This is a genomic window from Nonomuraea sp. NPDC049625 (assembly GCF_040675285.1).
GTDB classification, from domain to species: Bacteria; Actinomycetota; Actinomycetes; order Streptosporangiales; family Streptosporangiaceae; genus Nonomuraea; species Nonomuraea angiospora_A.
This window is the reverse complement of sequence record NZ_JBFAOQ010000016.1, coordinates 55,838-171,180: the sequence shown is the minus strand read 5'-3', so window position 1 is coordinate 171,180 and position 115,343 is coordinate 55,838. Positions and strand designations below refer to the sequence as shown.

The following is a 115,343-nucleotide window of genomic DNA, read 5'->3' as shown; positions in this document are numbered from 1 at the left end:
GGAACCACAGCAGCAGCGAGCGCGGGATCGACAGGTAGTACGCCGAGGTCATCAGCGCCGCCGCCTGCAGCCCCGTGTAGACCAGCTCGCTCCACCGGCGCAGCGCGAGCAGCCAGATCAGCGCCGCCAGCGCCACGACCGCCCCGGTGATCTCCATCCGGAACGCCACCGCGAAGTCGTCGGAGCCCATGGCCGAGCGCCAGGTCGTCTTCCACGCCTCCCACGGCCAGGCGAAGTCCCGCCCCCACCCGGCCTCCTGCGCGTGCTTCCACGCCAGCCAGTCACCCGACCTGCGGTAGTGGTAGTACGAGTACGTCGCCAGCGGCACGAACGGCACGACCAGCCACCCCGCCTGCCGGATGCGCTGCCGGATCGGCTCGCGCCGGGTGAAGAACTCCACGACGAGCGCGACCGCGAGAAACAGCCCCGTGATCCGCACGCACGAGGCGCCCGCGGCGAGGGACGCCGCCAAGGACCATTGCCCCTGCCTGGCGGCCAGCCAGGCCGGGATGGCGAAGGCCAGGAAGAGGGACTCGCTGTAGCCCGCCGCCAGGAACACCGCCATCGGGTAGAGCAGCAGCGCCAGCACCGCCATCCAGCCGGAGGCGCCTTCCAGCTCGGCCAGCCGGGCCAGCGCCACCATGGCCACCGCCCCGGCGGCGAGCGAGATGAGCAGCCCGGCCGCCGCCCAGTCCGGCACGACGAGGTGCACCACCCGCAGCAGCATCGGAAAGCCGGGGAAGAACGCGGGCAACCCGTCGTCCACAGGCTTGCCGGGCTCGCCGTCGTAGCCGTACTGGGCGATGGTGATGAACAGCCCGGCATCCCACTTGCGCCACTTGTCGGCGTACGCGCCGAGGGCCGTCCCCAGCAGCGTCATCACCAGCAGCCCCGCCCGCGAGCCGAACCAGAGCAGTAACGCGTCCCGGCCGGCCGAGCGGGTGATCATCGAACGGCTGGTGTCAGCGTGAACCGGTCACGAGCGTCGTCGAAGACGCCGCCACCCTGGTCGTCGACGCCGCCCTGGCGGACCACGTCCTTGTCGGGACGGAGGATGTCCCGCACCACGAACGCCATCATGATCCCGATCGTGATGACCCGTCCCCAGACGGCGGTGAAGTACGTGTCGTCACCGATGCCCAGGTCGTTCCTGCTGAAGGGCGCTTGCGCGACCAGGTAGAGCCAGATGGCGACGAAGTACCAGATCTCGGCGAGCTGCCACAACACCAGCGGCTTCCAGTTCGGCCTGGCCAGCACGGCGAACGGCACGAGCCAGAGCACGAACTGCGGCGACCACACCTTGTTCGTCATCATGAACGCGGCCAGCGCCAGGAAGCAGATCTGCGCCAGCCTGGGCCGCCGGGGCGCGGCCAGCGCGAGTACGGCGATGCCCAGGCACAGGATGGCCAGGGACGCCATGCCCAGCTTGCTGACGTCGCCGTCCCCCAGGATGGGGATCCCCTTGTTCTGGAAGAACAGCCACGGCGAGCCCCAGTCGACCCCGCGTTCCTGGGAGAAGACGTAGAACCTGCGCCATCCCTCCCACGCGAAGATCATGAACGGCGCGTTGACCACGATCCACGCGCCGGCCGTGGCGCCCAGGGTGACCAGGAACGGCCGCCATCGCGCGGTGCGCAACGTGAGCAGGAACAGCGCCCCCAAGAACATCAGGGGATAGAACTTGGTCGCGATGGCCAGCCCCAGCAGCACCCCGGCCAGCACCTGCCGTTGCCGCGCCCAGGCCAGCAGCATGCCCATCGACAGCGCGCCGGCGACCAGGTCCCAGTTGATGTACGCGGCCAGCACGACGGCGGGCGAGATGGCGTACCAGAGCGCGTCCCACCGCCGCGTGGGCCCGGCCACCGCGGCCATCAGCAGGACGCCGACGACCAGGCAGATGCCGAGCAGGATGACCGTCAGGTCGTAGAACCTGACGGCCTGCGCGCCCACGTCGGCTCCGACCGCCCTGGCGAGCCAGCTGATCACCTGCATGACCTCGCCCAGCACGACCGGGTACTCGACCTGCTTGTCGAACGGCACGGCGGCGAAGTAGGGATCCTGGGTCGACAGCGCCCTGTCGAAGTACAGGGGGTAGATGTCGGTGTAGCAGAAGTTCGTGTACGTCGTGACCTGGTCGTTCCAGCCGCCGGTGCGGCAGGGCAGGCGCACGACGTAGGCGAGGGTCGCCCCCAGGGCCGCGAACAGCCCCAGGGGCAGGTACGGAACGGCACGCGCCACGAAGGGGACGCGTACCTCCGTGCTCGTCACCGGTCCTCAGGTCTGGACATCGGCGACCATCCTGAGGGTCTCGGTTCGGGCGCCCGGCCGCCGCCGGGCCCGCCGACGTCGCCGGTCTGCGGGACGCCGCCGTCGCCGTTGTTGCCGTTGTTGCCATGGTTGCCGTTGTTGCCCGGGTCCTCGATGGTGACGTCGTCGTCGGGGGTGACGTTGTCGTCACACGGGTTGACGAGGCAGTCCTGGTTGCCCTGATCGTCGAAGGGGTTGTCCCCGCTGTCGAACGGGTTGTCGGGGGTTTTCGTCGGCTTGGGCTCGGGGCTCGGCACGATGTTCTCGGCCAACCCCACATCGGCCTTCTGGGGGAACTGCTCGACCGGCAGGTTCTCGTGAGCCGCCAGCATGAACCTCTGCCACGTGAGCGTGGGCGCGTCAGCACCCTCGAAGCCCAGGCCCACCTCGTACGGCCTGCTCCAGGGATTCTGGTCGTTGTACTTCGTGCTCTTCTTGTTGTTGGGCGTCACCGGGCAGGTGCGATTCGCATTGGGCGTGACGGTTTTGCCCGTCTTCGTCTTGCACACCTCGCGGTAGAAGCCGACCGCGGCGGAGATCTGCGGCGTGTAGCCGACGAACCAGGCGCCGTTCTCGTCGTTGTTCGTGCCGGTCTTGCCGGCGGCCGGCCGGTTGCCCAGCCCCTTGCCCCGTGCGGTGCCGCTGCGCAGCACCTCCTCCATGGCGACGGTGGCGTCGGCGGCGACACCCGGGTCGATGACCCGCTTGGAGGCCAGCTGCTCGCCGTAAACGACCTGCTTGCCCAGCCTGACTTCCTGCACCACGTGATACTTGGTGTACTTGCCCGCGTTGGCGAAGATGGAGTAGCCGGCGGCCTGTTCGATCGGCGTCACCAGGGCGCTGCCGATGGCGAACTGGTAGTGGTGCGTCTCGACGTCCTCTTCCATGCGCTGCGGGTTGAACCCGGCCGCCTCGACGAGGTTCTTCACGTCGTCGATCTTGCCGGGCAGCCGGAACGCCATCGACACGTACGCCGTGTTGACCGAATCGGCGGTGGCCTTGATCACGTCGACGGACTGGCCGACGTTGTGGCTGTTCTTGAAGCCGCCCCGCGCCTGGCCCGGCAGCACCTTCGGCACCGTCACGTTGCCCGGCACGTAGCTCTTCAGCGAGTAGCCGGCCTGCAGCCAGGCCGCCAGCACGTACGGCTTGAACGCGGACGCGGCCTGCTTCTTGGCGTCGAAGGGCTCGTTGAACGGGTCGGTGACGTAGTTGTTTCCGCCGTTGAACGCCAGAACGCGGCCGTTCTTCGGGTCCACCGCGGCCAGGCCCGCGTGGAACTCCTTGCTCATGCTGTCCGTCGTGCTCTTCACCGCGACCTGCGCGGCCTTCATGAGCTTCTTGTCGAAGGTGGAGATGATGTGGTAGCCGCCGCTCCTGACCGCGTCAGGGGTGAGGCCACGCCGCTCCTTCAGCTCCTGGAGGACCTGCGTCACCATGTAGCCCCGGAGACCGCCGAGCTCGTTGCTGTCGCTGTCCTTGCGGAGCTTGGGGAACTTCGCGGTCTGCGGCAGCTTGCCGTATTTGTCCGGCCACTGCTCGGCCATGTACTGGATGACGGTCTTCCAGCGGGCCTTGAGCTCGGGAGCATCGGGCTCCCAGTTGGGCTGCTGGATGCGCGCGGCGAGGTAGGCGCCCTGCTCGGGCGTCAGCTTGGCGGCGGTGGCCTTCTCGTCGAAATACGCCTGCGCGGCGGCCTGGACGCCATAGGCCTTGCCGAAGTTGACGGTGTTCAGGTAGGTCTTCAGGATGTCGTCCTTGGACAACTCCTCGTCGAGCTTGACCGCGACGAAGATCTCCATGACCTTGCGCTTGATGGACACTTCCTGGCTGAGGCCGTCGTAGTAGTTACGGGCCATCTGCTGGGTGATCGTCGAGGCGCCCTGGAGCTGCTGTCCGGTCACGGTCATGTACAGCGAGCGGAACATGCCGGAGATGGAGACGCCGGAGTCCTCGTAAAACGTCTTGTTCTCGATGGCCACCGCGGCGTCCCGGACGCTCGGGGACATCTTGGAGATGTCATCGAGGATCTCGCGCTTCGTACCGAGCTTGGCGATCTCGGTCTTGCCGTCCCGGTAGTAGATGGTGCTCTGCTGCGCGAGCGCGTCGGACTTGGCCTGGTCGGCGGTCGGCACCGGCGTGTTGGCGTACGCGACCATGACCATGCCGAAGAGGCCGGCCGCGAGCACCACGAACCCGGCCACGACGATCTTCCAGCTGGGCACGAACCTGCGCCAGCCGCCCTTGCCGTCGCCGCCGCCCTTCTTGGTCGGCGGCCCGGGAGGCCCGGGCGGCCCGCCGTCGCCCTTCCGGCGCGAGCGCCGCGGCGCGTCGCTGACGATCGTCTCCTGGTTGCTCGTCCCCCGCGCCTCCTGCCGGGCGCGCGTGCGCGGCCCCGGCTGGTCACCGCGCGTAGCCGGCCCGTCGCCACGCATGGGAGGGCCGTCACCGCGTGTGGGAGGTCCGTCACCACGCATCGGAGGGCCGTCACCGCGTCTGGGAGCCTCGTCGTACGGCTGCGCGGCCATGGCGCCGGTCTGCTCGTAAGCGGCTTCCGCACGACGCTGCGACTGCGCCGGACCACCCCAACCCGACTCACCGGTTTGCGGAGGAGAACCCTGGGGCACAGAACGGGATGAGCTGGAACGACGGCGCCTTCCCGGGCGGGCCGTCCCCTCATTCATGCTGTCACTCACACGTCCTCGCATCGTCGTCGGAAACATAAACGGCGGTGGGCGTGAGATTTCTCGCCGCCCTCGGTCTTCACAGTTGGCTGACGAGGTCAGGCGGTCCGTTTCCGAGGACGTATGAAACCGTCAGGTGGTTCCAGGAACAACCTTGGCAGACCTCGACAACGTACACGCGGAACTCATCGTAATCATGAGCCATTGCGACGAGTTCCGATGTGACCTTTGCCTGCCCGGCATGCCTACCGAGCGCATCGCCGTAGACGTAGGTCACATTGGTGACGTTCTCCCTTTCGCATACCGGGCAGAGGCGTTCGGTCGGCTCGCCGAAGTGGCGCGCCGCGCGAAGGAGGTAGGGCTGTGCGTCACACACGTCGCCCCGCGAGGTGCGCCCCATGCGCAGGGAGCGGACCACCGCCCGTTTCGCAAGGCCGTAATCCACCACCCTTCGCTGTGACCACATGAGCGCCAGACTACGGCGTTTTGCGGCTGCATCCCAACGACTTGCCAGATTCACAGATTGCCGCCATATAGCGACCCGACGTATCCTGGGGATGTATCGGCTCGATACATCGACGCGAGAGGGGGCGGGTTCCGATGGGCGGCGGACAGGGCAGGGTCTTGGAACTGGCCGTGCTCGGGTCGCTGCACGAGACACCACTGCACGGCTATGAGCTGCGCAAACGGCTCAACGCCCTGCTGGGGATGTTCCGTGCGTTCTCCTACGGATCGCTGTACCCCTGTCTGCGATCACTCCTGGCTCAGGGCCTCATCGTGGAGGAGCAACCCGCTCCCACCACGATCGTCGGCGGCAGATCGAAGATCGTTTACAAGCTGACGGCCGAGGGCAAGGAACGGCTACAGGACATGCTGACGCAGGCCGGCCCCTCCGCTTGGGAGGACGAGAGCTTCGGCGTGCACTTCGCGTTCTTCCGCCACACCGAGGCGGAAGTACGGCTGCGCATTCTCGAAGGCCGCCGTAGCCGGCTGGAGGAGCGGCTCGACGCGGTGCGCACAGCTCTGGCGCGCACCAGGGAGCGCCTCGACAGTTACACGCTCGAGCTGCAGCGGCATGGGCTCGAGTCGGTCGAGCGCGAGGTGCGCTGGCTCAACGAGCTGATCGCTACAGAGCGTCGGGCCTCGTCGGAAGAGGGGCCCGCAAGAGATACCACGTCAACTGATGAGTAAGGGAGCGAATGCGATGGGTTCGGTTCGCGTGGCCATTGTCGGTGTCGGAAACTGCGCGTCATCGCTGGTCCAGGGCGTCCATTACTACAGGGACGCCGACCCGGACACTCGGGTCCCGGGCCTCATGCACGTGAAGTTCGGCGAATATCACGTCGGTGACGTCGAGTTCGTCGCCGCGTTCGACGTCGACGCCAAGAAGGTCGGCCGTGATCTGGCGGAGGCGATCGTCGCCAGCGAGAACAACACGATCAAGATCTGCGACGTGCCGCCCACGGGGGTGACCGTCCAGCGCGGCCATACCTTCGACGGTCTGGGTGAGTACTACCGGGAGATCATCGAGGAGTCCGACGAGGCGCCCGTCGATGTCGTCCAGGTGCTCCGTGACAACCAGGTCGACGTCCTGGTCTCCTACCTGCCCGTGGGCTCGGAGGACGCGGACCGCTTCTACGCCCAGTGCGCCATCGACGCCGGCGTGGCGTTCGTGAACGCGCTGCCGGTCTTCATCGCCTCCGACCCGGTGTGGGCGGAGAAGTTCACCAAGGCCGGCGTGCCGATCGTCGGCGACGACATCAAGTCGCAGGTCGGCGCCACCATCACGCACCGCGTGATGGCCAAGCTGTTCGAGGACCGCGGGGTGGAGCTGCTGCGCACGTACCAGCTCAATGTCGGCGGCAACATGGACTTCATGAACATGCTGGAGCGCAAGCGGCTCCAGTCCAAGAAGATCTCGAAGACGCAGGCGGTCACCTCGCAGATCCCGCACGAGATGGGCAAGGCCGACGTGCACATCGGGCCGTCGGACCACGTGCCGTGGCTGGACGACCGGAAGCTGGCGTTCGTGCGGCTCGAGGGCCGCTCGTTCGGCGACACGCCGCTCAACCTCGAGTACAAGCTGGAGGTCTGGGACTCGCCGAACTCGGCGGGGATCATCATCGACGCGGTACGGGCCGCCAAGATCGCCCTCGACCGCGGGATCGGGGGCCCGATCCTGTCGGCGTCCTCGTACTTCATGAAGTCGCCGCCGAAGCAGTTCTCGGACGACGAGGCCAGGGACTACGTCGAGAAGTTCATCCGGGGTGAGGTCGAGCGCTGACCCCCCGTCGGCGCCGCACCCGTCTCCACGGGTGCGGCGCCGCGCTGTCTACGGGCGGGCGGCCGGGGGCAGCTCGGCGGGCGAGGCGGGATGCCAGGTCAGCGGGTCGGCGCCGAGGTCGGCCAGCAGCGGCACCTGCTCCTGGCACCAGGGCGAGACGGCCAGCAGCCCGTTGCGCACCCCCTCCGCGAACTCCTTCCACGGCATCCACATCGTCTCCCCCACCTCGGCGGGGTTGGGGACGACGGGCGAGGTCACGGTGACGCGGTAGACCGGGCAGAGCTCGTGCTCGACGATCCCGTTGGCCATCTCGGCGCGGTAGGAGAAGGCCGGCAGCATGAGGTCGACGCGGTCCATCGTGAGCCCCAGCTCGTAGGAGAGCCGGCGCTCGACGGCCCGCTCCAGGGGCTCGCCCGGCAGCGGGTGGCCGCAGCAGCTGTTGGTCCAGATCCCCGGCCACGTGAGCTTGCTGTCCGCTCTCCTGGTGAGCAGCACCCGGCTCTCGTGATCGAAGACATAGCTGGAGAACGCCAGGTGAAGGGGTGTCTCGCGACCGTGCACCGCCAGCTTGGGCGCTGTCCCGAGTGCGTGGCCGTCGCGGTCGACCAGCACAACGTGTTCCTCAGTCGTCACGCTATGAAGCGTACGAGACACGGTGACCGTTCGGAACCCACGGCCCACCTGCCGCAGCACGACTCTCGCGCATCCTAGGCGATGGGTGGAGGGCTAGGCTGGCCGCGTGTCATTTGTGGCCGACCTACGCGTGGTCCTGCGAGGCGAAGATTTCCGGCGGTTGTTCGCCACCCGGCTGATCTCCCAGTTCTCCGACGGGATCTTCCAGTTCGGGGTGGCCGGGTTCGCCTTCTTCAGCCCTGAAACCAAGACGACGGCGCTCGCGGTGGCCGCCGGGCTGGCGGTGCTGCTGCTGCCGTACAGCGTGCTCGGGCCCTTCGTGGGCGTGTTCATCGACCGCTGGTCACGACGGCAGATCCTGGTGATCGCGCCGATCGTGCGCGGCGCGCTGCTGGTGGTCGCGGCGGCGCTGGTCGCCGCCGACGTGCCGGACACGGTCTTCTACGGGGCGGCGCTGGCCGTGCTGGGCGTCAACAGGTTCTTCCTGGCCGCGCTCGGCGCCTCGCTGCCGCACGTGGTGCCGGCCGACCGGCTGATGGCCGCCAACGCGGTCGTCCCCACGTCGGGCACCGTGGTCACGTTCGTGGGCGTGGGGCTCGGCTACCTGCTGCGCAAGGTGTTCGGCGCCGAAGACTACGGCGTGGCGCTGCTCCTGGTCGTCTCGGGCGTGGTGTTCGGCCTGAGCGCGCTGGTCGCGCGGACGATGGACCGCGGGCTGCTCGGCCCGGAGTCCGACCCGAGCCGGCCGCAGGCGCGCGACGCCCTGCGCAACGTGGTCGGCGGCCTCACGGACGGCGCCAGGCACCTGGTCAAGCACCGCGTCGCGGCCTCCACCATGGGCGCGATGGCCGCCCACCGCTTCTTCTACGGCATAGCCACCGCGCTCGGCATCATCCTCTACCGCTACTACTTCTACAACGGCGACGCCGACGCCGCGCTGAGCGGCGTCAGCCTGGTCGTGGCGACCTCCGGCGTCGGCTACGCCATCGCCGTCGTCATCACCCCGTACGCCACCGAGCGGTTCACGATCGAGCGCTGGGTGCCGATCGCGCTGACGACGGCCGGGCTGCTGACGGCGGCGCTGGTGCTGCCGTTCCAGGAGTGGGGGCTGCCGGTGGCGGGGTTCGTGCTGGGCGTGGCCGGGCAGAGCGTCAAGATCTGCGCCGACACCACGGTCCAGCGCGACGTCGAGGACATCTACCTGGGCCGGGCGTTCTCGATCTACGACATGCTCTTCAACGGCATGTACGTCCTCGCCGCGGCCCTGTCGGCGGCCATCCTGCCCGCCGACGGCAAGTCCTACACGGCCGTCGTGATCGCCGCCGTCGGCTATCCCGTGGCCGCGCTGGCGTACCGGATGATCACACGCCCGCGTCGTTCGACCTCGCCCACTCCAACAGCGCCTCGGTAGCCGCCTCCTTGCCGATCACGCCCTTGTCGAGCCTGATCTCCAGCAGGAACTTGTACGCCTGCCCCACCACCGGCCCCGGCCCGATGCCGAGGACCCGCTGGATCTCGTTGCCGTCGAGCTCGGGCCGCATCTTGGCCAGCTCCTCCTCGTCGGCGAGCCTGGCGATGCGCTCCTCGAGCTGGTCGTAGGTCCGCGACAGCGCCGAGGCCTTGCGCTTGTTGCGCGTGGTGCAGTCGGCCCTGGTCAGCTTGTGGAGCCGGTCCAGCAAGTGGCCGGCGTCGCGCACGTAGCGGCGTACGGCGCTGTCGGTCCACTCCCCCGTGCCGTAGCCGTGGAAGCGCAGGTGCAGCTCGACCAGCCGCGCCACATCCGCCACCACGTCCTTGGGGAACTTCAGCTCCGTCATGCGCTTCTTGGTCATCTGCGCGCCGACCACCTCGTGGTGGTGGAACGACACCCGCCCGCCCGTCTCGTGGCGGCGCGTCTTCGGCTTGCCGATGTCGTGCAGGAGCGCCGCCCAGCGCAGGATCCGGTCGGGCTTGCCGTCCTCCTCCTGCGCGATGGCCTGGTCGAGCACGGTCAGCGTGTGCTCGTAGACGTCCTTGTGCCGGTGGTGCTCGTCGATCTCCAGCCGCAGCTTGGGCAGCTCGGGCAGCACGTGCGCGGCCAGCCCGGTCTCGACCAGCAGCCGCAGGCCCTCGCGCGGGTTGGCGCCGCAGACGAGCTTGTCGAGCTCCTCGCGGATGCGCTCGGCCGAGACGATCTCGATGCGCCCGGCCATCTCGGTCATCGCCGCCACGGCGCCCTCGTCCACCCCGAACCCGAGCTGCGAGGCGAACCTGGCGGCCCGCAGCATGCGCAGCGGGTCGTCGCCGAAGGACCGCTCGGGGGTGCCCGGCGTGCGCAGCACCTTGGCCTTCAGGTCGTCGAGCCCGCCGTACGGGTCGACGAACTCGTGGCCCGGCAGCCGCACCGCCATCGCGTTGACCGCGAAGTCGCGCCGTTCGAGGTCCTCTTCGAGCGTCTCGCCGTACATGACCTCGGGCTTGCGCGACTTCGGGTCGTACGACTCGTTCCGGTACGTCGTGATCTCGATCAGCCAGCCGCCCTTGCGCAGGCCCACCGTGCCGAAGTCGATGCCGATGGTCCACACGGAGTCGGCCCAGTCCCTGACGAGCTCCAGGACCCGCTCGGGGCGGGCGTCGGTGGTCAGGTCGAGGTCGTTGCCGATGCGGCCGAGCAGCAGATCGCGTACGGGGCCGCCGACGAGGGCCAGCTCGTGGCCCTGCTCGGCGAACAGGCGGCCGAGCTCGTCGGCCACCGGAGCGATCTTGCGGAACAGGTCCGTCATGGCCCGCCGTTGGCTGTCAGTCAGAGTTGAGTCGGACAAGCGGGTAGGTCCTTCTGGGAGCATTCCGGAACATATCCCCCGAGCCACACCAGGTCCGGGTTACCGTCGGTCCAAGGACCGTCGGGGGCCAGGGAACGAGGCAAGGAGGACTATATGAAGGACGCCCTCGCGATCCACCGCTGGCTCCTCGCCCACCAGGTCCATCATGAGATCGTACGCCTTCCGCGTCCCATGACATGCGCGGAAGATCTGCCTGAGGCGGTCTCCGCTGCACCGAGCAGGTGCCTGATGGTCACAGTGCTCGAGGTCGCCACGAGGGTCGGCCGCGAGGTCGTCATCGCGGTCACCACCCCCGTGTCGGCGCCGCCACCGGTGGGAGCCGTCGGCGGAGTGCTGGGCGTGCGCCGGGTTCGACCGGCTCCGGTCCACGTGGTCAACGCGGCCACCGACTACGCGAGCGGGCTGGTGTGCCCGCTGCTCCTGCCCGAGCCGCTGCCCAAGTTCATCGACGACCGGCTGCCGGCCGACTTCCTGGCCGACGGCGGGCCGGTCTACACCGCGACCGGCGAACGGCATACCGCCCTGACCCTGCGCGCACTCGACCTGATCGCACTCCTGCCAGGCAAGATGGTCGACCTCAGGGCGAAAGGAACACGTGAGGCGGTCGCGCGGCGGCACTGAGCCCGTACCATTGCGGGCGTGTGTCGTCGTCCTCCAGCTTGGGCATTCGCGTGATCCGTAAGGCCACGCTGCTCGCCGCGCTGCTCGCCCTCACCGTGGTGGCGACCGCGCCCGGCGCGGCTGCCACCACGTCCGCGACGGCGAGCAGGCAGACCCTGGCCGTGTCGATCTCGTCGATCTCGCCTCAGGTGCCGACCGCGCAGACCGATGTGATCAAGTTCACCGGCACGCTCCGCAACGACAGCGGCGCGCCGCAGAGCGGCCTGCGCGTCCGCCTGCGCTACACGCCGCAGAAGCTCCCCGACCGCGTCACCATGGCCGCCTACCAGACCGACCAGAACCCCGCGACGCTGCCGTTCCGCGCCTCGCTGAGCTCGTTCATGGACATCCCGGCGCTGGCCGCCGGCGCCCAGGCGCGATGGGAGTTCACCGCGACGCCCGTGCAGCTCGGCTACGGCTCGTTCGGGGTCTACCCGGTGGCCGTGGAGGTGGTCCAGAACGGCCTGCAGGTCATGACGCAGCGCACGTACCTGACCTACGCGCCGCCCACGGTGCCGAAGCTGCCGCGCAACAAGCTGGCCATCGCCCTGCCCGTCATCGACCAGCCGCACCGCGGGACCGACGTCGACCCGAAGACCCGCACGCCGCTGTTCGTGAACGACAAGCTGAGCCAGTCGATCACCGGCAAGGGCCGCCTGGCCGACCTGGCGCGCATCGCGCAGGCCGCGCCCAAGGCCGTCACCTGGTTCATGGAGCCCTCGCTGCTCGACGACCTTGACGCCATGAAGAACAAGTACCTGGTCAAGGTCAAGGACGAGACGCAGGAGAAGCCCGCCAACCCCGAGGCCGCGAGCTGGCTGACGACCATGCGCACCGCGCTGGCCGACTCTCCCGTGGTCGCGGTCCCGTACGCCGATCCCGACGTGGCCGCGCTCGCGCACCAGGGGCTGGACACGCAGACCGGCCGGGCGATCGAGCTGGGCAGGCAGAAGGCCGCCGCGCTGCTCCAGCGCGAGGTCAAGACCAATATCAACTGGCCGCCCGGGGGCGTGCTCGACGCCGACGCGCTCGACCTGCTCTCGGTCAGCCTCCCGGCCGGCAAGGAACGGGTCGACACGGTCCTGCTCAACTCCACCAACCTGCCGCCGCAGCCGCCCGTGCCGTTCTCGCCCGACGCCGCCTCCACGCTCGACTCGGTGAACGGGCCCGTCACCGCGCTGGTCGCGGACGCCGAGCTGAGCAAGCTGTTCGAGCCCGCGGCGCCCACGTCCGTGCTGCTCAGCACGCAGCGGTTCGTCGCCGAGACCGCCATGATCGCCGCGGAGGCCGGCCAGACCTCGCCCAGGTCCCTCGTCATCGCCCCGTCGCGCCGGTGGGACCCCAACCCCACGCTCGTCAACGCGCTGATGAAGACCGCGGACAACCTGCCGTGGCTGCGGCTGACCCCGCTGGAGTCGATCAAGCCGACCAAGCTGTCGGTCCCGCGCGCCGGGCTGACCTACAGCGACCAGGACCGCAAGGAAGAGCTGACCGCGAAGTACCTCGACCCGGTCAAGGGCATCGCGTCGAATGCGCAGCTCACTTCCCTGATCACCGAAACGAGGACGCCGTCGAGCTTCGACGCGGCGGTCCTCCGGCTGACCTCCTCGGCCTGGCGCAACAGCACCCGCGCGGGCCGCGCGGTGACCAAGCTGGTCCGCGAGGCGGTGACGGACCAGACCGACAGGATCCAGATCACCGGAGCGGGCCCCAGCTGGACGCGCACGCTGGCGGGCAGCAACGGCGCGGTCCCGATCAGCGTCAAGAACGAGCTGGGCGTGCAGATCGCCCTCTACATCGACGTCACATCCAACAACCCCGAGCTGTTGCAGGTCAACTTCGACCAGCGCGGGCCGATGAAGATCGGCCCGCGGCAGAGCGGCACGGTCCAGGTGCCGATGAACGCCGCGGCCGGCACGAGCGGCGACGCGACGGTGACCGTGCAGCTCAAGACCTCCGACAACCAGCCGTACGGCAAGCCGCAGCGGCTGACCATCCGCATCACCGGCTACACCGGGATCGCCTCGGTGATCGTGGGCGCCGCCCTGACCGTGATGCTCGCCGCCGTGGTGATGCGAGTGCTGCGGCGCAGGTCGGAGCGGAAGCTCGCGCACGCGGCCAAGACCCGGGAGAATAAGATCGTATGAGTCGCATGCTTCGGGCCAGCGCCATCATGGCCGCGGGCACGATGGTGTCCAGGGTCACGGGGTTCGTGCGGACCATGGTGCTGGCCTACGCCATCGGCACGAAGGCGCTGGGCGACTCCTACAACGCGGCGTACGCGATCCCGTACAGCATCCTCGACCTGCTGCTGCTCGGCGTGCTGAGCAGCGTCGTGGTGCCGATGATCGTCCGGGCCCAGCAGCACGACGCCGACGGCGGCCGGGCGTACGAGCAGCGGCTGCTGACGCTCTCCGGGGTGGCGCTGATCGTGGTCGCGGTGGTGGCGGTGTTCGGCGCGCCGCTGCTGATCGACCTCTACACCGACTGGGCGCCGGGCAGCCCCAAGTTCGAGGTCGCGGTCACGCTGGCCCGCTTCATCCTGCCGCAGCTCGCCTTCTTCGGCGTGGGCGCGGTGGCGGGCGCCATCCTCAACACCCGCGACCGTTACGGCGCGCCCATGTGGGCGCCGGTGGTCAACAACCTGGTCGTCATCTGCGTGTTCCTGGCGTACGCCATGGTCGGCGGCGAGCGCGACAACATCGAGCAGATCAGCACCGGCGACATGGCGCTGCTCGGGCTGGGCACCACGGCCGGCATCGTGGCCCAGGCGGTCATCCTGATCGTGGCGCTCAAGCGGGTCGGGTTCGTCTTCGTGCCCCGCTTCGACGTGCGCAACGCGCGGCTGGGCGAGATGGCCAGGGCAGGCGTCTGGACGATCGGCTACGTGATCGTCACCCAGCTCGGCTTCATGCTGACCACCAACCTGGCCAGCGCGGCCGGCGATGTGGTCGAGGGGCACGGCATCAGCCCGTACACGCTGGCGTTCCAGCTCTTCCAGCTCCCGTACGGCGTCATCGGCGTCTCGGTGATCACCGCGATGCTGCCCAGGATGAGCCGGGCCGTCGGCGAGGGGCGCTTCCACGACGTGCGGAGCGAGTTCGGGTCGAGCGTGCGGCTGATCTGCTCGCTGATGGTGCCGGTGTCGCTGCTGCTCATGGTGCTCGGGCCGGCGATCACCGTGCCCATCTACGGCCACGGCGCCAACAGCGTCGCGGACGCCGTCTACATCGGCAACGTGCTGCAGGTCTACGGGCTCGCGCTGGTGCCGTTCGCGCTGTTCCAGTTGTTGCTGCGGGTCTTCTACAGCTTCGGCGACACCCGTACGCCGGTGTTCATCGGCGCGGCCACCACGGCGGCCAACGCGGCGCTCATGCTGGTGTTCAACGCGTTGCTGCCGGCCCGGTACCTGGTGATGGGGCTGGCGCTCGCGTACGCCATCGCGTACGCGCTGGGCGCGGTCGGGGCTTGGTTGCTGGCCAGCCGCCGTGTCAGAGGGCTGGGTGGCTGGACCATCGGCATGGCGTTGACCAGGATGTATCTGGCGGCTCTGCCCACCGCTGTGGTGGCGCTCGCGGCGGTTTGGGTAGTCACGGGGGTGTTCGCCGGGCTAGGGTTCGTCAATTCGCTGATCGTTCTCGCGGTCGGCGGGGGCCTCGGGTTGCTGCTCTATCTAGGCGTCGCGCACAGAATGCGCATCCCCGAGGTCAATTCCATCGTTGGGATGGTCGCTGGGCGGGTAGGCCGGTAAAGAACGCGGGCCGAATCCACTCGGCACTAACATGGAGCCGACACGCGCGAATGGAAGCAGGAGGGGCGTGGGCGGATCCACCCGGCATAGCGTGCCTTCGTGGGACACCACCACGCAGGTGAGTCGAGTCATGAACACGCCCGATCGGCCAAGCGGAGTGAACCTGTGAGCACGTCGGCCGTCGAACCCGGCACCCGTCTGGCCGAGCGCTTCCGGCTCGAGGACCGCGTCAGCGAGTCCGACGGAGCCACGCTCTGGAAAGCAATCGATGAGATCCTCGCGCGTCCCGTGGCCGTCCACACCTTCGCGCCCGACTTCCCCCGCGTCCACGAGGTGGTCACGGCCGCCCGCGCCGCGAGCAGGCTGACCGACCCGCGCCTGACGCAGGTTTTCGACGCCGCGGAGGACGACAAGGCCGCCTACGTCGTCAGCGAGTGGGTCACCGGCGAGTCGCTGACCGACCTGCTCGCCTCCGGCCCGCTGGATCCCGAGCGCGCGGCGGGGCTGGTGGCCGAGGCCGCCGAAGCGCTCGCGCACGCCCACGAGGCCCAGCTCTACCACCTGTGCCTGCGCCCCTCCCACCTGGTGTGGACGACGGGCAACACGGTCAAGGTGCTCGGCGTGGCCGTCGACGCGACCCTGTACGGGCTCACCACCGACCAGCCGGCGCTCGACGACGCCGAAGGGCTGGGCCGGCTGCTGTACGCCGGGCTGACCGGTCACTGGCCGGGCGACGAGGAAGAGGGCGGCCTGCCCGCGGCCCCCATGACCGACGGCCACTTCTGCACGCCCCGGCAGGTCACCGCCGGCGTGCCGAGCTACCTCGACACGGTGACCGTGCGCGCGTGCCTGCCCGAGTCCCGCAGGGGCACGGGCGCGCTGGCCAGCCCGTCCGACGTGGCCGAGGCGCTGTCCGGCGTGGCCAGGCCCATGCCGATCCCGATCTCCTACCCCTCGACCCCCGCGGTAGCCTCTGCCTCCCACACCGAGGGCCTGGACCTCGTCCACCGGCAGCAGCTCACCGTCCCGCAGAGCCCGCCCCCGCCGCCGCGCCGTCCCGCGGGCGGCGGCAGCACGCTCAACCGCGTGCTGATGACGCTGGTCGTGCTGCTCGTCATCGCGGCCGTCGGCGTCGGCGCCTGGACGATCGGCCGCAGTCTGGGCAGCCCGACCAAGCCCGAGGCGTCGGGCTCCAGCCCCAGCACCTCCACGTCGGCCTCGGCCGAGGCCCAGACCGTCAAGCCGAAGAAGGCCCAGGGCTTCGACCCGCTCGGCGACAACAACGAGAAGCCCGAGATGGCCGACCTGGCCATCGACGGCAAGCCCGGCACGCTGTGGAAGACGGAGCGCTACACCAGTGCCGACCTGGGCAATCTCAAGAAGGGCGTCGGCCTGCTGCTCGACATGGGCAAGTCCATGCAGATCAGCGACGTGGTCGCTACGCTGTCCGATGCCTCGGGCGCGTCCGTCGAGCTCAAGGTGGGCGACTCACCCGATCTGTCTGCACTGAAGACGGTGGCGACCGCGAAGAACGCCGCAGGTAAAACCACTCTTACCCCTGATCAACCGGCAACTGGACAGTACGTTTTGATCTGGTTTACCCGGGTTCCGATGGATGGCGGCGAGTTTCATGGCACCATCTATGAAGTAGTGGTGCACTCTCCCGGATCGGCATAACCAGGAATCTCTCTTGTGAACTCCCCACCCGAGACACCCTCAGCAGCGGAGCGGCCGGCGATCACAGACGCCGAGCTGCTGACCGCGCACATCAACGGGGACCCTCACGCCTTCAGCGAAATCGTCAAACGGCACCGCGACCGCATGTGGGCGGTCGCCCTGCGTACGCTCGGTGACCCCGACGAGGCCGCCGACGCCGTGCAGGATGCCTTCGTCTCCGCATATCGCAAGGCCGCCACGTTTCGCGGCGAGGCAGCCGTCACGACCTGGCTCCACCGGATCGTGGTCAACGCCTGCCTCGACAGGATGCGCCGTAAATCGGTCAGGCCCGTCGCCGACGACGAGCTGATCGAGGCCGCTGAGCGCGAGACTCCCCTACCCGACCAGACCGTCGAACGCGAAGTCTCCATGGAGGTTTCGGCCGCATTGAAACTCCTGCCCAGCGACCAGCGGGCGGCTCTCGTCCTCGTCGACATGATGGGTTATTCGGTCGAAGACGCAGCTCAGGTGCTCCAAGTGCCGAGCGGCACGGTCAAGAGCCGGTGCGCTCGAGGGCGCGCGAAACTTGCCCCAATTCTTTCCCATCTGCGGAACCGATCGGACCTCAATCGCGTCTCATCCGCGAAGGGAGCAGAACTTCGTGACGGGTGATACGCACTACGATCTGGACATCCTGGCCGAGCTGGCCGAGGGTCTCCTAGACGTCGACACGGCGCGCCGGGTCCGCGAGCATCTCGCGGTCTGTGACCCATGCGGGGAGCTACTGGCAGACCTGGCGGCGGTTCGCGAGGTGCTCGCGGCGACCCCCACACCGGCCATGCCGATGGGTGTCGCACTGCGCATCGACAAGGCTTTGGCCGCCGAGGCGGAGTTCCGGCGGGGAGGTGTCGGCCTCGTTGAGGCGCCCGACTGGGACGAGCTCATGCGGGACGCCCCGTGGGAACGACCGGTCGAGGTGGCCGCTGAGGCGGCTCCCGAGCCGGTGCGGCTGGGCGTCGTCTCCGACGACGGCACGATCGTCCCGGCCAAGCCCTCTCGCAGACGCAGATGGGCGATGCCCGCGATCGCGGCCGCGGCGGCGGTCGCCGTGGTGGGCACGGCGGTGGCCTCCACCGGCCTGCTCGCGAGCGGCGGCGGCGGAAGCAGCGGCCGCGACGTGATGGCCGGCGGCGTGACCGAGACCTCCGTGGTCCCCTCGACCCCGGCCAAGGTCCCCACGATGGCCAGGTCCTACGGGTTGACCGACAGCGGCCACAACTACAGCGACCAGGACCTGCGCCAGCCGCTCGAAGGCATGTTCGGCTTCCAGCGCATGGTGCAGGGCGGCTCCGACGACGACGGCAAGGTCGACAAGTGCGTGAAGCGCGTCTCGAGCCGCTCCAGGCTGCCGGCGTACGCGGTCGACCAGGGCCAGTACAACGGCCAGGAGGCCCTCGTCGTGGCCTCGTGGAAGGACAAGGCCAGCCAGAGGCTGCGCATCGACATCGTCGACCCGTTCAACTGCAAGAACCTGCGTAAGCCCACACTGGGCCGCTGGTAAAGGACATACACGTCAGAGCCCGCCTCGGCGGGCTCTTTCGCTTTGTGCGAGCGTTGTGTGTAGGGCAGGGAATCAGGGCGGCCTAGGATCTGTTGACGCCGGTGCAACAGCAGACGAGGAAGGCGTGGGAGCGTTGAGCGACGTTCGTAACGTGATCATTATTGGATCCGGCCCAGCTGGCTACACCGCGGCCGTCTACTCCGCGCGCGCCGAGCTCAAGCCGCTGGTCTTCGAGGGCTCCGTGACAGCCGGCGGCGCCCTCATGAACACCACCGATGTGGAGAACTTCCCGGGCTTCCCCGACGGCATCATGGGCCCCGACCTCATGGACAACCTGCGCAAGCAGGCCGAGCGGTTCGGCGCCGAGCTGGTCACCGACGACGTGGTCGAGGTGGACCTGGAGGCGAACCCCAAGGTCGTCAAGACCCACAGCGACACCTACTACGCCAAGTCGGTCATCCTGACGATGGGCTCCGGCTACCGCGAGCTCGGTCTGGTGAACGAGAAGCGCCTGTCCGGGCATGGCGTGTCCTGGTGTGCGACGTGTGACGGCTTCTTCTTCCGCAACAAGGACATCGTGGTCGTCGGCGGCGGCGACACGGCGATGGAGGAGGCCACGTTCCTCACCAGGTTCGGCCGCATGGTGACGGTGGTGCACCGCCGCGGCGAGCTGCGCGCCAGCAAGATCATGCAGGAGCGGGCGCTCGCGAACGACAAGATCCGTTTCGTCTGGGACTCCGAGGTCGTCGACGTGCTCGGCGACTCCCGCGTCGAGGCCGTGCGGCTGCGTAACGTCAAGACCGGCGAGGAATGCGAGCTGGCCACCGACGCGTTGTTCATCGCGATCGGGCACGACCCGCGCACCGATCTGGTCAAGGGGCAGATCGACCTCGACGAGGACGGCTACATCAAGGTGGCCTCGCCGTCCACGGCGACCAACATCGACGGTGTGTTCGCCGCGGGAGACGTTGTCGACCACACCTACCGTCAGGCCATCACCGCTGCCGGCACCGGCTGCTCGGCCTCGCTCGACTCCGAGCGCTGGCTGGCGAACAACGAGAAGTGAGTAAGGAGCGCACCGTGAAGGCTGTCACCGACGCCTCTTTCGAAGCCGACGTCCTCAAGAGCGACAAGGCCGTGCTGGTCGATTTCTGGGCCGAGTGGTGCGGGCCATGCCGTCAGGTCGCCCCCATCCTGGAGGAGATCGCCAAGGAGCACGGCGACAAGCTGGAGATCGTCAAGCTCAACATCGACGAGAACCCTGACGTTCCGCGCCAGTACGGTGTGCTCCAGATCCCCACGATGAACGTCTACCAGAACGGCGAGGTCGTGAAGCAGATCATCGGCGCCAAGCCGAAGGCCATGCTGCTGCGCGAGCTCGACGGCATCATCTAGCCCGCCCTCCCGCGGCGCGCGCCCGGCCCCCCGCCCCTGGCGGGGGGCTTTCGCGTTCTCCCGGTCTTGTACGGCGGCCCCGCTTGTACAGCCCCGCTTGTACGGCCCCGCTTGTAGTACGGCACGGCCCTGTGCGGCCGCTTGTGCGGCCCTGTGCGGTCGTCAGACGGGACGAAGCGCCCGTTCTGGACTCATGGAGCCCAGGAGTCGCTCCAAAGCCACCTCGACGTCCTCACGCCACGAGACGGCGGTCTTGAGCTCCAGCCGAAGCCGCGGAAAACGCAAATGCGGACGAACCGTCTTAAAACCAACAGAAAGGAAGTATTCCGCCGGAACTACGCAACTAGGCTCTTCCCACTTGAGGTCGCCAAAAGCTTCAATGGCTTTCACGCCACGCCTGGTCAGGTCTTTGGCCACGCCCTGGATCAGCATCCGACCCAGCCCGCCACCCGAGAACTCCGGAATGATGTGCGCGGTCATCAGCAGCACGGCGTCGGCGCTGACCGGCGAGGTGGGGAAGGCCACGGACCGGGGACTGTAGAGCGGCGGGCTGTAGAGCACGAACCCGGCAGGCACCCCGTCGACATAGGCGATTTTCCCGCAACTGCCCCACTCGAGCAGCGTGCCGGAGAGCCACGCCTCCTTCTCCAGCCCAGGATCCCCCGACCGAACCGCCCGCTCCCCGCTCATGGGGTCAAGCTCCCAGAACACGCACCGCCTGCAGCGATGGGGCAGATCTTCAAGATTGTCCAGGGTTATGTTGACCAGCCGACGCGACAACTACGGCCCCCTGTCGTTGACCCGGAAAAGCGCGCGAAAACCGCGTCCACAGGTGGCATCGTAGCCCAGTGAAGATACCGCCAGCGGACACCACGACGGTCGAGCCCGTCACGGGCGACATGTCCGGTTAGCGTAATCTGGTATTTCAGTCCGATATGACACCTAGGAGGTGGGCCGTGACAGGAGAGCTGGATCACGGTCAGGCACCCGCGACCCAAGGGTCGCGCATCGACGCTTACGTCGATCGGTACGCCGCGCGAGCTACCGGGATGGTCGCCTCCGAGATCCGAGCTCTTTTCGCCGTCGCGTCGAGGCCCGAGGTGGTCTCGCTCGCGGGCGGCATGCCGTACGTCACGGCTCTTCCCCTCGACATGGTCGGCGAGCTGGTCTCCGACCTCGTCACCAAGCGCGGCCCCGTCGCGCTGCAGTACGGTTCCGGCCAGGGTGACCCGCACCTGCGCGAGCAGATCTGCGAGGTCATGCGGCTGGAGGGGATCAACGCCGGGGCGGACGACGTGGTCGTCACCGTCGGTTCGCAACAGGCCCTCGACCTGATCACCCGGATCTTCATCGACCCGGGCGACGTGGTGCTCGCCGAGGGGCCCTCGTACGTGGGGGCGCTGGGTACGTTCGCCGCCTATCAGGCCAAGGTCGTTCATATCGCCATGGACGATCAGGGCATCGTGCCCGAATCCCTCGCCCAGACCATCTACGCGCTGGAGACGGCCGGGGCTCCCATCAAGTTCCTCTACACGATCCCGACCTTCCACAACCCGGGCGGCGTCACCCTGAACATCGCCCGGCGGCAGCAGGTGCTCGACATCTGCCAGCGGGCCGGGGTGCTGATCATCGAGGACAATCCGTACGGACTGCTCGGCTTCGACGGGGAGCCCATGCGCGCCCTGCGCGCCGACAACCCGGACGGCGTGGTCTACCTGGGGTCGTTCTCCAAGACGCTCGCCCCCGGCTTCCGCGTCGGCTGGGCGCTGGCCCCGCACGCCATCCGCGACAAACTCGTGCTGGCCATGGAGTCGGCCGTGCTGTCGCACTCCTCGTTCACCCAGCTCGCCGTGGGCCAGTACCTCGCCACGCAGCCCTGGCGGGAGCAGATCAAAACGTTCAAGGAGCTCTACCGAGAGCGCCGCGACGCGCTCCTGGACGCGCTCGAATCCCTGATGCCGCCCGAGGTCACCTGGACGCGACCCGCGGGCGGCTTCTTCGTGTGGGCGACCCTTCCCGAAGGGCTCGACTCGAAGGCCATCCTGCCGCGGGCGGTGGCCGAGCGGGTGGCGTTCGTACCGGGGACCGGGTTCTTCTCGGACGGGAGCGGGGCGCGGCACATGCGGCTCTCGTACTGCTTCCCCGAGCCGGACCGGATCCGGGAGGGAGTGCGGCGACTGGCCGGCGTGATCGACCAGGAGATGCAGCTGAGGGACACGTTCGGCACCAGCTCGGCCCGCGACCACCAGGGCGTCGACACCCCTGGCCCCGACCTGGCCTGACCACCGTCTCCAAGGGGGCCGGCGCCGCCTCACCGCTCCGCCGGCCCCACCAAGCCCGGTCCTCCGGACTCGGCCACCCCCTGCACTGATCACCCTCTTCAGGACCAGCCAGGCCCCGCTCCACCCACCCCTCTTCAACCTGGCCAGCCCTGCTCCACCTACTCCCCCGGGCCAGCCACCCCTTGCCCGATCTCACACCCGCCTGAGAACCGCCACCCGCCTGGCCTCACGCCCGCTCGCGCACCGCCACCTACGCGCCTCATCCCGCTTGCGCACCGCCAACAGCGCGCCTCACGCCCGCTCGCGCACCGCCACCAGCGCGCCTCACGCCCGCTCGTGAACAGCCACCACCGTGGCCTCGCGCCCTCACGGACACCGCCGCAGCCCGAGCACCGTTCCCTTCCTGACCACCGTCTCCCGCCCTCCCCCACGCGCGCCATCCCGAAGTCCACCCGCCACCACCCTGGCGCACCCTCGGCCCCGCCCCTTCCAGGCACTCACACCATCGCCGCCTGCCCCTTCCCGGCATCACCATCGCCCTGCCGCCCCATAAGCGGGCCCCCTGCCGCCCTATAAGCGGGCCCCCTGAGCGCTGTCCTTCCCCAAGCCCCGCCACCGCCCAGTTCACTGCAGCTTGGCGGTACGGTTGGACAGCGGCGCGTGCGATCAGCGGAGGAGATGTGATGAGCGATCTGGGCCACGTGCTCGTGCTGGCCGGAGGTCTCTCCTATGAGCGAGAGGTGTCCCTGCGCTCCGGTCGCCGAGTCAGCGAGGTGCTGCGTGCGGCGGGCGTCGACGTGGAGGCCCGCGACACCGACGCGTCCCTCGTGCCCTCCATCCTCGCGGACCCGCCAGACGCGGTCTTCGTGACCCTCCATGGTGGCGCGGGCGAGGACGGCGCGATCCGTTCCGTCCTCGAGCTTCTCAACGTCCCGTACGTGGGCGCCGACCCGGACGCGTGCCGAGTGGCCTTCGACAAGCCCACGGCCAAGGCCGTCGTACGCTCGGTCGGCCTGCGGACGCCGCAGTCCGTCACGCTGCCGAAGGAGACGTTCCACGACCTCGGCGCCACGGTGGTGCTGGGGCGCATCATCGAGCGCCTCGGCCTGCCCCTCTTCGTCAAGCCCGCCCGGGGCGGCTCGGCGCTGGGCGCCTCGATCGTCCGCACGGCAGAAGAACTCCCCGCCGCCATGGTCGGCTGCTTCGCATATGGCGACACGGCGCTGATCGAACAGTACGTGGATGGCGTAGAGGTGGCGGTCTCCGTCGTGGACCTCGGCAACGGCCCGGAGGCCCTGCCTGCCGTGGAGATCGTCCCGGACGAGGGCGTCTACGACTACGCGGCGCGCTACACGGCCGGACACACCGAGTTCTTCGCCCCCGCCCGTCTCTCCGCCCAGGCGGCCGCGGCGTGCGCCGAAACGGCGGTGACCGCCCACACGGCTCTCGGCCTCCGCGACATCTCCCGTACGGACCTGATCGTCGACGCCGACGGCATCCCGCACTTCTTGGAAGTCAACGTGGCCCCGGGAATGACGGAGACCTCACTCCTCCCGATGGCCGCCGAAGCCGCCGGCCAGGACCTGGGCGACCTCTGCCGCACCCTCCTCCAAAACGCCGCCACCCGCGCCCACACCTGACCACCACTCCCTGCCACCTCCTCTACGGTCGCCCAGTCAGCGCGCGCCTGCCCCTGACTCCCAGGCGCGCCCTCCCACCCGTGACTGCACCTCACAGGCAACCCGCTCTATTCACCCGAACGCGGCCAGCTCAAAAATCAGCTCGAGTCCGCGCGCCCGCCAGCACACCCCTCCCGAAAGCCGACGTCGAAGACCGACCCGGAAGCAAGCGCCCAACGGCCAGCCAACCCGAGGCCGAGCAACCGCCAGCACGACCACCCCAAAAGCGAACGACCGGCACCACCGCCGACTCGGCGACGAACGCCCACTGCACGGCCAACCACCCGACGCACGCCGCCCCAGAGCGAACGGTCAGCACCACAGCCGACACACAGGTAGACGTCCGGCAGCAGGGCAACCACCACCGAGGCGAACGGTCAACACCACAGCGGACGCAAAGACAGACGTCCGACAGCACGGCCAACCCAGAGGCGAGCGACCGCCAACACCACCACCCCCGGCACGAACGGTCAACACCACCGCCGACTCAAAGGTGGGCATCCGACAGCGCAGCCAACCCAGAGGCGAGCGACCGCCAACACCACCGCCCCCGGCACGAACGGTCACACCACCGCCGACGCAAAGACAGACGTCCGACAGCACGGCCAACCCAGAGGCGAGCGACCACCAACACCACCACCCCGGAAGACGAACGACCGGCACCGTCGCCGACCCAAAGGTGGGCATCCGAGAGCCCGGTCGGTTCGGGGCCGCTTCCGGCGGAGTGGCTGAGTCCTTAGGACAGCACACGACTCAGAGCGAGTTTCCTCCCAGCAGAGGCCGCAGCGGCACAACGCTTGCCGGAGCGGCGCGCCACGCACACTTGGCCAGGGCAACCCCGCCCCCTGGCCGCCTCTACACGGGCGCGGTCCTGACCCCCATCGGCGGGGGAGCTGGCGCTTCTCCGCTGCCATCCTCGCCTTCCACGTTGAGCCCACCACGGACGCCAGCCACCATGCAGAGGAAGAGCACACGCGTGCGTGCCAGCGCCCGGCCGCATCTAGGTCGCACGCCTCCCGTTCATCACCAGCCCATCCACAGAACGCGCGGAAGAGTGACCCCCACCGGATCCACAGCCTCGTGGGACGGGGATCGATCGACGGATGCCCGGGCACCGGGCTGAGGGCAGATAAGTAGCCTTACCGTGTGCTGATCGATTCCATGTACCCCAAGAGCTTCGCCAGCGACAACCACGCCGGCGTTCACCCGACCATCCTCGAAGCCATCGCCTCAGCCAACCACGGAGACGCGCCCGCCTACGGCGACGACAACTGGACCTCAGCGTTCGAGGAAAGGGCCAAGGAAGTGTTCGGCGCGGGCGCCGAGGGCTTCGCGGTGCTCAACGGCGCGGGCGCCAACATGGTCGGGCTGGCCCTAATGCTCGGCCGCTACGACGCAATCCTCTGCGCCGACAGCGCCCACATCGCCACGCATGAAGCAGGAGCCTCGGAACGCCTGCTCGGCGTCAAGCTGATGACGATCCCCACCGAGGATGGCAAGCTCCGCCCGGAGGACATCAAGTCCCGCCTGGGCGGGATCGGCAACCCCCACGAGTCCCAACCCACGGTGGTCTCCATCTCCCAAGTCACAGAGCTCGGCACCTGCTACTCCCCCGCCGAGATCGCCGCCGTGGCGGAGGCGGCACACGAGTCGGGTCTACGGCTCCACATGGACGGTGCCAGACTCGCGAACGCCGCCGCCTTCCTCGACTGCGATCTGAAGGCCATCACGACAGACGCCGGGGTGGACGTCTTCAGCTTCGGCGGCACCAAGAACGGCGCTCTGGCGGCCGAGGCGGTCGTCGTCCTCGACTCCTCGCTCGCGCCCGGTGTCCCGTTCCTCCGCCGCCAGTCGCTGCAACTCGCCTCGAAGATGCGCTTCATCTCAGCTCAGCTTTCGGCGCTTCTGACGGACGATCTATGGCGCGAGAACGCTTCTCACGCCAACAAGATGGCGGCCCGCCTGGCGGACGGTCTGGCCGATGTGCCCGGCGTTTCCTTGGCGCACCCGGTCCAGTCCAACGCCGTCTTCGCCGTCCTCCCACCCGCCGTCGCGGAGACCCTCAGAGGACGCTATCTGTTCCACTACTGGGACGAGCGCGCTGGCATCGTCCGCTGGATGACCGCCTTCGACACGACGCCGGAGAACGTGGACGACTTCCTCGACGACCTCCACAAGGCCGCCGCCGCGTAGCCTCGCGCCCACGCCGCCCGCCGTTTCACGTGAACCACATCGCCCTCGCAGCAGCGCGCCACGGCTCCATGTTTCACGTGAAACGCCCCCCAAGAACCGCTTACCCCGAAGAACCGCCGCCCGTAAGGCGATCTACCAACCCGGCCCCTCGACCAACCCAAGCACCTCGTTTCACGTGAAACATCGGCCACCCGAAGCGAGACTTGGCGTTGGTTTCACGTGAAACAGCCGCCCGACGAACTGTCCGCGGCAGTCTCACGTGAGATAGCAATCCAAACCGAGCGCCCTCAACCGTTCGTCGGCGCGTCACCGCCGCAGCGCCCGCACACGAGGATGGCAGCGGCTGGGAGCGATCGGTCAGCAATGACGGTTTCACGTGAAACAGCGAATCCGAACCGGGCACGTCAATCGCTCGTCCGCCGGCACCGTCGCGACGTCCATCGCGAGGCCGCTAGGGGTCGGGGGGCGATCGGTAGGCAGCGACGGTTTCACGTGAAACAGCGGCCCCGGCGAACCGTCCGCGGCGGTCTCACGTGAAACAGCAACCCGAACCGAGCACCCTCAACCGTTCGTCGGCGCGTCACCGCCGCAGCGCCCGCACACGAGGATGGCAGCGGCCGGGAGCGATCGGCCGGCAATGACGGTTTCACGTGAAACAGCGAATCCGAACCGGGCACGTCAATCGCTCGTCCGCCGGCACCGTCGCGACGTCCATCGCGAGGCCGCTAGGGGCCGGGGGGCGATCGGTAGGCAGCGACGGTTTCACGTGAAACAGCGGCCCCGGCGAACCGTCCGCGGCGGTCTCACGTGAAACAGCAACCCGAACCGAGCACCCTCAACCGTTCGTCGGCGCGTCACCGCCGCAGCGCCCGCACACGAGGATGGCGGCGAGCAGGAGCCGATCGGCTAGCAATGGCGGTTTCACGTGAAACAGCGTCAGTCTTCGGACTCCCGCATCGCGCGGACAGCTTCCGGCGCCATCGTGCCGATGATCCGCTCAAGGTCGTCGATCGTGGCGAACTCAACGACGATGCGTCCCTTGCGGCGGCCCAGATCCACCTTCACCTTGGTCTCGAAGTGGTCCGAGAGGCGATCGGCGAGGTGAGTAAGACCGGGAGCGGTGGGCTTGGGCGCCTGGCGCTCACGCGCGGGCTTCGTGGCGGCCTTGGCGCTCCCCATCGCGACGATCTCCTCAACCGCCCGGACCGAGAGGAGCTCCGCCACGATTCGCTTGGACAGATCGATCTGCTCGTCAGCGCTGCCGAGGCCGAGAAGGGCTCGAGCGTGACCGGCGCTGATAACCCCTGCGGCCACCTTCTGCTGAACCTCGGGCGGGAGGTTCAAGAGTCGGAGCGTGTTGGTGATGTGGGAGCGGGAGCGGCCGACCTTCTGCGCCAACTGATCGTGCGTCGCCTGGAAGTCATCGAGGAGTTGCTGATAGGCCGCAGCCTCTTCAAGGGCGTTCAGTTGCTCACGCTGAAGGTTCTCGATGAGGGCGTCCCGAAGGAGATCATCGTCCTGAGTGTTGCGGACGATCGCTGGGACCGGGTCCAAGCCGACCTGCTGACACGCCCGCCAGCGCCGCTCCCCCATGATCAGCTCGTACTGGCCACCACCGACCGATCGGACCACGATCGGCTGCAGCAGACCGACCTCGCGGATGGACGCCGCCAACTCCTCGAGGCGTTCCCCGTCAAAGATCTCACGCGGCTGCCGCGGGTTGGGGACGATCGCGTCCAGCGCGACCTCCTTGAAGTACGCGCCAGCGATCGGCCTCGGGCCGGTCTCCGCCGTTGAACCGTTCGACGGGGTCGACACCGTTCCCGTTCCGTCAACGATGGGACCGGTCGGGATGAGCGCCCCGAGCCCCTTGCCCAATCCCCGCCGCTGCTGACTCACTGCGTCTCCTCATCCACCCGGCCGATTCCGGTCACTCCAGGAGAGGTTACCGTCGTGCGCGCAACGGGGCGCCCCCTCGCCACACACCACCCCGTTCTATTTACACCGACACGATCACAAACCAACCGAACGACTGACTTGAGCCCATCTCACGCTCGAGGCAACCGCCACCACCACACGACCCGCCGCTGCGGTCAAGGGCCCCACACCGCGCCTGAACGCACTTCCCCCGCAGGGCTATCCCAACGCCCTCACCACCTTTCTCCTCCATCTCACTGCTCCGCATCCGTGCGATCGCATCATGTCGCCGGCCCGCCTCATCACTCCCCCGTCCCGCCGCCTCGCTGCCGCGCCCCCTCGCCACCTCTCGCCTCGCCACCCCACCGCTTCGCCGCCGCATCGTCCCGGTTCCCTGTTCCACTACCTCGCTGCCGCGCCACCCGACCGTTTTGCCGTCCCGCTGTCCCACCGCTTCACCGCCTCACCGTCCCACAGCTTCGCTGCCGCGCCGCTTCGCCACCCCGATATCCCGCTGTCCCACCGCTTCGCCGCCGTGCCGCCTCGCCGTCCCGCCTTCCTGTCCCACCGCCTCGCCACTCCCCCTGTCCTGGCTGCCTCGCCGTCCCACGCCTCACCGCCTTGGCGCAGCGCGGCGTAGGCCCAGGGGGCAGTTCCGCTCGGCGTAAGGGTTCTTCAGCATCCCCCCATCGCCATAACCCGGGATGCCGAGGCAGCCGCAGAACGGCGGGATCGCGAGTGCTTACGCCCATCGGACAGTGCGCTTAGACGTCACGCTCGACGCCAGCGGCGCCTGGGGAGCCATCGTCCAGCCGACGCTGCGCTTAGACGCCGCGGCTTGACAGCCGCGTTGCTCGGGGGCACCTTTAGGCACCGCACGGCGCGCTTCAACGCCGAGGCGGTGCTGGCGAGTGAGACGCCACCGCGTGATCACGCCCGCGGTGGTTCCCGAGGCGACCCTGCGCTGGTGGTTGGCAGCACGAGCCTGCTGGGGAGGCGGAGCCGCGAGACGCCCATGTGGCAAGGCGGGGATGCGGTTGTAAGACGTTCGAATGTCACTCCGCATGGCCAGCCCGCAACCGCACTCGCTGTGCCTCACTCGCATGCCACGATACCGACGCCTCACGATCCTGCCGGCGCGTCCGACCCGCAACGGCGGCGACTGTGCCCCCGGTCGCGAGCCGCGGTGGCTGGCTTCTCACGATCTTGCTGGCGTGTCGGTCCCTTCGCCCTGCCCGTCCGGCTACCCTGCTGCGGGGCTTACCTGATCGCTCTGCTGCCGCACTTACCTGGCTGCTTTACCCCGCTGGTCCGGCTTGCTTGGCTGCCCTGTTGGCTCTGTCGGCCCCGTCGGCCCCGTCGGCTCTGTCAGCTCTGTCGGCCCCGTCGGGCCCGGCTGGCCTGGCCGTCCTGTCGCCTCTATCGGCCCTACCGGCTCGGCCGGAGCGGCTGGCGTGGCTGACTAGGTTGCCTAGCTCGTCCGGCTGTCCAGCGGAGCTGGCGGCCCGGATGCCTCGATCGTGGTGCTCGATTCCGGGCCGCTTTGCAGAATCTCGCCAATCCTTCCTGCAGTCACCCAGCCTTCGTCACCCTTTGTCCCGGCAGGCCCGCCTTTACCGCCCGTCGCATCGCCGTCTCGCGGTCTCGCCATCTCGCTGTGCCGCTCGCACTCGGGGGTCGGTGTCCCCTGTCTCGTTGTGCCAACGGGACGTCGTGATGCTGGCCCGCGCTTGCCCCTATGGCGGCAGCTTGTCGTTTGCGCGTGCTGTCGTCCCCGTGCGCCTGGGGCAGGAGCTCGTGCCTCTACGGCGGTTGTGTGATCCGGTGGGGAGGCATGCTCGTGGGCCCTGGCTCGCTGCTGCTCGTGTCGAAGCAGGAGGAGGTAGGGCGGGGGCCGGTGGGGTCGAGGCCGCAGTAGGCGGGGTGGCTGCGTACGGCGGGTTGTGGGTGCTGTGGCGGGAGGCTGGGTGTGGAGGGGCCCGGGTTTGGGCGTGGGTGGGTGAGGGCTTGGCGGCCGACCTGGTGGGCGGGGCGCGGGAGTTGTGGTGCTGGGGTGGGGTTAGGCGACGGGGGCGCGGTGGGCGATCTCGCGGGCGGCGTCCATGTAGGCCATCGCGCCGCTGGAGCCCGGGTCGTACGTCATCACCGACTGCCCATAGCTGGGCGCCTCCGACAGGCGGACGCTGCGGGGGATGACCGTGTTGAGCACCGTGTCGCCGAAATGCGACCGGACCTCGTCCGCCACCTGAGAGGCCAGCCGGGTCCGCCCGTCGTACATCGTCAGGACGATGGTCGAGAGCTTCAGCGTCGGGTTGAGGTGTGCGCGGATCAGGTCGACGTTCCTGAGGAGCTGTCCGAGGCCCTCCAGGGCGTAGTACTCGCACTGGATCGGGATCATGACCTCTTCGGCCGCCACCAATGCGTTCACCGTCAGCAGGCCCAGGGAGGGCGGGCAGTCGATCACGATGTAATCGAGGTCGATCGCGTCGTAGGCCGCCAGCGCGCGCCGCAGGCGGGCCTCACGGGCCACCAGCGAGACCAATTCGATCTCCGCGCCGGCCAGGTCGATGGTGGCCGGGGCGCAATAGAGGTTCGGCATGTCGGGGACCTGCTTGACGATGTCCGCCATCGGGAGGTCGTCGACGAGGACCTGATAGACGTCCGGCACGTCGCCGCGGTGCTCGGTGGCCAAGGCTGTGGAGGCGTTGCCCTGAGGGTCGAGGTCCACCACGAGGACGCGCTGCCCATGCATGGAGAGGGCGGCGGCGATGTTCACCGATGTGGTGGTCTTGCCCACTCCGCCCTTCTGGTTGGCCACCGCGATCACCCTGGTCTTGGATGGACGCGGCCACGTGCCGTCCCCGCCGTCGGGAGTCTGAGCGGCCGTCGGGGTTGCGGATGTTTCACGTGAAACCACTGAGCTGAGCGCCTCTCGTACCAACGGCGAATCACCGGGATTCAGGGGGGTCTGGGTCACGATGTCCATCCTTTCAACCAGTGGTGTGCCGGTGCCAGGAGTTGACTGTCGCGACACGCCCATTTCGGGCCAGCCAACCCCGCTTGGACTCTCGGACGGACGGCTGTCCGGCCAACCAAGACCGCTTGACGCGACTGGCACGACCGTCACCTCCTTCGTCGACGCCTGGCTCGCTCCGGCGTGCGACCCGCTACCACCCGAACCAGTGTTGCAGGCGGCTCGACCTTACCGTGCCCGACGGTCACAAGCTCGGCCGTTCGTGCCCCGATGGCCCGCAATTGGGACTCTGCCTCGGCGAGCTCCTCGGCGGCGCGCTCCCCCTTCATGGCGATCAGCTCGCCACCCTCGTGGAGCAGCGGCATGGCCCATTTCAGCAGGCGATCGAGCGGCGCCACGGCACGAGCGCTGGCGACGTCGAACTCGCGCTTGCCCACCAGCTCCTCCGCCCGGCCGCGCAGCACCTCGACGTTGTCGAGCTTGAGCGCCTCGACGCACTCCTCCAAGAAGACGGTACGGCGAAGCAGCGGCTCCAGAAGCGTGACCGTGATGTCCTGCCGGACGATCGCCAGCACGAGCCCGGGCAGCCCGGCGCCGGAGCCGATGTCCACCAGGTGCACGTCCGGAGGCACGGCCTCGGCCACGACCGCGCAGTTGAGCAGATGGCGATCCCAGATCCTGGGCACCTCACGCGGACCCAGCAGCCCGCGGACCACGCCGGGCCCCGCCAGCAGCTGGGCGAACGCGTTCGCGCGTTCCCAAGCCTCCCCGGCGAAGACGTCCCGCGCTATGTCCGGCGGCGCCGGAAGCTCATCGCTCACTGGTCGGTGGCCCTTTCTGGGGCTGGTGGCCCTTGTTCGGTGGGAAGCCGGGTGGTCTCTACCCAAGGCTAAAGGTGAGATCACAGTGGAAGACTAGCGGGCCGGTCTGAAGGCGACCTTTCAGCACGCCGCCGTCCGTGTGACCCGGTCCGGATGGGGAGCGTTAACAAGGGGCATGCGCGCATAAATGCGCGCTACGACATACGTACAGGGATAAAAGAGCATAAATGCGAAACGGCCGTCCACCACGCGTACGTGCGGGCAGACGGCCGGATCGGATGGCGTAACACCCCTCAGGCGGGCAGGACCACCACGTAGCGGTGTGGCTCCTCGCCCTCGGACTCGCTGCGGAGCCCGGCGGCCGCCACCGCGTCGTGCACGATCTTGCGCTCGAAGGGCGTCATCGCGTGCAGCGACTTGGGCTCGCCGCCGTCCTTGACCTCGTTGGCGACCTCGGTGCCCAGCTTGGTCAGCTCGGCCCTGCGCCGCTCGCGGTAGCCCCCGACGTCGAGCATCAGGCGCGAGCGCTCACCGGTCTGCCGGTGCACGGCGAGGCGGGTCAGCTCCTGGAGCGCCTCCAGGACCTCTCCCCCGGGACCGACGAGCTCGTTGCCCTTGAGCCCCACGACGGAGACCATTGCGCGGTCGCCTTCGACGTCCATGTCGATGTCGCCGTCGATGTCGGCGATGTCGAGAAGGCCCTCGACGTAGTCGGCAGCGATCTCGCCTTCCTGCTCCAGCGCGTTGAGATCAGGAGCCTTCTCCTGCTCGGCCTCAGTCATGGCCGGCCTCTCCTTCATGTTCAAGACTTCTTGCTGCCGGTGCGCTTGCTGCGGGACTGGCGGCTTGGCTGCTGCCTGACGATCTTAGGCTCCGGCGGGGGCGGAGGCGCCTGCTCTTCGGGCGTGGTCTTGCGAAGTTTGGCGAACAGGCCGGGCTTGACCTCGATGGGGACCGCGTTGCCCTTGGCGTCGAACTGCGGCATCGGGTGCCGGCTGTAGAACCAGTGCTGCTGGCCCAGGGTCCAGAGGTTGGTGGTGACCCAGTAGAGGATCAGGCCCAGGGGGAAGTTCAGGCTGAAGAAGGCGAACAGCGGCGAGATGTACATCAGGATCTTCTGCTGCTGCGCCATGGGGTTGTCCGGCATCTGGGCCATCGAGCGGGTGACGCTCTGCCGGACGGTGAGGAAGGTGGTGAGCGAGCTGATCGCGACGAAGCAACCGATGATGATCTTCTCGCTGACCTGGGCGGCCTCGAAGAACGTGGCAGGAAGCGGGGCGCCCAGGATGAGGGCATGCTTGGCGCTGTCGACCAGCTCCTGCGTCATCCCGAACTTCGGCTGGTCCGCCGCGATCGCCCGCAGCACGGTGAACATCGAGATGAAGATCGGGAATTGGGCCACGACAGGGAGACAGCCGCCGAGGGGGTTGGCGCCCGCACCTTGGTACAGCGCCATGACCTCCTGGTTCATGCGCTGCTTGTCGTTCTTGTAGCGCTTGCGGAGGTCCTGGACCTTCGGCGCCAGCTCCTGCATCTTTCGCGACGAGCGCATCTGCTTGAGGAAGAGCGGGAAGATCAGGATCCGCATGCAGATGGTCAGCGTGATGATGGTGAGCGCCCAGGTCAAGCCGCTGTTCGGGTCGAGCACCGTGCTGTATGCCTGGTGGATCCAGGTAATGACTTGGGCGACGGCTGTGTACAGCCAGTTGAGCCAGGACAGCTCCACCGAGCTATCTCCCTTGCGTTTCGTGGGACCGGACCGGGCGTGGGGGCACCGGGTCTATACCTCCGGGATGGAATGGGTGGCACCGCCCGATGCGCCGGACAGTCAGCCAAATGCCGCGCAACGCTCCGTGCGTGGCGATCGCCTCGAGTCCATACGCGCTGCAGGACGGGTAGAAACGGCAGCGTGGACCCAGCATCGGGCTGATGAACGCCCGGTAGAACCGGATCGGGATGATCAGCGCCCGAGCGGCGAGGCTCGGCGTCACCCCTTGCGGCTGCTCCGTCATTTTTGTCCACCCGTCGAGGACTCGCGCCGCCTGAGCAAACGTTCCAGTGCGGAGTCGAGCTCGGCGGCCAGAAGCTCGAATCGCGCGGACGCGGCCGGTGGATTGGCGCGTACCACCAGCAGGCTACCTCGCGGCAGCCGGTCGAGACGGTCCCGCATCAGGTGTCGGAGCCGTCGCTTGACCTTGTTCCGGGTCACGGCGCCGCCTACGGCCTTGCTCACCACGAAACCCACTCGAGGGGACTCTTCCCCCGAAGTGGCGAAATGCACCACCAGAGTCGGACGACCAGCGCGCCTACCGCGCCTGACCGCCGCCTCGAACTCTTCCCCGCGCCGCATGCGGGAGTGACGGGACAGCACCGTATACGCCTAACGCCCGCCGGCAGGACGCACCGACGGGCCATATACGCGCGGAACGATCAGGCCGACAGCTTCTCGCGGCCCTTGCGGCGGCGAGCGGCGAGGATGGCGCGACCGGCCCGGGTGCGCATCCGCAGCCGGAAGCCGTGGGTCTTCGCGCGGCGACGGTTGTTCGGCTGGAAAGTACGCTTGCTCACGGGTGGGCTCCAGGCTTGAAGGTGCGCCACAAGGACGCTGTACACACATGGATGGCCTGCCAGGGAAGCGAGGGCACGCGAAATAGCCGTCGCGTGACAAGCCGACCGTCGTACGTTACGGGGGAAGCACCCCTCAGGTCAAACTGGACGGGTTATCCACCTTTCCACAGGCGACTTTTCCACCGCCGCCCCGGCGTCCACAGTATGTGCACCCAGGTGCCACTAGGCTGTGGACAATGCCTTGAACACAGCTGTGCACATAGATACTGTCGGCCCTTTCGAACCTGCTAAAGGGCTGTGCACAACCTGTGGATCTCCTGTGGAGGGCCTGGGCACGAAGCCCGGCCGCCACGTTGTGGACGAACGGGCCGCCGATCACCGCGGGCGGCCGCGCATGTGGATAAACGATCGCGGGGGGCCGCGAGAGGAAGGAGGGGGAGCCGCACCATGAACGGTGTCGACCTCGGCACGGTATGGGCGAGGGCCCTGAGCAACTTCCTCAACGAGAACGTGCCGATCCAGCAGCGTACGTGGCTTGGGATGGTGCGCCCGATCGCGCTGGCGAACGACACGATCGTGCTCGGCGTCCCCAACGACTTCATCAAGGACCTCATCGAGGGCAACAAGCTGCGCCCGCTCGTGGCGCACGCGCTGTCACAGGAGCTCGGCCGGACCATGCGGGTGGCCGTGATGATCGACACCACGGCGCCGGAGCAGCTGTCGGTCGACCCTCATCAACAGCCTGTGACTCAGAGTTATCCCCAGAATGTGGAGAGCCAGCCGCTCTACGCACAGCCCGCGCCATCGCAGCACCAGCAGGCTTCGGAGCCTCCGCAGTTCTATTCTCCACAGCCTGAGCCGCCCCAGATATCCACCGAATATCCACAGCCGGGCTTCTCTTTTGAACAGGCGCAGCCGTACACACCGCCTGTGGAAAAGGAGCCGGAGCCGGCTCCGAACCGGTGGGAAGCGAAGAGCAACAAGCCCAGCGAACCGGCCAGGCTCAATCAGAAGTACACATTCGAGACATTCGTCATCGGGGCCAGCAACCGGTTCGCCCACGCGGCGGCCGTGGCGGTCGCCGAATCCCCCGCGAAGGCGTACAACCCGCTCTTCATCTACGGAGACTCGGGGCTGGGGAAGACGCACCTGCTGCACGCGATCGGGCACTATGCACAGAGCCTGTACGACGGCGCGCGGGTCAGGTACGTGAGCTCCGAGGAGTTCACCAACGACTTCATCAACAGCATCCGCGACCACAAGGCCGACGGCTTTCGCGGACGCTACCGGGCGATCGACATCCTGCTTGTGGACGACATCCAGTTCCTGGAGGGCAAGGAGCAGACCCAGGAGGAGTTCTTCCACACCTTCAACACCCTCCACAACGCCAACAAGCAGATCGTCATCTCCAGCGACCGGGCGCCGAAGCAGCTGACCACGCTGGAGGACCGGCTGCGCAACCGGTTCGAGTGGGGCCTGATCACCGACGTCCAGCCGCCGGAGCTGGAGACCCGGATCGCGATCCTCAGGAAGAAGGCCATCCAGGAGGGCCTGGCCGCGCCGCCGGAGGTGCTGGAGTACATCGCCAGCCGCATCTCCACCAACATCCGCGAGCTCGAAGGCGCCCTGATCAGGGTCACCGCGTTCGCCAGCCTCAACCGGCAGGGTGTGGACCTGCAGCTCGCCGAGGTCGTGCTCAAGGATCTGATCACCTCGGAGTCCGACACCGAGATCACCATCGCGGCGATCATGACCGAGACCGCCAACTACTTCGGCATCAGCATCGACGACCTGTGCGGCACCTCACGCAGCCGGGCGCTCGTCAACGCCCGGCAGATCGCCATGTATCTGGCCCGCGAGCTGACCGAGCTGTCGCTGCCCAAAATCGGCCAGCAGTTCGGCCGCGACCACACCACGGTCATGCACGCCGAGCGGAAGATCCGCTCGCTCATCGCCGAGCGCCGGTCGATGTACAACCAGGTCAACGAGCTGACTTTGCGTATCAAGCGGACATCCCGCGGAGCCTGAACTTCATGCACAGCCTGTGGAAAACACTGTGGATCTGCGGAAACGCCGAAACCCGCCGGCTCTTCGCCACACAATGCCCGAAAAAATCCCCCACAGGGCCTGGGGACAAGGTTGGGGACACCCTGGGGAGAACCTGGGGACTACTCGTGGATAACGTGTGGACGTCCTGTGAACAGGCGATCTGGGACTCCAGCCGCGTCCCTTTTACCCCGTGGACAACTTGTGGAAACCTCGTGGATAACCCGTGGATGAAGGCACCAAGATCTGGGGACAGCCTGTGTGCACAGACTCGTCATCCCCAGGCGCGCGAGTTCTCCCCAGGCGTCACCCACACCCCCAGTGGATGAAAACAGGGCTGCTGAGCAGCTAGAACGCCGGTTGTCCACAGTTTCCACAGCCCCTAGTGTGATGACCTCTTATCTCTCTAACAAAGAAACTCAAGACCCATAGAGGGGTTCTCCCGGAGCTCAGGTGCGGGAGAGTGAACACTTGAATCAACGACGAACCCAGGAGGCCGATCACCGTGATGTTCCGAATCGAGCGAGACGTTCTCGCTGAGGCGGTGGCATGGACGGCACGCAGCCTCCCGGCGCGCCCGTCGGTGCCCGTGCTCGCAGGCATGCGTCTGGAGGTCACCGAGGGACAGCAGCTGAAGCTGTCCGGCTTCGACTACGAGGTCTCCGCCGAGGTGACGCTCGAACTCCAGACCGGTGAGGCCGGCGTCGTGCTGGTCTCGGGCAAGCTGCTAGCCGAGATCACCCGCGCACTTCCTGCACAGCCTGTGGACTTCGTGGTGGACGGCGCCAAGGCGGTCGTCACCTGCGGCAGCGCTCGATTCACGCTGCTGACCATGCCTGTGGAGGACTACCCGTCCCTCCCGGCCATGCCGCCGGCCGCCGGCCGGGTGGGCAGCGACGTGTTCGCCTCCGCCGTCGGCCAGGTCGCCGTCGCCGCCGGCCGGGACGACACCCTGCCGATGCTCACCGGCGTGCGGATGGAGATCGAGGGCGACACGGTGACCCTCGCCGCGACCGACCGCTACCGGCTCGCCGTACGCGAGCTGAAGTGGCAGCCGGGCCAGCCCGACTTCGCCGCCATCGCCATGATCCCGGGCAAGACCCTCGCCGACACGGCCAAGGCGCTCGGCACGACCGGCGCGGAGGTGGAGATCGCGCTCAGCTCCGCCGGCGGCACCGGCGAAGGCATGATCGGCTTCTCCAGCGCCGGACGGCGGACCACCACGCGGCTGCTCGACCCCGAGTTCCCCAAGTACCGGTCGCTGCTGCCCACGGAGTTCTCCGCCCGCGCGGACTTGTCCACAGGGCCGTTCGTGGAGGCGGTCAAGCGCGTCGCCCTGGTCGCCGAGCGCAACACCCCGGTGCGGCTGGCGTTCAAGAGCGGCGAGGTCGTGCTCGAGGCGGGCAGCGGCGACGAGGCGCAGGCCGTCGAGGCCCTGCCTGTGGATTACGAGGGCGAGGAGATGAACATCGCCTTCAACCACCAGTTCCTGCTCGAGGGACTGGGGGCCATCGACTCGGATGTTGCGCGACTTCAGATGACCACGTCGACGAAGCCCGCTATCCTCACCGGTGGCAAGCCTGTGGATGACGGAGCCGCTACGGACTACCGTTACCTGATCATGCCCATCCGCCTGTCAGGCTGATCCTGTCATCGGGGATGATGGAAGTCTGACAAGGGGGTAGGACAACATGCAGATCGGCATGGTCGGACTGGGCAAGATGGGCGGCAACATGGCCGAACGCCTGCGCCGCGGAGGTCACGACGTCGTCGGCTACGACCGCGATCCCGCGATCAGCGACGTGGGCAGCCTCAAGGAGCTGGTCGAACGCCTGCAGAAGCCGCGGGCGATCTGGGTCATGGTCCCCGCCGGCAAGCCCACCCAGGCGACGATCGACGATCTCGGCGAGCTGCTCGACCCCGGTGACATCGTCGTCGACGGCGGAAACTCCCACTATGTGGACGACCAGAAGCACGCCGCCGAGCTGGCCGAGAAGGGCATCGGCTTCGTCGACTGCGGCGTGAGCGGCGGCGTCTGGGGCCTCAAGAACGGCTACGCGCTCATGTGCGGCGGCGACCAGGCCAACGTCGACCGGCTCATGCCGATCTTCGAGACGCTCAAGCCCGAGGGCGAGGACGGCTTCGTGCACGCGGGCGAGGTCGGTGCCGGTCACTTCGCGAAGATGGTCCACAACGGCATCGAGTACGGCATGATGCAGGCGTTCGCGGAGGGCTGGGAGCTGCTCGAGGCCTCCGACGTCGTCAAGGACGTCAAGGGCTCGTTCAAGAGCTGGCGCACCGGCACCGTGATCCGCTCCTGGCTGCTCGACCTGATGGTCCGGGCGCTGGACGACGACGAGCACCTCGAGCAGCTCCGAGGTTATGCACAGGACTCCGGGGAGGGCCGGTGGACGGTGCAGGCGGCTGTGGACCACGCGGTGCCGCTGCCGGTCATCACCGCCTCGCTGTACGCCAGGTTCGCCTCGCGGCAGGACGACTCCCCCGCGATGAAGGTGGTCGCGGCGCTGCGCAACCAGTTCGGCGGCCACGCGACCACCTCCGCGGAGGGCAGCACCGAAAAGGGGGCCGACTCCCCCGGCGCCGATGTGATCCCGCCGCGCGAGACCGAGCGTCGGTGACCACAGGCATCCCCGAGGCGCACTAACCTCGTGGGGTGCATGTCGCCCACCTCTCGCTGACCGACTTCAGGTCGTACGCGTCCGTGGAGCTCGGCCTGGAGCCGGGCGTCACGGCGTTCGTGGGGCCCAACGGCCAGGGCAAGACCAACCTGGTCGAGGCCCTGGGCTACGTCGCGACGCACTCCAGTCACCGGGTGTCGAGCGACGCGCCGCTGGTGCGCAAGGGCGCCACGCGGGCGATCGTGCGCTGCGCCGTCCACAGGGATGACCGCCGGGCGCTGGTCGAGCTGGAGCTCAACCCGGGGCGGGCCAACCGCGCCAGGCTCAACCGCTCCCCCGTGTCCAGGGCCCGCGACGTCGTCGGCCTGCTGCGTACGGTGCTGTTCGCCCCCGAGGACCTGTCGCTGTCCAAGGGCGATCCGGCCGAGCGGCGCCGATTCCTCGACGACCTCCTGGTGGCCAGGACGCCCAGGTTCGCCGGCGTCCGGGCCGACTACGACCGGGTGCTCAAGCAGCGCGGCGCGCTCCTGCGTACGGCCGCGCAGGCCCGCAGGGGCAGCAGGAGCGCCAGACGGGCCGAGAGCGACAGCGGGTTCACCGCGGCCGGCGCGGGCGACGTGCTGAGCACCCTGGAGGTGTGGGACGCCCACCTCGCCAGGCACGGCGCGGAGCTCCTTCGGGCCCGGCTGGAGCTCGTCGAGGCGCTGCGCCCGCTGGTGGCCGGCGCCTACTCCGCGCTCGCTCCCGGGAGCGACCCCGCGACGCTGGCCTACCGCAGCACGTTGTCCACAGGTGGGGATACGGATGGGGGTGTCTCGAAGGACGAAGCCGCCGGTGAGCGGGGATCTTTCGATACACAGACGTTATCCACAGACTTGGGGAAAACCCTTGAAGAACGGCTGCGGGAGCGGCTATTGGAGGTCCGCTCAGCGGAGCTCGAGCGCGGCGTCACGCTCGTCGGCCCCCACCGCGACGACCTGATCCTCGGCCTGGGCGACCTGCCCGCCCGGGGCTACGCCAGCCATGGCGAGTCCTGGTCGTTCGCGCTGGCCCTGCGGCTGGCGGCGTACGACCTGCTGCGGGCCGACGGCGGCGATCCCGTGCTGATCCTCGACGACGTGTTCGCCGAGCTCGACAGCCAGCGCAGGCGGCGGCTGGCCGAGATCGTCGCGCCGGCCGAGCAGGTGCTCATCACCGCCGCCGTGCCGGACGACGTGCCCGCGGAGCTGGTGGGAGGCCGGTTCGACGTCGCAGAAGGGAGCGTGACCCGTGTCCGCTGACGACAACCCCGCGGCCAGGGGAGCCGCGATGGCCAGGGAGAAGCTCGCCCAGGCCAAGGCCGACGCGGCCAAGCGCGGCCAGCTCCCCCGGCGCGAACCCAGGCGCAAGGCGGCGGGGCCGCGCAGGGAGGGCGGCGATCCACAGCTTTTCGGACGTGCCATTGCCGACCTCCTGGCCGACCGCGGCTGGGAGCGCTCGGCGGCGGTCGGCGGGGTGTTCGGGCGCTGGATCGACATCGTGGGTCCTGACCTGGCCGCCCACACCAAGCCCGAGTCGTTCGAGGACGGCGAGGTGCTGATCGCGGCCGACTCCACGGCCTGGGCGACGCAGGTGCGGCTGCTCGCGCGCACCCTCGTCCGCCGGCTCAACGAGGAGCTCGGCGACGGCACCGTCACAAAGGTCAAGGTCAGAGGCCCGCAGAACGCTCCCCGGCCGTCCGGAGGGTTGCGGGTGACCGGAAGCCGGGGCCCTGGCGACACCTACGGATAGCCTCGATCAGCGGTTTTCCGCAGCAGGCACTTTTGCTGCTCCGGTTGGGCCCCAGGGGCGATCAGAAAGCCACAGACGCGATAAGCCCCCTTTCCGAAGGGGGGATGCTTACCGGGGGGCAAAACGAGCTAGGAGCCATCACAGGCGCGTTCCTTGCCACCTTCGGCCGCCGGACCCGGTAGACTGAAGACGGATTCCGGACACGTCCGCTTGCGTGTCACCCCGGCGCTAAGCCGACTTCCCTTGGGTGACCGCGCATCGGGGCACTCACGACGGTGACGGGCACGGTAGGGGCAGCTTTCGCAGGTTGATGGCCTCCCCCGCCGCGTGTCCGCGGCAGGAGGATTTCGCAGTTGTCCTACGACGCTAGCTCTATCACCGTACTCGAGGGGCTTGAGGCGGTTCGCAAGCGCCCGGGTATGTATATCGGCTCCACCGGGGAGCGCGGCCTGCACCACCTCGTCTACGAGATTGTGGACAACTCGGTGGACGAGGCCCTCGCCGGTTACTGCTCCCGGATCGACGTCACGCTCTTGGCCGACAACGGCGTACGCGTGGTCGACAACGGCCGTGGCATCCCCACAGGCTTCATGGAGAAGGAGAACCGCTCGGCGGTCGAGGTCGTGCTGACCACGCTCCACGCGGGCGGCAAGTTCGACAGCCAGTCCTACGCGGTCTCCGGCGGCCTCCACGGCGTCGGCTCGGCCGTCGTCAACGCGCTGTCCACCGCCATGGACGTCGAGGTCAAGCAGAACGGCCACTACTGGCGCCAGCGCTACGAGATGTCCAAGCCCCTCGCGCCGCTGGCCAAGGGCGAGGGCACCGACGAGACCGGCACCACGATCACGTTCTGGCCCGACCCCGAGATCTTCGAGACCACCGCCTGGAACTACGAGACGTTCTCGCGTCGCTTCCAGGAGACGGCCTTCCTCAACAAGGGCCTGACGATCACGCTCACCGACGAGCGCCCAGACCACATCAACGGCGAGGTCCACACCGTCACCTACTGCTACGAGGGCGGTCTGACCGACTTCGTCCAGCACCTCAACACCAAGAAGGAGGCGGCGCACGCGTCGATCATCTCCTTCGAGGAGGAGGGCGACGGCATCGCGGTCGAGATCGCCATGCAGTGGAACAACTCCTACTCCGAGTCGGTCTACACCTTCGCCAACATGATCAACACCGCGGAGGGCGGCACCCACGAGGAGGGCTTCCGCGCGGCGCTGACGACGATCGTCAACCGCTACGCGCGCGAGCAGAAGTTCCTCAAGGAGGGCAAGGACGACAACCTCTCCGGCGAGGACGTCCGCGAGGGCCTGACCGCGATCATCTCGGTCAAGCTGGCCGAGCCGCAGTTCGAGGGCCAGACCAAGGCCAAGCTGGGCAACACCGAGGCCAAGTCGTTCGTGCAGAAGGCCTGCAACGACCACCTGCGCGACTGGTTCGAGCGCAACCCCGGCGAGGCCAAGGACATCATCAACAAGTCGCTGCAGGCCTCGCGCGCCCGCATGGCCGCCCGCCAGGCCCGCGACCTGACCAGGCGCAAGTCGCTGCTCGAATCGGGCAGCGGCCTGCCGGGCAAGCTGGCCGACTGCCAGTGGAACGACCCGGAGAAGTGCGAGCTGTTCATCGTCGAGGGAGACTCGGCCGGCGGCTCGGCCAAGGGCGGCCGCGACTCGCGCTTCCAGGCGATCCTGCCCATCCGCGGCAAGATCCTCAACGTCGAGAAGGCGCGGATCGACAAGGTCCTCAAGAACAACGAGGTCCAGGCGCTGATCACCGCCCTGGGCACCGGCGTGCACGACGAGTTCGACATCGCCAAGCTGCGCTACCACAAGGTCATCCTCATGGCCGACGCCGACGTCGACGGCCAGCACATCAACACGCTGCTGCTGACGCTGCTGTTCCGGTTCATGAGGCCGCTGATCGAGGCCGGCCACGTCTACCTGTCGTGCCCGCCGCTCTACAAGATCAAGTGGGACCGCAAGGGTGAGGACGCCTCCTACGCGTACTCCGACACCGAGCGCGACGCGGTCATCGCCGAAGGGATCGCCAACGGCAAGGCCGACCCGCGGCCGCGGGACAACGTACAGCGGTTCAAGGGTCTCGGCGAGATGAACGCGGGCCAGCTCTGGGAGACCACGATGAACCCGGAGACCCGGCTGCTGCGCCTGGTCACGCTCGACGACGCGGCGCAGGCCGACGACCTGTTCAGCGTGCTCATGGGCGAGGACGTGGAAGCCCGGCGCGACTTCATCATCCGTAACGCGCGCGACGTCCGCTTCCTCGACGTTTAGTTAGAAAAGGGATCATCACCTGTGACGGACGTGAACACCACTCCCCCGGCTGAGCGCATCGAGCCTGTGGACATCCAGTCCGAGATGCAGCGCAGTTACATGGACTACGCGATGTCGGTCATCGTGTCCAGGGCGCTGCCGGACGTCCGCGACGGTCTCAAGCCCGTGCACCGGCGAGTGCTCTACGCGATGTACGACGGTGGCTACCGTCCCGACCGCGGCTACTTCAAGTGCGCCCGCGTCGTCGGTGACGTGATGGGCACCTACCATCCCCACGGCGACACCTCGATCTACGACGCGCTGGTGCGACTGGCGCAGCCGTGGTCGCTGCGATACCCGCTGGTCGACGGGCAGGGCAACTTCGGCTCGCCGGGCAACGACCCGGCGGCGGCGATGCGCTACACCGAGTGCAAGCTCGCGCCCATCGCCATGGAGATGCTGCGCGACATCGACAAGGACACCGTCGACTTCCGCCCCAACTACGACGGCAAGTCGCAGGAGCCCGACGTCCTGCCGGCGCGCTTCCCGCAGCTGCTGGTCAACGGCTCGGGCGGCATCGCCGTCGGCATGGCCACCAACATCCCGCCGCACAACCTGCGCGAGGTCGCCTCGGCGGTCAAGTGGGCCCTGGAGAATCCCGAGGCCGGCGACGAGGAGCTGCTCGAAGCGTCGATCAGGCTGGTCAAGGGACCCGACTTCCCCACCAAGGCGCTGATCGTCGGGCGGCGGGGCATCGAGGACGCCTACCGCACCGGGCGCGGCTCGATCACCATGCGGGCCGTGGTCGAGGTCGAGGAGGACAAGGGGCGGCAGGCGCTCGTCGTCACGGAGCTGCCGTACCAGGTCAACCCCGACAACCTCGCCCTCAAGATCGCCGAGCTGGTGCGCGAGGGCAAGCTGACCGGCATCGCCGACGTACGCGACGAGAGCTCCTCGCGGGTCGGGCAGCGCCTGGTGATCGTGCTCAAGCGCGACGCGGTAGCCAAGGTCGTGCTCAACAACCTGTACAAGCACACCCAGCTCCAGGACACCTTCGGCGCCAACATGCTGGCCCTGGTCGACGGGGTGCCGCGCACGCTGCGGCTCGACCAGTTCATCCGGCACTACGTCGCGCACCAGATCGAGGTCATCGTCCGCCGGACGCGCTACCTCCTGCGCAAGGCCGAGGAGCGCGCCCACATCCTGCGCGGCCTCCTGAAGGCCCTTGAGCGGCTCGACGACGTCATCGCCCTCATCCGGGCCTCGGAGTCCGCCTCGCACGCCCAGCAGGGCCTCATGGCGCTGCTGGAGATCGACGAGGTGCAGGCGCAGGCCATCCTCGACATGCAGCTGCGCAAGCTGGCCGCCCTGGAGCGGCAGGCCATCCAGGACGAGTACGACTCCCTGATGACGCAGATCGCCGAGTACAACGCGATCCTGGCCAGCGAGGCCCGTCAGCGGGAGATCATCAACGAGGAGCTCGCCGAGATCGTCGGCCGCTACGGCGACGACCGGCAGACCGAGATCATCGCCTACGACGGCGACATGTCGATCGAGGACCTCATCGCCGAGGACGAGATCGTCGTCACGATCACCCGGGGCGGCTACGCCAAGCGCACGCGTACCGACCTCTACCGGGCGCAGAAGCGCGGCGGCAAGGGCGTGCGCGGCGCCCAGCTGCGCCAGGACGACATCGTCGACCACTTCTTCGTCACCACGACGCATCACTGGTTGCTGTTCTTCACGAACAAGGGGCGGGTGTACCGGGTCAAGGCGTACGAGCTGCCCGACGCCGGACGTGACGCGCGTGGCATGCATCTCGCGAACCTTTTGGCGATGCAGCCCGACGAAACAGTTATGGAGGTTCTCGACCTACGCGACTACGACGTCGCCCCCTACCTCGTGCTCGCCACCCGCAGCGGGCTGGTCAAGAAGACCCGCCTGTCCGAGTACGACTCCCCCAGGTCCGGTGGCCTGATCGCGATCAACCTGCGGGATGACGACGAGGTCATCGGAGCCCGCCTGGTCTCCGAGGAGGACGACCTGCTGCTGGTCTCCAAGGGAGCCCAGTCGATCAGGTTCACGGCTTCCGACGAGGCGCTGCGGCCCATGGGCCGCGCGACCAGCGGTGTGATCGGCATGAGGTTCCTCGACGGTGACGAACTTCTCGCCATGAATCGACTCGCCGACGGTCAAGATGTGCTTATCGCCACGGAGGGTGGGTACGCAAAACGGACGCCAGTGGAGCAGTATCCAGTTCAAGGACGTGGCGGTAGGGGCGTGCTTACTGCGAAAATCGTGTCTTCCCGTGGCAAGCTGGTCGGTGCCGTCATGGTCAACCCAGAGGACGAGGTCTTCGCGATCACGTTCGCCGGCGGGGTGATCCGGACGAGTGCCGGTGAGATCAAGCAGTCCGGCCGCCAGACCATGGGAGTGCGATTGATGAATCTCGCCGAAGGAGACAGCGTGGTGGCCCTCGCCCGGAACGCGGAGTCGATGGAGACTTCGGTGGAAACTGAGGAAGACGGGGGAGGAGAGTAGTTCATGAGCGCCCAGGGTGGCTCCGCCAGGACAAAGGCGGCTTCGGGTAACGGACAACAGCCGAAGAAGCCCAACGAAACCGAGATCTTCGGCGCGGTCGACGACGGCAAGGACACGTCGCCCGCGCAGGGCAAGCCAGGTCCGCCCAAGGAGGAGTCGCGGTCGACGGCCCCCGCGCCGTCACCCATGCCCACCCCGTCCGCCCCCGGCCCCGGTCCCGGTCCCGGCGGTCCTGGCCCCGGTCCGGGTTCCGGTCCTGGTTCCGGCCCGCAGCCTCCGGAGGGCAACGACACGGTCCGCGTCCGTCCGTCGCTCGCCACCGAGGCCCCGCCCGCTCTCGAGCTGCCCAACAAGAAGAAGTCGTCGAACTCCTCGGGGTCCCGGCTCCCCCGCAAGGCCCACCTGGTCCTGCGCCGTGTCGAGCCGTGGTCCGCCATGAAGTTCAGCTTCGTGGTGTCCCTGGTCTGCTTCGTGGTGCTGTTCGTGGCGGTGGCCGTCCTGTACGGCGTGCTGTCGGCCCTGGGTGTGTTCGACTCGCTGGTCGACCTGGTCAACCAGCTCGGCCAGGGGGAGCAGGGGCAGAGCTCCATCCCCATCAACATCGCCTCCTGGTTCGAGCCGGTGCGCATCCTCGGCTACACGGCACTGATCGGCGCCGTGAACGTCGTACTGATCACCGCACTCTCCACGTTGGGGGCGGTCATCTACAACATCGCCTCTGACCTGGTCGGAGGCGTCGAGGTGACCTTCAGCGAGGCTGAGTAGTCGTGGCGCTCGCGCCGGCCCCGTGGGCGGGGACGGCGCGAGCAGCACGCTGGAGGCGGTAAGCTTTTCCTCGTCCGAACAACCGGTTCGCCTCCGTCCTGCGGATGCGATAACGTTCGGTGTGCGCGGGGCTATAGCTCAGACGGTTAGAGCGCTTCCCTGATAAGGAAGAGGTCCCAGGTTCAAGTCCTGGTAGCCCCACAGAGTTTCACCAGTTCAGAGGCTAGATCCCAAGATCGTGGATCTGGCCTCTTGATCGTTTGACCGTCGCGCCGAACCTTGTACCGCGCAGTGCCGCGATTCGGTCACCGTGCACAGTCCCGGTCCCTCTTCACGCGCCCACCCGCGTTCCACCAGCCGCTTGAGCTTGGAGCGCAGCCCCTCCCGCTTGGCGGCCTCATCCGGCAACCCCATCGCCACCGCGATCTGCCCGGCCCGCAACGCTCTCCCGGCATCGACCATGATCTCCGCCGCGTCCCGATACGCCGCGGCAACACCGCCACCGTCCCGCCCGGCTGCCACGGAGGCACCGTCCCCACCCCAAGCGCCGACGGCCCCACCTGCACCGACGCGGCCACATCGACAACCTCGACAGCACCTGCGGGCTCGTCGACCAGTCGGGCCGGCTCGCCCAAGATCTCCTCCACGGTCTCCCGCGTGATCACCAGCCGCGACAACCGATCCTGCTCGGCCTCCAGCCGTGACTCCAAAGCGATGATCTGCTCCCGGATCTCCTCGATCCGCTGCCGGGCCACAGCCTCCCGCCGCGCCAGTTCCTCCAGCAACGAGCCCATCGTCACCACCGCCTCACACGCTTGCACTCACGGTAGAAGGCAGCACCCCGATCAAACAGTGGAGACATGTCCGAGTGCTACGGACGTGGAGCCACAGTGATCTACTCGTGGCCCTCGACGCCTTCAGCGCTTGTCGGCGACGATCGCCGTGACCAGGATGGCGACGACGGCCAGGTCCAGGGCCATCCTGGCCACGTCAAGGGTGATCCACAGGCCCACCTCGGCAAGCGTCCCCCCGTGGGTCCAGCCGAGCACGGTGGGCGCGAAGTACAGGTAAGTGGCCAGGCGCTGCAGATAGTAGACGCCGCCGGCGGCCAGCAGCAGCCGGCGCCGCCGGGAGCGGTGCCAGGCCAGGGCCAGTGCCGCGGGCATGAGCAGCCACTCCACCAGCGGGTTGAGTGCCACATACAACCCGGTCGCGCCGCCGGAGGCGGGCGACTGCATCAGGCCTAGGTATGCCTCGGGCGTCGGGTACATCACGTGCTGGGTCAGCCCGGCGCCCAAAGTGAGCATCACCACGAACGCCGCGCTGACGGTGATGAGGTCGGCCGCCATGGTGTCGCGCAGCCGCAGCAGCGGCCGCGCTAGCAGGGCGGCCAGGCCGGCCCACAGCAGGCCGGTGACCGCTCCGACACCCACGAAAGGGGCGGAGCCAGCGGCCAGGCCGCCCAGCGCTCCCAGTGCCGCGGCCAGCGGGGTGACGATCAGCATCGGCTTGCGCGAGGTGGGACGGGTCAACGTCGTCATGGCGATTCCTCTCGACTGTCATGTATCTTGATGTTCGAGATACGTGATTTAGCTTGATGGTCGAGAGGCTTGAATGTCAAGAGATTCATGGAGAGAACTCCGCCGCGCGGTCGGCGAGGAAATGCAAGCGATGCAGGCGGCCATCGACGCCTACGACGAGGCCGCGGCACGAGCGCTCGGCGTCAATCGCACCGACCTACGCTGCCTGGAGCTGCTCAACCAGCACACCGCACTGACCCCCACCCGCCTGGGCGCCGAACTCGGCCTGACCACCGGCAGCGTCACCGCCATGCTCGACCGGCTGGAGCGCCTGAGCTACCTGACCCGCTCCCCCGACCCCACGGACCGCCGCAAGACCTTCATCCAGATCACCGACACCGCACGCCAGCGCACCTGGGAGCTCTACGGACCCTTCGTCACCGAAGGCGACGCCCTCATGAAGGACTACACCACCGCCGACCTGGAAATCCTCGCCGGCTTCCTGCGCCGCAACCGCGAACTCTACGAACGCCACCTGGCCCGGGCACGCCAGCCCTGACGACCCTTTCTCCCGCTGTCGTCATCTGGCCCTCCGGAACCGACGAGACCGCCGTCACCGCTCGCCCGGACCACAGGGGCAAGCAGGGTCGCCACCACCGGCTCGCACGCCTGCATCCACGGTAGAAGCCGCTCTCACGATCTAACAGTCCAGCCCACAACGCTCACCACGGGCTCACTCAGCCAGAGCTACACCCTCTGCCATCAAGGACACCATCGCCGAGGACCGATTCAACGGACGTTTGCACCGTTCGCCCGACGCGATCTCGGGGCCATCACCAGGGCAGCGGGCCGTCCTCGCTGAAGAACCCAGCGGTGGGTCCGTCCGCGCCGACCGTGGCCAGGCGCACCAGGACTGCGGCGCCTTGCGCGGGGGTGAGGTGCCCGGTGTGGTTGTTGCTGTCGGTGTCGACGTAGCCGGGCGCGACGGCGTTGACCAGCACACCGACCTTGCGCAGCTCGTTGGCGTACTGCACGGTTAGCGCGCTGAGCGCTGACTTGGAGGGGTTGTAGGCGGCCGAGGGCAGCAGGGAGGTGAAGGGCCCGTCCGGGTCACCGGTGAGGGTCAGCGACGCGGCATGGCTGCTGACGTTGACGATGCGCGGCGCCGGTGACCGCCGCAGCAGCGGCAGCATGGCGTTGGTCACCGTGATCACCCCGAAGACGTTGGTCTCGAAAACGGCTCGGACCATGTCCAGGTCGACGGCGCTGGGGATCTGATCGGTAGCGTCCGCAGGCGAGACGTGCCCGGAGCCGGTTATGCCGGCGTTGTTGATCAGGACGTCGAGGTGGCCGAAGCTTGCCTCGATCTGCTTGGCGGCTGCCTGGACAGTGACCGGGTCGGTGACGTCCAGGGTGACCGCGTGTGCGTCGGCGCCGGCCGCGCGCAGCGCCGCGGCGGCCTCCTCACCGCGCTGCGGGTCCCGGGATCCGATCAGGACCGTCATGCCCATCGCCGCGAGTTGCTCAGCGGCCGCACGGCCGATCCCCTTGTTCGCTCCGGTGACCAGCGCGATCTTCTGGTGTGTGGTCAGCTTGCTCACATTTACTCCATGTTATTGAGAGGTTGTGTTCTTTCAGAACCTGTCTTCGATGCTCGAGCGTCAGTAGAGAGGAGACAGCTCGGGCACCTGTGACCTGGGAGTGGGAAAGAGTGGAAAAGATCTGTTTGGTGGCGCCGCCCGAGACAGGTCCGCGTACGCGGTGGGGGTGACCGAGACGCCGGATGGTTTCCGGAGGGAGTCAGCGCACGCTGACCGTGACTTCGCCGCTGTAGGTCTCGCGTGTGTTGACAATCGGTGGCGGCAGTTGCCCGGCCGCTTCTCGCATCCCGTTCATGCCGTCAAGGAAGGCTTGCTGTGAGGTCCAGTGCTGGGTCACGACGACTGTTTCCTGGTCTGGGGCCATCGCGTCGAACGAGATGAAGCCGCCCTGTTGGCGCAGCATTGCGCCGGTGGCCTCGCCGCGCCGCACCTCCTCGGCGACGTTGGCCGGGTCCAGCTTGAAGATCGCCACTACCTGATAGGCCATCCCGCACTCCTTTGGGAAACCGATATGTACGGTAAGCCGAACTATACGGTGAGGCTATCATTCTGTCCATGACCGAGATCCGCCTGCTGCCCGGCCTGCCGCTGACGCATACGCCGGCCGATCCGGCCGAGGAAGCGTGGCTGCTGATCGCCGAGGTGTCGGCGCTGCGCACCGGCCGGTGGATGACGACGGCCGCAGAACTCGGCTTGACCGCGGTTCAGGCGCGGGCGCTGGTCGCGGTGGATCCTCATGTCCCGGCCGCGATGGGCGTCCTCGGGTCCGCGCTGTGCATCGACCGAGCGTCGCTGACCGAGCTGGTCGATCATCTTGAGCATCGCGGTTACCTGGAGCGGCAAGCATCACCGCAGGATCGGCGGGTGAAGGTGCTTGCAGTCACTTCGGCGGGCACAACCGCCCGCGAACGCTTGATCGGGGCGCTCACCACACCAGATGCCGCACTAGGCCGTCTGTCCGCCGAACAACTCGACACCATCGCCACGGCACTGCGCCGGGTACTGGCCGAGAGCGTTTCCGATGACTGAGAAACAGTCCTGAGCCGGGATGTTGCTAAGACGTGGTTTTAGCAGGCAAACGTGATTGAGTTCGCCTAGCTCAGGGTGCCTTATGGATCAGTTCGGCGAGGGCTTCCCGGTCCGGTTCGGGGAGGTCCTGCAGGATGGCGATCATTGGCTGAAGCACCTCCATCGCGACCTCGGGCGCGATGGCGTCGTAGGCGCTGAGATCAAGCCTGATGACGATCTCCGTGAGGGCTTTTCGAGCGTGGCCATGGTGAGGGGCTCCTGGCTGGTCGTTGGACTCTTTCGACGTTGCGACGATCGCCGCGGCTCGTCCCGCGTCAAGATCGTTCGTCCTCGCTTCGCTGCGGGCGCTGCATCTTGACAGCCGGAGGCTCTTCGGGGTCCGTCAGTCGGCGACTCTGCCGAACAAGTGGTTGGCGGGAGCATCGGGGTCGTTGCCGTAGAAGTACTCCGCGAGCGCCTGGTGGAATTCGGTGCGATCCAGCGCGCCTGAGCCGTCCAGGTCCAGGGCGGTGAAGACCTCGGCACAATGCTCGAAGGAGATGTTGCCGTGATCGCACCCAACCGGCCGGGTGTAACGCAGACCAAGTGGGTCGGGAAGGTGCGGGTCGCATGAGGTGGGTGGAACGCGGCCGGTGCCGGGGGCTCGTTCCCCGCCTCCGGATCGGCGCGGCTCGCGTACTGGCCAGGCGCCGCCGGCTACGTCAGTAAGGCGGTCTGGCAGCGGACCCGGAGGGGCGCCCTGACACCGTCCGGCGGCCACAGCGCGGAGGCGTGCGCGTGGATCAGGTCGTGGAGCCGGTACAGGCCCGGGGCCGGCTCCTGCAGGAGGTGGGCGTTCAGGAGGTGGTCCAGGAGCCGGATCGCCTGGGTGGTGGTCGTGTTCAGCAGGGCAGCGGCGGTGTCGAGGTCGAAGGCCGGGTGGAGGGCCGAGCCCAGGAGCCGGTAGGCCTCTTGCTGGTCGGTGGGCAGGCGTTCGTAGGAGCGGTCGAAGGCGGCGGTGACGCTTTGGTGGCCGGCTGTCAGTTCGGTGAGGCGGTCGGCGGCCAGGCGGTCGAGCAGGTGGTGGGCGTTCCAGGCGGGGTGGGCCTGGAGGTAGGCGGCGGCGATGCGGATGGCCAGGGGGAGGAGGCCGCAGCGGCGTACGATCTCGGCCAGGACGTCCGGAGGCGTGTCCCCGTCGCATCCGGCTGTGCGGGTGAACAGGGTGATCGCCTCTGCCAGAGGCAGGGTGTCCAGGGACAGGATGCGGGCGTTGCCCGGGCAGGTCAGGCGGTGGCGGCTGGTGACGATCACCTGGCAGCCGGGGGTGGCGGGCAGGAGCGGGTGGAGCTGGCGCTCGTCGGCGGCGTCGTCCAGGACGATCAGGAGCCTGCGGCCGGCCAGGACGCTGCGGTACAGCGCGGCGCGGTCGTCCAGGTGCCACGGGATGTGTTCCGCCGGGACGCCCATGGTGCGGAGTATGCGGGCGAGGGCGGCGCCCGGTTCGACCGGTGCCGTCGCCTGGGCGTGGCCGTGCAGGTTCACGAAGAGCTGCCCGTCGGGGAAGCGAGGCGCGAGGCGGTGGGCGGCGTGTACGGCCAGCACCGTCTTGCCCGTCCCGGCCATGCCGTTGACGAAGATGACGGCCTCGTTCAGCTCAGGCATGGTGGTGGTGTGGTCCTCCACGATCGCGAGTTCGCGTTCCCGGACGCCCGGCGCGGCGACGTCGGCGGGCAGCTGCCGGGGGATGGTCCACGGCCTCGGGCCGGTCGCAGACGGGCCAGCCAGGGCTGTGGTGGGGCGGCCACGGGCGACCGCGTTCAGGGTCGCCCGTTCCGCACCGTCCAGCTCCAGCGCCTTCGCCAGCTGCAGAACCGAGGTGGTCCGCGGCTGCAACAGCCCGTCGTTCTCCAGCCGACGCACCGTCCTGACATTCAGACCCGCCCGTTCGGCGAGTTGCTCCTGCGTCAGCAGCGCCCTCCTGCGCCACATGCGTAGCAGCGCCCCCAATGACATCCCGACACCCCCGTCTTCTTCGTCGGTCCTGCCCCCGCGCACAACCACGACCATCGAAACCGCGTCCCGGCTGTTCAGGCCACTGGTCGGACGGCATTGGACGGAATCGGACGGGGCGGATGAATCCGGCTATCCGCGCAAACGCGATTGAGGGCGTGCGGGCGATTGGCCAGAATGAGCGCCATGGGCGAGCGAGGCGGGGGCGGCCGATCCCACGATGTGTGCCCTTACCAAGGTCTGGTGCCGTTCGAGGGTACGAAGGCCGACCTGTTCTTCGGGCGTACGCGGGCGACCCGCAGCCTCCTGGATCGCCTGGGGAGGCGGCTGGCGCGGCACGGATCCATCCTGCTGGTCTCGGGCGCCTCGGGGGTGGGCAAGTCGTCGCTGCTGCGGGCGGGGCTGATGCCGGCGCTGGCGGAGGGGATGCTGCCGCTGGCCGGGTCGCGGGACTGGCCGCGCCTGCTGGTGACGCCGAGTGCGAAGCCGTTCGGCGCGCTCGCCGGGGTGTGGGTGGGGGAGTTCGGCGGGCTGGTCGAGACCGTGGCCGAGCGATTACGGGAGGATCCGGGGGAGGTCGTCGCGGGAACCGGGCGGTTCGTACTGGTGGTCGACCAGTTCGAGGAGCTGTTCACCCTGGTGGGCGACGAGCGGGAGCGACAGGCGTTCGTACGGGCCCTGCACGCCCTGGCCGAGGGCGCGGACGGCGGCGGGGTGATCGTCGGGGTGCGCGCCGACTACTGGGACCGGTGCGCCGCCTACCCGCAGTTCGCCGAGGCGATCCAGGACGGTCAGGTCATCGTCGAGCCGATGACGGAGCCGGACCTGCGGCTGGCCATCACCGGCCCGGCGGCCGCGGCGGGCCTGGAGCTCGAACAGGGGCTGGTGGAGATCATCCTGGCGGAGCTGCGCGCCGGCGACCGGTACGAGGCCGGCGCTCTGCCCCTGCTCTCCCAGGCCCTGCGCAACACCTGGGAGCGGCGCGAGAAGGACACCCTGACAGTCCGGGGGTACGAGGACTCCGGCCGGGTACGCGACTCCGTACAACGTACGGCCGACGAGGCCCTCGACGGGCTGCGGCCGGATGATCGCAAGGCGGCGCTCAGGTTCTTCCGGCGGATGACGACGATCACCGCGGGCGGCCGGGTGGCGCGGCGCCGGGCGACGCTGGCCGAGCTGCACGCCGCCGCGTCGGCGCGTTCGGTGGAGGACCTGGAGCGGACGGCGGCGCTGCTGTCCGCGTTCGCCGACCGGCGCCTGCTCACCCTGCACGAGGACAGCGCCGAGATCGCCCACGACGCGCTCCTGACGGCCTGGCCCACCCTGCGGCAGTGGCTCGAACCGGACCTCGCCGCGCAGACGGTGTACGACGGGCTCCTGGAGGCGGCCGCCCAGTGGGCGGAGAACCACCGCGACCCGGCTTTTCTCTACCGGGGGCCCCGGCTGCTGGCGGTCCAGGACAGCCGGCCCCGCTGGGAGCGCGACCCCGACAGCTTCCCCCCGCCCGGCGCCACCGTGGAGAGCTTCGTCGCGGCTTCCACGCGGGAGGCGCGGCGGGTGACCCGGCGCCGCCGGCTCGTCATGTCGGGTCTGGCAGCGCTGTCGGTCCTCGCGCTCGCCGCTGCCGGCACCGCCGTCAACGCGGCTGCCGACGCGAACTGGCAACGCGGTCTGGCCAGCTCCCGCCAGCTGGCGGCGCAGAGCGAGGTCACCGGCGACACCGCCCTGGCCTCGATGCTCGCCGTGGCGGCGTGGCGGATCGCGCACACCAACGAGGCCAGGAACCGGGTGCTGACCGCGGCGACCCGTACCGGCAGGGGGACGCTCACCGGGCACCAGCAGGGCGTCACGGCGGTGGCGTTCACTCCCGACGGCGCGACCATCGCGACGGGGGGCGCCGACGGGACGGCGCGGTTGTGGGACACGGCGACGCGGCGGCAGCTCGGCGCTCCGATCACCCGGGCGAAGTACGACTGTTCGAGCGTGCGGCTGGCTTTCAGCCCCGACGGCCGGACGCTGGCCACGGCGTGCCTCGACAGCGTCCGGTTCTACGACGTGGTCACCCGTCGCGAGCTGGGCGCCCAGGTGAAGGCCGAGGAGGTCGTGACGGCGCTCGCGTTCAACCCGGACGGGAGAACGCTGGCGACCGGCGACAGCAAAGGCGTGGTCCAGCAGTGGGACGTGGCCACGCGCCTCCCGCACGGGGCTCCCATGGGCCGTCCGGACGAGGGGCACGCCATCCACGGGGTGACGTACGGCAGGGACGGGAAGATCCTGGTCACCGCTGGGGAGGACAAGACCGCGCGGCTCTGGGACACCGCCACGTCCCGCCAGCTCGGCGCCCCCTTCACGGGGCACACCCAGGCTCTAGGCGACGTGGCGCTCAGCCCGGACGGGTCGACCCTGGTAACCGTGAGCTGGGACCGTACCGGCCGGGTGTGGGACGTGGCCACGCGCAAGCCGAAGGGGATGCTCAAGGACCGCACGGCCGGTTACTACTCGGTCGCCTTCAGCCCGGACGGCACGCGGATCGCGACCGGCGGGGACAGCGGCCGCACCGTGGTGTGGGACACGGCCAGCCGGCAGCAGCTGTTCACGCTCTGGGACAACTACGCCAGTGTCGACGACATCGCGTTCAGCCCGGACGGGGGTGTGCTGGCCGCCGCCAGCAATGACGGCGTGGTCCGGCTGGCCGACCCGCAGGTCCTCCAGCAGAAGGGGACCCGCGTGCCGGCGCTGGGGGCCGTCGCGCTGAGCCCGGACGGGCGGATCCTGGTCACCGGTGTCGCCGACGAGAAGAGCCCCGACCTCCAGCTGTGGGACGCGGCCACCCAGCGTCCTCTCGGCCCGCCGCTGCATCCCGAGGGCGCCCGCCGTGCGGCGGCGTACCGGGTGGAGTTCACTCCCGACGGGCGGACACTTCTGTCGGAGGGCTTGGACGGGATACGGCTCTGGGACGTCGCGAGCCGCCGCGAGGTCGCGCACGAGAAGTCGCTCGCGTGGGCCAGGATCAGCTCCGACGGCAGGTTCGTCGCCGCCCAGCGGGACAAGTCCATCGTGTTCTGGGACATCGCGAGCCGCAGGGACACCGGAGCGCGCATCACCGTACGCGACGCCACCGACGTCATCACGGCGATGACGATCAGCCCCGACGGCACGATCGTGGCGACCGCGGGCTTCGACAACCGGATCCGGTTCTTCGACGTCGCCACCGGCCGGGAGCTGCCCGGCCCGACGTTCACGGCTCACGGCGGATTCGTCAACGACCTGGCCTTCAGCCCCGACGGGCAGCGGCTGGCCGTCACGGCCTACGACAACAGCGTGCGCCTGTGGGACGTGCCGCACCGCCGTGCGGTCGGCATCGGCCTGATCGCCGAGGAGGGCATGACGACCTCGCTCGCCTTCAGCCCCGACGGGAAGGTCCTCGCCACCGGCCTCACCAACGGCGAGGTGCAACTCTGGGACCTGCTGACCTACCGGCGGCTCGGTTCCGCGATGAAAGGCCACACCAAGGGCGTGACCGACCTCGTCTACAGCCACGACGGGACGACGGTCGCCACGGCCTCGGGAGACAGGACCGCGCGGCTGTGGAACGTCCGCACACCCCCCGACCTGGTGGCCGCGGCGTGTGCCAACGCGGGCCGCTCCCTCACCCGAGAGGAGTGGGAGAATCTCGTGCCCCAGGAGGAGTACCGCCGGACGTGCACGTGACCCTGGACCCGACCACGGAGAGAACAAGGATGTTCCTGCGAGGCTTACGGCGGCGGACAGGCAGGCCCGTCCCGGAACTGGTCGCGTTGTTCCGTTCGATCGTCGAGGGCGGCCGCGACTTCCACCCGATCGCGTCCGACTTCCTGGAGCACTTCATGGACGGCGCGGGCGCGTCGAGGACGATGTCACTGCGGTGGCTGCGCTCGTTCAAAGTGATCAAGAAGGCCGAGCGCAAGAATCAGCGCCGGTTCGAACGGCAGCTCGCCCGCACGGCGCGGCAGCTGCGGGAGGGGGAGTCGAGCTGGTTGCACGACTACTGGGACGCGCGGATCAACGCCTTCATCGGTACGGAGCTGTTCTACGTCAGCAGGATGAGCCTGCTGCGCTCGCAGGGGTCGTTCGTGCTGACCAGGGACGGACCGGAGGTACGCGTGTCCGGCACGGTTCGCCACCGCTGGTTCGACCCCTACGACTGGGACCGCGGCCGCTGGGTGTACATCCCCCGGCACGGGTTCGTGCCCATCGCGGTCGGCCGTGACCTGGTGGAGGCCGACGAGGCCCGCAACTTCCTGATGGAGTCGCGCCACGTGCAGACGCTGGAGGGCCGGTGCCTGGAGGGCCGGTGGCCGCGGCGCGGCAGGGACGAGTTCGGCTGGGCGCTGGTGCGGGCGGGAGAGGAATGATCGAGGAGCGTCCCCGTCCGCCCGATCCCGCCGAGGCGGGCAGCACGGCCGACTTCGTACGGTCGCTGGCCCGGCTCAAGCAGTGGGCGGGCGAGCCGTCCCTGAGCAAGCTGCGTTCGCTCGGCGGCCAGACGACGGCCACGGACGGCGCCACGGTCGACGCGTTGCCGAAGAGCACGGTCTCGCACGTCCTGCGGCAGGAGGACCGGCTGCCGCGGTGGGATTTCGTCCGCGCCTTCGTCACCGCCTGCTTCCACTACTGCGACTACCCGGCCGAGCTGATCCCCGGCGAGCTCGAACGCTGGCGGGCGGCCAGGACGGCCCTGGCGAAACCGTCCGCCCCCGTCCCCGAGCCGCCGGCGACGCCGGCCGTCTCCACGCCCGATCCCGCCGTCGAGCTGCTGACCCGCCGCGTGGTCCGCGAGGAGGACCGGGCGCGCAAGGGGCTGCTCGGCGGCTACAACCTCGCGGCGCTCTCCTTCAGCCTGTACGGCGACACCGGCGAGACCGAGTGCGACCTGCACACGATCGGCCGGTTCTTCGGCGACCTGGGGCTGCGGCGCCTGCTGGTCGTGGGCGAGTCGGGGGCTGGCAAGACGGTGCTGGCGATCGAGCTGGTGTTGCAACTGCTGGAGCCCGTGCTCGCCGCCGGCGGCCGGCTCGACCAGGGGCAACTGGTGCCGGTACGGCTGAGCGCGGCCCGCTGGACCCTCGGCAGGCCGTTCGAGGCCTGGCTGGCCGAGCAACTGGCGCAGGACTTCGGGCTCGCGGCCAGGGACGCGCAACGGCTGGTACGCGATCGCCGGGTGCTGCCGGTGGTGGACGGGCTGGACGAGCTGGACCCCGAGCCGGCGTGGGGCCCGCCGCGCCGGGCGATCGGGCTGCTGGCCGAGCTCAACCGCTACAGCGACCTGTCCGGCCGGCGACCGGGCGCGGTCGTCGTGACCTGCCGCGCCGACCGTCACGCCGAACTGCGCGAGGCCGGGGCCGGGCTCGACAACGCCGCCAGGATCCACCTGCACAACCTGACCGGCCAGCAGATCGGCGCGTACCTGCGCACCCGCTGGCCGGACGGGCACCCCTACGGCGCGCACCGCGAGGCCATCCACGGGGCGCTGTCCGGGCCGGCGGGCAAGGCCGTGCACGCCGCTCTCGCCACGCCCTGGCGGCTGGTGCTGACCGTGACCGCCGTGGAGTCCGGCGCCGATCCCGCCGGGCTGCTCCGCGTGGATCCGGGGCTCGACACCGGTGAAGGGGTGGCGCGGATCGTCAGGAGGCTGCTGGAGGCGTACGTGCCGGCGGCGACCGTGCTGACGCCCCGTACCGCCTACGGGGCTCCGTACCAGGCGGAACAGGTGCGGTCGTGGCTCGTGCACCTGGCCGCCCACCTGCGCTGGCAGGCCGCCCGGGGCGCCGAGGTGGACCGGCCGCCGCCTGGCCTGACGGCGATCGACATCGTTCCGCACCTGCTGTGGCCGATCGGCGGCAGGCGGCGGGTCTGGGCGCTGCACTGCCTGGTCTGCGCGCTCTTCGCGGTCGTCGCGATGCTGGCGTACTGGACGGGGTCTGCGGCTGACGATGCTGGAGCCGGCCCTGAGCGGCTGCTCACCCTGACGCTCATGGCGGGCTGGGTGGCGATCGCCACCGGCCTGTCGTTGTCGCCCTGGCCGGCCGCCGCCGGTGGGCGCAGCGAGGTCCCCCGCCGGCGGCGCGTGATCGGCGGCCTGCTGGGCGCCCTGGCGGGCACGCCCGTCGGGGTGCTCGGCGGCCTGGCCGGACTCGTGCTGACCGGGGGCAAGGTCTTCGGGCCCGTCTTCGCCGTCGCCGCGGGCGGCACCGGAGGGCTGGTGCTGGGCGCGGTCATCGGGCTGACCGCGGCAGGGCAGCGGGGCGCCGAGCGGATGACCGTCCCCGAGGTGCTCCACGCCGAGCCCATCACGCTGCTGGGCTTCGGGTTGTGCGGCGCGATCATCGGGCTGGTGCCGCTGCGGCTGGCCCACGCCGGCCCGCTGCCGCTGGCCGTGGGGCTCGCCGGGACCTTCGCCCTCGCCTTCACGCTGGGGGTCGTCTTCAAGATCGCTACCGGGGGCTGGAGCAGGGATGCCGAGCTGGCCCACCCGCGGGAGGCACTGCACCGCAACCCGACGATCGGGCTGGCCTTCGGCCTCACCGGCGGCGTCGGCGCCTTCCTGGTGTTCGTCATGAACACCGGCGTCGTGGAGTCGCTGGTGTGCGCGCTCGTCGGCGGCGTGACCTTCGGGCTGTCCTTCGGGGCGATCGCCTGGGCCCGTACGATGATCGGGCTGGTCGTCGCGGCCATGCGCGGCCTGCTGCCGCTGCGGTTGTGGGCCTTTCTCGACTGGGCCTGCGAGGCCCGGCTGCTCCGGGTCAGCGGCGCCACGTACCAGTTCCGGCACCGGGAGCTCCAGGACTTCCTGACCCCCTCCGACGGTGACCGGTGAGCTCAGGGCCGCTCGGCTGCGTGCGGCTCGCCTGGCCGGGCGTCAAAGCTCGCTGCGCCGCCACTGCTCGATCTCGTCCTCCAACGCCTGCTCATTCAGCATCGGTACGAACACGTTGGTCGCCCATGCAGTGAACAACCGCACGAACTCGTGGTCCTCGTCGTTCGGCTCACCGTTGACGTGGAACCACGAGATCAGCGGGGCGGCGTGCAGATCATCCGTGTCGCAGTCCGAGCACAGCGCCACCCCGGTGTAGCCCTCCACCCGCGTGCCGACGGCGTTGTACCAGCCGTTCGGCACGCGTGCGTACAGCAACCCCGCTCGGCCGCAGCGGGGGCACTCCGGCGCGTCGTCGGGGCTGATGACCTCGATCCGCCGGCTCAAAGCGACAGTGCTTCAGGCCCGAGCAGCGCCTTGATGTCGGCAGCGAAGCTCGGTTCGGCGTTGACCGGCCACTCCGGTAGCGACATCACCATGACCTTGCCCGCCGGCCGTCGCAGGTTGATGTGCAGCGGTACGCGGCCCTGGTGCATCTTCAGCACCTGGCGCAGTTCGTCCAGCAGGGTCGGAGTGATGCGTTCTTCCCGCAGGAGAAGCGTGATCGGGGCACCGGACTCGCTGTTGACGCCGGACACGTCGATGAGGGCCATCTCCTGGGCGAAGACCGAGATGGCGCCGTCCCGGTTGTTGATCTGGCCCTTCACCGACACCACGATGTCCGGCCGCAGCTCCGGCCCGTACAGCTCGTAGTTGCGGGGGAAGAACAGGCATTCGACGGCGGCGTCCATGTCCTCGACCGTGAGGATGGCCCACGTGTTGCCTGCCTTGTTCACCCGCCGGTCCACCTTGGTGACCAGGCCGGACACCTGGACGTCGCCGCGGTCGTCGCGGCCGCTGTCCAGCAGGTCGGCGATCGTGGTGTCCCGGTTCCTGGCCAGGAGGCGTTCGGTGCCGGCCAGCGGGTGGTCGGACACGTACAGGCCGAGCATCTCCCGCTCGAAGTCGAGCTTGGTCTTCTTGTCCCACTCGCCTTCGGGGACGGCGATCGTGAACGCCGCGTCGTCGCCGGTGTCGTCCATCCCGCCGAACAGCGAGTCCTGGCCGTGCGCCTCGTTCTTCTTGATGTCGATGACGGACTCGACGGCCTGCTCGTGAATCATGAGCAGGCCCTTGCGCGGATGTTCGAGGGAGTCGTACGCGCCCGCCTTGATCAGCGATTCGATGACGCGCTTGTTGCAGGCGGTGAGCGGCACCTTGCCGAGGAAGTCGTTGAAGTCGGTGAAGCGGCCCTTCTCCTTGCGGGCCTTCACGATCCCTTCGACGACGTTCTCCCCGACGTTGCGGACCGCGCCCATCCCGAACCGGACCTGCGTGTCCCCGACCGCGACGAAGTCGAGTTGGGAGTCGTTGACGTCGGGCGGGAGCACCTGGATGCCCATCTTGCGACATTCGGCCAGGTAGACGGCCGCCTTGTCCTTGTCGTCGCCCACCGACGTGAGCAGGGCGGCCATGTACTCGGCGGGGTAGTTGGCCTTCAGGTACGCGGTCCAGTAGGCGACCAGACCGTAGCCGGCGGTGTGGGACTTGTTGAACGCGTACCCGGAGAAGGGCAGCATGACGTCCCACAGCGCCTGGATCGCCTCGTCGCTGTAGCCGTTGCCGCGCATGCCGGCCTGGAAGTTGGCGAACTCCTTGGCCAGGATCTCGGGCTTCTTCTTGCCCATGGCGCGGCGCAGCAGGTCGGCGCCGCCGAGGGAGTAGCCGGCCAGCTCGCGGGCGACGGCCATGATCTGCTCCTGGTAGACGAGCAGATGGAAGGTGGGGCCGAGGATGGGTTCGAGCGCCTCCTTGAGCTCCGGGTGGATCGGCTCGATGTCCTGGCGGCCGTTCTTGCGGTGGGCGTAGTTGGTGTGCGCGTTGGCCGCCATCGGGCCCGGCCGGTAGAGGGCGAGCACGGCGGCGATGTCCTCGAACCGGGTCGGTTCCATCAGCTTCAGCAGCGATCGCATGGGGCCGCCGTCGAGCTGGAACACGCCGAGCGTGTCGCCGCGGGCCAGGAGCTGGTAGGTCTTGGCGTTGTCGAGCGGCATCGTCAGGGTGTCGAGCTCGACGCCCCGGTTCTGCTTGATGATCTTGATGGCGTGGTCGATGATGCCCAGGTTCCGCAGTCCCAGGAAGTCCATCTTGACCAGACCCATGTCTTCACAGGACGGGTAGTCGAACCCTGTGATGACCACGCCGTCCTTGTCCCGCATGTGCATGGGGATCAGGTCCAGCAGCGGGGTCGAGGACAGGATGACAGCGGCGGCGTGCACGCCGGTGCCGCGGATCAGCCCCTCGATGCCGCGGCCGGTGTCGATGACCTTCTTGACGTCGGGGTCGTTCTCGTACAGGGCGCGAAGCTCGGTGCCCTCGTTGTAGCGGGGGTGGCTCTCGTTGAATATGTCCGCGAGGGGGACGCCCTTGCCCATGACGTCCGGCGGCATCGCCTTGGTGATCTTGTCGCCCATCGCGAACGGATAGCCGAGAATCCGGCTCGAGTCCTTGACGGCGGCCTTGGCCTTGATCGTGCCGAACGTGTTGACCTGCGCGGTGAACTCACTGCCGTACTTCTGGGTGACGTAGGCCACCATGCGATCGCGCTGGCGGTCGTCGAAGTCGAGGTCGACGTCCGGCGGGTTGATCCGCTCAGGGTTGAGGAACCGCTCGAACAGCAGGCCGTGCTCCAGCGGGTCGAGCTCGGTGATGCGGGTGGCGTACGCCACGATCGAACCGGTCGCCGATCCACGGCCGGGCCCGACCGGGATGCCGTTGTCACGGGCATATTTGCAAATGTCGGCCACGACGAGGAAGTACGAGGAGAACCCCATCGGACCGATGACCTTCATCTCGGTCTCGTACCGATCCATCACCTCGGCCGGAATCGGGGTGCCATATCGCATCTCCAGGCCGCGCTCGCATTCCTTGCGCAGCCACGACTCCTGGGTCTCCCCCTCGGGCACGTCCGGATAGTCGGGCATCCGGTCCACCTGGGCGAACACGTCGCCGTAGTCGCCGATCATCTCGGCCACGAGCAGCGTGTTGTCACATGCCTCGGGCAGTTCCGGGAACAGGGCGTACATCTCGTCGGCGGGCTTGAGGTAGTAGCCGGATCCGTTGAACCGGAACCGGTTCGGGTCGTCCTTGTTCTTGCCCACGCCGACGCACAGGAGGCTGTCGTGGGCGTCGGCCTGGTCCTCGGTCACGTAGTGGGAGTCGTTGGTGGCCAGCAGCGGAATGTTGAGCTGCTTGGCCAACCTGAGCAGGTCCTCCCGGACCTCCCGCTCGATGCTGATGCCGTGGTCCATGAGCTCCAGGAAGTAGTTCTCCTTACCGAAGATCTCCTGGTACTCGCCGGCGACCTTGACGGCTTCGTCGTACTGGCCCAGCCGGATCCGGGTCTGCACCGCGCCGGACGGGCAGCCGGTCGTGGCGATGATCCCGGTCGCGTACTGCGAGATCAGGTCCTGATCCATGCGCGGCTTGGAGTAGTAGCCCTCGAACGACGCCAGGGACGACAGCCGGAACAGGTTGCGTAGCCCGTTCGCGTCCTTGGCCCACATGGTCATATGGGTGAACCGGCCGCCGCCGGAGACGTCCTTGCCACCCTCGCCGTCCGCCACGCCGGTCTCGGCCCGCTGCCCCCAGAACACCGGCTTCTTCACGAACCGGCTGTGCGGGGCAACATACGCTTCGATCCCGATGATCGGTTTGACCGGTGTGCCCGACGCGACCTTCTGGAACTCGTACGCACCGAACATGTTGCCGTGGTCGCTCATGGCGATCGCCGGCATGTCCAATCGTTCGGCCTCTTTGAACAGCGGCTTCAGCTTGGCCGCCCCGTCCAGCATGCTGTACTCGGTGTGGACGTGCAGATGCACGAACGACTTGCTCACCCGTTCCCCCAACTTCGCATCGGCCCGGATCCTCGCATGAGCCTATTCCGTCTCGCGAGGCTCATGGGGCATCGCGCCCGGAGGGCGGGAAGGTTGTTGCCAGGCTGTTGTTGACGCTGCGTGAAGGACATACCACACCGACCGTGAGCTGGGGAAACGCCTGCGTCTTCGGTCCATACCCGCTGTTCGGCAGACTCGAACGTATGAGCGAGCTACGCAGCCCGACCACCTCCGATTCGGCGAGTCTGCGTTCACCGACGGTGCCCGCGGCCTAGGCTCCAAGCGCGGCCCGGCTCGGGCGGCAGATCCCCCCGGCCTTGGCTGCACGGATCGTCCAGCCGCTCCACAGGACAGCCACTGCGGGAGAGACGAATGGAGTGGTTGGTCTCGCTGCTCGGGGCCGCGCTCATCATGGCCGCCCTACGGGACCTGTTCCACACGCTCTGGCACCCCACCCGCCACGGAGGGCTGAGCCGGCTCGTCATGGCGGCGTTGTGGAAACTGGCCCGGCATCTCCGAGCGCGCAGGCGGGTTGTGGGGCTCGTCGGTCCGCTCGCCATGGCGACGGTGGTCGGCATGTGGGCCGTCACCATCATCCTGGGCTGGGCCATCGTCTACTGGCCCCACATGCCGGAGGCGTTCGCCTTCGCACCCGGTTCCGGGCTGTCGCAGGAGCCGGCACTCCTCGACTCCGTCTACCTGTCGCTCGTCATGGTCGCCACCCTCGGGCTCGGGGACATCGTGCCTGTCGCGGGCTGGCTCCGCGTGGTCTCGCCCCTGGAAGCCCTCGTCGGCTTCGTCCTGCTGACGGCCACCGTCTCCTGGGTGCTGGAGATCTATCCGACGCTGACCCGCCGGCGGGTGCTCGCGATCCGGTTGGCGTTGCTGCACCGCTCGGACCCGTCCATGCGGCAGCTCGACTGCGCTGCGGGTGCGTCATTGCTGGGAAGCCTGGCCACCGAGGTGGTGCGGGTCCGTATCGACTTCACCCAGTACGCGGAGGCCTACTACTTCCATGACGGTGAGGACCACTCGTCCCTGGCGGCCACGATCGGCCATGCCACCCGCCTCGCCCAGCGCGGGCAGGCGGGCCGACGGGCAGATGTGCGCCTGACGGCCGACCTGCTCGCCGGTGCGTTGGAAGACCTCGCCACCATCCTTGACCAGCGTTTCCTCCACACGAATGGATCACCTGCGGAGGTATTCGCCGCGTACGCGGCCGACCACGGCCGCGCCCTCACCGGGGCCTGAGCGCTGCCCATCCCATCGGTACGGCGACCCGCTCGGCAACGCCTCCAGCACGGGTGTGCCGGACTCGGGGTGGTGCGGCGGGCGAATTCCGCATAAATGCAAGGGTGCCGTCACGATCCGACATGGCGCCGTGTGTCGCATCAGCCGCCTCTGTCCGCCGGGCCATAGTGGTCGAGCCGGCTGCCTCTTCAGGCGAGCGGGTCTGCACCCCGGTCTCCACCACCGGTCCGCCGAGCCACGCGTGGCCCTGAAAGGTCCGCACGACACAGGCACGACAGGGCGCGTGCGCGTCCATGAACGAGAAGGCTTCCACCACACGCATGACCAAGAGGGACCGAATCCGAGAAGCGGGCAGAAAGCCTCGGAGGCTGGCGCTCAGCGTGCCACAGATCGTGGGAAGCGCGATGGCCGCGGTCACGGCGGCGGTCGCGGCGTCGTACCTGGGCGTCGCCGGCACGGTGATCGGCGCCGCCGTGATGAGCTTGGCCAGCACGGTGGCCACCGACGTTTACACGCACTATCTCAAGCGCACCGGCGACAAGGTCAGGCAGCATGCCGTGAGCGCGTGGCACGAGCGGACAGCCGAGGCGGGTGATGGCGCCGCGCGGCGGTCCGCGCGGGCCGGGGCACTTCTGAAGGCGTTGCCGTGGGCCAAGCTGGGGGTGGCGGCCGCGCTGGTGTTCTGCGTCAGTATGGGCGGCATCCTGACCTACCAGGTGATCGTTGATCAGACGGTGGCCGACCAGGTGACCGGCAAGTCCCGGAAACGGGCCGAACCCCGCAAACCATCTTCCAAGAAGAGCAGGCACGCCGAGCCCCCGGCTCCGGCGCCGTACCGGGAGCCAGCCACCTCGACGCCGACAGGCGCGTCTCCGTCCTCCACCCCCTCCACGTCACCGACCACCCGCACCCCCACGCCGGCACCCACCCTGACGCCGAAGCCGACGCAGAGCGTGCCGGAGCCGTCCGAGCCTTCCGCTTCCGAAGGGACTCCCGACGTGACCAGGCAGCCCCCGGCGCCGGGTCAGGGTGGGCCTGCCGGCTCGCCCTCCGCCACGCCGCCGGGCACCGTGCACATAAAGCTCTTCTGAACGTGGCGGGGGAGGCTGCATAGGCCACTGAAGCCCCAGGGGGTCCGAGAGGTCGTACGGTTCCTGTCAGCCGAGCCAGCTCGCGACCTGCGACCGGACCGCGGGGTACCAGCCGAGTTGGAGATGGTTGGCACCGGCGATCAGCGCGGTGCCGGCCACCGTACCGATGCCCACCGTGGACAGCGCGCTGCTGACGAACACCACGCCGTCGCTGGGTCCCCGGTTCTCGTTGTAGATGCCCACGACGCTGGGCGACCCGCCGGCCAGCAGGTACGTCGCCACCGACGCCGGCACACCCGCCTGCTGGATTCGCGAGATCAGCGAGCCCGCGTTGATCGCGGCCTGGATGCCGGGCCCGGAGGTGTAGAAGCCCTGTCCGCCGTAGTACGTGGTGTACCAGTCCTGCTGCGTCTGGTCGATGCCGTAGGTGCCGTCGAAGCGCGCCAGCATCTGCCGCTGCCCGGGATAGCAGTCGAACCCGCCGGCGGGTACGAACGAGAACTCCGGATGGTTGGCGTAGATGCCGTAGCAGGTCATGTACGTGTGCGGCGCGGGGGAGTTGACGCTGCCGCCGCACTCCGGCCAGATCGAGAAGTCGTGCGCCCAGCCGTGAGCGAACGGATAGTCGTAGCCGGCGTTCGGGCCGCCGAGCGTGATGAGCTTGCGCACGTCGCCGGCGTACGAACGGCCCCAGCTCGGCTTGACCGACGACACGTACATCCGCGCCGACATCTCACCCTTGCTCCAGCCCACCAGATCCACAGCGGACACACCGAGCTTGGCCTTGATGATCACGATCGCGTCGCCGACCTCCTGGGCCTGCATCAGGTTGTCGCCTTCCTTGTGCGCGAACCCGATGGCGAAGACCCGGTATCCGGCGTTCGACAGGTGCTGCATCAGGCCGGTGCTCGGGCAGCTTATGGCGCCGCAGCCGAAGCCGCCCGACTCGCCGGGATTGGCCCACGCCCGGTCCGGATTGTCGTTGGCGCCGTGGACCAGCAGCACCGGAGTGGTCTTGGGGTTGGCGTTCCAACCGGGTGCGTGGTACAGCAGGAACCGGCCGGAGAACGGCCGCTTGACGCCGCCGAAGAAGCTCAGCCGCTGGCCGTCCTGATCTCCGCGGCCGTCCGGCGGGTAGCTCTCTTGGGTGAACCCGGACGTGGTGTCCAGGTACCGCTCCACCGAGGACCAACCGTTCGCGACGTTGGCGTACGTGGCTTCCAGCGTCAGGTACGAGGGGGTCGCGGCATGGGCCGCGGTCGGTACCAGCAGTGCGGTCAGCATCACCGCGACCGTCCATAAGCAACGCATTCGGGCCTCCTGTCTACGGGATTTCGGCGACCGCGGCGGCAACGCGCGCGGCGAGCAGGATCGTGCGGTGGCCGGCGTCGTCGACGGTGCGCGCCGGCATCCGGGGGCCGGGGCATGGCGGCGAGGCCGTGGAGGCCGGCAGGGCGGGCATGACGGTCGTGTCGGGCATGAGTGCTCCCTGAGTCGGTCGGCAACCCCGAGACCGGCCGCCATCGTCACTTGAGCGCCGCGGCCGTTCCAGTGCCGCCCGCCACACCTTTGCCGCACCGGACGTGTGCGTGCGGCACATCCGCGGAGGGCAGCCAGGGCGTCGCGGGCGACGAGCTAGGGCCGCTGGTAGAGATCGGGGATCCCGTCATGGTCGGAGTCGGCGGTCTCGGACCGGTGGATGCGCCGGTAGACGCGGGCGCGCAGCCGAAGGATCACCGTGGCCAGCAGGGCCGCGGTCAGGGAACCGGCCAGGACCGCGATCTTGAACCGCGCGTCGGCCTCGCCCGTTCCGAACGCCAGCTCCCCGATCAGCAGCGACACGGTGAACCCGATGCCGCCCAGGACGGCCAGCCCGGCCATGTCGATCCAGGCCAGCCCTTCGTCCAGAGTGGCGCGGGTGAAGCGGGCCACCAGCCAGGTGGCGGCCAGGATGCCGACCGGCTTGCCGACCAGCAGCCCGGCCACGATCCCCATCGCCACGGGGTCACTCAACGCTCCTGCTGGCCCGCCAAACCCACCCAGGCCGACCCCGGCGGAGAAGAACGCGAACACGGGCACGGCCACACCGGCGGACAGCGGGCGGAACCGGTGCTCGAAATGTTCGGCCAGGCCTGGTCCCTCCGTGCCGCCCGGCGGTGTCCGGGACAGTACGGGGACGGTCAGAGCCAGCAGCACCCCGGCCACGGTGGCGTGCACTCCTGAGGCGTGCACCAGTGCCCAGCAGGCGAACGCCGGTGGCAGCAGCAGCCACCACGCACGTACCCCGCGCCGTACCAGCACCGCGAAGATCGCCAGCGGCACCACAGCGGCCAGCAGCGGGAGCACCGACAGGTGCGAGGTGTAGAAGGTGGCGATGATGACGATGGCGATCAGGTCGTCCACCACCGCCAGGGTCAGCAGGAACGTGCGCAGCGCGTCCGGCAGGGAGCGGCCGATCACCGCGAGCACCGCCAGCGCGAAGGCGATGTCGGTGGCCGTCGGGATCGCCCACCCCCTGGCCGCCGTTCCGCCGGCGACCGCCAGATACACCAGTGCGGGCACCATCACGCCGCCGACGGCCGCGGCCACCGGCACCACGGCCCGGCGCAGGTCACGCAGATCGCCGGCGACGAACTCCCGTTTCAGCTCCAGACCGGCCACGAAGAAGAAGATCGCCAGCAGCCCGTCCGCGGCCCAGGTGGCCAGGTCGAGGTTCAGGTGCAGCGCGGCAGGGCCGGCCTCGATGGCGCGCAGGTCCTGGTAGGTCTGCGCCCACGGCGAGTTGGCCCAGATCAGCGCGGTGAGCGCGGCGGCGAGCAGCAGTGCCCCGCCGATGGTTTCCTTGCGCAGGATGTCGGCGATGCGGCGCGCTTCGGGCCAGGTGCTCCGGTTGAACAGGCGGGGAACGCGCGTGGCGCTGGTGCCGGGCATGGAACTCCGCTCCTTCGACAGGGCTCGGGTCTCTCACTTGCCGACCAGACTTCCCGGCACACCTATCAATAAGGTATCAGGACACGTAAAGAGCTACATAACGGACTCTCGTCCGGTTCGGATGGTCCACGGGATCTCCTGGTCGTTCGGGTGGCCGGGGTTGAGTGCCAGCTGCGCGCAGCGGCGGCCCTGGTCTCGCAGCGGGTTGGTGACGGACGTGATGCCGAGCCGGCGGCCGGCCGGCGAGGCATCCCAGCCGAGGTAGGCAGCCTCCGGGTGAGTCTCCTGGAGGGCCTGGTGGGCTCCCAGGACGAGTTCGTCGCTCATGGCGATGATGAGCGCGGTGGGGGTGAGCTGGGGGGCGAGTTCTCGTGCCGCGGCGAGGCCGTCCTGTTGGGTGTTGCGGGCCACGACGGCGATCGGCGTGCTCGTCCAGTCGAGCCCGGCCTGTTCGATGGCGGTGCGGTAGCCACGCAGACGGGCGTCGGTGACGGGGAACGGCGCGTGTGGCGGCAGATCGGCGCCGGTCGTCACCATGCGCTCGCGGTCGCGATCGAGCGGGAACGAGATCACGACGGGCGTACGGCTTTCACGGAGTCCCTGGGAGGCGACCGCGAGCGCGGCCCGGTAGTCGTCCTGGGTGACGCACGCGATCCCCTGGCGCGGTGGGCCGCCCTGGATGACGGCGGGCCGGGGGTCGTCGGCGACTGCCGCCAGCACCGGGTCGTCCTCGGCGGTGGTCCACAGCACGAAGCCGTCGACCGCCGCGGACAGCACGCGATCGGCGTCGGCGGCATCGCCCCGCGTGGGGATGAACGTGAGGCCCTGGCCTTCCTCGACGCAGACCTCCGCGACCCCGGCCAGGAACTGCGCTGCTTGGGGATCGTCGAAGGCGTACGCCAGATGCTCGCTGAAGACCACCCCGATCTGATGCGTTCGACCGGATTTCAGCGCGCGGCCCACGGCGTCGGGGTGATACCCCAGCTCGTCGGCGGCGCGGTGCACGCGTTCGCGGGTGTCGGTCGCGACCCGGGCAGGCCGGGTGAAGGCGTAGGAGGCGGTCATGGGTGACACCCCGGCACGAGCCGCCACATCTTTCAGTGTCACGCGTCTGCGGTCGGTTGGCACGGTGCCATTCTAGTTGTGTAGCGTTACACAGGTGTCCACAGTGATCGTTCGCCCCGGCGGCATGTTTCGCGCGGCGCCGTTCCTCGGCTTCGCAGGGTTCGGCGCCTTCTGGGGTGTGTGGGGTGCCAGTTTGCCCCTGCTGCGAGACCAGGCCGGTGTGAGCGATGCGGGGTTCGGCGTCGTACTGCTCTTCATCGCCGCCGGAGCTCTGCCCGCCATGCTGCTGGCCGGGCGGCTCGTCGACGCGCTCGGTCTGCGTGTCACCGGAGTACTGCTCGCACTGCTGGGAGTCATGGGTGTCGTGCTCTCCGCCGCCGCGGTGAACTATGCCGCGTTGTGCGCCGGCATCCTGTTGATGGGAGCCTGCTCGGGAGCGGCCGATGTGGCGCTCAACACGCTGGCGGCGACGGTCGAGAAGCGAACCGGACGTCCCGTCGTGACCCGTTCGCACGCGGCGTTCTCCGCCACGGTCGCGCTCTCGAGCCTGGCCACCGGTGCACTCACCGCGATCGCGGACAGCCTGCTGGTGAACTTCGCCGCGGGCGCGGTGGTGGTCGTGGCGCTCGGTCTGGCCGTCGTCACCGCGACGCGACCGGCCCCTGCTGATGACGACGCCGCCGCACCTGAGGGCGCCGCCACGCGTCCTGGTCGCATGTCGGGGTGGATCGCGCTGGTCATGGTCGGGGCGATCGGCGCGTTTGCGTTCGCGGCGGAGAACGCCTACCAGTCCTGGAGCGCCGTCCTGCTGACCGACGCGTTCACCGCCTCGCCGGCGCTGGCCGCCGTCGCGCCGGCGGCGTTCGCCACCACGGCGGCACTGACCCGTTTCGCCACCGGTACGGTCACGCTGCGCCGCCCGATCGCCACGCTGGTCGTGGCAAGCGCGATCGCCACGGCCGGTGGCGTGCTGACGGCGTTCGCGGCCACGCTGCCGCTCGCCCTGGGAGGCGTCATCGCCGCCGCCGTCGGCACCTCGGCGCTCTTTCCCACCCTGCTGTCCTACGGGCTCCGGCCCGTTCCCGACGGGTCACGAGGACGGGCCACGTCCGCCATCTCCACGGTTGCCTATCTCGGCTACCTCGCGGGCCCGGCGTACTTCGGGCTGCTCGCCGATGCCACCGGGGTGCAGAGGACGTTCCTCGGTATCGCCGCGCTGACCGCCGTGGTGCTGGCGGCGATCCCGGCGCTGCCGGCGCTCAAGCGAGCAGGAGGATGGCCAGCGCGGGGCCGAAGGCGCCGCCGAGCTGGTAGCACAGGGTGAGCAGGCTCACGGCGGTGGCCCGGTGCTCGTCCGGTACGACGGCGCCGACGCGGGGCGCGTACCAGGCCATCGCCGCTGTGGCCGCGAACACCGCGAACGCTGTGGACGCCGCGACGAGCACCGGCCACGGGGCGATCGACGGCAGGGCGACGGCCGTGGCGCCCGCGGTCAGCAGGACGGATCGGGTGACGGCGGGACCGAGCCGAGCGGCCCGCCGGGTGAACAACAGCGAGGCGATGGAGCCGGTGGCCAGCATGATGAGCGTCACCAGCCCGATCCGCCCGGTCGTCCAGTGGTGTTCCAGCAGCCGGGGCACGGTGTAGAGCAGGGCGAAGTAGGAGGTGGACAGCGTGCTCGCCACCGCTGCCGCGGTCACGAACGCCCGGGAGCGGATCACCGGATGAGGGATGAACCCGGCAGGCTTCTTGCGGACGTGCAGGGTCAGCAGCGGGCCCGCGACGGCCGAGGCGGCAACGGCCACCAGCTCCAGGCGCGGGATCAGGACGAATGTGCTGACCAGCGTCATCACGAGCAGGATCCCGATGGTGTCGGTACGGGTGGCGGCGGCTTGGTGGTGGTGCACGGGGGCGTGGCGTAGGACTGCGGGGACGGCCAGCAGCGCCGGCAGGGACAGCAGCAGCGGCAGCCGCCAGGAGATCCCCGACAGGGTGGAGCCGGCCGGCGGGCCGAACGCGCCGATCAGGCCGACCCCGGCGGTGACGGCGCCTGCTCGCGAGGCGGTCCCGGCCAGGGAGATGGCGATGGTGACCAGGCCCCCTCCGCCGGCGGCCTGGGCGGCGCGTCCGGCCAGCAGCATCGGCAGCGTCGGTGCGCCGGCCACCAGGAGTGTGCCGAGGAGTACGAGGGCGCTGTTGACGAGTGTGGCGGCGCGGATGCCGCGGGTGCGCAGCAGCGCGGCGGTGAGCGGGGCTCCGAGGACTCCGCCCCAGCCGAACGCCGTGGCGGCCCAGGTGGCGTCGGCCGCCGAGACGCCCAGGGCTCGGGCCAGATCGGGGATGGCGGTGGTGGTGCTGTTGGCGCTGAGTGAGGTCGGCGTGGCCAGGAGTGCGAGGTACCGGACTGCGATTTGTCCCTTGTGTAGGGGTTCGGCGATCACACGCCTAAAGTACACCAGCTAGTTTCCTAGTGACACTGATTGGTGTACTTTGACTGGCCCGCAAGGCCCACCGGCGCGCGGGTCGCCCCTACACTGCATCGAGGAGTTTCCAGCCGGAAGGACGCTGATGACCCTGCGCCAGGCCGAGCCGTACGGCCGACCGGAGAAGCGTCAGGCGATCACCCGGGCCGCCCGCCGCGTGTTCGGCCGCGACGGCTACACCCGGGCCGGCATGGACGCGATCGCCGCCGAGGCGGGGGTGTCCAAACGGACGATCTACCGGCACTTCGCCGACAAGGAGCAGTTGTTCCTGACCGTCGCGCTGGAGGGCGCCGACGAGGTCACCGCCGCGATCGCGCAGATCATGGACCGGCATCTGCACAAGATCGTGGATCTGGAGCGGGACCTCATCGACTTCTCCCTCGACAGGGTCGCCGCGGTCACCGCCTTCCCTGACCACTTCGCCCTGGTACGGGCCATCGAGGCGGAGGCGGCCCACATCCCGCCGCCGATCCTCCAGGCGTGGATCGCGGCCGGACCGCAGACCGGGCACCTGCGCCTCGCCCCGTACCTGCGCCAGATCGCCGAGCGCGGCCTGCTGCGGATCGACGACGCCGACCTCGCCGCCGCCCACCTCACCCTGCTGACCATCACCGACGTGAACCAGCGGACGTTCTACGGCGCCGTCCCCCTACCCCAGGAGGAGGTCGACCGGCTCGTCACCGCGGGCGTGCGGGCCTTCCTCCGTAGCTACGCTCCCTCCTCCGCATAGCACGAACCCTGAGGCGCCACCCGATGCGGACCGGGTCAGACAGGCTTGGCCTCGAGGAGGCTTGCTCCCGCGCCCAACTCCACAACCTCTCCCAGTTCCAGATCGGCCGAGGCGAAGAGCTGCGCGTACTCCTGTCGGCTCCGTTCCGAGCCGCCGTTGAAGATGGCCAGCATCCGCAGGTCCAGGTCCTTGCCCAGATGCGGCTCAGCGTCGTCGGGCAGCACCACTTCCAGGATCAGCACGCGCCCGCCGGGTTTCATGGCGTGCCGGACATTTCGCAGAATGCGCACAGCGTCGTCGTCGCCCCAATTGTGCAGGACGCTGGCAAGCAGGTAGACGTCCCCTCCCGAGGGCACCGAGTCGAAGAAGTTCCCGGCCACCACCTCGCACCGATCAGCCAGGTTCTCGGCGGCCAGCACGTCCCCGGCATGGGCCACCACGTGGTCGAGATCGAGGAGGATGCCCCGCATGCCGGGGTTGGCGCGCAGGACCGTGGCCAGGATCGAGCCGCTGCCTCCGGCGACGTCGACCATGGTGCCGACGCCGGTGAAGTCATAACGCGTGACCAGGCCCCGCGTGAAGGCGTCGGCCCTGGCGGTCATGTAGTCGTCGAAGATGTGGCTGATGTCGGGATGGCGGGCCAGGTGCTCGTAGAGCTCTCCGTACCTGGTGACGAACGCGGAGCTGCCCTCGCGTACCGTGTCCGGCAGTTTGCCCATGGCGTACCAGAAGCTCTCCTCGCCCAGCATGCGCATGGAGGAGCGGATCGAGCCGGGGATGTCCGAGCGGAGCGCCGAGCCCTCCTCGGTGAGGGCGTATCGGTCGGCGCCGGACGGACGGACGACTCCGATGCCCGCCAGCTCGCGCAGGACCCGGCGGAGCGAGGGAGCGTGCGCCCCGCACCGTGCGGCGAGCTCTTCGGTGTCGAGCGGCCCATGCGCGAGCTGATCGGCCACGCCGAGCTCCGCCATGGTCAAGAGTGCAGCGAATCGGGAGATACCGGAGACCGCTTCCCAGAGGAGCTTGTCGGATGACGGCATGTGTCCTTTTCCAGAAGTCATGGCGTACGGTTCGCCTGCCTGTGCCAGATCAGCAGCCGGCGCTCCGCGAGCACGAACAGCGCGTTGACGATATAACCGAGAATGCCCAGCAGGGCGATCGTCGCCCAGACGCCGGGTGTGTCGAAGCTCCGTTGCGCCACCAGCAGTTGGTAGCCGATGCCGTTCGTGCTGCCGAACACCTCGGAGATCACCATGAGGATCAGCGCGAGGGACAGGCTCAGTCGCAGGCCCGCGAAGATCTTGGGCGAGGCGGCGGGGATGACGATCCGGTGCAGCCGCTGCGGTCTCGACAGCCCGAAGACCGTGGCGGTCTCGGTGTAGGTGCGGTCGACGTTTCTGGCTCCGTCGATCGAATTGAGCAGTACGGGCCAGATCACGCCGGAGACGATCGCGGCGAGCTGCATGGCCAGGCCGGCCTGGAACAGCGCCAGGAACAGCGGCAGCAGCAGGGGCGGCGGAACGGCACGGCCGAATTCGATCAGCGCGTCCACGTAGTCGGCCGCGACCCGCGAGCGCCCCAGTGCCACGCCGGCCACCACTCCGATGAACGCGGCCAGCAACCAGCCGGAGAACATGCGTCCCATGCTGGGCAGGATGTTGTCCACGGCGTCGTCGGTGAGGAACAGGCGCGCGGCCGGGCCTGAGAACCACAGCTCGTGCATGCGGGCGACGATGCTCGTGGGCGGTGGGAAGTCGGTGTCTCCGAGCCGCCGCGTGACGAGCTCCCAGGCGGCGATGACAGGGAGGATCACCAGGACCCCGGCAAGTGATCTCACGTCTGCGCCGCACCCGTCCGCGCCAGGTGCCAGCCGAACAGACGGCGCTCGGCCGCCCGCAGCGAGGCGTTGGCCACCAGGCCGAACATGCCGGCCCACAGCGTGGCCGCCATGACGAGGTCGGTCCTGTTTGCGCTGCCCGCCTGGATGGCGAAGACGCCCAGGCCCGCGGTTCCACCGGCGAACAGCTCGGCGCTGACGGCGATGATCAGCGCGACCCCGGAGGCGATCCGGACACCGGTCGCGACGAAAGGCGCGGCGCTGGGCAGGCTCACTCTGCCGAGCACGGCCACCGGCCCGAATCCGAAGCTACGCAGCGAATCCTTCGCCAGCGGGTCGACGTCGTGCATGCCGTACAACGTGTTGAACAGGATCGGCCAGACGGACGCGTACACGATGACGCCGACCTTCATCAGGCCGTCCACCGGGATCAGCAGGATCGCCAGCGGGATGACCGCGACCGAGGGAATGGGCCGCAGAAACTCCAGTACGGGCCGGGCGGCGCGCTCCAACGGGGCCAGCGCGCCGAGCAGGACGCCTGCCGGGACCGCCACCGCCACCGCCACCAGCAGGCCGAGTGCCCAGTTCGTGAGCGTCGTGAGCGCTCCCAGCAGGAACTCTCCGTCGACCACCAGCCGCACGGCCTCCATCAGGATGACGGAGGGCGCGGGGAAGATCACGCCGTCGCCCAGCCCGAACCGGATCACCAGCTCTCCCGCGACGAGGAACGCCGCAACGCCGGCGACGCTGCGGAATGACCGCGAATGACTCATCCGTCCGACGGCGTCGCGATGACCGACTTCACGTCGATCGGACTCTCGAGGTACTTGTACTCAAGCATGAGGTCGGCGACCTTTTGCAGCCTGTTGGCGCTCAGCGCGCTCGGGAAGGTGCCCAGGGTGATGACCGAAGCGGTCTTCGCATCGATCTTCGTGTACTTGGGCAGGATCGCCTCGATCTCCTTACGGTCGTTCGACGCGAGTTCCTGCGCCTTGGCGATGGCTCGCTGAAAGGCGGCCAGCGTCTTCGGGTTCTTTTTGACCCAGTCGTCGGAGGCCATCCAGCCTGCGATCGGCAGGTCCTCGGTCTGCCCCGTCATGGTGTCGGCGATCTTGCGGAAGCCCAGCTTGCTCTGGTTGGCGGTGATGAACGGCTCGGTGATCCAGGCGGCGTCGGCCTGTCCGGCCTGGAGCGCGTTGCCCATGTCGGGGAAGGGCTTCTCGGCGAATTTGACGTCGTTCTCGGTGAGACCGGCCACCTTCAGCTGGGTCGTGACGGCCAACGTGGCGATGTTCCGGAAGTTGTTGACCAGGACGGTCTTGTCCTTGAGATCCGCGACGGTCTTGATCGGCGAATCCTTCGGGACCATGATGTTGTAGGTGTTCGGGCCGGCCTGGTACATGTCCGCGACGAGCTTGAACTTCTCGCCCTTGCTCACCGCCAGGAAGGTCGAGACGTAGTTGGTCTGGGTGATGTCCAGCTGACCGCTCTTGATCTGCGGAAGGGCCGCGGCGCCGCCGACGATGGCGACCGGCTCGACCGTCAGGCCCTCTTGTTTGAAAAAGCCCTTGTTGATGGCGATGTAGAGGGAGACGGGGTCGGGAATCGGCATGGCGCCGACCCTGATGGTGGCCTTCTCCAGGCCGTTGCCGCCCGAGCCGGCCGACTGGCCGTTTCCGCCGCAGCCGGTGAATAACAGAGTGGCGGTAACGCCGAGCACGAGAGTGCGACGGCGCACTTTGCAGGTCATTTGAGGTTCTCCTAACACAGGAAGCCTCCGGTGATCGGCACCGGGGCACCGAGCGTGAAGATTACCGAAGGCGAGATCGATGCTGAAGCGCGACGGATGACGTTTCTCTTGGATTTCTCTGCAAATGAATTGCGTCACCAGCGCTAACAGCGGGTGCGGCGCCGAATGATCCGATGCTCCTGGGATCGAACTGCCGAGTTACTGTGTGTGATGTTTGCAGAGACGTGCAAATGTTGATTTATCTAGTACCTTGATTGGCGTTGGCCAGCTAATGGGGTTTGTGGTCGAATTGCGCCGGAGCTTGCCCGTGCTCGGTCAGTGGCGCCGGAGCTTGCCCGCGTTCAGTCAGCGACGTGGCTGAAGTCTCCCGAGGCAGGCCGTCCGGGGGACGCTTGCCATCGGTAAGGACAAAGATGACCCAAGTTGGTCGTGCCGGCGTTCCCGTTCTGCAGGAACGGTTCGTGGCCGACGAGAAGTCACCGGAGCAGGCGTCGGTGGAGCAGGTTCCCGCTCATGGGAACCCGATGGCGTTGCGGAACTGGCGGGTGCGAACCCGCCTCATCACGCTTATCGCCATTCCGACCCTGGTGGCCGTGGTCCTGGGCGCGCTGCGGGTCGGCATATCGATCAGCAGCGCGGAGCAGAATCAGCGCATCAGCAATGTGGGCTCCTTGGTGACGCAGCTCGGCGAGCTGTCCCGCGAAATGGCACTCGAGCGAGACCTTTCCGCGTACTATGTCGCCTCCGACAGGGCATCGGCGCAGCTGGAGCGGCTCACGGCCCAGCGGCGGATCGTCGATTCCAGCGTGCAGCGTACGAGCGCGACGGCCGCGGAGGTCGAGGACTCGCTGTCCGATCTCGGTCGCAGGAAGCTGGCCCTCGTCCGCATCAGGCTGACCCAGCTCGCCTCGCTGCGTGCCACCGTGTCCGGGCAGAACGCGCAGCTGCCGCCGCTCCCGACGATGGAGAAGTACTCCGAGGTCATCGCGGAGATGCTGCAACTGTACGACGAGGTGGGGCAGGGCTCGACGGACGAGCAGCTGATCTCCACCAGCGCCGCGCTGCGAGCCGTCGCCCGATCGGAGGAGGAGGCCGCCAAGCTGCGAGGGCTGTTGACGATCGCGCTTGTCAAAGGGTCGTTCGAAGAGCCCGAGCGCAAGGCTTTCCTCGACGCCCGTTCCAACCGCGAGAGCGAACGCGCCTCTTTTCGCGCCGTGGCCACGCTGGCGCAGCGGCAGTTCCACGACAACACGGTCGCCAGCGTGGAGGTCGGCCGGGGCGAGTTCTACATCAACAGGGCCGTGTTCCTCGCCAATGCCGGCCTGCCCCTGCGGCGGCTCGACACCTCGACTTCCAACGACGTCACCCTGTGGTTCAACGCCATCAGCGACACCGTCGACCGGCTGCACACCGTTCAGCGGGCGTTGCTGGAGCAGGTCGGCACCCGAAGCGCCGACATTCAGTCCAGCGACCGGTCCGCGGCCACGCTCAACATCATCATCCTCGCCGTGCTGCTGCTCCTGGTCCTCGCCATCACCGCGGTCATGGCCCGCTCGCTCGTCCGGCCGCTCAGGCGGTTGCGCAGGGACGCGCTCATGATCGCCAGCCAGCGGCTCCCCGAGCTCGTGCGGCAGCTGCGCAACAGCGAGGTCGACACGAAGGCGATACACGTGCCGCCGATCGCCATCTCCTCCAAGGACGAGATCGGCGAGGTGGCGCGGGCGTTCGACGAGGTCCACCGTGAGGCGGTCCGGCTGGCGGGCGAGGAGGCCCGCCTGCGCGCCAACGTCAACGCGATGTTCGTGAACCTGTCGCGCCGCAGCCAGACGCTGGTGGAGCGGCAGATCACCCTGATCGACGGGCTGGAGCAGGGCGAGCAGGACGAGCAGCGGCTCGGCAACCTGTTCAGGCTGGACCACCTGGCCACCCGTATGCGGCGTAACAGCGAGAACCTGCTGGTTCTCGCCGGCCAGGAGACGCCCCGCCGCTGGAGCAAGCCCGTCAAGCTGGTCGACGTCGCCCGCGCCTCGCTGTCGGAGGTCGAGAACTACGAGCGGGTCATCCTCCAGGTGCCCGACGGCGTCGCGGTGGCCGGCCAGGCCGTCAACGACATCATTCACCTGCTCGCCGAGCTTGTGGAGAACGCGTTGTCGTTCTCGCCGCAGGAGACCCAGGTGACGGTGTCGGGCAGCAGGATCGACGGGGGCGGCATGATGCTGTCGATCACCGACTCCGGCATCGGCATGACCCCGGACGAGCTCACCATCGCCAACGACCGCCTCATCGACGCGCCCACCGTGGACGTGTCGGTGTCGCGGCGCATGGGCCTGTTCGTGGTCGCGCGGCTGGCCCACCGACACGGCGTCCGGGTGCAGTTGCGCCCGCACGAATCCGGGGGGCTCACCGCGATGATCCTCATGCCCGAGGCGATGCTCGCCGCGCAGGCGCCCAGCTATCCCGGCGGCTCCGCCGAGGCTGTCCCCACCCCACCGCAGTGGGGCTCGTTCCAGATGGGTCCGGCCCATCCTTCGTACCCGTCTCACCCGTCCAACCCGTCCGGCGCCTGGCTCACGCCGTCGGAGAGGCCGGGGGGATCCGGCGGCTGGCCGTCCTCCGACACCGGCTCGTACGCCACCGCCGACCCGTGGGCGCCGCCGAGGAGACCGTACGACCCGCCGAGCCAGGAAGCGATCTTCCCCAGGCGTCCCAACCTGGGCCTGCGCGGCGGCATGGACGACGCGCCGCAGCGGCCGTCCGGTTATGACTTCCCCGACACGGCGTCGGCGTCCACCGGTCCCATTCCGGCCGCCAAAGCGGCCTCGGACGAGTATCTGCCGATCTACGCCTCGATCGAGTCGGCGTGGTTCGAGCAGGGAGTCAGCTGGGGGGCGGCCGACGCCGGATGGAACGCCGCCAAAGCCGCCGCCGTGGAGCCGGTGCGCGACGGCGAGACCGCGACCGGGCTGCCCAAGCGGGTGCCCAAGGCCAACCTGGTGCCGGGCTCGGCCACCACGGCCTCCACGCCCCAAGATGTCCCGCCGATGCCGTCCGTCTCGGCGGGCCGGGTACGCAGCCGCCTGTCCAGCTTCCAGCAGGGCTACCGGTCCGCTCGCGACGACATCAGCATGGGCAGGGCCGCCCCTGACCCGAAGCACAGAGGACAGGGCGCATGAACGACGTGAGCTACATGGCGTACGAGGTCGACTGGCTGATCAGCGAATTCGTCGGCATCGTTCCAGGAGTCGTCCACGTCGTCCTCTTCTCCGCCGATGGCCTGCCGTTGGCGACGTCCTCGGGCTTCCCCGTCGACCGGGCCGGCCGGCTGGCCGCGATCACCTCTGGGCTGGTCGGCCTGTCGGTGGCCGCGGCCTGCGCCCTCGACGGGGGTGGGGTCGTTCAGAGCATGGTGGAGATGGCGAACGGCATGATGCTGACCACCATGTCGATCGGCGAAAGCGCTTGCCTGGCCGTGCTCTCCGAGCCCGACTGCGACGCGGCGCTTGTCGCGTACCACATGACGCTCATGGCGGACCGTGCGGGTCAGGTGCTGACTCCCGCCGTACGCGAACATCTGCGCGCCAGCCAGATCAGGTGATGCGGACGTGTGATTAGGACGCGGGCGATCATCGCTTTCCGGTATCCCGGCCGACCGCTGAAGCAAGTTTGTATGCGCCACCGTGAGACGCTGCTTCCTATTTGCCGAAGCTCGAGAGGAAGAGTTACCAATGCGCACGCGCCTGGTCATTGAGCGACTTGATCGGGTACCCGTGACCGTGACGATGGTCCCCGGATTGTCCATGCTCGCGCTGATCTGCGATGCGCTCGCGGGCCGGGACAGGGGTGCCCCCGAACGATGGCGGCAACTGGTGCGCTCTGCCGCGGTGGCACCCGACGGAATGGTGGTGGATTCGCTCTCGGCACCCGGTTACACCATATTTCCCGATGTCGCGTTCCCCGGAGACTTCAGCCGAGATCTGGACGTTCCCACGCAGCTCGAAATGCTTCGCGATCTGTCGCCCGACGCGTTACAAACAGAGCTGGACTCCATCACCGACGGGAGACCGCCGCCCCACTGGCAGCCCGCGATGAAGCACCCTCGCCGTTGGCTGCACGGATTTGCCGACCTGCTGGGGCAGGCATGGTCCGCCATGTATCCGGAATGGCAGCAGACCCGCGCGCTGTTCGATCGCGAAGTCGAGCGGATCGCCGTGGCCAGCGCCCGAGGAGCACTCGATGTCGTGCTCAATGACGTGCACGCAGACTGCACTTTCAGTGAGGGCGCGCTGAGCGTCCCCGACTATGGTCCCGACGAGTTCTCCATCGAGTCCAGGGGCCTGGTGCTGATCCCCATGCTCGCCGGGCCGGACGCGCTCATTGTCCGTTTCGACGGTCCGGACGCCGTCTGGATCGGCTATCCCCCGCCGTACCTGACGGCGCCCCGGCCGAAGGACACCGAGGAGCAGCTCCAGTTCCTCTTCGGCGACGCACGGGCGACCATCCTGGCCAGCGTCGACCAGCCGATGTCGATGGGCGTTCTGGCCAGGCGCATCAAATGTCACCCCAGCGTGATCACCTACCACTGCAAGCGCCTCGAATCGGCGGGGCTGGTCACCCGGCGGCGCGACGGCAGGGAGATCTACGTCCACCTGACCAGGCGCGGCGCGGCCCTTCTCGATCTCTTCACCTCCTGACCCCGGATCGACGGCGTCGACACCGCGGCCTCGGTCCCGGCCCACCGCCTGCGTGGCCGCCCCGGCACGAACCCGCACCATCGATGTCGCGCGTGGCGGGTGAATCCTCTGGCGGGTCCGGCGCCTCTCATATGCGTTCCGTCATCGACGAAGGAGAGGTTGTCGTGATCGTTGCTGTGGGAGTCGCGGTCGCCGTCGTACTCATCTGCACCTGTAGCGTGGTCGTGCTGCGGCGGAGGAGGCGTACGCGTGGCTGAGACGACGACCTGGCCGGACGAGGCGGTGATCGCGGCGGCCCGCGACGGCGACGCCGAGTCGATCGCCGCGCTGGTGTCGGGCGCGCACCCGCACGTGCGGCGCTTCGCGCGCCACCTGTGCGCCACGCCGGAGGACGCCGAGGACGCGGCGCAGGAGGCGTTGATCGTCCTCTATCGCAAGATCGGTACGCTGCGCGCCACCGGCGCCCTGGTGTCGTGGATGTTCCGGATCATCCGCAACGAATGCGTACGCAGGGCCAGGCTGGCGCTGCGGCCACCGCCTCCCCTCCACGGCGCCGCCATGCGGTCCGCGGAGGAAGAGGTGTTCGAGCGGCTGGAGGCGGCGCGGGTGGCGGCGGCCATCGCGGCGCTGCCGGCCGACCAGCGGCAGGTGCTGATCATGCGGGACGTCCAGGGCCTCAGCGGCCGGATGACCGCCGACGCGCTGGGCCTGAGCGTGGCGGCGATGAAGTCGCGCCTGCACCGCGCCCGCGCGGCCGTGCAGGACCGGCTGGGCGAGGGGGTGTGCGATGACTGACGGACACGAGTTCGCCAGCGCTTCGCTGCCCCGGCATCTGGCGCGTGGCGTGGTGGGGTTCGGGGCGTTGATCGGCTCGGTCGCGCTGATCCCGGTGATCGGGCCGGTCAGCCTGGTGCTGGCGCCGGTGGCGCTCCTGGCCTTCCGCGGGTGCCCGACGTGCTGGCTGATCGGCCTGGCGCAGACCGTCTCGATGGGACGGTTGCGGCGGTCGTGTACGGACGGCGTGTGCGAGCTGCACGTCGCCAAGCGGACGTAGCCGGCCTCTCCGGGAGATCGGGGGAATCGCCCCAAGGCGTCGGCAATGATCGATAACGTGCCGGGATGAGTGATGCGTTTCCTCGGCACGTGCTCTGCGTGCTCGGCGCCGGGCTGGACCTTTCGGAGATAGAACGGACTGCGGCCGGCTTCGGCGGTTTCGTCCTCGATCGCGAATACTCCGAGGCCGAACCCGACCCTCGGATGCCGGAGGCGTTCGAGGCCAGTATGGCGGCGGCCTCGTTCGACGAGGCGGACTGGGCCGCAGTGGAGTCCCACGACACCGTCGGCTACCTGCTGTCCGCGCCGATGATGCGGGAGCTGGCGTTCGACACCTCCCGGCGGTTGCTGGCGGTGACGGCCGCGCTGCTGCGGTCCGGAGCCACGGCGGTGAAGAACGAGAGCAGCGGGATCGCGCACGGCCGGGACCGCTGGCTCGCGCTGGCCGACCGAGCGGCCGACGCCACGGACGAGACCCTGGCCGACGCGCTGGTCAGCGCCTGGGTGCAGCGACCGCTCCACGACGGTCAGGTGCTCTACAGCTGCGGCATGCACCTGCTCGGCGCGCCCGATGTGGAGATCGAGGTCGGTGCGGAGCTTCCGACGGAGGACAGGCTGGCCGAGCTCGTCGCGCACCTGGACACGCTCGCCATCTACCTGCTGACCGATCCGCGCGCGGAGGAGATCGAGGACGGCGCCGGGTTCCGGATGGCCGAGGACGCTCCGCGCTGGTTGCTGCGCACCGGCGCGTGCGACCGCTATGACGAGGACGATCTGTTCTTCAACCCGTACGGATACATCCGGCTGACTCACGCCGACTGACGGACGCTCGATGAGGTCACCCACGGCTCCGCCGGACGGCTACGAACAGCCCTTCGGCGACGTACCAGCCGGGACAGCGGCGCAAACGTCCATGGTTCAGCCGACGGCCAGGCGGAAGCGGTCGCCGAGATCGGCGAGGCGTTCGACGGGTTCGTTGGCGAACACGAGCCGCAGGTAGTGCCCGCCGCTGGGGCCCCAGCCGTCCATGGGGGTGGCCGCGACCTTCGCCCGGTCGAACAGGCGCCGGGACAGTTCGGCGGGGGTCAGCTCCAGGGGTCTGGTGTCGATGAGGAGCGACCACCCGCCGTGCGGCCGGACGACCGGGTACGCGGCGAGCCGGCGCAGGACCGTCTCGCAGCGCCGTTGCCACTCGGCCGTGGCGGCGGCGACGTCGGCATCGGCGTCGGGCGCGTCCAGCGCGGCGGCCACGGCGTCCTGCCCCAGGCCGACCTGGCAGACGACGTTGGTCAGGCCCACCAGGCGGATGTCGGCGACGATGTCGGCGGGGCCGGTCACCCAGCCGACGCGCCAGCCGATGAGCCGCAGCTCCTTGGAGGCCGAACCGACGGTGATGGTGCGTCGTGCCAGGCCCTCGTGGGCCGCCGGGTGGCTGGGAGGGCGGCCGTCGAAGCGGATGCGTTCCATGGCCGCGTCGTAGATCAACCAGGCGTCGTGGCGTTCGCAGGCGTCGGCGAAGGCGGACCAGTGGCGCTCGTCCAGGACGAGGCCGGTCGGCATCGCCGGCCCCATCATCAGGACCGCCGCCGTGCCGGGTCTGACGGCGTCGGCGAGTCGTTCGGGGTCGACGGTCCAGCCGTCCGCGGTGGGCTGCGCGGGGACGAAGCGGGGAACGCCGCCCGCGAGCCGGACCCGGTTGACCAGGCCGGCGTATATGGGGTCGCACAGCACGACCTCCTGCCCGGGCTCGACGGTCGCCAGCAGCGTGTTGAGGATGCCGTTGAGCCCGCCGGCCACGCTGACGCATTCGGTGTCGGCGTCGTAGACGTGCCCGGAGATGCGCCCGACGTGCGCCGCGGCGGCCGCGCGAAGCGAGCGGCGCCCCTGGAAGGGCAGATAGCTGTTGGCCGCGTCGTCGTCGACGGCGGCATGCGTGGCGGCGATGGCGACGGCGGGCGGCCGCAGGTCGGTGTCGAGGTTCTCCAGCCGCAGGAACTCCGGGTCGCCCACGGCGTCGGCCGCGTCGCCGACGGCGTCCACGCCGATGCCCGGGATGTCGCGCAGCCGCGTCACCGTCATCTCGCCTCCAAAACCATTCTATTGGTACGTCCATACCACTATGCTGATACGCATGGAGCTCGCGCAAGTGGTGGGGACGAACGTGCACCGGCTGCGTACGGCGGCCGGGATATCGCTGGCCGACCTGGCGTCCGCCGGCGGCATCAGCAAGACCACGCTGCACGGCATCGAGCAGGGCCAGGGCAACCCGACCCTGAGCACCCTGTGGGCCCTGGCCACCGCGCTGAAGGCGTCCCTCGGCGAATTGCTGGAAGCGCCCGCCTCGACGATCGAGGTGGTACGCGCCGACGACCGGCGGCCACGGGTCGAGGGCGACGCGGTCAGCGCGCGTCTCCTGCACCGCATCAGGGTGCGCGGCACCGTGGAGGTCTACGACATCGCCATCGCCGAGAGCACCCAGCACTCCGACGCCCACCTGCCCGGCGTCGAGGAGTGCCTCGTGCTCACCCACGGAAGCGTCACCACGGGACCCGCCGATTCCCTCACCGACCTGGCCGAAGGCGATTCCATCCGGTTCGACGCCGCTCACCCGCACCTGTACCGAGGCCACACCCCGGACAATCGTGCCGTACTTCTCATGGTCCACCCGGAGAGCTGACCCGTTATGACCGTCCCCGATGTGTCCGAACTGCGTGAAGGCTCACGCCGGCGAGCCGCCGACCGCCCCCAAGGCCCCGCACTGGCCCGGGTGGAAGACCTGCACGGGCCGGACGGGCTGCCGCTGCGCCACTACCGGCCCTCCGAACAGGCCAGGCCGCTGATGGTGTTCGCCCATGGCGGCGCCTTCGTCATCGGTGACCTGGAGACCCATGACCGCACCTGCCGGCGCATCGCCCACGCCTGCGACGTCGAGGTGCTGGCCATCGACTACCGGCGCGCGCCCGAGCATCCGTACCCGGCGGCCGTCGAGGACGTGACCGCGGTGCTGCGCTGGGCCCGCCCGGCCGCGGTGGCCGGCGACAGCGCCGGCGGCTATCTGGCCACCATGGCCTGCCTGCGGCTGCGCGACGCCGGCGAGCCGGTGCCCGACCTGCAGATCCTGATCTGCCCCAACACCGACCTGACGCTCTCCCAGCCCAGCATCGTCGGCAAGGGCTCCGGCCACTCGCTGGACGCCGACTTCCTCGCCTGGGCCGTCGAGCTGTGGACACCGGACCCCGCCGACCGCGCGCCCGCCAGCCCGCTGCTGGCCGCAGACCTGTCCGGCATGCCGGACACCCTCATCGTGACCGCCGAACACGACGCCCTGCGCGACGAAGGCGACGCCTACGCCCGCCGGCTGGCGCAGGCCGGCGTCCACGTGACGCACCGGCAAGAGCCCGGCCTGGAGCACGGCTTCATCCAGAACATGGACCTGACCTCCGCCGAGGCGGCCGCCGCGCACGAGCGGCTGTTCGAGGACATCAGGACTCTGACGCGCCGGTCCCGGTGATCAGGGGCAGATCTTCCGGTACGGCAGGCCGGGCAGATACTCCTGCCACTCCGCGCGCGTCAGCGAGCGCCCGGCCCGGGCGCACACGGCCTCGGCCGTGCGCTCCGGATCGACGGAGACCGCGCGCAGCACCCCCGCCTCGTCGATGGTACGGAGCACCGCGCCACCGGCTCCGAACCCGGTCGCCATCAGCGGCTCGTCCGCCCCTGCGATCGACGACCCGAGCTTGCGAGGCGTGATGGGGTCCCAGAGCTGGACCTCCCCCTCAGTGATGGATGCGGCCACGTCGCCCGTCCGGGAGAAGACCAGCTGGATGATCCCGCTGTTGTCACCGGGGTACGGACGCAACGTCGGACCACGCCTCTTACCCGTGCGCAGATCCCAGAACGCGAGCCTGCCCGACTGGCTGTAGGCGGCGAGGCTCGCTCCATCAGGACTGAAGGCGATGCTTCTCAAACCGCTGCTCAGCCCTCCTGGGCCGAAGGCGGGGCCGACCGGCTGCCCGGAGGAGAGATCGATCAGGTGGTTGGCCGAGTCGCTCATCGGAGCGATGATCGTGCCGCCCGGCCGGAACACGATGCCCACCAGGTAGTTCGTGTCGATGGGCCGCAACCACTTGTGATGCGGCACGTCCCAGACGAAAAGCCGGTTTCGGGATGCGCCGCTGGTATCGGTGGCGGCGATCGCGACAAGCGTCCCGTGCTCGTTCACGGCCACGGCGTCCGCCATCCACTCACCCGGCAACTGGGCCCTGGTCACGCGCGACGGCTGCGCGGTGTCCCACATCTCCAGCGGCTTCCCCATGCCGCTGAAGGCCGCCAGCAGCCGCCCGTCTCCGCTGAACGCGAAGCCCAGGGTGCCGTCCCCGATCCTTATCTTCAGGGGCGATCCCAGCGGGCGGAGCTTCTCCGCGTCCCAGAGCACGAGCTGCTTCGCCTCGTACTGGTGCGTGGCGAGGAGCCGTCCATCACTGCTGAACACAGCGGTCTCAGGGGCGTGGCCGGGCAGCCGCGTGAGGTGGAGGACATCGGAGATGTCCAGGCTCACCACGGTCTCGTCGGTCAGGTAACGCAGGGTCGTGCCGTCGAAGCCCACGCTCTCGGGTGCGCCCCGGTAGGAGAGCACGGTGTTCCCGTCCGAGACCCGGACAAGCTCAAGGTTGTTGTTCTTCCTGACCACGAGGTAGCGGCCGTCCGGGCTGAACCACATTCTGGTGCCGCCGTAGCCGTTCCCCCCGAGCGCCGGCTGGCCGGCGAGGTCGCGTCCCGTGTGTGCGTCGACGAGGGAGACCCCTGAATCGGTGGCGCAGGCGATGGTCCGCCCGTCCGGGCTGATGGCCGCCGTCCACACCTTCTTGGCGCAGCCGTTCGAGCGGGGCCATGGTGCCACCGGTTTCCCGCTCGGCAGCCTCAGCAGGCTGAACCGGCCCATGACACCCCCGTTCACGACCAGGTCGTTGGCCAGGGTGACGGAGGGTTCGAGCATGCCGTCCCCCGCCTCGATGTCCGCGCCGGTCCGCGTGTCCCAGAGGCCGCCGGCCTGGGATCCCAGCACGTTGACGTACCGGTCGCCGGTCTGGAACTTGACCCCGTTGAAGTTTTCCGGCATATCGATCCTTCGTCTGGCTCCGGTCTGCCTGCCGGTGCTCGTGTCCCAGACATGGATCTCATCGCCCGCCGCCACGGCCAGCATCCGGCCGCTGGGGCTGAGGCCGGCGCCCAGGAACTTCTCCCTGCCGATCTTCAGGTCGTCCCAGCCGCCGGTCTTCCTCCCGGTCCGCAGGTCGTAGATCCGCACCCCCTGCGGGGACACGCTGACGAACGTGCGTCCGTCCCTGGTGATCTGCCGTACGGTCTCCGCGCCCGAGTCCGGGTCGGAGAACGCCGCGCGCTCGCGCTGTGCCCAGGCGTTCTGCAACGTCGCCCGCGTCGCGGTGACCGGGGCCAGCCGCCAGGCGGCGACGCTGAGCAGCATCGCCCGTACCGGGTCCGCCGTGCGCATCGCGTCGGCCTGGGCCGCCACCTTGCCCGCGACCGCCTCGTCCCGCTGCGCGGCGACGACCCTGCTCTGCTCCGAGATGACGAGGCTCTGCCGAACGGCGACGGCGCCGCCGATCAGGGCGAGGACGAGCAGGGCGGACAGAGTGACGGTGAGGAGGCGGCGGCGCCGGATCCGGTGGCGGGTGGCGGCGTTGCAGGCGTCGAGGAAGTCGCGTTCGAGCTTGCTGAGCGTGAGATGGCGGCGTCCGGTGGCGGCCCAGCGCAGCGCCGTCTCCAGGCGGCTGCCCTGGAAGACGTCGCCTTCACGGCGCCCGTGGGTGTTCCAGTGGCGCGCGGCGGCGCGGATCAGGTCGTGCGTGGGCAGGCCCTCGCGCTCGTCGCCGACCCAGGACCGCAGCCGCGGCCAGGCCTGTAACAGGGCGGGCCGGGCCAGCGCGACGTCGTCGCCTCGAACGGCGATCACGTAGGAGAAGACCTCCAGGATCCGTTCGAGCGCGGCCCGCTCGTCCGGTGTCCTCGCCTCGAACAGCTCCTCATGCGACGCGGTGCGTACGGTCACCTCACCTGCGTCGGTGACGGCCACCATGCGCAGGAACAGGTCGGGCACCAGGTCGCGTTCGCCGGGGCTGAGAAAACCGTAGGCGTCCTCCGCAAGCGTGCCGAGGGCGGGATCGGCCGCGGCTCCCCGGCTGAGCAGCCCGGCCTCGGCGCTGCCGACGGTGAGCAGGTCGGCCTGGCCGCCCTGGAACCCGCTGATCAGGCCGAGCAACAGCTCGCGCGCGGTAGGCCGGGCGAGCGGGTCCTTGGCCAGCGCTGCCGAGACCAGCGGCCGCAGCGAAGGCGGCAACGCGGAGAGGTCGGGTTCGGCGGACAGGACGCGGTGCATGACCGCGCCCAGGCTCTCGGCCCGGAAGGGGTCGTCGCCGTTGGCGGCGTAGAGCACGATCGCACCCCAGGAGAACACGTCGGCGGGAGCACCGGCACGCTGGCCGGTGAACACCTCCGGCGCCATGTAGGTCGGGGTGCCGGCCACCAGACCGGTGGCGGTCAGCGACATCTCCAGGGTCCGCGCCACCCCGAAGTCGATGACGCGCGGACCGTCGGGGCCGAGCAGCACGTTGTCAGGCTTGAGGTCGCGGTGCACGACGCCGGCGTCATGGATCGCGGTCAGCGCCGTGGCCACCGCGGTGGCCAGGCGGTGCAGCTCGTCGCCGCTGAAGCGGCGCCCGCCGGCGACGGCCTGACGCAGGCTCGGCCCTTCGACGTAGTCGCTGACGATGTACGGCTTGGGCGCGTCCAGATCGACCGCCAGCACTCGTGCCGTGCAGAACGAGGCCACCCGCCGGGCCGCCGTGGCCTCCTTGCCGAAGCGCGACCGCAGATCCGGATCGCCGGCGGCATCACCGTGCAGCACCTTGATGGCCACCCGGTCGCCCTGCGCGTCGTACGCCTCGTAGACCACCCCCTGGCCCCCCGCGCCCAGCCGCCCGGCCAGCCAGAAGTCCCCCAGCCGAAGAGGATCCCCAGGCAGCAGGGCCGACGCCATCTGATCACCCCGTCATCTCGGATCTTCTACGTCCTTAGATGCGGCCCCCGCGGCGGAAGTTGTCCTTCGTCGATCACCCGGCGGCGCCATGATCGGGGAAGAGTCCCTGAAGGAGCGTGTAGCCCGGCATGCGTTCGGCCGGACGCACGCTCACGGTGAACATCTCCGGCTCGTCGAACACCGGCTCTCCGTTCGGGCGGCGTGCGTACGGGACGCGCCCGTAGTCCACGCCGTCGCTCTGGTCGAAGCTCATCCAGGTGATCGCCTCCTGCTCCCCTTCGAGCAGCGGGAGGTTGGAGACGGCCCGGCTGAAGACCTTGTCCGGCGTGATCACCCACACCTGGGGGACCGCGAAGATCCATCGCGTCGCGGCGATCTCCTGGGCCCTGGTGGCGGCTCGATTCTCGAAGTCCGTGGCCGACTGCTGATCGCGAAGGTAGTCGTAGTCGCTGAGCACGAGTTGGCGTTCACCCTGGAGCGCGACGATGGCCGGGCAGTCGCGGGCGAGGATGCTCTTCTCCAGCCGGCCGATCACGTCGAAGAGCAACGTGGCCGTCTCGTCGTTCATCACGTCCTCCGAACTTCGCAGTCCCCCACAGATCCTGCCATGACGCAATGGGATGGATCTCTCAGCGGAGGGCGTCTTCTCCAGGGGGACGGGTCTGCCCGGTGAGCAGCGATCGAGTGCGGGCCGGTGCCGACGGAGGCAGGTCGGCGAGGACATCGGCGAGCGAGACCCCGGCCAGGCTGCCGCGCCACACCCGATGCGCCTCGGCCATCTTCACGGCGAGGATGCAGGCCTGCCGGCAATCCTCGGCCGGAAGCGCGCCGCGGCCCTGCCTGCGGATCTCGCGGCATTCGTACGGAGCGGAGGCGCCGTCCACCGCCTCCACGATCTGCAGCAACGTGATCTCCGCGGGCTCGCGCGCGAGCCGGAACCCGCCGCGCGGCCCTGTCGTCGCCGACAGCACGCCCGCCTTGACGAGCGACTGGAGCTGCTTGGCGAGGTAGGGCGCGGGCAGGTCGTAGTAGTCCGCCAGCTGGGCGGCCGATGCGGTGGTCCCCGGTTCGAGCTGCGCCAGCGAGGTGGCGCAGTGCAACAGCCATTCGGTGCTTACGGGCAGCTTCACGATCGCCAGGATATCGTGGATATTGCGGACCTGTTAAGTCCGAGATATGGTCCTGGTTGATCGTGGACAAGGAGTGATCATCATGCGGATCGCCGTCGCCGGCGCGACCGGCAACATCGGTTCCCTGACCGTGGCCGCCCTCGAACGGGACGGGCACGACGTCGTGCGCGTCAGCCGTTCGCTCGGCCTGGACCTGCTGACCGGTGACGGGCTCGACGACGCCCTCGCCGGGGTCGAGGCCGTCATCGACGTCACCAACGGGCCGGAGGGGGATCGGGCCGAGACGGTGGCCTACTTCGCGGCGGCCACCCGTAACCTGCTCGCCGCCGAGGAACGGGCCGGCGTACGCCACCATGTGCTGCTGTCGATCGCCGGGGTGGGCCGGATCGACGGCAATGCGCACTACGCCGGCAAGCGGGAGCAGGAACGCCTGGTGGCCGCGGGTCCGGTGCCGTGGACGGTCGTACCGGCCACGCAGTTCCATGACTTCGCGGAGATGGTGGCCGGCTGGACCGAGCAGGACGGCGTGGCCACGGTCGCGCCGCTGCTCATGCAGCCGATCGCGCCCGCGGACGTGGCCGCCATCCTGGCCGAGATCGCGGTGGGCGAGCCGCAGGGACGCTATGTCGACGTCGCGGGGCCCGAGCCGCAGGACCTCGTCGACATGGCCCGGCGTACGCATCGGGCGCGCGGCCGGGAGGTGAAGCTCGTGCCGACCTGGTCGGGCTTGTTCAGCCAGGAGATGGCCGGCAACGTGCTGCTGCCGGGTGAGGACGCCCGCATCGCGCCGACGACGTTCGACGACTGGCTCCAGGAGCAGAAGTGACCCGGGTCAGTGCTGGACGGCGTTTCGGGCCTTGTGCATCGGGAGCATGTCGAAGATGCTGATCACGCGGGTGATCCTGCCGTTCTCGACGGTGAAATAGTCGATGCCGCGGAAGTCCTTCAGCAGCGGGGTGTCGGTGGTGTACACGGTCGCCGCGTTCGTGTCGTTGCCCAGGACGTCGATGACGGTGGCGCTGATCAGCGAGGTCGCGAACGGCTCGAGGAACCCGCGGTAGCCCTCCACCCCCTCGAACGTGCCGGTCGGGGCCTCGCACACGACGTCGTCGGCGAGAAGGCTCAGGGCCTTGTCGATGTTCTTGCTGGTCCACGCGCGGACGAAGTCGTCGGCGATCTGCTGGGCGAGCCCGTTGGTTCCGGTCACAGCACAGTTCCTTTCAGGACGTTCGCGCCGCCCCCGTGGGCGGCCCGTCTACCTGCATCTTCACGGGGATATATGTCAGGTAGCGTCATATACCTTTGAAGGCGTGAGATCCGAGCGCCTGCTGTCGATCATGCTGCTGCTGCAGACCCACGGGCAGCTGCCGGCCGGTGACCTGGCCGAGCGCCTGGAGGTGTCGGTCCGCACCGTCATGCGCGACGTCGAGGCGCTGTCGTCGGCCGGCGTGCCCGTCTACACCGTGCGCGGCCCCCACGGCGGCATCGCGCTGCTGCCCGGCTACCGCACCAACGTCACCGGCATGACCGCCGACGAGGCCCGCGCCCTGTTCGTGCTGATGTCCGGTCACGCTCACACCGAGCTGGGCCTGGGGCAGGCCCTCGGCTCCGCGCTGCGCAAGCTGATGGCCGCCCTGCCCGCCCCGCACCGGCCCGACGCCGACCTGGCCAGCCGCCGCATCCTCATCGACCCCGTGCGCTGGCGCGGCGGTCCGGCGCGCTCGGCGACCGGCCCCGCCGCCGACCTGGCCGTGCTCCAGCAGGCCGTCTTCAACGACCGGCGGCTGCGCCTGCGCTACCGGCACGGCCGCGACAACCGCGTCCGCTCCTACACCCTCGATCCGTACGGCCTGGTCAACAAGGCCGGCGTCTGGTACCTGGTCGCCGACCACCGTGGCGAGCCGGCACTCTTCCGAGCCGACCGGGCCCTGTCAGCCGGCATCCTCGACGAGCCCGTACGCCGCCGCGACGGCCTCGAACTGGCCGACGTCTGGGACAGCCTGCGCCGCCACATCGACGAGATCCCCGCCCCGCTGCCCGTCACGGTCAGCGTCCACCGGGACATCCTGGCCAGATTCCTGCGCATCCACGAAGCCGACCTGGCCGGCCCCCCTCCCGCGACCGACCAGCGAGCAGAGCGGGTGCACGTCGAACTGCACTTCCGCTCCCTGCCCGCGGCAGAGGTGCTCCTGGCCTTCGGCACCGACGCCGAAGTCCTCGCCCCGGCCGAGCTCCGCCGGACCCTCGCCCGCAAGGCGGCCGAAGCCGCCGCCCGCTACAACTGCGCATAACGGTGGAAACCGCTGGTACGCCAGACCGCTCCCGACGAGGTCACCGCGAACGCCTCCAGCTCGTCCTGCTCCTCCACCCACTCCCGCGCCGCGGAGCCCATCGCGAACGCGGCGGTGGCGTAGGCGTCCACGGTGGTCAGGTCGTACCCGACGAGGGTGAGCGAGGCCAGCGCGGTGGCGGGGGCGCCGGTGTGCGGGTCCACGATGTGGTGCCCGCGTTCGGCGGTGCCGGAGGTGGCGACCGCCAGGCCGGTCCCCGAGACGACGGCGGCCAGCGCCCCGGGCCGCAGCGGGTCGGCGATGCCCACCCGCCACGGCCGGTCGGGTTCCGGCGATGAGCCGAGGCGGACGTCGCCGCCGCCGTTGACGCTGTGCCGCCGCGCGCCCGCCGCCGCCAGCAGCGCCGAGGCGTGCTCGATGGCCCAGCCCTTGACCAGCGCGGACGGGTCGAGCCGGTCGCCGGGCATGAGCGTGAAATAGCCGCCGGTGTCGCGCTCGACCTGGGCGCAGCGGGCCAGCACGCGGACGATCTCGGGCGGGCAGCTCTCCGGGGCGATCTCGCCGCGGCCGAGGCGGCTGATCGGGCTGCCGGACCGGTACGTGGAGAAGAGGGCGTCCACGTGGTGCAGCCAGGTCACCGCCTCCTCGATCGCCGACGTGATCCGCTCGGACGCCTCGTGCCGGACGTCGAAGGAGAACACCGTCCCCATGACGTGCTCGACGTGCCGGATCGTCACAGCCCCGCCCGGTCGATCGCGCTCTGCAGGGAGCGGGCGTAGCCCTCGCTGGTGTAGGTGGCGCCGGACACCGTGTCGATCTGCGCGCTCTGCGCCGACAGCGCCTCCTGGGTGAGGATCGGCAGCGCGGCGTCGTTGATCTCGATGTCACGGCGGTTGCCGTCGGGCGCCTGCAGCACCTGGACGTCGGCGATCTTCCCGCCGGACACGGTGATCGCGACCTGCACCGGGCCCCAGCGGGTGTCGGCCGGATCGCCGGTCACGGTGGTCCCCTGAGCCGGCGTGGTGTCCTGCGCCGGCGTGGTGCCCTGAGCCGGCGTGGTGCCCTGAGCCGGCGTGGTGCCGGACTGCTTCTGGGCCAGGGCGGCGGGCGGCTGGGCTGCCTGCGACACGTCGTGCGGCTTGAACGACAGCAGCAGCACCAGGCCCACGGCAGTGGCCAGCACGGCGAGCAGTGCTCTACGGATGGGCATTTATCGTCGTACTCCTAGAACTCGAAGGATTCGTGATGGATGTGCCGCCGGGGCACTCCGGCGGCCCGCAATGCCTGGATTGCGGCCCGGGTCATCTCGGCGGGGCCGCACACGTACACGTCGTGGTCGCGCAGTCCGGGCACGACCCGGGCGAGCACCGCCGCGTCGAACGGCCCACCGGGGCCGCGGGGGCCGGTCGAATAGTGCAGGTTCGCGCCCCGGGCGACGGCGATGTCCTCGAGCTCCTGCCTGAACACCAGGTCGGCCTCCCTGCGTGCCCGGTAGAGCAGGGTCAGCTCGCCGGGAAGCGACTCGAACAGGGCACGCAACGGGGTGATGCCGACGCCGCCCGCGATCAGCAGCACCTGCCGGCGGGAGCGCAACCGGCCGGTGAAGGCCCCGTACGGTCCCTCGGCGAAGACCCGCGTCCCGGGGCGCAGCCCGGCCAGGGTCGCGCTGTGGTCGCCCAGCGCCTTGACCGTGATCCGCAGCCCGCCGGCGCCGGGCGGGGCCGACAGCGAGTACGGGTTCGCCGACCACCACAGCCCCTTGGCCAAGAAGCGCCAGCGGAAGAACTGGCCGGGCTCGGCGCGCAGCCGTTCCAGTCGCCGGCCGGTGACCTGGACGGAGATCACGCCGGGGGCTTCGGCGGTCACCGCGGCCACCCGCAGCCGATGCCGCAGGAACAGCCGGACGGGCGCCAGGAGCCGGTACCAGACGACGAGCGCGGCCACGCCGAGGTAGAGGACATACCAGGCGACCTGGGCCGCCCGGTCACCGGCGAACTCCGCACCGGTGGCGAGCTGGTGGCCGAAAGCCAGGTAGGCGGCGACGTAGGTGTAGAAGTGCAGCAGGTACCAGGTCTCGTAGCCGATCCGGCGGCGGGCGGCACGGGCCGAGATCGCGCCGATGCCGAGGAGCAGCAGGCAGGCCGCGGTGGCCTCCCACATCTCGGGGAAGGTCACGACCATGGTGACGGCCTCGTCCGCCACGTGCTGCCCGTCGGCGATCGCGTACCCCCAGATGACCGACAGCACGTGCGCGGTCATCAGGCCGACGATGTAACGCCCGCCCATGGCGTGCCAGCGGGTCAGCCGGTCGGTGCCGACGCCGTGCTCCAGCGCGGGCACGCGCGCCATCAGCGCGATCAGCATCGCCATCGCGTAACCGGCCAGCAGGCCGGTGATTCGCCCGGCGTTCGTGAGCCAGCCCGCCGCGCTCACCACCGCGGACGTGTCACGCCACCACAGCGCGACGACCGCGACCGCGCCCAGGCCGATCAGGACGAGCACCGGGCCGGGGCGGGCCACGAACCCGGTGGACCTGACCTGCGGGGCGGTTCGGGATGGTACGTGCGTGATGGTCACACCGTTCTCCTGCTTCTTCGGGAACGGGACCCACCGTGCCAAGTGAAACTCTGCGTTCCTTCTGAACGGCCCGGGACGGAGGTGCTCTCAGAGGATTTTCAGAAGATTTCGGTATGAAATGGACATGGAGGTGACCGTGTCGGTGTTGCTGCGTCCTGACGGTGCGCCGATCCGCGTGCTGGTCGTGGACGACGAACCGGACATCGTCGAGGTGCTGGAGACGGTGCTGCTCCAGGAGGGGTGGCGGGTCCGCGCCGCCGGCGACGGCATGACCGCGGTGCGGGCGGCGGAGGAGTTCGTGCCGGACGCGGTGGTCCTGGACGTGATGCTGCCCGATCTGGACGGCCTGGAAATCATGCGCCGGATCCGCGAGCGGCTGCCGGAGGTGTGCGTGCTGTTCCTCACCGCCAGGGACGCGGTGGAGGACCGCGTGGCCGGGATCACCGCCGGCGGCGACGACTACGTGACCAAGCCGTTCAGCCTGGACGAGGTGCTGGCCCGGCTGAACGGGCTGCTGCGCCGCGCGGGGATGGCCCGGGCCGGGAACGGCACGCGGCTCGTCGTGGCCGATCTCGTCATGGACGTCGAGGCCAGGGAGGTGACCAGGGCGGGGACGTTGATCGACCTGACACCGACCGAGTTCGACCTGCTGCGGCTGCTCATGCTCAACCCGCGCCGGGTGCTGAGCAAGACCCAGATCCTCGACCACGTCTGGTCCTACGACTTCGGCGGGCAGGCCCACGTGGTCGAGCTGTACGTCAGCTACCTGCGCAAGAAGATCGACGCGGGCCGCGAGCCGCTCATCCACACCGTCCGCGGGGTCGGCTACGTGCTCAAGCCGCCCGCATGAGCCGCCTCCTGCCGCGCACGCTGCGGGGCCGGCTCGTCGCGGGGGTCCTGGCGCTGCTGGCGCTGGCCTGCGCGGCCGTCGGCGTCGCGACGTCGTTCGCGATGGACCGCTTCCTGATGGGACGGGTCGACCAGCAGCTCGCCACGATCGGCGGCAGATACGCGGCGAGCCTGGAGCACGACGGCGGCCGAGGCGGGGGCGACACGCGCAGCCAGGCCCCGGGCACCTTGGGAGTGCGCGTCGCCGGCGGCGTGATCACTCAGGGGGCGGTGGTGACCCTGGACGACGACGACCGGGCGGGGCTCACCGGCGGTGACCAGGCCGTCCTGGCCGCGTTGCCGGCCGACGGCGTGCCCAGGACCGTGTCCCTGTCGCGCCTGCACGAGTACCGGGTCGTCGCCGTACCGGGCCGCGACGGCGACGTGCTCATCACCGGCCTGCCGCTGCACGAGGCCGAGGAGACCTTGAGGCGCATGCAGGCGTTCGAGGTCGTCATGTTCGGCGCCGCGCTGGCCGTCACCGGCGTCGCCGGCGCGGTGTGGGTCAGGCTCGCGCTGCGCCCCCTGGAACGCGTGGCCGCCACCGCCCGGCGGGTCACCCGGCTGCCGCTGGCCAGCGGCGAGGTGGCACTGACCGAACGGGTGCCCGACACCGATCCGCGTACCGAGGCCGGGCAGGTGGGGGCCGCGTTCAACAGCATGCTGGGGCACGTGGAGGCGGCGCTGGCCCGCCGGTACGCCGTCGAGCAGAGGCTGCGCGCGTTCGCCGCCGACGCCAGCCACGAGTTGCGCACCCCGCTCGCCGCGATCCGCGGCCACACCGAGCTGGCCCTTCGCGGCGCCGAGCCGATGCCCGAGGGGGTGCGGCACGCGCTCGACCGCATCGACGCCGAGTCCGGCCGGATGAGCGAACTGGTCGCCGACCTGCTGCTGCTCGCCCGGCTGGACGCGGGCCGGCCGCTGGCGCGGGACGAGGTGGATCTCACCAAGCTGGCCATCGAGTCCGTCGGTGACGCCAGGGTCGCCGCGCCCGCCCACCGCTGGCGGCTCGAACTGCCCGAGGAGCCGGTCACCGTCCAGGGCGACCCGTCGCGGCTGCGCCAGGTGATCACGAACCTGCTGACCAACGCCGGTACGCACACCCCCGAAGGCACGGCGATCACGCTGACGGTACGACAGGCGCCGGGCGCGGCGGAGCTGACGGTCGCGGACGGCGGGCCCGGCATCCCGGCGGACATGCAGGAGGAGATCTTCGAGCGCTTCTCCCGCGTGGACAAGGGGCGATCGCGCGCTTCCGGCGGCACGGGGCTCGGCCTGGCGATCGTCAAGGCGGTGGTCGCCGCGCACGGCGGCACGATCGGCGTCGAAAGCCGCCCCGGCCGCACCGCCTTCCACCTCCGCCTGCCCGACCCCGGGCAATAGCGGGTGTCATGCGGAAAATGAGAGGCAAGGCGAGCGGAGTGATGGCCTACCGTGCCGCGAGTGACGGATCTGCTTCCCCCGGCAGTGCTGGACGCGGTGCTGGGCCACCCGGGAGGCTCGCTCGTGTCGTGCCGGAGCGAGCCGGTCACCGGCAGCTCAGGGGCCGCCACCGGTGCCGTGACCAGGCTGTCCGGCCAGGCACGCCTCGGCCGCGACCAGGTCTCCTTCACCGTGATCCGCAAATCCTGCCGGCCGCTGACCACCGGACGACACGCCGCCGGCGCCGCCGATCCCCGGCACTGGGCCAACTGGCGGCGGGAACCTCTCGCCTATGCCAGCGGGCTGCTGCCGAAGGGACCGGGCCTGGCCGCGCCCCGCTGCTACGGCGTCATCGGCGACACCGTCTATCTCGCCGACGCCGGCGCCACCCCGGAAGCCCCGCACGTGGCCGCTCACCGGCGCGGCCGCTGGCAGGCCGACGTCGCCGTCCCCGACGTGCCGTGGCTGTCCGGCCACCAGCTCGCCCAGCGGATCGCCGTCAGCGACCTGAGCTGGACCGGCATGGACGTGCCCGCACACATCCCGGCGTTGTGGCAAGAGCGCCACGACCTGCTGGAGCGGCTCGACCGGGTGCCTCGCGTGCTCGTGCACGGCGACTTCTCCCACGGCAACCTCGTCGCCGCCGCCGACGGCTCCGACACGGTGGCGCTGGACTGGGCGACGTTCGGGGTGGGCCCGGTGGGCGCCGATCTCGCGTCACTGGCGCTGACCACCCTCGGACGCCATCTCACCGACTACCTCGACGGACTGGCCGGCCGCTTCGACACCGCCGACGTCGAGCTGGGCTACCGGGTGACGCTCGCACTGACCGGAGCCGGTCGCATCCACTGGATGGTGTCGCGCGGGATGAGGCCTCCCGCCGGCTATGTCGACTTCGTCACCGCCGAAGCCACCTCATGCCTATGCCCGTAGTGCCCGTTGCGCCGTCCGGTCGACGGCAGGGGTCTGCACCTCCGGCCCGGTCTCGCCGCCGTACGTGGCGATCTTGTACTCGACGGCCGTAAGGGAAAGGGTCAGCTCACGGATCCGGCGGCGGATGGTGTCGCGATGCTCGATCAGCAGGTCGAGCCGCTCGGGCACCGTGTGCTCCCCGGCGTCGACGAGCGAGATGTAGTCCTGCAGGTCGCGCATCGCCATGCCGGACAGCCGCATCCGGGTCAGGAACACCAGCCGCCGCACCGCGGCGCCGTCGTAGACGCGATGGCCGTTGCCGTCGCGGGCCACCTCGACCAGCCCGGCCCGCTCGTAGTAACGCAACGTGTGGGGCGAGATCCCGAGCAGGCCGGAGACCTCAGCGATCGTCATCGGCCCGGGCACCTCGGACACCTCGGTGAGGGAGTGGATCGCCTCGACCGACATCGGGCCGTCATCGCCGAGCGTGTCGAGCGCCCTGGTCATCAGATCGTCGGTGGCCATGACCACCAGCCTAAATCGGCCGGACCGATGCCGGGACGTCCGGGAAGTCGGCGCTGCGGGCGGTCTCGGCCCACCGCTCGACCTCCTCCAGGCCACGCCGGTACGTCCCCGAGATCCGCTCGACGGCCTCGCGCCCGAGCGGCAGCCGCAGCGGCACCTGCTCGCCGTGCGCGAGGGACACGATGATCTCGGCCGCCCGCACCGGGTCGCCCTCCTGGCGGCCGTCGGCGCCGGCCATGTCCGAGCGGACGGCGGCCAGCAGCTCACGGTAGGTCTGCGACGCCTCCACGAACTCCAGCGTCTCACCCGCGTGGAAGTCGGTCCGGAACCGGCTCGGCTCGACGATCATCACGCGGATCCCGAACGGCGCGACCTCCCCGGCCAGCGCCTCGGACCAGCCTTCGAGGGCGAACTTCGACGCGGAGTACGCCGACACTCCCGGGAACGACATCCGCCCGCCCTGGCTGCTCATCTGCACGATCGTCCCGGTGCCCCGCGCGCGCATCGCGGGCAGCGCCGCCCGCACCAGCGCGGCAGGGCCGAACAGGTGCAGATCCATCAGCTCACGCAGCTGCGCGTCGCCGACCTCCTCGACCGCGCCCACCACGGCCCGGCCCGCGTTGTTGACCAGCACGTCGAGCTGTCCGAAACGGACAAGGGCGGCACGCACGAGCTCCCCGGCGGCGGTGGCGTCCCGGACGTCGAACTCCGCGATCAGGCAGCTGTCGGGGTAGGCGTCCGCCAGGTCGGCCACGCTCTCGGGCCGGCGCACCGCCGCCACCACGCGGTCGCCCGCCGCGAGCGCCGCCTCCGCCAGCGCGCGTCCGAACCCCCGGGACGCGCCGGTGATGATCCAGGTCTTTGTCGTCATGCCGGCGACGCTACGACTTCGAGCGCGCTCGAACGCAAACCGGCTACTTGGGGTCGCGCGACCGGAAAGCCATGACGTAGAAAACCGTTGAGGCGACGAGGAAGCAGACGGTTGGAACCATCAAGACGAGTCTCAACAGCGGATCGACGTCCAGAACCAGGGGAAGCAGCATCGTCGTCAGCGAGGCGGACAGGAAGATCTGCGCCCAGGAGAACGGCTTCCAATAAGCCCATTTACCTGCCGGAACCCAGCGCGGGAGCCCTCGGTTGATCAGTGTGAAGATGCCGAGCAAGAACGGAAAAGCACACGTCGTGAGAGCGATCAGCGCCATGTCGTGCGTGACCGTCTCTAAGGACTCAAGCATGTGACCCGCTCTCCACCACGCGTCGCTCCGTGACGTCGATGTAGTCGCGGAGGGACTGGCGGGAGCGGGCGAGCGTGTCGATGTGCTCGTCCAGGCCGTGCAGGCGGGCCCGCAGCGTGTCCAGGAGCTCGGGGCAGGGCTCCAGGTCGGGGGCCGCGCCGGTGGCGCAGGGGAGCAGGTACGCGATCTCCTGGGTCGACAGCCCGGCTTCGAGCAGCCTGCGGATCTGGGTCACGGTCAGGACGGCGTCGTCGCCGTACTCGCGGTAGCCGTTGGTGCCGCGCTCGGGTTCGAGCAGGCCCTGGGCCTCGTAGTAACGCAGCTGATGCGTGTGGACTCCGGTCTGCCGGCTCAACTCCCCGATCAGCACGCTCGTTCCCCCCTTGACCTTCATATCGGTATGAACGTTAAGGATTCTGCCATGAGCACCAACAACGCCAACCACACTCCCGTGACGGTCATCGGCCTCGGGCTGATGGGCCAGGCGCTGGCCGGAGCGTTCCTGCGCGCGGGGCACCCTACGACCGTGTGGAACCGTACGGCGGCCAAGGCCGACCAGCTGGTGGCCCAGGGCGCGAAGCTCGCCGGCTCGGTCGGCGAGGCCGTCGCGGCCGCGCCGCTCGTGGTCGTCTGCGTCACGGACTACGACGCCGTGCACGGGCTGCTCGACCCGCTGGGCGCCGTTCTCGACGGCCGGGTCCTGGTCAACCTGGGTTCGGGCACGTCACAGGGCGCCCGTGAGACCGCCGAGTGGGCGGCGCGGCAGGGCGGCGCCTACCTCGACGGCGCGATCATGGCCGTCCCCGCGGAGATCGGGGCGGACGCCGTCATCACCTACAGCGGGCCGCGGTCGGCCTTCGAGCAGTACGAACCCGCCCTGAGGAGCCTCGGTTCGGGAACGACGTACCTCGGCGACGACCACACCCTGTCGGCGCTGCACGAGATGGCCGTGCTGAGCCTGATGTGGAACATCCTGAACGGGTTCCTGCAGGGCGCCGCCCTGCTCGGCGCGGCGGGGGTGCGAGCCGGAGCGTACGCCCCGCTCGCCGGCAAGGGGATCGAGATCGTGAACGGCTGGCTGGCGGACTACGCGGAGCAGGTCGACACCGGCGCGTACCCGGCCCTGGACTCCACCATCGACACCCACCTGGCCGCGATGGACCACCTCATCCACGAAAGCGAGTCCCTCGGTGTCAGTGCCGAGCTTCCGAGGTTCATCAAGGCCCTGACCGACCAGGCCGTGGCCGACGGGCGCGGCGGCGACGGCTACGCGGCGATGGTCGAGCAGTTCCGCAAGCCGTCATGACCGCCACACCGTTCGACCCGCGCACGCTGCTCGCGGAAAGCCGGCTGGGCGTCCTCGCGACGATCAAGTCGGACGGCCGCCCGCAGCTCTCCCCGGTCATGCCCTTCTACGACCGGAGGGCCGAGATCGTCTACGTCTCGATGACCGAGGGGCGGGCCAAGACGGCGAACCTGCGCCGGGATCCGCGGGCCGCGCTGGAGGTCACCAGCCCTGACGGCTGGTCATGGGCCACCGCCGAGGGCACGGTGACGCTCACGGGGCCGGGCTCCGACCCCCACGGTCCCGAGGTCGAGGCGCTGGTGGACTACTACCGCCGCGCCGCGGGGGAGCATCCGGACTGGGAGGAGTACCGGTCGGTGATGGTGTCCGACCGCAGGGTGCTCATGACGATGAGGGTCGAGCACGTGTACGGCGAAAGAGTCCGCTGATCGGCGGGCGTTTCGCCTTTTCCATGACCTCCCACGTAATCGCCACGGTACAGGTGCCGACGGCATTGTCTATCTCGCAAGCGGCCACCACACCAGGAGAGCGACATGACCGCCGTCAAGGCACCCGAGTCCGCCGTCCCCCGGACGGCGGACCCCGGCCAGGGGACTTTGCTGGTCCTCCTGTCCGGCCTCTTCATCACCACCCTCGACTTCTTCATCGTCAACGTGGCGATCCCCGCCATCCAGCGGGACCTGCACGCCACGCCTTCGCAGATCCAGTTCGTGGTGGCGGGGTTCGGCGTCGCGCTGGCCGCCGGGCTGATCACCGCCGGCCGGCTGGGGGACCTGTACGGGCGGCGCCGGATGTTCGCCGTCGGCCTGGCCGTCTTCACGGTGGCGTCGGCGCTCTGCGGGGCGGCGCCCACGGCCGGGATCCTGATCGGCGCCAGGATCGGCCAGGGCCTCGGCGCGGCGCTGCTGATGCCGCAGGTCCTGGCCATCATCAACACCACCTTCATCGGTGAGCACCGGGCCAAGGCGTTCAACGCCTACGGCGTCACGATGGGCTTCGGCGGCGTGTTCGGGCAGCTCATCGGCGGCGTGCTGATCAACGCGGACCTGGCCGGGCTGGGCTGGCGCACCATCTTCCTGATCAACGTGCCGGTTGGCGCGCTCGCCATCGCCCTGGTCCCGCGCCTGGTGCCCGAATCCCGCCTTCCGGGCGGCCCGAAGCTGGACCTGGCCGGTACGGCGCTCGTCTCGCTCGGCCTGGTCGCCATCGTCTACCCCCTCGTCCAGGGCCGCGAGCAGGGCTGGCCCGCGTGGACCTGGCTGTGCCTGGCGGCGGCGGTCGCCCTGCTGGCCTCGTTCGTGCTGCACCAGCGGCGGGCCGCCGCCCCGCTGGTGGACCCCGGGCTGTTCCGGCACCGCTCGTTCTCCGCGGGCACCGTGGTCAGCCTGCTGCACTCGATGACGATGGGCTCGTTCTTCCTGATCCTGGCGCTCTACCTCCAGCAGGGCCGCGAACTGGACGCGCTGGGATCGGGGCTCATCTTCCTTCCGCTGGGCCTCGGCTACTTCGCGTCCTCGACGCGGGCCGTCCGGCTCGCGGCCAGGCTCGGCCGCCAGGTCGTCGCGCTCGGGGCGCTGACCATGGCCCTCGGGTACGGCCTCCTCGCCCTGACCGCCACCGCCCTGGGCGAGCACGGTCCCATCGCCTGGATCATCCCAGGCCTCGTGGTCGCCGGCGCCGGAATGGGGCTGGTCATGGCCCCGCTGCCCGCACTCGTCCTGAACGGCGTGGACCCCAGGCACGCGGCCGCCGCCTCCGGCGTGCTGAGCACCGCGCAGCAGGCGGGCGGCGCGATCGGCGTGGCCGTGGTCGGCGTGGTCTTCTACGGCGCTCTGGGCGGCTACCCGCATGCCTTCGCCATGGGCCTGCTCCTCCTCATCGCGCTGGACGTGGCGGTCGCCGCCCTGGTCCAGGCCCTGCCCCGGCTGCGTAACCGCACCGAAGGGGCAGAATGAGCCGGTGACCAGTCCCATCGAGGCGCCCCTGCTCGTCCTGATCCCGTTGCGCCCGGAGCACGCCGACGAGATGGCCGTCGTGCTGTCGGACCCGGACCTGCACACGTTCACCGGCGGCGCCCCGCTCACCGCGCCGGAGTTGCGCGCCCGCTACGAGCGGCTGGTCGCCGGGCCGCCCGGCTGGCGCAACTGGGTGATCCGGTCGCGGAAGGAAGAGCGGCTGGTCGGGTACGTGCAGGCCACGATCGACGGCCGGACCGCCGAGATCGCCTGGGTGATCGGCACACCATGGCAGGGCCGCGGCCTGGCCACCGCGTCCGCCCGGGCCCTGGTCGACCAGCTCGTACGGGATGGGATCGACACGATCGTGGCGCACATCCACCCCGATCACGCCGCCTCGGCCGCCGTCGCCACGGCGGCCGGCCTGCGTCCCACCGACCGGTGGCACGAGGGGGAGGTCCGCTGGGAACGTACCGTCTGATCCGTAAAGATCCCCTACCCTTGGGGGAACTTGATCTCAAAGGTCTGACGTCGGGGTGTTGAATCGTGGTCACGCACGAAGAGATGGTCGAGGCTTTCGGTGACGAGGGCCTGCTGCTGATGGACGTCGAGCAGTGCCGCGAGAAGGGGCTCTCGGAGGAGGACGTCCGGATCCTGTCCGAGGTCGGGCTGCCGGTGCGCGCGGACCAGGCGTTCACCACCTTCATCGCGGACGAACCGCGGGTGGGCTCCCTCGTCGTGTTCAGGACGCCGGGCGGGGACCTCAACGTCCTCACGCTCGGCGGCACGTCGGGGGACACGGGCATGCGCTACTTCCTCGACATCCGCAGCGGCGTCGTCGGCCTGCTCTCGATGGACGAGACGCCGCAGGCCGAGAAGATCAACAGCTCTCTCGCGAACTTCGTCGAGTTCCTCTACCGGCTCAGGCTGCGCCAGCAGGCGTTGAACGGCGAGCCCCCGGAGGCCGGCAAGGACTACACGGAGAAGCTGTGGCTCTCCCTCAAGGAGCTGGACCCGGACGCCTTCGGCGAGGCCGAGGCCTGGTGGTCGATGGTGATGGACACCCTGATGAGCCGGAACCTCATCTCCGAGACCCGCGCGTTCCTCGAACAGCGCCGCGCCGAGGTCTCCGACACCGTGTCCAAGCTGATCGAGTTCGAGGAGGCCGTCGCGCCGCGCGGCACGCAGCGCGAGGGCTTCGACCGGGCGCTCAGCCGGTTGGAGCATGAGGGCTGGCAGATCGTCGACGCCGAGCGCTTCGCGTCCGACACCGCGACCAGCGGCCTGCTGAGCCCGTGCGCCGACCACTTCACCCCGGACGGGACGCTGGCCGACGACGTGCCGCTCGCGTGGCGGGGCGGGCTGCCCTCCAACATCCAGGCGGCGTTCGCCCGTGAGGGGCTCGTGGTCTCCGTTCCCGGGCAGGCGGGTCAGGAAGACGACTACGACGCGCTGCTGGAGATGGACGACGACGAGCTGGCCAAGCACAGCGACGCCCTGATGGACTCGCTCATCGCCTCGGTCCACGGCCTGAACAAGCCGGAGGAAGGGGTCGTGACCTGCCTGGCCGCCGACCGGTCGTCCGACCTGTGCCGGATCTCGGCGGCCTTCGACCGGCTGGCCGCGCACGGCTACCTCGCCGAGCCCGACCTCTGGCCGACCGCCTCCGGCGCCTGGCAGCAGGTCCACGAGGCGGCCTCCGCTGCCGGGCAGCCGCCCAGGGCCGTCTTCTGGACGACGCAGTCGCACACGGCGAGCTTCGACGCGTACGGCGATCTGGTGGACGAGCTCGTCCTGCAGTGGACCGGCGATCGCGACCTGATCGCGCAGGCGCTGGCCGGCACCGGGCTCGAGGTGGAGGTTCCCGAGCACGAGAGCACCGCGTTCCTCCTGCGCCCGGCCTCGGAGGGGCGTTTCGAAGTTTCTTGATGTGAGCCGTCGCGCGCTGCGGGGCTCTGTACCGTGCTGCCGGTGAAGATCCAGGAGATGGGAACGCGGCCGTGGCTGGCCGCCGGCGCGGCGATGATCACGGTGCTCGCGGGGGTGGCCGGCCCGGCTCGGGCCGGGGAGGACTACGGGCAGTACTCCCGGTTCGCCGACCGCAGCGCCGGACAGTACTGGTCCGACGGGCAGGCGGCCGGGCAGTGGACCTGGAAGCCCCTGTCTTCCACGACCTCGGAGATCAGCTGGGGCGACCCGAAGAAGTGGCCGCCGGACTACGCGGAGAAGTTCGTGCGCGACGGCGGCTGGCTGACGCTGGACGGGTGGCGGGGGAACGGCACGTACTACACCGTCAGGGTGACCAAGGAGCAGATCGGCGACGCCAAGTGCGGCGACCTGCGTACGTTCGCCACGTCGGGCCCGCAGCACTACGTGAAGTGGGACATTCCCTCGCAGGGGTACTGCCTCAAGGCGTGGGGGACCATCACCGAGAAGTCGTCGGGGAAGGTCATCGACTTCGGTCACACCCAGATCTGGTCGCCGCCCGCACCCTGCTCGAACCAGTACCTGAGCGGGAAGACCTGCATCAAGCAGTGGGAATCCTGGTGGGACAACAAGGACGCCCCGGGCAAGCCGATCACCAGGAAGCTGGACCGCGACCAGTACATCGCCCGCGGCCTTGGCATGGCGTTCAAGATCCAGCAGTATTTCCCGAAGGACTGGAAGTCGGAGGCACGTTCCTACTGGACCTGGTGATCCATGATCGTATGGCTGAACGGGACGTTCGGCGCGGGTAAGACGAGCACCGCGAGGGAGCTCGTCCCGCTCGTCCCCGGTGCTCGCTGTTTCGATCCCGAGCAGGTCGGCTTCATGCTGCGGACCGTCTCCGACCTCCCGCGCGTCGGTGACTTCCAGCACTGGACGCCGTGGCGGGGCCTCGTCGTGGAGACCGCGGCGCGGCTGCTCGACTACGTGGGCGGGGCGCTCGTGATGCCGCAGACCGTCCTGGTCGAGGAGTACTGGCGGGAGATCAGCGCCGGCCTGCGGGAGGCCGGTATCCCCGTGCACCACTTCGTGCTCCACACCGACCAGGAGACCCTGACCCGCCGGATCGAGGCCGCCGACGACGTGTCGGCCCGGAAATGGCGGCTGGAGCACCTGCCGGCGTACGCGGACGCCTTCCCCTGGCTCAGCCGCGAAAGCCAGGTCGTCGACACGACCGAGCAGCCGCCCGCCGAGGTGGCCAGGAGCATCGCGAACCGGCTCGGCTGAGGGAGTTCATCCACAGGTGTGTGCCCAGGCCGGTGGACAGCCGGGCGGAGGCGGTCGCGGGCTGTGGTATGGCGGCGCCAAGCCCTGATTCTCCAGCATTCCGGCCCTTCCGGAGCGTTCGGGGCAGGTGCTTCCGCCGCCCCTGGTGAGGGCCTGTACGGGCCTGGTTATCCACAGGAGGAGCCGGTTATCCACAACCGGCGGCCCTCGCGTACGAACAGCAGGGCGAAGGCGGGAAGGGCCGCCAGAGCGCTCATAAGGATCACCGCCCCCGCCAGGTTGCCCGCCACCAGCAGCGGGGTGACCACGGCGGCCCCGACGGGCGGGGTCGCCTGCATCATCGTGCGGAAGACACTGAAGACCCGGCCGCGCTGGGACGGCGGGATGCGCTTCATGCGCAGCGACTGCGCCCAGACGGTCATGGGGGCGCTGAACATGCCGATGACCAGGAAGCCCGCGGCCACCGGGATCCAGTCGGGCGACCCCAGCGTCGCCAGGAACCCTGCCGCCGCCACCAGCTCCACCACGGCGATCGCGACCAGCCTGTCGATCCGCGGACGCCAGGCCCCGGCCACGAACCCGCCCACGAGCTCACCGGCCGACAGGGCGGCCATGAGGAGCGAGAGGGCGGCGCCGTCGCCCGGAAGCTGCTCCTTGGCCAGCCACGGGGCGACCACCATGGTCATCGCGCCTTCGGCGATGTTGAAGGCCATGAAGGCGAGCGTGGTGCCGACGAGGACCCTGTCGCGGAAGACCGTCACGCGTTCGGCCTGGGGTGCCGGCTTCGCGTGCGGGCGCAGGGGGCGGCGGATCAGGGCCACGGCCAGGGCGAAGCAGGCGTAGGTGGCGGCGTCCAGGGCCAGGAGGTTCGCCGGGCCGAGGGTGCTCAGGAGCGGGGCGGCCAGGGTGAAGCCGATGATGCCGGAGAGGGAGTAGCTCACGGATTCGAGCGCGTTGGCGGCGTCGCGTTCTCGCGGGGCGACCAGGTCGGGGATGGCGGCCGGGACCGCCGCCATGGGGACCATCTTCAGCAGGCCGTAGAGGGCGGCGACGAGGAAGGGGAGCCAGGCCGGCACGGTCGCGACCGCCGCCGCGAAGGGGATGGATCCGACGGCGACACCGCGCAGCACGCTGTCGGCGATCAGCGCTGCCCGCTTGTCGAACCGATCGAGCAACGGCCCCGCGACCAGGCCGCCGACCACGACGGGGGCGGTGTAACAGACGGCCAGGAAGCCCAGCTTCGCCGTTCCGCCGGGCTGGGCCAGGACGAGCCAGGACAGGGCCACGAACGTCATGCTGTCGCCCACCACCGAGACGGACGCGCCGAGCCAGAGGCTGCGGAAGTCACGCCTGTTCTTGAGGAGGGACAAATAGGTCGACACGAAGGTTCCTCAGGGGGTGTGGGTGCGTGGCGCGCTCAGGTGCTGCATCGCGTACGAGCGCCAGGGCCGCCAGCGGTGCGCGTCCCCGGCCGCCAGCCCGAGGCGGTGCAGTCCCTCCTGCACGGCCGGGTCGGAGGGGAGGAAGACGTCGGGGTCGCCGAAGGCTCGCATGCGGATCCGTGCCACGGCCTCCACGTCCATGCCCGGCAGGGCCAGGAGCTCGCGTTCGGCCTGGTCGCGATCGGCTTCGGGACCGAGGTGGAGGGTCCCGGCGGTCAACGCGCGGGCCAGGGCGGTGACCGGGGCGGGCGCGTCGGAGCTCGCCAGGGCCTCCATGCGGGGGAAGGCATGAGTGACGCCGGCCGCTGGATGGGGGAGTCGGGTGCCGTAGGTGCGGACCAGGCGGGCGAGCCGGGATCGGCCGGTGGGGGTCTCCTCGTTCAGGATCGCGCGGATCGCCATCTCGGCCGCGTCCACCTGGCCGGGCACGCGCCTGCCGGGAGTCCGCGCCACCACGGCGGCGAGGCGCGGGTCGCGGGTCAGGTGGTCGGAGATGTCGCGAGGGTCGGCGTCCAGGTCCAGGAGGTGGCGGCAGCGCCGTACCGCTGCCGCCAGATCCTTCAGGTCCTCCAGGTGGAGCTCGCAGGAGACGTACGTGCGCGCGGGGCGGAGCGTGACGAGGCCGAGGCCGTGCGGGAGGGTCAGCGAGCGGCGGTAGCAGCGGGCGGTGACGTCCTCCAGGCCGGGGATCGCGCGGGTGGCGAGGTAGGAGAACAGGGCCGGCAGGTCCAGGGGCGGGCGGTAGGTGAGGCGTAGCCGTATCGCGCCTGGTGGGAGGCGGGCGGAGGGAGTGCCCCGCAGGGCGGTGGGGGTCGTGCCGTAGACCTTGCGTACGGTGTCGTTGAACTGGCGGATCGAGGAGAAGCCGGCGGTGAACGCTATCTCGCTCGCGGGCAGGTCCGTGGTCTCCAGGAGCGTTCTGGCGGTGGCCGCGCGCTGGGCCCGGGCCAGGGCCTGCGGGCCCGCGCCCAGGTCGGCGGTGAGCTGGCGGTGCAGCTGGCGCTCGCTGTAGCCGAGCCGGGACGCCAGGCCGGCGACGCCTTCGCGGTCCACGAGGCCGTCGGCGATGAGCCGCATGGCGCGGCCCACCACGTCCGCCCGGACGTTCCACTCGGGGGAGCCGGGGACGGTGTCCGGGCGGCAGCGCTTGCAGGCGCGGAAGCCCGCCTCCAGGGCGGCCGCGGAGGAGGGGTAGAAGCGGACGTTCTCGCGCTTGGGAAGGGCGGCCGGACAGCTCGGGCGGCAGAAGACGCGGGTGGTCACGACGGCGACGAAGAACCGGCCGTCGAATCGGCCGTCGCGGCTTCTGAGCACGGAATACGCGTCTTCGTCGGTGAGCACGCGGACCACTCTTCCGGTTCCGCCGCCGCGCCCACTAGTGGAAATCGGACATCAAGCAGCTCAGCCCAGGTCGCGGTCGCGGAGGCGGATCAGGGCGGTGGAGACGAGCAGCGCGGTCAGCGCGAGGATCACCGCCGCCGGAGCCGCGGTGAACGGCTCGCCCGACACCGTGTTGGGCGTGTAGTGGAACGGCTCCACGCGGCTCCAGCCCCACAGCCCGATCAGCGGTCCGACCAGGTCGCCCACCACGGTGACCGCGCCCCAGACCGTCCACGAGAACGCGACCGACACCCGCGGCAGCACCCCCACGGCGAAGGCGGCGAACGCTCCGACGAGCCAGGCGGCCGGTACGTGTTCCAGCGCTGCAGCCAGGACCCGGCCCACCGCCGGATCCCCCATGACCAGCGAATAGATCAGCCCCGTGACGAACCCCCCGAGGGCCAGCAGCGCCAGGGTGCCGAGCGCGGCCACGGCCAGGTGCGCCGCCGCCCAGCGCAGCCGGCTCACCGCGGTGGACAGCAGGGCCTCGGCATGGCCGGAGGACTCCTCGTCGTGCAGCCGGAGCGTGGCGAGCACCGGGTAGAGCGCGACCGTGTACGCCAGCAGGAGCACGATGATCCACAGGTACGCGTCCACCGGATCCCCCGACGGACCCCCGTACCGGTGCAGGAAGGCGTCGAGGACCCGTCCGGGCTGGTCCGCGAGGCGGGGCGCGACGCCGCTGAGACCGGCGAAGAGCGCGGCGGCGGCCGTCACGCCGGCGGCCCACTTGGCCAGCAGGCCGCGCTGGAGGCGCCAGGCCAGGCTGAACGGCCCCTTCAGGTACGGTCCCGCGGCCGGCCCAGGACGTACGGGGAGCAGGCCGGCGTCCAGGTCGCGACGGGCGGACAGCGCGTACGCGAGCGCCAGCAGGACCCCCGTCGCCACCAGCGACACGAGCAGCGGCCACCACCGGTCGGCCGCGTAGGCCCGCACCAGGTGGCTCCAGCCGAGCGGCGAGCTCCACGTCAGCCAGGTCGCGCCCGAGGCGTCACCGAGGTAGCGCAGCACGTAGGAGACGCCGAGCGCGAGCAGCCCGAGCGTGGTGGCGGTGCGCGCGGTCTGCGCGAGCTGGGAGGCCACCGCGCCGATCGCGGCGAAGACCCACCCCGCCGCCGTGATCGCGGCCCCGTACGCGAGCGACCCGGCCGCCTCCATGCCGATCGCGACGAGGACGCCCGCGGTGAGCGCCCCGGCGACCAGCGCGGCGACGGCCGCGGTGACGAGGGCCGCGGTGAGCGGCGCGGCCCTGCCGATCACGCCGGACAGCATCAGCTCCTGCCGCCCGGACTCCTCCTCCGCCCTGGTGTGCCTGATCACGATGGTCAGGGCCATCCAGGCGGTGAGCAGGAAGAGCAGGCCGCCGCTGCGCCAGGCCGCCATCGCGCCGACCGAGGGTTCGGCGACGGGGCCGCCGAGGCCGAGGAGGATCGGGTTGCCGGAGATCACCCGCGCGTACGTGCGCAGCGCCTCCTGGGTGGTGAAGTAGCCGTTGATGTAGGAGACCAGGCCCGCGCCGAGCATGACGACGACGAGGATCCAGACGGCCGAGCGGAGGCGTTCGCGGCGGGCGGCCAGCCCGAGGAGCACGGTCATCGCGCGGCCCCCTGGTAGTGGCGCAGGAACAGATCCTCCAGGCTCGGCGGGCTGCAGGTCAGGCCGCGTACGCCGATCGCGGACAGCCGGGCGAGCAGCCCGTCGAGCGCGTCGGAGTCGGCCTGGCACGTGAGGCGGCCGTTCTCGACCAGCACGTCGTGCACGCCGGGCAGGTCGCCCAACGGGCCGGGGGAGCCCGCCAGATCGGCGGTGATCGAGGAGCGGGTGAGGTGGCGCAGGCCGGAAAGGGTGCCCGACTCCACGGCTCGGCCCGCGCGGATGATCGTGACCCGGTCGCACAGGGCCTCGACCTCGGACAGGAGGTGGCTGGACAGCAGGACCGTGCGCCCCGCCCGCTGCTCCTCGATCACGCTGGTACGGAAGGCGGCCTCCATCAGCGGGTCGAGCCCCGCGGTCGGCTCGTCGAGGATCAGCAGCTCGGCCCGGGAGGAGAAGGCGGAGACCAGCGCCACCTTCTGGCGGTTCCCCTTGGAGTAGGCGCGGGTCCTCTTGCGCGGGTCCAGCTCGAACCTGTCCATCAGCTCGGCGCGGCGCCGCTGGTCGAGCCCGCCCCTGGCCCGGCCGAGCAGGTCGATCACCTCGCCTCCGGTGAGCGCGGGCCACAGGGTCACGTCGCCCGGTACGTACGCCAGGCGCCGGTGCAGCTCGGTGGCCTGCCGCCACGGGTCGCCGCCGAGCAGCCTGACCGTGCCGGAGGTGGCCCGGATGAGGCCGAGGAGGATGCGGATGGTCGTGGACTTTCCCGCGCCGTTCGGGCCGAGGAAGCCGTGCACCTCGCCGGCGCGTACGGACAGGTCGAGCCCGTCGAGCGCGCGGGTCGCGCCGTACGACTTCGTCAGTGCGGCGACCGAGATCAAGTCGTCCATGGGGATTTCCTTGTGAGAAGGCATGGCGGGACGGCGGCGTGGCCGCAGAGAGCCCGCCGCGTCCGCTCTGGGTTTCAGTCGGAGGCCTGGTCGAGCACCTTGGCGAGGCCGGCGATGGCGGTCCTGGCCGACTCGATGCGCCTGGTCTGCGCCTCGTCGGTCCAGCCGAGCCGCAGGCCCTCCGCGGCCAACTCGTCGAACGCGGTGAACGCGGCGAGCTTCTGCCGGATGACCTTGGACCAGGCGTCGTCCTCGATCTGGTAGTAGACGTTCCGCTCCCCTGGCTTGCGGAACCTGCGGATGAGCTTGATGGACGTCAGGAGGTGCATGTTCGTCGTCAGCGAGGCGCGGCTCGCGCCGATGGCGTCGGCGATGTCGCTCGCGGTCTGCGCCGGCGGGTCGCACGCCATGAGCCAGCCCAGGACGCGGCCGGTGATCGGCGCGAGTCCCCATTCCTCGGAGACGAACGCGGCCACCCGCTCGACCCATTCGAGCACCTGCTCGCGGTCAGGGCCGTCCTGCGTACTCATGCGGTCATCCTAACGTTCAGCTTTCTAGCCAGTAATTTCAGACTAGACTGAAACAACTGGCAATGGCAAGCCGATGTTTACTGGTTGCATGATTCTGGTTCTGGGTGCCACCGGCAGGACCGGGTGCCTCGTCGTCGCCGGGCTGCGGGACCGGGGCGTGCCGTTACGGGCGGCCTCCCGGTCGGCGTCGGTGCGCTTCGAGTGGGACGACGCGCGTACCTGGGGTCCCGTCGTCGAGGGCGTTTCCGTGATCTACCTGGTGACGCCCGAGGACCCTGTGTTCCCGGCCGGGCTGGTGGCCTCGTTCCTCGCGGTCGCGCGGGCGGCCGGAGTGCGGCGGGTCGTGCTGTTGTCCGGGCTGAGCGCGGGGTACGGGAGCGTGCCGATGGCCTCACGTGAGACGGCCGTGCGCGAGGCCGGGCCGGCATGGACGATCCTGCGGCCCGGCGCCTTCCAGCAGAACTTCGCGACCCTGGCCGGGAAAGACGAGCTGCGGCTGCCGCTGGGGCCGGAGCCGTACACCGCGCCGATCGACGTCGCCGACATCGCCGACGTCGCGGTGGCCGTGCTCACCGGCGCGGGGCACGAGGGCCGGATCTACCCGCTGGCGGGGCCGCGCGCCCTGTCGTACCCCGAGCTCGTCGCGATCGTCTCGCGGGAGACGGGGCGCACCGTGGTGTACGTCGACGAGCCGGTCGAACGATGGACGGAACGGACGAAGGCCGCGGGCGCCTCGGAGGCGGCCATGAACTGGTCCTTGGAGACCTTCGACGCCATCCGCCGCGGGGAGTACGCCCGGCTCCACGACGGGGTCCAGCGGGTCCTCGGGCGCCCGCCCCGGGAGTTCACCGTCCTCAGGCCATCCGCCTGAGTTGCTGCGCCCGGGCGCTCACCGCGCGTGGGTGATCCGCCTGAGCTGTTGGGCCCGCGCGCCCGCGTCGCCCGGCAGGTCCCGCTCGGCGAGCCCGTCCGCGATCCGCTCGCGGAACTCGACCGGCCGGTGGTCGTCGTACTTGAACTTGGCCCGCACCTCCACCACCTCCAGCCGCAGCCCCCGGATCGCCGAGAGCATCTTCCGGTACGGCCCCGCGTCCGCGGCCACCTCGCCGTGCCCGCCGCCGGGCTCGTGGTGGGCCAGCTGGCGGCGCAGGATCTCGGCCTTGCCCTCCCTGCCGTCCACGATCCGGGCCTGGCAGGTGAGCTGCACCGAGGCGTAATAGCTGGTCGGCACGCCGGTCTCCGGGGTGTCGGAGCGCCAGCCCGACGGGATGTAGGCGTAGTCGTCGTGCACGGTCACCACCACGGCCGGGTTGGCCTCCAGCGCGGGCCAGATCGGGTTCGGCCTGGCCAGGTGGAGCACGACCGCACTCCCGTCGAACAGGAAATGCGTCGGCACCACGACCGGCGGGCCGCCGTCCACGCCGTTCGCGGCCAGTTGCCCGAAGTCGCGCGTACGCAGCCAGGCCCGCCATTCGTCGCCGTCTTGGGCCGCGTCCCAAGGATGAATGAGCACCCCATACCTCTTTGTATTAGTACATAATGGATTTTGTGTCAGAAAAGTACCTGATTGTGGGTGAGACTGCCAGCGAGCTTGCGGCCGGGGTCGAGGCCGCCGTGTCGGAGGGGCGGCTTTCACCAGGCGCGATGCTTCCGCCGGTGCGCGAGCTGGCCTCCCGGGCCGGGGTCAGCCCCAACACGGCGGCGGCCGCGTACCGGCTGCTGCGCGAGCGCGGAGTCATCGAGACCGCCGGGCGGCGCGGTACGCGGATCAGGCCGCGCCCGGCCAGCACGTTCCGGGAGGAGATCCGCATCGAGGTGCCTCCTGGCGCGCGCGACCTGTCCACGGGCAACCCCGACCCGGCCCTGCTGCCGCCCCTGGGGGACGCCCTCGCCGCCGCGGCCCGCGCGCACGAGGAGCGGCCCGCCATGTACGGGACGGGTGACGACGAGGAGCTGATCGCCCTGGCCGGCGAGCGGCTGCGCGCGGACGGCGTACCGGCCGGCCCGCTGGCGATCACCTCGGGCACCCTCGACGCGGTCGAACGAGTGCTGGCCGCTCAGCTGCGCCCCGGCGACGCGGTGGCCCTGGAGGATCCGGGCTGGACGGCCCTGCTCGACCTGGTCGGCGTCATGGGGCTGCGTCCCGTGCCGATGCGGGTGGACGACGAAGGCCCCCTGCCCGACGAGCTCGGCCGGGCCCTGCGGACCGGGGTCCGAGCCGTCGTGATCACGGCCCGCGCCCAGAACCCGTTCGGCGCCGCCGTCTCCGCCGAACGTGCTGGGGCCCTGCGGGAGGTGCTGGCGGCGTACCCGGGGGTGCTGCTCATCGAGGACGACCACGGGGCCGGCTTCGTGGACCTTCCCCTGCACCCGCTGGCGGGGGTCACGCAGCGCTGGGTGCTCACGCGTTCGACGGCCAAGGCCTTCGGCCCCGATCTACGCGTCGCCCTGACCAGCGGCGACCCGGTCACGCTCGGCCGGCTGCGCGGCCGCCAGCGCCTGGCCGCCGGCTGGGTCAGTCACCTGCTGCAACGCGCCGTCGCCTACCTCTGGCGTACGGACGCGGTGGACACGGTGGCGGTGGCGGCCTCGTACGCGCGGCGCAGGGACGGCCTGGTGACGGCGCTGACCGGACGCGGCATCCCGGCGCACGGGCGCACCGGGCTCAACGTGTGGGTCCCAGTCCCGGACGAGGCCACCGCGATCACCCGCCTGCTCGCCCGCGGCTGGGCCGTCGCGCCCGGCGCCCGCAACCGCATCGCCACGCCGCCCGCCATCCGCCTCACCGTCTCGACCCTGGCTGCCGACGAGGTGGACCGGCTCGCGGACGACGTCACCGCCGCCCTGCGCCCGTCCTCGAGCGGCCGGTACGGCTAGGCCCGGGACGGATACCGGGCTTCCGCGAGGTCCTCGGCGAGGTCGTCCAGCGTGAGATCGGCGTTCAACGTGGTGACGACC

The 115,343-nt window shown here is 69.6% G+C and carries 104 protein-coding genes and 1 tRNA gene (2 of these 105 running past the window's edge); 55 read left to right on the top strand and 50 right to left on the bottom strand.

Annotation, left to right across the window (positions count from 1 at the left end; translation table 11 throughout):
• From AB0J87_RS48620 to AB0J87_RS48605, 4 genes are all read right to left on the bottom strand, one after another.
• Positions 1–949, bottom strand: the 5' portion of a protein-coding gene (locus tag AB0J87_RS48620) for a mannosyltransferase family protein (protein ID WP_363978843.1). 128 nt of this gene lie to the left of the window's left edge; 949 of the gene's 1,077 nt are visible here — the first part of the coding sequence; its start codon is at positions 947–949; its stop codon lies off the left edge, out of view.
• A complete protein-coding gene (locus tag AB0J87_RS48615) occupies positions 946–2,268 on the bottom strand; it encodes a glycosyltransferase 87 family protein (RefSeq protein WP_363978840.1) in 1,323 nt (440 codons plus the stop codon). Before AB0J87_RS48615 ends, AB0J87_RS48620 begins: the two co-directional genes overlap by 4 nt.
• Complete coding sequence (locus tag AB0J87_RS48610; RefSeq protein WP_363978837.1) at positions 2,265–4,742, bottom strand: transglycosylase domain-containing protein; 2,478 nt, start codon at positions 4,740–4,742, stop codon at positions 2,265–2,267. Before AB0J87_RS48610 ends, AB0J87_RS48615 begins: the two co-directional genes overlap by 4 nt.
• A gap of 328 nt (positions 4,743–5,070) precedes the next feature.
• The gene (locus AB0J87_RS48605; RefSeq protein WP_363978835.1) at positions 5,071–5,457 is read right to left on the bottom strand and encodes a DUF5318 family protein; all 387 of its coding nucleotides are present in this window, start codon (positions 5,455–5,457) and stop codon (positions 5,071–5,073) included.
• Between the two features lie 134 nt (positions 5,458–5,591).
• Here AB0J87_RS48605 and AB0J87_RS48600 point away from each other — a divergent pair, with 134 nt between their 5' ends.
• Both AB0J87_RS48600 and AB0J87_RS48595 read left to right on the top strand, forming a co-directional pair.
• Positions 5,592–6,182 carry a PadR family transcriptional regulator gene (locus AB0J87_RS48600; protein WP_350724184.1) on the top strand — a complete coding sequence of 197 codons (591 nt, stop codon included), beginning with the start codon at positions 5,592–5,594 and terminating at the stop codon, positions 6,180–6,182.
• 13 nt (positions 6,183–6,195) lie between these two features.
• Positions 6,196–7,275: an inositol-3-phosphate synthase gene (locus AB0J87_RS48595; RefSeq protein ID WP_355192897.1), complete on the top strand. Its 1,080-nt coding sequence runs from the start codon at positions 6,196–6,198 to the stop codon at positions 7,273–7,275.
• 48 nt (positions 7,276–7,323) lie between these two features.
• On the opposite strand, the gene idi is transcribed toward AB0J87_RS48595, so the two are convergent.
• Entirely contained in the window at positions 7,324–7,908 is a 585-nt protein-coding gene (idi, locus tag AB0J87_RS48590; protein ID WP_363978830.1) for an isopentenyl-diphosphate Delta-isomerase, read from the bottom strand.
• Positions 7,909–8,014: 106 nt separating this feature from the next.
• Here idi and AB0J87_RS48585 point away from each other — a divergent pair, with 106 nt between their 5' ends.
• Positions 8,015–9,319: an MFS transporter gene (locus AB0J87_RS48585; protein ID WP_363978827.1), complete on the top strand. Its 1,305-nt coding sequence runs from the start codon at positions 8,015–8,017 to the stop codon at positions 9,317–9,319.
• On the opposite strand, the gene AB0J87_RS48580 is transcribed toward AB0J87_RS48585, so the two are convergent.
• Positions 9,270–10,733 (bottom strand): CCA tRNA nucleotidyltransferase, encoded by a 1,464-nt coding sequence (locus AB0J87_RS48580; RefSeq protein ID WP_363978825.1) that lies wholly within the window; start codon positions 10,731–10,733, stop codon positions 9,270–9,272. The genes AB0J87_RS48585 and AB0J87_RS48580 overlap by 50 nt on opposite strands.
• Positions 10,734–10,823: 90 nt before the next feature.
• On the opposite strand from AB0J87_RS48580, the gene AB0J87_RS48575 reads away from it, so the two are divergent.
• The 8 genes from AB0J87_RS48575 to trxA all read left to right on the top strand — a co-directional run bounded on the left by AB0J87_RS48575 (position 10,824) and on the right by trxA (position 19,753).
• Positions 10,824–11,351: a YbaK/EbsC family protein gene (locus AB0J87_RS48575; protein ID WP_363978822.1), complete on the top strand. Its 528-nt coding sequence runs from the start codon at positions 10,824–10,826 to the stop codon at positions 11,349–11,351.
• A gap of 50 nt (positions 11,352–11,401) precedes the next feature.
• Complete coding sequence (locus tag AB0J87_RS48570; RefSeq protein WP_363978819.1) at positions 11,402–13,537, top strand: DUF6049 family protein; 2,136 nt, start codon at positions 11,402–11,404, stop codon at positions 13,535–13,537.
• Positions 13,534–15,141: a murein biosynthesis integral membrane protein MurJ gene (gene murJ, locus AB0J87_RS48565; RefSeq protein ID WP_363978816.1), complete on the top strand. Its 1,608-nt coding sequence runs from the start codon at positions 13,534–13,536 to the stop codon at positions 15,139–15,141. Before AB0J87_RS48570 ends, murJ begins: the two co-directional genes overlap by 4 nt.
• Positions 15,142–15,306: 165 nt before the next feature.
• Positions 15,307–16,818: a protein kinase family protein gene (locus AB0J87_RS48560; protein ID WP_363978813.1), complete on the top strand. Its 1,512-nt coding sequence runs from the start codon at positions 15,307–15,309 to the stop codon at positions 16,816–16,818.
• A gap of 15 nt (positions 16,819–16,833) precedes the next feature.
• Positions 16,834–17,469, top strand: a complete 636-nt coding sequence (gene sigM / locus AB0J87_RS48555; protein WP_350724202.1) for an RNA polymerase sigma factor SigM — start codon at positions 16,834–16,836, stop codon at positions 17,467–17,469.
• Entirely contained in the window at positions 17,459–18,358 is a 900-nt protein-coding gene (locus AB0J87_RS48550) for a zf-HC2 domain-containing protein (RefSeq protein WP_363978809.1), read from the top strand. Before sigM ends, AB0J87_RS48550 begins: the two co-directional genes overlap by 11 nt.
• A gap of 133 nt (positions 18,359–18,491) precedes the next feature.
• A complete protein-coding gene (gene trxB / locus AB0J87_RS48545; protein ID WP_363978807.1) occupies positions 18,492–19,424 on the top strand; it encodes a thioredoxin-disulfide reductase in 933 nt (310 codons plus the stop codon).
• Positions 19,425–19,438: 14 nt separating this feature from the next.
• On the top strand, positions 19,439–19,753 hold the full coding sequence (gene trxA, locus AB0J87_RS48540; RefSeq protein ID WP_350724208.1) for a thioredoxin: 315 nt from the start codon (positions 19,439–19,441) through the stop codon (positions 19,751–19,753).
• Between the two features lie 162 nt (positions 19,754–19,915).
• On the opposite strand, the gene AB0J87_RS48535 is transcribed toward trxA, so the two are convergent.
• On the bottom strand, positions 19,916–20,533 hold the full coding sequence (locus AB0J87_RS48535; RefSeq protein ID WP_350724210.1) for a GNAT family N-acetyltransferase: 618 nt from the start codon (positions 20,531–20,533) through the stop codon (positions 19,916–19,918).
• Between the two features lie 269 nt (positions 20,534–20,802).
• Here AB0J87_RS48535 and AB0J87_RS48530 point away from each other — a divergent pair, with 269 nt between their 5' ends.
• The 3 genes from AB0J87_RS48530 (at position 20,803) to AB0J87_RS48520 (ending at position 25,907) form a co-directional block, all read left to right on the top strand.
• A complete protein-coding gene (locus AB0J87_RS48530; protein ID WP_363979282.1) occupies positions 20,803–22,035 on the top strand; it encodes a PLP-dependent aminotransferase family protein in 1,233 nt (410 codons plus the stop codon).
• 683 nt (positions 22,036–22,718) lie between these two features.
• Positions 22,719–23,675: a D-alanine--D-alanine ligase gene (locus AB0J87_RS48525; protein WP_350724212.1), complete on the top strand. Its 957-nt coding sequence runs from the start codon at positions 22,719–22,721 to the stop codon at positions 23,673–23,675.
• Between the two features lie 1,185 nt (positions 23,676–24,860).
• Complete coding sequence (locus AB0J87_RS48520) at positions 24,861–25,907, top strand: beta-eliminating lyase-related protein (protein ID WP_363978802.1); 1,047 nt, start codon at positions 24,861–24,863, stop codon at positions 25,905–25,907.
• Positions 25,908–26,843: 936 nt separating this feature from the next.
• Here AB0J87_RS48520 and AB0J87_RS48515 read toward each other — a convergent pair.
• The 8 genes from AB0J87_RS48515 to rpmH form a co-directional block, all read right to left on the bottom strand.
• Positions 26,844–27,806, bottom strand: a complete 963-nt coding sequence (locus AB0J87_RS48515; protein WP_363978800.1) for a ParB/RepB/Spo0J family partition protein — start codon at positions 27,804–27,806, stop codon at positions 26,844–26,846.
• Between the two features lie 2,077 nt (positions 27,807–29,883).
• Positions 29,884–30,810, bottom strand: a complete 927-nt coding sequence (locus AB0J87_RS48510) for a ParA family protein (RefSeq protein ID WP_363978797.1) — start codon at positions 30,808–30,810, stop codon at positions 29,884–29,886.
• Between the two features lie 137 nt (positions 30,811–30,947).
• Complete coding sequence (rsmG, locus tag AB0J87_RS48505) at positions 30,948–31,619, bottom strand: 16S rRNA (guanine(527)-N(7))-methyltransferase RsmG (RefSeq protein ID WP_363978794.1); 672 nt, start codon at positions 31,617–31,619, stop codon at positions 30,948–30,950.
• 293 nt (positions 31,620–31,912) lie between these two features.
• On the bottom strand, positions 31,913–32,401 hold the full coding sequence (locus AB0J87_RS48500) for a R3H domain-containing nucleic acid-binding protein (RefSeq protein WP_350724222.1): 489 nt from the start codon (positions 32,399–32,401) through the stop codon (positions 31,913–31,915).
• Positions 32,402–32,421: 20 nt separating this feature from the next.
• On the bottom strand, positions 32,422–33,345 hold the full coding sequence (gene yidC, locus AB0J87_RS48495) for a membrane protein insertase YidC (protein WP_363978790.1): 924 nt from the start codon (positions 33,343–33,345) through the stop codon (positions 32,422–32,424).
• A 4-nt stretch (positions 33,346–33,349) separates the two neighbouring features.
• Complete coding sequence (gene yidD, locus AB0J87_RS48490) at positions 33,350–33,631, bottom strand: membrane protein insertion efficiency factor YidD (protein WP_319718238.1); 282 nt, start codon at positions 33,629–33,631, stop codon at positions 33,350–33,352.
• Entirely contained in the window at positions 33,628–33,990 is a 363-nt protein-coding gene (rnpA, locus tag AB0J87_RS48485; RefSeq protein ID WP_363978788.1) for a ribonuclease P protein component, read from the bottom strand. Before rnpA ends, yidD begins: the two co-directional genes overlap by 4 nt.
• Positions 33,991–34,049: 59 nt before the next feature.
• Entirely contained in the window at positions 34,050–34,187 is a 138-nt protein-coding gene (rpmH, locus tag AB0J87_RS48480) for a 50S ribosomal protein L34 (RefSeq protein WP_043614899.1), read from the bottom strand.
• A 447-nt stretch (positions 34,188–34,634) separates the two neighbouring features.
• On the opposite strand from rpmH, the gene dnaA reads away from it, so the two are divergent.
• From dnaA to AB0J87_RS48435, 9 genes are all read left to right on the top strand, one after another.
• Positions 34,635–36,215 (top strand): chromosomal replication initiator protein DnaA, encoded by a 1,581-nt coding sequence (dnaA, locus tag AB0J87_RS48475; RefSeq protein WP_350724228.1) that lies wholly within the window; start codon positions 34,635–34,637, stop codon positions 36,213–36,215.
• 523 nt (positions 36,216–36,738) lie between these two features.
• A complete protein-coding gene (gene dnaN, locus AB0J87_RS48470; protein ID WP_355192871.1) occupies positions 36,739–37,878 on the top strand; it encodes a DNA polymerase III subunit beta in 1,140 nt (379 codons plus the stop codon).
• Positions 37,879–37,924: 46 nt separating this feature from the next.
• Positions 37,925–38,872, top strand: a complete 948-nt coding sequence (gene gnd, locus AB0J87_RS48465; RefSeq protein WP_363978782.1) for a phosphogluconate dehydrogenase (NAD(+)-dependent, decarboxylating) — start codon at positions 37,925–37,927, stop codon at positions 38,870–38,872.
• Between the two features lie 35 nt (positions 38,873–38,907).
• On the top strand, positions 38,908–40,152 hold the full coding sequence (recF, locus tag AB0J87_RS48460) for a DNA replication/repair protein RecF (RefSeq protein WP_363978779.1): 1,245 nt from the start codon (positions 38,908–38,910) through the stop codon (positions 40,150–40,152).
• The gene (locus AB0J87_RS48455) at positions 40,142–40,642 is read left to right on the top strand and encodes a DciA family protein (protein ID WP_363978777.1); all 501 of its coding nucleotides are present in this window, start codon (positions 40,142–40,144) and stop codon (positions 40,640–40,642) included. The genes recF and AB0J87_RS48455 overlap by 11 nt, the downstream gene beginning before the upstream one ends.
• A gap of 353 nt (positions 40,643–40,995) precedes the next feature.
• The gene (gyrB, locus tag AB0J87_RS48450) at positions 40,996–42,939 is read left to right on the top strand and encodes a DNA topoisomerase (ATP-hydrolyzing) subunit B (protein ID WP_363978775.1); all 1,944 of its coding nucleotides are present in this window, start codon (positions 40,996–40,998) and stop codon (positions 42,937–42,939) included.
• A 21-nt stretch (positions 42,940–42,960) separates the two neighbouring features.
• A complete protein-coding gene (gene gyrA / locus AB0J87_RS48445) occupies positions 42,961–45,459 on the top strand; it encodes a DNA gyrase subunit A (RefSeq protein WP_363978772.1) in 2,499 nt (832 codons plus the stop codon).
• A gap of 3 nt (positions 45,460–45,462) precedes the next feature.
• Positions 45,463–46,224 carry a DUF3566 domain-containing protein gene (locus AB0J87_RS48440; protein ID WP_363978769.1) on the top strand — a complete coding sequence of 254 codons (762 nt, stop codon included), beginning with the start codon at positions 45,463–45,465 and terminating at the stop codon, positions 46,222–46,224.
• Positions 46,225–46,351: 127 nt separating this feature from the next.
• Positions 46,352–46,425: transfer RNA gene (locus AB0J87_RS48435), tRNA-Ile, on the top strand.
• Positions 46,426–46,529: 104 nt separating this feature from the next.
• On the opposite strand, the gene AB0J87_RS48430 is transcribed toward AB0J87_RS48435, so the two are convergent.
• Both AB0J87_RS48430 and AB0J87_RS48425 read right to left on the bottom strand, forming a co-directional pair.
• Complete coding sequence (locus AB0J87_RS48430; RefSeq protein WP_363978766.1) at positions 46,530–47,009, bottom strand: hypothetical protein; 480 nt, start codon at positions 47,007–47,009, stop codon at positions 46,530–46,532.
• A 132-nt stretch (positions 47,010–47,141) separates the two neighbouring features.
• Entirely contained in the window at positions 47,142–47,765 is a 624-nt protein-coding gene (locus AB0J87_RS48425) for a hypothetical protein (RefSeq protein ID WP_363978764.1), read from the bottom strand.
• Between the two features lie 121 nt (positions 47,766–47,886).
• On the opposite strand from AB0J87_RS48425, the gene AB0J87_RS48420 reads away from it, so the two are divergent.
• The gene (locus AB0J87_RS48420) at positions 47,887–48,303 is read left to right on the top strand and encodes a MarR family transcriptional regulator (RefSeq protein ID WP_363978762.1); all 417 of its coding nucleotides are present in this window, start codon (positions 47,887–47,889) and stop codon (positions 48,301–48,303) included.
• A gap of 274 nt (positions 48,304–48,577) precedes the next feature.
• On the opposite strand, the gene AB0J87_RS48415 is transcribed toward AB0J87_RS48420, so the two are convergent.
• Together AB0J87_RS48415 and AB0J87_RS48410 are read right to left on the bottom strand one after the other, a co-directional pair.
• On the bottom strand, positions 48,578–49,345 hold the full coding sequence (locus AB0J87_RS48415; RefSeq protein WP_363978760.1) for an SDR family NAD(P)-dependent oxidoreductase: 768 nt from the start codon (positions 49,343–49,345) through the stop codon (positions 48,578–48,580).
• 199 nt (positions 49,346–49,544) lie between these two features.
• Positions 49,545–49,832, bottom strand: a complete 288-nt coding sequence (locus tag AB0J87_RS48410) for an antibiotic biosynthesis monooxygenase (RefSeq protein WP_363978757.1) — start codon at positions 49,830–49,832, stop codon at positions 49,545–49,547.
• Between the two features lie 68 nt (positions 49,833–49,900).
• Between AB0J87_RS48410 and AB0J87_RS48405 the strand changes: the two genes are divergently transcribed.
• Both AB0J87_RS48405 and AB0J87_RS48400 read left to right on the top strand, forming a co-directional pair.
• Positions 49,901–50,374, top strand: a complete 474-nt coding sequence (locus AB0J87_RS48405) for a MarR family transcriptional regulator (RefSeq protein ID WP_363978754.1) — start codon at positions 49,901–49,903, stop codon at positions 50,372–50,374.
• Between the two features lie 82 nt (positions 50,375–50,456).
• On the top strand, positions 50,457–50,732 hold the full coding sequence (locus AB0J87_RS48400; protein WP_363978751.1) for a hypothetical protein: 276 nt from the start codon (positions 50,457–50,459) through the stop codon (positions 50,730–50,732).
• A gap of 338 nt (positions 50,733–51,070) precedes the next feature.
• On the opposite strand, the gene AB0J87_RS48395 is transcribed toward AB0J87_RS48400, so the two are convergent.
• A complete protein-coding gene (locus AB0J87_RS48395) occupies positions 51,071–52,369 on the bottom strand; it encodes an NB-ARC domain-containing protein (protein ID WP_363978748.1) in 1,299 nt (432 codons plus the stop codon).
• A 174-nt stretch (positions 52,370–52,543) separates the two neighbouring features.
• Here AB0J87_RS48395 and AB0J87_RS48390 point away from each other — a divergent pair, with 174 nt between their 5' ends.
• Genes AB0J87_RS48390 through AB0J87_RS48380 form a run of 3 tightly spaced genes read left to right on the top strand, consistent with a single transcriptional unit; the run spans position 52,544 to position 59,222 of the window.
• Positions 52,544–56,077, top strand: coding sequence for a WD40 repeat domain-containing protein (locus tag AB0J87_RS48390; protein ID WP_363978745.1), 3,534 nt, complete (start codon positions 52,544–52,546; stop codon positions 56,075–56,077).
• A 29-nt stretch (positions 56,078–56,106) separates the two neighbouring features.
• Positions 56,107–56,760: a hypothetical protein gene (locus AB0J87_RS48385; RefSeq protein ID WP_363978742.1), complete on the top strand. Its 654-nt coding sequence runs from the start codon at positions 56,107–56,109 to the stop codon at positions 56,758–56,760.
• Positions 56,757–59,222 (top strand): NACHT domain-containing protein, encoded by a 2,466-nt coding sequence (locus tag AB0J87_RS48380; RefSeq protein WP_363978739.1) that lies wholly within the window; start codon positions 56,757–56,759, stop codon positions 59,220–59,222. Before AB0J87_RS48385 ends, AB0J87_RS48380 begins: the two co-directional genes overlap by 4 nt.
• 42 nt (positions 59,223–59,264) lie before the next feature.
• Here the strand turns inward: AB0J87_RS48380 and AB0J87_RS48375 are convergent, their stop codons facing one another.
• Positions 59,265–59,606 (bottom strand): DUF6300 family protein, encoded by a 342-nt coding sequence (locus AB0J87_RS48375; protein WP_363978736.1) that lies wholly within the window; start codon positions 59,604–59,606, stop codon positions 59,265–59,267.
• Positions 59,603–63,157, bottom strand: coding sequence for a DNA polymerase III subunit alpha (gene dnaE, locus AB0J87_RS48370; protein ID WP_363978733.1), 3,555 nt, complete (start codon positions 63,155–63,157; stop codon positions 59,603–59,605). The genes AB0J87_RS48375 and dnaE overlap by 4 nt, the downstream gene beginning before the upstream one ends.
• Positions 63,158–63,529: 372 nt before the next feature.
• Here dnaE and AB0J87_RS48365 point away from each other — a divergent pair, with 372 nt between their 5' ends.
• Positions 63,530–64,408 carry a potassium channel family protein gene (locus tag AB0J87_RS48365; protein WP_363978730.1) on the top strand — a complete coding sequence of 293 codons (879 nt, stop codon included), beginning with the start codon at positions 63,530–63,532 and terminating at the stop codon, positions 64,406–64,408.
• A gap of 404 nt (positions 64,409–64,812) precedes the next feature.
• Positions 64,813–65,499 carry a hypothetical protein gene (locus AB0J87_RS48360; RefSeq protein ID WP_363978727.1) on the top strand — a complete coding sequence of 229 codons (687 nt, stop codon included), beginning with the start codon at positions 64,813–64,815 and terminating at the stop codon, positions 65,497–65,499.
• A gap of 66 nt (positions 65,500–65,565) precedes the next feature.
• Here AB0J87_RS48360 and AB0J87_RS48355 read toward each other — a convergent pair whose 3' ends face one another.
• The 4 genes from AB0J87_RS48355 to AB0J87_RS48340 all read right to left on the bottom strand — a co-directional run bounded on the left by AB0J87_RS48355 (position 65,566) and on the right by AB0J87_RS48340 (position 69,522).
• The gene (locus AB0J87_RS48355; protein ID WP_363978724.1) at positions 65,566–66,810 is read right to left on the bottom strand and encodes a hypothetical protein; all 1,245 of its coding nucleotides are present in this window, start codon (positions 66,808–66,810) and stop codon (positions 65,566–65,568) included.
• Between the two features lie 13 nt (positions 66,811–66,823).
• The gene (locus AB0J87_RS48350; protein ID WP_363978721.1) at positions 66,824–66,979 is read right to left on the bottom strand and encodes a hypothetical protein; all 156 of its coding nucleotides are present in this window, start codon (positions 66,977–66,979) and stop codon (positions 66,824–66,826) included.
• Between the two features lie 155 nt (positions 66,980–67,134).
• Positions 67,135–68,430, bottom strand: a complete 1,296-nt coding sequence (gene nhaA / locus AB0J87_RS48345; protein WP_363978718.1) for a Na+/H+ antiporter NhaA — start codon at positions 68,428–68,430, stop codon at positions 67,135–67,137.
• A 93-nt stretch (positions 68,431–68,523) separates the two neighbouring features.
• Positions 68,524–69,522 (bottom strand): LacI family DNA-binding transcriptional regulator, encoded by a 999-nt coding sequence (locus AB0J87_RS48340; protein WP_363979279.1) that lies wholly within the window; start codon positions 69,520–69,522, stop codon positions 68,524–68,526.
• Positions 69,523–69,589: 67 nt separating this feature from the next.
• Between AB0J87_RS48340 and AB0J87_RS48335 the strand changes: the two genes are divergently transcribed.
• Entirely contained in the window at positions 69,590–70,819 is a 1,230-nt protein-coding gene (locus AB0J87_RS48335; RefSeq protein WP_363978715.1) for an MFS transporter, read from the top strand.
• Here the strand turns inward: AB0J87_RS48335 and AB0J87_RS48330 are convergent.
• Positions 70,755–71,936 carry an MFS transporter gene (locus tag AB0J87_RS48330; RefSeq protein WP_363978713.1) on the bottom strand — a complete coding sequence of 394 codons (1,182 nt, stop codon included), beginning with the start codon at positions 71,934–71,936 and terminating at the stop codon, positions 70,755–70,757. The two genes, AB0J87_RS48335 and AB0J87_RS48330, sit on opposite strands and share 65 nt — an antisense overlap.
• 127 nt (positions 71,937–72,063) lie before the next feature.
• Here AB0J87_RS48330 and AB0J87_RS48325 point away from each other — a divergent pair, with 127 nt between their 5' ends.
• The gene (locus AB0J87_RS48325; RefSeq protein WP_363978710.1) at positions 72,064–72,708 is read left to right on the top strand and encodes a TetR/AcrR family transcriptional regulator; all 645 of its coding nucleotides are present in this window, start codon (positions 72,064–72,066) and stop codon (positions 72,706–72,708) included.
• 35 nt (positions 72,709–72,743) lie between these two features.
• Here the strand turns inward: AB0J87_RS48325 and AB0J87_RS48320 are convergent, their stop codons facing one another.
• From AB0J87_RS48320 to AB0J87_RS48305, 4 genes are all read right to left on the bottom strand, one after another.
• Positions 72,744–73,679 (bottom strand): methyltransferase, encoded by a 936-nt coding sequence (locus AB0J87_RS48320; protein ID WP_363978707.1) that lies wholly within the window; start codon positions 73,677–73,679, stop codon positions 72,744–72,746.
• A gap of 86 nt (positions 73,680–73,765) precedes the next feature.
• Positions 73,766–74,545 carry an ABC transporter permease gene (locus tag AB0J87_RS48315; protein WP_350724275.1) on the bottom strand — a complete coding sequence of 260 codons (780 nt, stop codon included), beginning with the start codon at positions 74,543–74,545 and terminating at the stop codon, positions 73,766–73,768.
• Positions 74,542–75,318, bottom strand: a complete 777-nt coding sequence (locus tag AB0J87_RS48310) for an ABC transporter permease subunit (RefSeq protein WP_363978704.1) — start codon at positions 75,316–75,318, stop codon at positions 74,542–74,544. The genes AB0J87_RS48315 and AB0J87_RS48310 overlap by 4 nt, the downstream gene beginning before the upstream one ends.
• Positions 75,315–76,433 carry an ABC transporter substrate-binding protein gene (locus AB0J87_RS48305; RefSeq protein ID WP_363978701.1) on the bottom strand — a complete coding sequence of 373 codons (1,119 nt, stop codon included), beginning with the start codon at positions 76,431–76,433 and terminating at the stop codon, positions 75,315–75,317. The genes AB0J87_RS48310 and AB0J87_RS48305 overlap by 4 nt, the downstream gene beginning before the upstream one ends.
• A gap of 275 nt (positions 76,434–76,708) precedes the next feature.
• Here AB0J87_RS48305 and AB0J87_RS48300 point away from each other — a divergent pair, with 275 nt between their 5' ends.
• The 6 genes from AB0J87_RS48300 to AB0J87_RS48275 all read left to right on the top strand — a co-directional run bounded on the left by AB0J87_RS48300 (position 76,709) and on the right by AB0J87_RS48275 (position 82,861).
• Positions 76,709–79,468 (top strand): nitrate- and nitrite sensing domain-containing protein, encoded by a 2,760-nt coding sequence (locus tag AB0J87_RS48300; RefSeq protein WP_363978698.1) that lies wholly within the window; start codon positions 76,709–76,711, stop codon positions 79,466–79,468.
• Complete coding sequence (locus tag AB0J87_RS48295; protein ID WP_350724283.1) at positions 79,465–79,890, top strand: roadblock/LC7 domain-containing protein; 426 nt, start codon at positions 79,465–79,467, stop codon at positions 79,888–79,890. Before AB0J87_RS48300 ends, AB0J87_RS48295 begins: the two co-directional genes overlap by 4 nt.
• Before the next feature lie 130 nt (positions 79,891–80,020).
• Positions 80,021–80,986 carry a helix-turn-helix domain-containing protein gene (locus AB0J87_RS48290; protein WP_363978695.1) on the top strand — a complete coding sequence of 322 codons (966 nt, stop codon included), beginning with the start codon at positions 80,021–80,023 and terminating at the stop codon, positions 80,984–80,986.
• A 249-nt stretch (positions 80,987–81,235) separates the two neighbouring features.
• Positions 81,236–81,781 (top strand): sigma-70 family RNA polymerase sigma factor, encoded by a 546-nt coding sequence (locus tag AB0J87_RS48285; RefSeq protein ID WP_350724287.1) that lies wholly within the window; start codon positions 81,236–81,238, stop codon positions 81,779–81,781.
• Entirely contained in the window at positions 81,774–82,040 is a 267-nt protein-coding gene (locus AB0J87_RS48280) for a hypothetical protein (protein WP_350724289.1), read from the top strand. Before AB0J87_RS48285 ends, AB0J87_RS48280 begins: the two co-directional genes overlap by 8 nt.
• A 65-nt stretch (positions 82,041–82,105) precedes the next feature.
• A complete protein-coding gene (locus tag AB0J87_RS48275) occupies positions 82,106–82,861 on the top strand; it encodes a hypothetical protein (RefSeq protein WP_363978691.1) in 756 nt (251 codons plus the stop codon).
• Between the two features lie 96 nt (positions 82,862–82,957).
• On the opposite strand, the gene AB0J87_RS48270 is transcribed toward AB0J87_RS48275, so the two are convergent.
• The gene (locus tag AB0J87_RS48270) at positions 82,958–84,118 is read right to left on the bottom strand and encodes a pyridoxal phosphate-dependent aminotransferase (protein ID WP_363978688.1); all 1,161 of its coding nucleotides are present in this window, start codon (positions 84,116–84,118) and stop codon (positions 82,958–82,960) included.
• Between the two features lie 52 nt (positions 84,119–84,170).
• Here AB0J87_RS48270 and AB0J87_RS48265 point away from each other — a divergent pair, with 52 nt between their 5' ends.
• On the top strand, positions 84,171–84,716 hold the full coding sequence (locus AB0J87_RS48265; protein WP_363978685.1) for an XRE family transcriptional regulator: 546 nt from the start codon (positions 84,171–84,173) through the stop codon (positions 84,714–84,716).
• A 21-nt stretch (positions 84,717–84,737) separates the two neighbouring features.
• Positions 84,738–85,550, top strand: coding sequence for an alpha/beta hydrolase (locus AB0J87_RS48260; protein ID WP_363978682.1), 813 nt, complete (start codon positions 84,738–84,740; stop codon positions 85,548–85,550).
• Here the strand turns inward: AB0J87_RS48260 and AB0J87_RS48255 are convergent, their stop codons facing one another.
• From AB0J87_RS48255 to AB0J87_RS48245, 3 genes are all read right to left on the bottom strand, one after another.
• On the bottom strand, positions 85,551–89,096 hold the full coding sequence (locus AB0J87_RS48255) for a WD40 repeat domain-containing serine/threonine protein kinase (RefSeq protein WP_363978680.1): 3,546 nt from the start codon (positions 89,094–89,096) through the stop codon (positions 85,551–85,553).
• A gap of 73 nt (positions 89,097–89,169) precedes the next feature.
• Positions 89,170–89,664 carry a hypothetical protein gene (locus AB0J87_RS48250; RefSeq protein ID WP_350724303.1) on the bottom strand — a complete coding sequence of 165 codons (495 nt, stop codon included), beginning with the start codon at positions 89,662–89,664 and terminating at the stop codon, positions 89,170–89,172.
• 61 nt (positions 89,665–89,725) lie between these two features.
• Complete coding sequence (locus AB0J87_RS48245) at positions 89,726–90,226, bottom strand: Rrf2 family transcriptional regulator (RefSeq protein WP_363978676.1); 501 nt, start codon at positions 90,224–90,226, stop codon at positions 89,726–89,728.
• 82 nt (positions 90,227–90,308) lie between these two features.
• Here AB0J87_RS48245 and AB0J87_RS48240 point away from each other — a divergent pair, with 82 nt between their 5' ends.
• The gene (locus AB0J87_RS48240) at positions 90,309–91,052 is read left to right on the top strand and encodes an NAD(P)H-binding protein (RefSeq protein WP_363978673.1); all 744 of its coding nucleotides are present in this window, start codon (positions 90,309–90,311) and stop codon (positions 91,050–91,052) included.
• A gap of 6 nt (positions 91,053–91,058) precedes the next feature.
• Here the strand turns inward: AB0J87_RS48240 and AB0J87_RS48235 are convergent, their stop codons facing one another.
• Entirely contained in the window at positions 91,059–91,433 is a 375-nt protein-coding gene (locus AB0J87_RS48235; protein ID WP_363978670.1) for a nuclear transport factor 2 family protein, read from the bottom strand.
• A gap of 103 nt (positions 91,434–91,536) precedes the next feature.
• On the opposite strand from AB0J87_RS48235, the gene AB0J87_RS48230 reads away from it, so the two are divergent.
• The gene (locus AB0J87_RS48230) at positions 91,537–92,517 is read left to right on the top strand and encodes a YafY family protein (RefSeq protein ID WP_363978667.1); all 981 of its coding nucleotides are present in this window, start codon (positions 91,537–91,539) and stop codon (positions 92,515–92,517) included.
• Here the strand turns inward: AB0J87_RS48230 and AB0J87_RS48225 are convergent.
• From AB0J87_RS48225 to AB0J87_RS48215, 3 genes are read right to left on the bottom strand one after another with little or no spacing between them, the layout of a single operon-like run.
• Positions 92,502–93,254 carry an FAD:protein FMN transferase gene (locus AB0J87_RS48225; RefSeq protein ID WP_363978664.1) on the bottom strand — a complete coding sequence of 251 codons (753 nt, stop codon included), beginning with the start codon at positions 93,252–93,254 and terminating at the stop codon, positions 92,502–92,504. The two genes, AB0J87_RS48230 and AB0J87_RS48225, sit on opposite strands and share 16 nt — an antisense overlap.
• Positions 93,251–93,727, bottom strand: a complete 477-nt coding sequence (locus AB0J87_RS48220; protein ID WP_363978661.1) for an FMN-binding protein — start codon at positions 93,725–93,727, stop codon at positions 93,251–93,253. Before AB0J87_RS48220 ends, AB0J87_RS48225 begins: the two co-directional genes overlap by 4 nt.
• A gap of 14 nt (positions 93,728–93,741) precedes the next feature.
• Positions 93,742–95,094 carry a ferredoxin reductase family protein gene (locus AB0J87_RS48215; protein WP_363978658.1) on the bottom strand — a complete coding sequence of 451 codons (1,353 nt, stop codon included), beginning with the start codon at positions 95,092–95,094 and terminating at the stop codon, positions 93,742–93,744.
• Between the two features lie 124 nt (positions 95,095–95,218).
• On the opposite strand from AB0J87_RS48215, the gene AB0J87_RS48210 reads away from it, so the two are divergent.
• The 3 genes from AB0J87_RS48210 to AB0J87_RS48200 are packed head-to-tail and all read left to right on the top strand — an operon-like array spanning position 95,219 to position 98,337.
• Complete coding sequence (locus tag AB0J87_RS48210; RefSeq protein ID WP_355212073.1) at positions 95,219–95,944, top strand: response regulator transcription factor; 726 nt, start codon at positions 95,219–95,221, stop codon at positions 95,942–95,944.
• Positions 95,941–97,365, top strand: coding sequence for a HAMP domain-containing sensor histidine kinase (locus AB0J87_RS48205; protein ID WP_363978655.1), 1,425 nt, complete (start codon positions 95,941–95,943; stop codon positions 97,363–97,365). The genes AB0J87_RS48210 and AB0J87_RS48205 overlap by 4 nt, the downstream gene beginning before the upstream one ends.
• 60 nt (positions 97,366–97,425) lie before the next feature.
• Positions 97,426–98,337, top strand: coding sequence for a phosphotransferase (locus tag AB0J87_RS48200; RefSeq protein ID WP_363978652.1), 912 nt, complete (start codon positions 97,426–97,428; stop codon positions 98,335–98,337).
• On the opposite strand, the gene AB0J87_RS48195 is transcribed toward AB0J87_RS48200, so the two are convergent.
• The 4 genes from AB0J87_RS48195 to AB0J87_RS48180 are packed head-to-tail and all read right to left on the bottom strand — an operon-like array spanning position 98,326 to position 100,446.
• Positions 98,326–98,841 (bottom strand): MerR family transcriptional regulator, encoded by a 516-nt coding sequence (locus tag AB0J87_RS48195; RefSeq protein ID WP_363978649.1) that lies wholly within the window; start codon positions 98,839–98,841, stop codon positions 98,326–98,328. The genes AB0J87_RS48200 and AB0J87_RS48195 overlap by 12 nt on opposite strands.
• Before the next feature lie 10 nt (positions 98,842–98,851).
• Entirely contained in the window at positions 98,852–99,712 is an 861-nt protein-coding gene (locus AB0J87_RS48190; RefSeq protein WP_363978646.1) for an SDR family NAD(P)-dependent oxidoreductase, read from the bottom strand.
• A gap of 43 nt (positions 99,713–99,755) precedes the next feature.
• Complete coding sequence (locus AB0J87_RS48185) at positions 99,756–100,076, bottom strand: hypothetical protein (protein WP_363978643.1); 321 nt, start codon at positions 100,074–100,076, stop codon at positions 99,756–99,758.
• The gene (locus tag AB0J87_RS48180) at positions 100,069–100,446 is read right to left on the bottom strand and encodes a MerR family transcriptional regulator (RefSeq protein ID WP_363979276.1); all 378 of its coding nucleotides are present in this window, start codon (positions 100,444–100,446) and stop codon (positions 100,069–100,071) included. The genes AB0J87_RS48185 and AB0J87_RS48180 overlap by 8 nt, the downstream gene beginning before the upstream one ends.
• Positions 100,447–100,497: 51 nt before the next feature.
• Here AB0J87_RS48180 and AB0J87_RS48175 point away from each other — a divergent pair, with 51 nt between their 5' ends.
• The 7 genes from AB0J87_RS48175 (at position 100,498) to AB0J87_RS48145 (ending at position 106,550) form a co-directional block, all read left to right on the top strand.
• Positions 100,498–101,382, top strand: coding sequence for an NAD(P)-binding domain-containing protein (locus AB0J87_RS48175; protein ID WP_363978640.1), 885 nt, complete (start codon positions 100,498–100,500; stop codon positions 101,380–101,382).
• Positions 101,379–101,810 carry a PPOX class F420-dependent oxidoreductase gene (locus tag AB0J87_RS48170; RefSeq protein ID WP_363978637.1) on the top strand — a complete coding sequence of 144 codons (432 nt, stop codon included), beginning with the start codon at positions 101,379–101,381 and terminating at the stop codon, positions 101,808–101,810. Before AB0J87_RS48175 ends, AB0J87_RS48170 begins: the two co-directional genes overlap by 4 nt.
• A 105-nt stretch (positions 101,811–101,915) precedes the next feature.
• The gene (locus AB0J87_RS48165; RefSeq protein ID WP_363978634.1) at positions 101,916–103,337 is read left to right on the top strand and encodes an MFS transporter; all 1,422 of its coding nucleotides are present in this window, start codon (positions 101,916–101,918) and stop codon (positions 103,335–103,337) included.
• Positions 103,338–103,341: 4 nt separating this feature from the next.
• Entirely contained in the window at positions 103,342–103,818 is a 477-nt protein-coding gene (locus AB0J87_RS48160; RefSeq protein ID WP_363978631.1) for a GNAT family N-acetyltransferase, read from the top strand.
• A gap of 65 nt (positions 103,819–103,883) precedes the next feature.
• Positions 103,884–105,266: an SUKH-4 family immunity protein gene (locus AB0J87_RS48155; protein ID WP_363978628.1), complete on the top strand. Its 1,383-nt coding sequence runs from the start codon at positions 103,884–103,886 to the stop codon at positions 105,264–105,266.
• A 42-nt stretch (positions 105,267–105,308) separates the two neighbouring features.
• Positions 105,309–106,034, top strand: coding sequence for a hypothetical protein (locus AB0J87_RS48150; RefSeq protein WP_363978625.1), 726 nt, complete (start codon positions 105,309–105,311; stop codon positions 106,032–106,034).
• 3 nt (positions 106,035–106,037) lie between these two features.
• Entirely contained in the window at positions 106,038–106,550 is a 513-nt protein-coding gene (locus AB0J87_RS48145) for an AAA family ATPase (RefSeq protein ID WP_363978622.1), read from the top strand.
• A gap of 167 nt (positions 106,551–106,717) precedes the next feature.
• Here the strand turns inward: AB0J87_RS48145 and AB0J87_RS48140 are convergent, their stop codons facing one another.
• The 5 genes from AB0J87_RS48140 to AB0J87_RS48120 all read right to left on the bottom strand — a co-directional run bounded on the left by AB0J87_RS48140 (position 106,718) and on the right by AB0J87_RS48120 (position 112,385).
• The gene (locus tag AB0J87_RS48140) at positions 106,718–107,932 is read right to left on the bottom strand and encodes an MFS transporter (RefSeq protein ID WP_363978619.1); all 1,215 of its coding nucleotides are present in this window, start codon (positions 107,930–107,932) and stop codon (positions 106,718–106,720) included.
• A 9-nt stretch (positions 107,933–107,941) separates the two neighbouring features.
• The gene (locus AB0J87_RS48135) at positions 107,942–109,333 is read right to left on the bottom strand and encodes an AlkA N-terminal domain-containing protein (RefSeq protein WP_363978616.1); all 1,392 of its coding nucleotides are present in this window, start codon (positions 109,331–109,333) and stop codon (positions 107,942–107,944) included.
• Positions 109,334–109,393: 60 nt separating this feature from the next.
• On the bottom strand, positions 109,394–110,968 hold the full coding sequence (locus AB0J87_RS48130; protein ID WP_363978613.1) for a polyketide antibiotic transporter: 1,575 nt from the start codon (positions 110,966–110,968) through the stop codon (positions 109,394–109,396).
• Entirely contained in the window at positions 110,965–111,855 is an 891-nt protein-coding gene (locus AB0J87_RS48125; RefSeq protein ID WP_363978610.1) for an ABC transporter ATP-binding protein, read from the bottom strand. Before AB0J87_RS48125 ends, AB0J87_RS48130 begins: the two co-directional genes overlap by 4 nt.
• Positions 111,856–111,929: 74 nt before the next feature.
• On the bottom strand, positions 111,930–112,385 hold the full coding sequence (locus tag AB0J87_RS48120) for a transcriptional regulator (RefSeq protein ID WP_363978607.1): 456 nt from the start codon (positions 112,383–112,385) through the stop codon (positions 111,930–111,932).
• An 88-nt stretch (positions 112,386–112,473) separates the two neighbouring features.
• Here AB0J87_RS48120 and AB0J87_RS48115 point away from each other — a divergent pair, with 88 nt between their 5' ends.
• A complete protein-coding gene (locus tag AB0J87_RS48115; protein ID WP_363978604.1) occupies positions 112,474–113,256 on the top strand; it encodes an NAD(P)H-binding protein in 783 nt (260 codons plus the stop codon).
• Between the two features lie 18 nt (positions 113,257–113,274).
• Here the strand turns inward: AB0J87_RS48115 and AB0J87_RS48110 are convergent, their stop codons facing one another.
• Positions 113,275–113,898, bottom strand: a complete 624-nt coding sequence (locus tag AB0J87_RS48110) for an FMN-binding negative transcriptional regulator (RefSeq protein WP_363978601.1) — start codon at positions 113,896–113,898, stop codon at positions 113,275–113,277.
• Positions 113,899–113,954: 56 nt separating this feature from the next.
• Here AB0J87_RS48110 and AB0J87_RS48105 point away from each other — a divergent pair, with 56 nt between their 5' ends.
• Positions 113,955–115,262 (top strand): aminotransferase class I/II-fold pyridoxal phosphate-dependent enzyme, encoded by a 1,308-nt coding sequence (locus AB0J87_RS48105; RefSeq protein ID WP_363978598.1) that lies wholly within the window; start codon positions 113,955–113,957, stop codon positions 115,260–115,262.
• Here AB0J87_RS48105 and AB0J87_RS48100 read toward each other — a convergent pair.
• Positions 115,259–115,343: the 3' portion of a hypothetical protein gene (locus tag AB0J87_RS48100; protein ID WP_363978595.1), read on the bottom strand. Its footprint extends 581 nt past the window's final position; 85 of the gene's 666 nt are visible here — the last part of the coding sequence; its start codon lies beyond the right edge, outside the window; the stop codon is at positions 115,259–115,261. The two genes, AB0J87_RS48105 and AB0J87_RS48100, sit on opposite strands and share 4 nt — an antisense overlap.

Bases quoted from the DNA above. Each gene is read 5' to 3' on its own strand.
- AB0J87_RS48610 (WP_363978837.1), bottom strand. From the start codon at position 4,742: ATGCGTGGCGACGGGCCGGCTACGCGCGGTGACCAGCCGGGGCCGCGC.
- AB0J87_RS48605 (WP_363978835.1), bottom strand. From the start codon at position 5,457: ATGTGGTCACAGCGAAGGGTGGTGGATTACGGCCTTGCGAAACGGGCG.
- AB0J87_RS48600 (WP_350724184.1), top strand. From the start codon at position 5,592: ATGGGCGGCGGACAGGGCAGGGTCTTGGAACTGGCCGTGCTCGGGTCG.
- AB0J87_RS48595 (WP_355192897.1), top strand. From the start codon at position 6,196: ATGGGTTCGGTTCGCGTGGCCATTGTCGGTGTCGGAAACTGCGCGTCA.
- AB0J87_RS48580 (WP_363978825.1), bottom strand. From the start codon at position 10,733: ATGCTCCCAGAAGGACCTACCCGCTTGTCCGACTCAACTCTGACTGAC.
- AB0J87_RS48575 (WP_363978822.1), top strand. From the start codon at position 10,824: ATGAAGGACGCCCTCGCGATCCACCGCTGGCTCCTCGCCCACCAGGTC.
- murJ (WP_363978816.1), top strand. From the start codon at position 13,534: ATGAGTCGCATGCTTCGGGCCAGCGCCATCATGGCCGCGGGCACGATG.
- AB0J87_RS48530 (WP_363979282.1), top strand. From the start codon at position 20,803: ATGGTCGCCTCCGAGATCCGAGCTCTTTTCGCCGTCGCGTCGAGGCCC.
- AB0J87_RS48525 (WP_350724212.1), top strand. From the start codon at position 22,719: ATGAGCGATCTGGGCCACGTGCTCGTGCTGGCCGGAGGTCTCTCCTAT.
- AB0J87_RS48510 (WP_363978797.1), bottom strand. From the start codon at position 30,810: ATGGACATCGTGACCCAGACCCCCCTGAATCCCGGTGATTCGCCGTTG.
- AB0J87_RS48500 (WP_350724222.1), bottom strand. From the start codon at position 32,401: ATGACTGAGGCCGAGCAGGAGAAGGCTCCTGATCTCAACGCGCTGGAG.
- yidD (WP_319718238.1), bottom strand. From the start codon at position 33,631: ATGACGGAGCAGCCGCAAGGGGTGACGCCGAGCCTCGCCGCTCGGGCG.
- dnaA (WP_350724228.1), top strand. From the start codon at position 34,635: ATGAACGGTGTCGACCTCGGCACGGTATGGGCGAGGGCCCTGAGCAAC.
- gnd (WP_363978782.1), top strand. From the start codon at position 37,925: ATGCAGATCGGCATGGTCGGACTGGGCAAGATGGGCGGCAACATGGCC.
- AB0J87_RS48440 (WP_363978769.1), top strand. From the start codon at position 45,463: ATGAGCGCCCAGGGTGGCTCCGCCAGGACAAAGGCGGCTTCGGGTAAC.
- AB0J87_RS48425 (WP_363978764.1), bottom strand. From the start codon at position 47,765: ATGACGACGTTGACCCGTCCCACCTCGCGCAAGCCGATGCTGATCGTC.
- AB0J87_RS48420 (WP_363978762.1), top strand. From the start codon at position 47,887: ATGCAAGCGATGCAGGCGGCCATCGACGCCTACGACGAGGCCGCGGCA.
- AB0J87_RS48410 (WP_363978757.1), bottom strand. From the start codon at position 49,832: ATGGCCTATCAGGTAGTGGCGATCTTCAAGCTGGACCCGGCCAACGTC.
- AB0J87_RS48405 (WP_363978754.1), top strand. From the start codon at position 49,901: ATGACCGAGATCCGCCTGCTGCCCGGCCTGCCGCTGACGCATACGCCG.
- AB0J87_RS48400 (WP_363978751.1), top strand. From the start codon at position 50,457: ATGGATCAGTTCGGCGAGGGCTTCCCGGTCCGGTTCGGGGAGGTCCTG.
- AB0J87_RS48395 (WP_363978748.1), bottom strand. From the start codon at position 52,369: ATGTCATTGGGGGCGCTGCTACGCATGTGGCGCAGGAGGGCGCTGCTG.
- AB0J87_RS48390 (WP_363978745.1), top strand. From the start codon at position 52,544: ATGAGCGCCATGGGCGAGCGAGGCGGGGGCGGCCGATCCCACGATGTG.
- AB0J87_RS48385 (WP_363978742.1), top strand. From the start codon at position 56,107: ATGTTCCTGCGAGGCTTACGGCGGCGGACAGGCAGGCCCGTCCCGGAA.
- AB0J87_RS48380 (WP_363978739.1), top strand. From the start codon at position 56,757: ATGATCGAGGAGCGTCCCCGTCCGCCCGATCCCGCCGAGGCGGGCAGC.
- AB0J87_RS48365 (WP_363978730.1), top strand. From the start codon at position 63,530: ATGGAGTGGTTGGTCTCGCTGCTCGGGGCCGCGCTCATCATGGCCGCC.
- AB0J87_RS48360 (WP_363978727.1), top strand. From the start codon at position 64,813: ATGGCCGCGGTCACGGCGGCGGTCGCGGCGTCGTACCTGGGCGTCGCC.
- AB0J87_RS48355 (WP_363978724.1), bottom strand. From the start codon at position 66,810: ATGCGTTGCTTATGGACGGTCGCGGTGATGCTGACCGCACTGCTGGTA.
- AB0J87_RS48350 (WP_363978721.1), bottom strand. From the start codon at position 66,979: ATGCCCGACACGACCGTCATGCCCGCCCTGCCGGCCTCCACGGCCTCG.
- nhaA (WP_363978718.1), bottom strand. From the start codon at position 68,430: ATGCCCGGCACCAGCGCCACGCGCGTTCCCCGCCTGTTCAACCGGAGC.
- AB0J87_RS48325 (WP_363978710.1), top strand. From the start codon at position 72,064: ATGACCCTGCGCCAGGCCGAGCCGTACGGCCGACCGGAGAAGCGTCAG.
- AB0J87_RS48320 (WP_363978707.1), bottom strand. From the start codon at position 73,679: ATGGCGGAGCTCGGCGTGGCCGATCAGCTCGCGCATGGGCCGCTCGAC.
- AB0J87_RS48310 (WP_363978704.1), bottom strand. From the start codon at position 75,318: ATGAGTCATTCGCGGTCATTCCGCAGCGTCGCCGGCGTTGCGGCGTTC.
- AB0J87_RS48300 (WP_363978698.1), top strand. From the start codon at position 76,709: ATGACCCAAGTTGGTCGTGCCGGCGTTCCCGTTCTGCAGGAACGGTTC.
- AB0J87_RS48295 (WP_350724283.1), top strand. From the start codon at position 79,465: ATGAACGACGTGAGCTACATGGCGTACGAGGTCGACTGGCTGATCAGC.
- AB0J87_RS48290 (WP_363978695.1), top strand. From the start codon at position 80,021: ATGCGCACGCGCCTGGTCATTGAGCGACTTGATCGGGTACCCGTGACC.
- AB0J87_RS48280 (WP_350724289.1), top strand. From the start codon at position 81,774: ATGACTGACGGACACGAGTTCGCCAGCGCTTCGCTGCCCCGGCATCTG.
- AB0J87_RS48275 (WP_363978691.1), top strand. From the start codon at position 82,106: ATGAGTGATGCGTTTCCTCGGCACGTGCTCTGCGTGCTCGGCGCCGGG.
- AB0J87_RS48270 (WP_363978688.1), bottom strand. From the start codon at position 84,118: ATGACGGTGACGCGGCTGCGCGACATCCCGGGCATCGGCGTGGACGCC.
- AB0J87_RS48265 (WP_363978685.1), top strand. From the start codon at position 84,171: ATGGAGCTCGCGCAAGTGGTGGGGACGAACGTGCACCGGCTGCGTACG.
- AB0J87_RS48255 (WP_363978680.1), bottom strand. From the start codon at position 89,096: ATGGCGTCGGCCCTGCTGCCTGGGGATCCTCTTCGGCTGGGGGACTTC.
- AB0J87_RS48250 (WP_350724303.1), bottom strand. From the start codon at position 89,664: ATGAACGACGAGACGGCCACGTTGCTCTTCGACGTGATCGGCCGGCTG.
- AB0J87_RS48240 (WP_363978673.1), top strand. From the start codon at position 90,309: ATGCGGATCGCCGTCGCCGGCGCGACCGGCAACATCGGTTCCCTGACC.
- AB0J87_RS48220 (WP_363978661.1), bottom strand. From the start codon at position 93,727: ATGCCCATCCGTAGAGCACTGCTCGCCGTGCTGGCCACTGCCGTGGGC.
- AB0J87_RS48210 (WP_355212073.1), top strand. From the start codon at position 95,219: ATGGAGGTGACCGTGTCGGTGTTGCTGCGTCCTGACGGTGCGCCGATC.
- AB0J87_RS48205 (WP_363978655.1), top strand. From the start codon at position 95,941: ATGAGCCGCCTCCTGCCGCGCACGCTGCGGGGCCGGCTCGTCGCGGGG.
- AB0J87_RS48195 (WP_363978649.1), bottom strand. From the start codon at position 98,841: ATGGCCACCGACGATCTGATGACCAGGGCGCTCGACACGCTCGGCGAT.
- AB0J87_RS48190 (WP_363978646.1), bottom strand. From the start codon at position 99,712: ATGACGACAAAGACCTGGATCATCACCGGCGCGTCCCGGGGGTTCGGA.
- AB0J87_RS48185 (WP_363978643.1), bottom strand. From the start codon at position 100,076: ATGCTTGAGTCCTTAGAGACGGTCACGCACGACATGGCGCTGATCGCT.
- AB0J87_RS48175 (WP_363978640.1), top strand. From the start codon at position 100,498: ATGAGCACCAACAACGCCAACCACACTCCCGTGACGGTCATCGGCCTC.
- AB0J87_RS48170 (WP_363978637.1), top strand. From the start codon at position 101,379: ATGACCGCCACACCGTTCGACCCGCGCACGCTGCTCGCGGAAAGCCGG.
- AB0J87_RS48165 (WP_363978634.1), top strand. From the start codon at position 101,916: ATGACCGCCGTCAAGGCACCCGAGTCCGCCGTCCCCCGGACGGCGGAC.
- AB0J87_RS48145 (WP_363978622.1), top strand. From the start codon at position 106,038: ATGATCGTATGGCTGAACGGGACGTTCGGCGCGGGTAAGACGAGCACC.
- AB0J87_RS48130 (WP_363978613.1), bottom strand. From the start codon at position 110,968: ATGACCGTGCTCCTCGGGCTGGCCGCCCGCCGCGAACGCCTCCGCTCG.
- AB0J87_RS48125 (WP_363978610.1), bottom strand. From the start codon at position 111,855: ATGGACGACTTGATCTCGGTCGCCGCACTGACGAAGTCGTACGGCGCG.
- AB0J87_RS48120 (WP_363978607.1), bottom strand. From the start codon at position 112,385: ATGAGTACGCAGGACGGCCCTGACCGCGAGCAGGTGCTCGAATGGGTC.
- AB0J87_RS48115 (WP_363978604.1), top strand. From the start codon at position 112,474: ATGATTCTGGTTCTGGGTGCCACCGGCAGGACCGGGTGCCTCGTCGTC.